Annotated in this window: 116 protein-coding genes, 1 tRNA gene and 1 pseudogene (2 of these 118 cut by a window edge); 71 read left to right on the forward strand and 47 right to left on the reverse strand. The window is 66.0% G+C overall.

Translation table 11 applies throughout. From position 1 onward, the window contains the following. Positions 1-274: the 5' end (the start) of an NAD(P)H-binding protein gene (locus AC0IX4_RS02155; RefSeq protein WP_056071623.1), read on the reverse strand. 785 nt of this gene lie to the left of the window's left edge; 274 of the gene's 1,059 nt are visible here — the first part of the coding sequence; its start codon is at positions 272-274; its stop codon lies off the left edge, out of view. A 136-nt stretch (positions 275-410) separates the two neighbouring features. Between AC0IX4_RS02155 and AC0IX4_RS02160 the strand changes: the two genes are divergently transcribed. Continuing rightward, complete coding sequence (locus tag AC0IX4_RS02160) at positions 411-1,115, forward strand: GAF and ANTAR domain-containing protein (protein ID WP_056072892.1); 705 nt, start codon at positions 411-413, stop codon at positions 1,113-1,115. Positions 1,116-1,117: 2 nt separating this feature from the next. Here the strand turns inward: AC0IX4_RS02160 and AC0IX4_RS02165 are convergent, their stop codons facing one another. Then, positions 1,118-2,056, reverse strand: a complete 939-nt coding sequence (locus tag AC0IX4_RS02165; protein ID WP_471827856.1) for a DAPG hydrolase family protein — start codon at positions 2,054-2,056, stop codon at positions 1,118-1,120. Positions 2,057-2,183: 127 nt separating this feature from the next. On the opposite strand from AC0IX4_RS02165, the gene AC0IX4_RS02170 reads away from it, so the two are divergent. The 9 genes from AC0IX4_RS02170 to AC0IX4_RS02210 all read left to right on the forward strand — a co-directional run bounded on the left by AC0IX4_RS02170 (position 2,184) and on the right by AC0IX4_RS02210 (position 6,721). Then, entirely contained in the window at positions 2,184-2,756 is a 573-nt protein-coding gene (locus tag AC0IX4_RS02170; RefSeq protein WP_162245376.1) for a TetR/AcrR family transcriptional regulator, read from the forward strand. A gap of 102 nt (positions 2,757-2,858) precedes the next feature. Continuing rightward, complete coding sequence (locus AC0IX4_RS02175) at positions 2,859-3,536, forward strand: methyltransferase (RefSeq protein WP_471827857.1); 678 nt, start codon at positions 2,859-2,861, stop codon at positions 3,534-3,536. Between the two features lie 25 nt (positions 3,537-3,561). After that, positions 3,562-3,744 (forward strand): CDGSH iron-sulfur domain-containing protein, encoded by a 183-nt coding sequence (locus AC0IX4_RS02180; RefSeq protein ID WP_471828325.1) that lies wholly within the window; start codon positions 3,562-3,564, stop codon positions 3,742-3,744. Between the two features lie 47 nt (positions 3,745-3,791). After that, the gene (locus AC0IX4_RS02185) at positions 3,792-4,262 is read left to right on the forward strand and encodes a Fur family transcriptional regulator (RefSeq protein ID WP_471827858.1); all 471 of its coding nucleotides are present in this window, start codon (positions 3,792-3,794) and stop codon (positions 4,260-4,262) included. Beyond that, positions 4,259-4,696 carry a hypothetical protein gene (locus AC0IX4_RS02190; protein ID WP_471827859.1) on the forward strand — a complete coding sequence of 146 codons (438 nt, stop codon included), beginning with the start codon at positions 4,259-4,261 and terminating at the stop codon, positions 4,694-4,696. Before AC0IX4_RS02185 ends, AC0IX4_RS02190 begins: the two co-directional genes overlap by 4 nt. A 26-nt stretch (positions 4,697-4,722) precedes the next feature. Then, on the forward strand, positions 4,723-4,947 hold the full coding sequence (locus tag AC0IX4_RS02195; RefSeq protein ID WP_042574138.1) for a hypothetical protein: 225 nt from the start codon (positions 4,723-4,725) through the stop codon (positions 4,945-4,947). Between the two features lie 357 nt (positions 4,948-5,304). After that, on the forward strand, positions 5,305-5,706 hold the full coding sequence (locus tag AC0IX4_RS02200; RefSeq protein ID WP_471827860.1) for a hypothetical protein: 402 nt from the start codon (positions 5,305-5,307) through the stop codon (positions 5,704-5,706). Then, positions 5,703-6,149 (forward strand): phage holin family protein, encoded by a 447-nt coding sequence (locus AC0IX4_RS02205; protein ID WP_471827861.1) that lies wholly within the window; start codon positions 5,703-5,705, stop codon positions 6,147-6,149. Before AC0IX4_RS02200 ends, AC0IX4_RS02205 begins: the two co-directional genes overlap by 4 nt. Further along, positions 6,146-6,721 carry a DUF3618 domain-containing protein gene (locus tag AC0IX4_RS02210; protein WP_471827862.1) on the forward strand — a complete coding sequence of 192 codons (576 nt, stop codon included), beginning with the start codon at positions 6,146-6,148 and terminating at the stop codon, positions 6,719-6,721. Before AC0IX4_RS02205 ends, AC0IX4_RS02210 begins: the two co-directional genes overlap by 4 nt. 3 nt (positions 6,722-6,724) lie before the next feature. On the opposite strand, the gene AC0IX4_RS02215 is transcribed toward AC0IX4_RS02210, so the two are convergent. The 3 genes from AC0IX4_RS02215 to AC0IX4_RS02225 all read right to left on the reverse strand — a co-directional run bounded on the left by AC0IX4_RS02215 (position 6,725) and on the right by AC0IX4_RS02225 (position 9,150). Beyond that, on the reverse strand, positions 6,725-8,035 hold the full coding sequence (locus AC0IX4_RS02215) for a lipase family protein (protein WP_471827863.1): 1,311 nt from the start codon (positions 8,033-8,035) through the stop codon (positions 6,725-6,727). Positions 8,036-8,113: 78 nt separating this feature from the next. After that, a complete protein-coding gene (locus AC0IX4_RS02220; RefSeq protein ID WP_471827864.1) occupies positions 8,114-8,920 on the reverse strand; it encodes a transglutaminase-like domain-containing protein in 807 nt (268 codons plus the stop codon). A gap of 156 nt (positions 8,921-9,076) precedes the next feature. Then, positions 9,077-9,150: transfer RNA gene (locus AC0IX4_RS02225), tRNA-Gly, on the reverse strand. A gap of 81 nt (positions 9,151-9,231) precedes the next feature. On the opposite strand from AC0IX4_RS02225, the gene dcd reads away from it, so the two are divergent. From dcd to AC0IX4_RS02245, 4 genes are all read left to right on the forward strand, one after another. Then, positions 9,232-9,798 (forward strand): dCTP deaminase, encoded by a 567-nt coding sequence (gene dcd, locus AC0IX4_RS02230; protein ID WP_042573083.1) that lies wholly within the window; start codon positions 9,232-9,234, stop codon positions 9,796-9,798. A gap of 98 nt (positions 9,799-9,896) precedes the next feature. Then, on the forward strand, positions 9,897-11,393 hold the full coding sequence (locus tag AC0IX4_RS02235; protein WP_471827865.1) for an Hsp70 family protein: 1,497 nt from the start codon (positions 9,897-9,899) through the stop codon (positions 11,391-11,393). Between the two features lie 43 nt (positions 11,394-11,436). Continuing rightward, entirely contained in the window at positions 11,437-12,519 is a 1,083-nt protein-coding gene (locus AC0IX4_RS02240) for a hypothetical protein (protein ID WP_471827866.1), read from the forward strand. A 115-nt stretch (positions 12,520-12,634) separates the two neighbouring features. Further along, complete coding sequence (locus tag AC0IX4_RS02245) at positions 12,635-13,555, forward strand: Hsp70 family protein (RefSeq protein ID WP_471827867.1); 921 nt, start codon at positions 12,635-12,637, stop codon at positions 13,553-13,555. 3 nt (positions 13,556-13,558) lie between these two features. Here the strand turns inward: AC0IX4_RS02245 and AC0IX4_RS02250 are convergent, their stop codons facing one another. Together AC0IX4_RS02250 and AC0IX4_RS02255 are read right to left on the reverse strand one after the other, a co-directional pair. Next, positions 13,559-14,017, reverse strand: coding sequence for an ATP-binding protein (locus AC0IX4_RS02250; RefSeq protein WP_471827868.1), 459 nt, complete (start codon positions 14,015-14,017; stop codon positions 13,559-13,561). Positions 14,018-14,065: 48 nt separating this feature from the next. Then, positions 14,066-14,575 carry a DUF6328 family protein gene (locus tag AC0IX4_RS02255; protein WP_471827869.1) on the reverse strand — a complete coding sequence of 170 codons (510 nt, stop codon included), beginning with the start codon at positions 14,573-14,575 and terminating at the stop codon, positions 14,066-14,068. Positions 14,576-14,764: 189 nt separating this feature from the next. Here AC0IX4_RS02255 and AC0IX4_RS02260 point away from each other — a divergent pair, with 189 nt between their 5' ends. The 3 genes from AC0IX4_RS02260 (at position 14,765) to AC0IX4_RS02270 (ending at position 18,422) form a co-directional block, all read left to right on the forward strand. Next, on the forward strand, positions 14,765-16,033 hold the full coding sequence (locus AC0IX4_RS02260; protein WP_471827870.1) for a sensor domain-containing phosphodiesterase: 1,269 nt from the start codon (positions 14,765-14,767) through the stop codon (positions 16,031-16,033). Beyond that, entirely contained in the window at positions 15,939-16,766 is an 828-nt protein-coding gene (locus tag AC0IX4_RS02265) for a phosphate signaling complex PhoU family protein (RefSeq protein ID WP_471827871.1), read from the forward strand. The genes AC0IX4_RS02260 and AC0IX4_RS02265 overlap by 95 nt, the downstream gene beginning before the upstream one ends. A 144-nt stretch (positions 16,767-16,910) precedes the next feature. Continuing rightward, positions 16,911-18,422 carry a sugar transferase gene (locus AC0IX4_RS02270; RefSeq protein ID WP_082042856.1) on the forward strand — a complete coding sequence of 504 codons (1,512 nt, stop codon included), beginning with the start codon at positions 16,911-16,913 and terminating at the stop codon, positions 18,420-18,422. A 2-nt stretch (positions 18,423-18,424) separates the two neighbouring features. Here the strand turns inward: AC0IX4_RS02270 and AC0IX4_RS02275 are convergent, their stop codons facing one another. Then, positions 18,425-19,207, reverse strand: coding sequence for an ANTAR domain-containing protein (locus tag AC0IX4_RS02275; protein ID WP_471827872.1), 783 nt, complete (start codon positions 19,205-19,207; stop codon positions 18,425-18,427). Positions 19,208-19,379: 172 nt separating this feature from the next. Between AC0IX4_RS02275 and AC0IX4_RS02280 the strand changes: the two genes are divergently transcribed. The 6 genes from AC0IX4_RS02280 to AC0IX4_RS02305 all read left to right on the forward strand — a co-directional run bounded on the left by AC0IX4_RS02280 (position 19,380) and on the right by AC0IX4_RS02305 (position 22,930). Beyond that, positions 19,380-20,126, forward strand: coding sequence for a GAF domain-containing protein (locus AC0IX4_RS02280; protein WP_052493104.1), 747 nt, complete (start codon positions 19,380-19,382; stop codon positions 20,124-20,126). Then, positions 20,123-20,548: a hypothetical protein gene (locus AC0IX4_RS02285; protein ID WP_471827873.1), complete on the forward strand. Its 426-nt coding sequence runs from the start codon at positions 20,123-20,125 to the stop codon at positions 20,546-20,548. The genes AC0IX4_RS02280 and AC0IX4_RS02285 overlap by 4 nt, the downstream gene beginning before the upstream one ends. Positions 20,549-20,559: 11 nt before the next feature. After that, positions 20,560-20,781, forward strand: coding sequence for an ANTAR domain-containing protein (locus AC0IX4_RS02290; RefSeq protein ID WP_471827874.1), 222 nt, complete (start codon positions 20,560-20,562; stop codon positions 20,779-20,781). 90 nt (positions 20,782-20,871) lie between these two features. Continuing rightward, positions 20,872-21,459: a cytochrome P450 gene (locus AC0IX4_RS02295; protein ID WP_471827875.1), complete on the forward strand. Its 588-nt coding sequence runs from the start codon at positions 20,872-20,874 to the stop codon at positions 21,457-21,459. Further along, positions 21,456-22,229: a cytochrome P450 gene (locus AC0IX4_RS02300; RefSeq protein ID WP_471827876.1), complete on the forward strand. Its 774-nt coding sequence runs from the start codon at positions 21,456-21,458 to the stop codon at positions 22,227-22,229. The genes AC0IX4_RS02295 and AC0IX4_RS02300 overlap by 4 nt, the downstream gene beginning before the upstream one ends. Before the next feature lie 5 nt (positions 22,230-22,234). Further along, positions 22,235-22,930 (forward strand): hemerythrin domain-containing protein, encoded by a 696-nt coding sequence (locus AC0IX4_RS02305; protein WP_471827877.1) that lies wholly within the window; start codon positions 22,235-22,237, stop codon positions 22,928-22,930. Positions 22,931-22,948: 18 nt separating this feature from the next. Here AC0IX4_RS02305 and AC0IX4_RS02310 read toward each other — a convergent pair whose 3' ends face one another. Continuing rightward, entirely contained in the window at positions 22,949-23,758 is an 810-nt protein-coding gene (locus AC0IX4_RS02310; protein WP_471827878.1) for a GAF and ANTAR domain-containing protein, read from the reverse strand. Positions 23,759-23,975: 217 nt separating this feature from the next. Here AC0IX4_RS02310 and AC0IX4_RS02315 point away from each other — a divergent pair, with 217 nt between their 5' ends. After that, positions 23,976-24,716 (forward strand): GAF and ANTAR domain-containing protein, encoded by a 741-nt coding sequence (locus tag AC0IX4_RS02315; protein ID WP_471827879.1) that lies wholly within the window; start codon positions 23,976-23,978, stop codon positions 24,714-24,716. Here AC0IX4_RS02315 and AC0IX4_RS02320 read toward each other — a convergent pair. Then, positions 24,701-25,396, reverse strand: coding sequence for a TetR/AcrR family transcriptional regulator (locus AC0IX4_RS02320; RefSeq protein WP_235579516.1), 696 nt, complete (start codon positions 25,394-25,396; stop codon positions 24,701-24,703). The two genes, AC0IX4_RS02315 and AC0IX4_RS02320, sit on opposite strands and share 16 nt — an antisense overlap. Before the next feature lie 64 nt (positions 25,397-25,460). Between AC0IX4_RS02320 and bluB the strand changes: the two genes are divergently transcribed. The 12 genes from bluB (at position 25,461) to AC0IX4_RS02380 (ending at position 38,942) form a co-directional block, all read left to right on the forward strand. Further along, positions 25,461-26,099, forward strand: coding sequence for a 5,6-dimethylbenzimidazole synthase (bluB, locus tag AC0IX4_RS02325; protein ID WP_471827880.1), 639 nt, complete (start codon positions 25,461-25,463; stop codon positions 26,097-26,099). Positions 26,100-26,111: 12 nt separating this feature from the next. Beyond that, positions 26,112-27,455 (forward strand): putative nucleotidyltransferase substrate binding domain-containing protein, encoded by a 1,344-nt coding sequence (locus tag AC0IX4_RS02330; RefSeq protein ID WP_471828326.1) that lies wholly within the window; start codon positions 26,112-26,114, stop codon positions 27,453-27,455. Then, entirely contained in the window at positions 27,452-28,285 is an 834-nt protein-coding gene (locus tag AC0IX4_RS02335) for a Fic/DOC family protein (RefSeq protein ID WP_471827881.1), read from the forward strand. Before AC0IX4_RS02330 ends, AC0IX4_RS02335 begins: the two co-directional genes overlap by 4 nt. Before the next feature lie 91 nt (positions 28,286-28,376). Then, the gene (locus AC0IX4_RS02340) at positions 28,377-29,921 is read left to right on the forward strand and encodes an amino acid permease (RefSeq protein ID WP_471827882.1); all 1,545 of its coding nucleotides are present in this window, start codon (positions 28,377-28,379) and stop codon (positions 29,919-29,921) included. Continuing rightward, positions 29,918-30,739, forward strand: a complete 822-nt coding sequence (locus AC0IX4_RS02345; protein WP_056071561.1) for an urea amidolyase associated protein UAAP1 — start codon at positions 29,918-29,920, stop codon at positions 30,737-30,739. The genes AC0IX4_RS02340 and AC0IX4_RS02345 overlap by 4 nt, the downstream gene beginning before the upstream one ends. Then, a complete protein-coding gene (locus tag AC0IX4_RS02350) occupies positions 30,736-31,383 on the forward strand; it encodes an urea amidolyase associated protein UAAP2 (RefSeq protein WP_042573071.1) in 648 nt (215 codons plus the stop codon). The genes AC0IX4_RS02345 and AC0IX4_RS02350 overlap by 4 nt, the downstream gene beginning before the upstream one ends. Beyond that, the gene (locus AC0IX4_RS02355; protein WP_471827883.1) at positions 31,380-33,371 is read left to right on the forward strand and encodes a 5-oxoprolinase/urea amidolyase family protein; all 1,992 of its coding nucleotides are present in this window, start codon (positions 31,380-31,382) and stop codon (positions 33,369-33,371) included. Before AC0IX4_RS02350 ends, AC0IX4_RS02355 begins: the two co-directional genes overlap by 4 nt. Further along, positions 33,371-35,041 (forward strand): allophanate hydrolase, encoded by a 1,671-nt coding sequence (gene atzF / locus AC0IX4_RS02360; protein ID WP_471827884.1) that lies wholly within the window; start codon positions 33,371-33,373, stop codon positions 35,039-35,041. Before AC0IX4_RS02355 ends, atzF begins: the two co-directional genes overlap by 1 nt. Positions 35,042-35,132: 91 nt before the next feature. Next, positions 35,133-37,052: a hypothetical protein gene (locus tag AC0IX4_RS02365; RefSeq protein ID WP_471827885.1), complete on the forward strand. Its 1,920-nt coding sequence runs from the start codon at positions 35,133-35,135 to the stop codon at positions 37,050-37,052. Further along, a complete protein-coding gene (locus AC0IX4_RS02370) occupies positions 37,049-37,237 on the forward strand; it encodes a hypothetical protein (RefSeq protein ID WP_471827886.1) in 189 nt (62 codons plus the stop codon). Before AC0IX4_RS02365 ends, AC0IX4_RS02370 begins: the two co-directional genes overlap by 4 nt. After that, positions 37,234-37,647 (forward strand): hypothetical protein, encoded by a 414-nt coding sequence (locus AC0IX4_RS02375; protein ID WP_471827887.1) that lies wholly within the window; start codon positions 37,234-37,236, stop codon positions 37,645-37,647. The genes AC0IX4_RS02370 and AC0IX4_RS02375 overlap by 4 nt, the downstream gene beginning before the upstream one ends. Continuing rightward, positions 37,644-38,942, forward strand: coding sequence for a hypothetical protein (locus AC0IX4_RS02380; RefSeq protein WP_471827888.1), 1,299 nt, complete (start codon positions 37,644-37,646; stop codon positions 38,940-38,942). Before AC0IX4_RS02375 ends, AC0IX4_RS02380 begins: the two co-directional genes overlap by 4 nt. Here the strand turns inward: AC0IX4_RS02380 and AC0IX4_RS02385 are convergent. Beyond that, complete coding sequence (locus tag AC0IX4_RS02385) at positions 38,893-39,216, reverse strand: DUF2946 domain-containing protein (protein ID WP_471827889.1); 324 nt, start codon at positions 39,214-39,216, stop codon at positions 38,893-38,895. The two genes, AC0IX4_RS02380 and AC0IX4_RS02385, sit on opposite strands and share 50 nt — an antisense overlap. Here AC0IX4_RS02385 and AC0IX4_RS02390 point away from each other — a divergent pair. From AC0IX4_RS02390 to AC0IX4_RS02405, 4 genes are all read left to right on the forward strand, one after another. Further along, positions 39,107-41,053, forward strand: coding sequence for a CocE/NonD family hydrolase (locus AC0IX4_RS02390; RefSeq protein ID WP_471827890.1), 1,947 nt, complete (start codon positions 39,107-39,109; stop codon positions 41,051-41,053). The two genes, AC0IX4_RS02385 and AC0IX4_RS02390, sit on opposite strands and share 110 nt — an antisense overlap. A 64-nt stretch (positions 41,054-41,117) precedes the next feature. Further along, positions 41,118-41,303 carry a hypothetical protein gene (locus AC0IX4_RS02395; protein WP_471827891.1) on the forward strand — a complete coding sequence of 62 codons (186 nt, stop codon included), beginning with the start codon at positions 41,118-41,120 and terminating at the stop codon, positions 41,301-41,303. A 174-nt stretch (positions 41,304-41,477) separates the two neighbouring features. Beyond that, positions 41,478-42,488 carry an ABC transporter substrate-binding protein gene (locus AC0IX4_RS02400; RefSeq protein ID WP_471827892.1) on the forward strand — a complete coding sequence of 337 codons (1,011 nt, stop codon included), beginning with the start codon at positions 41,478-41,480 and terminating at the stop codon, positions 42,486-42,488. Next, positions 42,485-43,477 (forward strand): FecCD family ABC transporter permease, encoded by a 993-nt coding sequence (locus AC0IX4_RS02405; RefSeq protein ID WP_471827893.1) that lies wholly within the window; start codon positions 42,485-42,487, stop codon positions 43,475-43,477. The genes AC0IX4_RS02400 and AC0IX4_RS02405 overlap by 4 nt, the downstream gene beginning before the upstream one ends. Before the next feature lie 37 nt (positions 43,478-43,514). Here AC0IX4_RS02405 and AC0IX4_RS02410 read toward each other — a convergent pair whose 3' ends face one another. Further along, complete coding sequence (locus AC0IX4_RS02410) at positions 43,515-44,390, reverse strand: DUF559 domain-containing protein (RefSeq protein ID WP_471827894.1); 876 nt, start codon at positions 44,388-44,390, stop codon at positions 43,515-43,517. 87 nt (positions 44,391-44,477) lie between these two features. Then, positions 44,478-45,092, reverse strand: coding sequence for a class I SAM-dependent methyltransferase (locus AC0IX4_RS02415; protein WP_471827895.1), 615 nt, complete (start codon positions 45,090-45,092; stop codon positions 44,478-44,480). Between the two features lie 513 nt (positions 45,093-45,605). On the opposite strand from AC0IX4_RS02415, the gene AC0IX4_RS02420 reads away from it, so the two are divergent. Continuing rightward, positions 45,606-46,298: a hypothetical protein gene (locus tag AC0IX4_RS02420; protein WP_471827896.1), complete on the forward strand. Its 693-nt coding sequence runs from the start codon at positions 45,606-45,608 to the stop codon at positions 46,296-46,298. An 86-nt stretch (positions 46,299-46,384) separates the two neighbouring features. On the opposite strand, the gene AC0IX4_RS02425 is transcribed toward AC0IX4_RS02420, so the two are convergent. Both AC0IX4_RS02425 and AC0IX4_RS02430 read right to left on the reverse strand, forming a co-directional pair. Next, positions 46,385-47,215, reverse strand: a complete 831-nt coding sequence (locus tag AC0IX4_RS02425; protein ID WP_471828327.1) for an SDR family oxidoreductase — start codon at positions 47,213-47,215, stop codon at positions 46,385-46,387. After that, entirely contained in the window at positions 47,212-48,945 is a 1,734-nt protein-coding gene (locus AC0IX4_RS02430) for an EAL domain-containing protein (protein ID WP_471827897.1), read from the reverse strand. Before AC0IX4_RS02430 ends, AC0IX4_RS02425 begins: the two co-directional genes overlap by 4 nt. Before the next feature lie 307 nt (positions 48,946-49,252). Between AC0IX4_RS02430 and AC0IX4_RS02435 the strand changes: the two genes are divergently transcribed. The 3 genes from AC0IX4_RS02435 to AC0IX4_RS02445 are packed head-to-tail and all read left to right on the forward strand — an operon-like array spanning position 49,253 to position 52,597. Beyond that, positions 49,253-50,224, forward strand: coding sequence for an AurF N-oxygenase family protein (locus AC0IX4_RS02435; RefSeq protein WP_042576018.1), 972 nt, complete (start codon positions 49,253-49,255; stop codon positions 50,222-50,224). A gap of 4 nt (positions 50,225-50,228) precedes the next feature. Beyond that, positions 50,229-51,881 (forward strand): FAD-dependent oxidoreductase, encoded by a 1,653-nt coding sequence (locus tag AC0IX4_RS02440; RefSeq protein WP_471827898.1) that lies wholly within the window; start codon positions 50,229-50,231, stop codon positions 51,879-51,881. Between the two features lie 14 nt (positions 51,882-51,895). Then, positions 51,896-52,597, forward strand: a complete 702-nt coding sequence (locus tag AC0IX4_RS02445) for a TetR/AcrR family transcriptional regulator (RefSeq protein ID WP_471827899.1) — start codon at positions 51,896-51,898, stop codon at positions 52,595-52,597. Positions 52,598-52,646: 49 nt separating this feature from the next. Here AC0IX4_RS02445 and AC0IX4_RS02450 read toward each other — a convergent pair whose 3' ends face one another. Then, positions 52,647-53,003 (reverse strand): SRPBCC family protein, encoded by a 357-nt coding sequence (locus AC0IX4_RS02450; RefSeq protein WP_471827900.1) that lies wholly within the window; start codon positions 53,001-53,003, stop codon positions 52,647-52,649. A 76-nt stretch (positions 53,004-53,079) separates the two neighbouring features. Here AC0IX4_RS02450 and AC0IX4_RS02455 point away from each other — a divergent pair, with 76 nt between their 5' ends. The 3 genes from AC0IX4_RS02455 to AC0IX4_RS02465 all read left to right on the forward strand — a co-directional run bounded on the left by AC0IX4_RS02455 (position 53,080) and on the right by AC0IX4_RS02465 (position 55,136). Further along, positions 53,080-53,583, forward strand: a complete 504-nt coding sequence (locus tag AC0IX4_RS02455; RefSeq protein WP_471827901.1) for a hypothetical protein — start codon at positions 53,080-53,082, stop codon at positions 53,581-53,583. Then, positions 53,576-54,223: a DUF6226 family protein gene (locus tag AC0IX4_RS02460; protein WP_471827902.1), complete on the forward strand. Its 648-nt coding sequence runs from the start codon at positions 53,576-53,578 to the stop codon at positions 54,221-54,223. Before AC0IX4_RS02455 ends, AC0IX4_RS02460 begins: the two co-directional genes overlap by 8 nt. A gap of 73 nt (positions 54,224-54,296) precedes the next feature. Beyond that, positions 54,297-55,136: a DUF72 domain-containing protein gene (locus AC0IX4_RS02465; RefSeq protein ID WP_471827903.1), complete on the forward strand. Its 840-nt coding sequence runs from the start codon at positions 54,297-54,299 to the stop codon at positions 55,134-55,136. Here AC0IX4_RS02465 and AC0IX4_RS02470 read toward each other — a convergent pair. Next, entirely contained in the window at positions 55,103-56,542 is a 1,440-nt protein-coding gene (locus tag AC0IX4_RS02470; RefSeq protein WP_471827904.1) for an HNH endonuclease signature motif containing protein, read from the reverse strand. The genes AC0IX4_RS02465 and AC0IX4_RS02470 overlap by 34 nt on opposite strands. A gap of 469 nt (positions 56,543-57,011) precedes the next feature. Between AC0IX4_RS02470 and AC0IX4_RS02475 the strand changes: the two genes are divergently transcribed. Next, positions 57,012-57,182, forward strand: a complete 171-nt coding sequence (locus tag AC0IX4_RS02475) for a hypothetical protein (protein ID WP_471827905.1) — start codon at positions 57,012-57,014, stop codon at positions 57,180-57,182. Positions 57,183-57,193: 11 nt separating this feature from the next. On the opposite strand, the gene AC0IX4_RS02480 is transcribed toward AC0IX4_RS02475, so the two are convergent. From AC0IX4_RS02480 to AC0IX4_RS02515, 8 genes are read right to left on the reverse strand one after another with little or no spacing between them, the layout of a single operon-like run. Next, positions 57,194-58,672: a cellulase family glycosylhydrolase gene (locus tag AC0IX4_RS02480; RefSeq protein ID WP_471827906.1), complete on the reverse strand. Its 1,479-nt coding sequence runs from the start codon at positions 58,670-58,672 to the stop codon at positions 57,194-57,196. Then, a complete protein-coding gene (locus tag AC0IX4_RS02485; RefSeq protein ID WP_471827907.1) occupies positions 58,669-59,898 on the reverse strand; it encodes an acyltransferase family protein in 1,230 nt (409 codons plus the stop codon). Before AC0IX4_RS02485 ends, AC0IX4_RS02480 begins: the two co-directional genes overlap by 4 nt. Beyond that, positions 59,895-61,295 carry an O-antigen ligase family protein gene (locus AC0IX4_RS02490; RefSeq protein ID WP_471827908.1) on the reverse strand — a complete coding sequence of 467 codons (1,401 nt, stop codon included), beginning with the start codon at positions 61,293-61,295 and terminating at the stop codon, positions 59,895-59,897. Before AC0IX4_RS02490 ends, AC0IX4_RS02485 begins: the two co-directional genes overlap by 4 nt. Further along, entirely contained in the window at positions 61,292-62,404 is a 1,113-nt protein-coding gene (locus AC0IX4_RS02495) for a glycosyltransferase (RefSeq protein WP_471827909.1), read from the reverse strand. The genes AC0IX4_RS02490 and AC0IX4_RS02495 overlap by 4 nt, the downstream gene beginning before the upstream one ends. Continuing rightward, the gene (locus AC0IX4_RS02500; protein WP_471827910.1) at positions 62,401-63,582 is read right to left on the reverse strand and encodes a polysaccharide biosynthesis protein; all 1,182 of its coding nucleotides are present in this window, start codon (positions 63,580-63,582) and stop codon (positions 62,401-62,403) included. The genes AC0IX4_RS02495 and AC0IX4_RS02500 overlap by 4 nt, the downstream gene beginning before the upstream one ends. After that, positions 63,579-64,688: a glycosyltransferase family protein gene (locus AC0IX4_RS02505; RefSeq protein ID WP_471827911.1), complete on the reverse strand. Its 1,110-nt coding sequence runs from the start codon at positions 64,686-64,688 to the stop codon at positions 63,579-63,581. Before AC0IX4_RS02505 ends, AC0IX4_RS02500 begins: the two co-directional genes overlap by 4 nt. 38 nt (positions 64,689-64,726) lie before the next feature. Then, positions 64,727-65,275 (reverse strand): acyltransferase, encoded by a 549-nt coding sequence (locus tag AC0IX4_RS02510; RefSeq protein ID WP_056071477.1) that lies wholly within the window; start codon positions 65,273-65,275, stop codon positions 64,727-64,729. Beyond that, on the reverse strand, positions 65,272-66,267 hold the full coding sequence (locus tag AC0IX4_RS02515) for a GDP-mannose 4,6-dehydratase (protein ID WP_056072860.1): 996 nt from the start codon (positions 66,265-66,267) through the stop codon (positions 65,272-65,274). Before AC0IX4_RS02515 ends, AC0IX4_RS02510 begins: the two co-directional genes overlap by 4 nt. 213 nt (positions 66,268-66,480) lie before the next feature. Between AC0IX4_RS02515 and AC0IX4_RS02520 the strand changes: the two genes are divergently transcribed. Next, positions 66,481-67,791, forward strand: coding sequence for a tyrosine-protein kinase domain-containing protein (locus AC0IX4_RS02520; RefSeq protein ID WP_471827912.1), 1,311 nt, complete (start codon positions 66,481-66,483; stop codon positions 67,789-67,791). Positions 67,792-67,798: 7 nt separating this feature from the next. Here the strand turns inward: AC0IX4_RS02520 and AC0IX4_RS02525 are convergent, their stop codons facing one another. Continuing rightward, positions 67,799-68,395: an acyltransferase gene (locus AC0IX4_RS02525; RefSeq protein ID WP_471827913.1), complete on the reverse strand. Its 597-nt coding sequence runs from the start codon at positions 68,393-68,395 to the stop codon at positions 67,799-67,801. A gap of 254 nt (positions 68,396-68,649) precedes the next feature. Here AC0IX4_RS02525 and AC0IX4_RS02530 point away from each other — a divergent pair, with 254 nt between their 5' ends. After that, positions 68,650-69,723, forward strand: a complete 1,074-nt coding sequence (locus tag AC0IX4_RS02530; protein WP_471827914.1) for a glycosyltransferase — start codon at positions 68,650-68,652, stop codon at positions 69,721-69,723. Further along, positions 69,720-70,751: a GDP-mannose 4,6-dehydratase gene (locus tag AC0IX4_RS02535; protein WP_471827915.1), complete on the forward strand. Its 1,032-nt coding sequence runs from the start codon at positions 69,720-69,722 to the stop codon at positions 70,749-70,751. Before AC0IX4_RS02530 ends, AC0IX4_RS02535 begins: the two co-directional genes overlap by 4 nt. Here AC0IX4_RS02535 and AC0IX4_RS02540 read toward each other — a convergent pair. The 3 genes and pseudogenes from AC0IX4_RS02540 to AC0IX4_RS02550 form a co-directional block, all read right to left on the reverse strand. Further along, positions 70,707-70,856, reverse strand: a pseudogene (locus AC0IX4_RS02540) (IS481 family transposase); the annotation flags it as partial. The gene AC0IX4_RS02535 and the pseudogene AC0IX4_RS02540 overlap by 45 nt on opposite strands. Positions 70,857-71,082: 226 nt before the next feature. After that, a complete protein-coding gene (locus tag AC0IX4_RS02545) occupies positions 71,083-71,763 on the reverse strand; it encodes an SGNH/GDSL hydrolase family protein (protein ID WP_471827916.1) in 681 nt (226 codons plus the stop codon). 59 nt (positions 71,764-71,822) lie between these two features. Then, positions 71,823-72,590: a glycosyltransferase gene (locus tag AC0IX4_RS02550; protein ID WP_471827917.1), complete on the reverse strand. Its 768-nt coding sequence runs from the start codon at positions 72,588-72,590 to the stop codon at positions 71,823-71,825. A 977-nt stretch (positions 72,591-73,567) separates the two neighbouring features. On the opposite strand from AC0IX4_RS02550, the gene AC0IX4_RS02555 reads away from it, so the two are divergent. The 12 genes from AC0IX4_RS02555 (at position 73,568) to AC0IX4_RS02610 (ending at position 84,915) form a co-directional block, all read left to right on the forward strand. Then, complete coding sequence (locus AC0IX4_RS02555; RefSeq protein WP_471828328.1) at positions 73,568-74,461, forward strand: glycosyltransferase; 894 nt, start codon at positions 73,568-73,570, stop codon at positions 74,459-74,461. A gap of 40 nt (positions 74,462-74,501) precedes the next feature. Beyond that, positions 74,502-75,734, forward strand: coding sequence for an oligosaccharide flippase family protein (locus AC0IX4_RS02560; protein WP_471827918.1), 1,233 nt, complete (start codon positions 74,502-74,504; stop codon positions 75,732-75,734). Then, positions 75,724-76,803 carry a glycosyltransferase gene (locus tag AC0IX4_RS02565; RefSeq protein WP_471827919.1) on the forward strand — a complete coding sequence of 360 codons (1,080 nt, stop codon included), beginning with the start codon at positions 75,724-75,726 and terminating at the stop codon, positions 76,801-76,803. The genes AC0IX4_RS02560 and AC0IX4_RS02565 overlap by 11 nt, the downstream gene beginning before the upstream one ends. After that, on the forward strand, positions 76,800-78,014 hold the full coding sequence (locus tag AC0IX4_RS02570) for a glycosyltransferase family 4 protein (protein ID WP_471827920.1): 1,215 nt from the start codon (positions 76,800-76,802) through the stop codon (positions 78,012-78,014). The genes AC0IX4_RS02565 and AC0IX4_RS02570 overlap by 4 nt, the downstream gene beginning before the upstream one ends. Then, positions 78,011-79,492, forward strand: coding sequence for a hypothetical protein (locus AC0IX4_RS02575; protein ID WP_471827921.1), 1,482 nt, complete (start codon positions 78,011-78,013; stop codon positions 79,490-79,492). Before AC0IX4_RS02570 ends, AC0IX4_RS02575 begins: the two co-directional genes overlap by 4 nt. Before the next feature lie 16 nt (positions 79,493-79,508). Continuing rightward, positions 79,509-80,579, forward strand: a complete 1,071-nt coding sequence (locus AC0IX4_RS02580) for a glycosyltransferase (protein ID WP_471828329.1) — start codon at positions 79,509-79,511, stop codon at positions 80,577-80,579. A 487-nt stretch (positions 80,580-81,066) separates the two neighbouring features. Next, positions 81,067-81,402: a hypothetical protein gene (locus tag AC0IX4_RS02585; RefSeq protein WP_471827922.1), complete on the forward strand. Its 336-nt coding sequence runs from the start codon at positions 81,067-81,069 to the stop codon at positions 81,400-81,402. Next, positions 81,399-81,557 (forward strand): hypothetical protein, encoded by a 159-nt coding sequence (locus AC0IX4_RS02590; RefSeq protein WP_471827923.1) that lies wholly within the window; start codon positions 81,399-81,401, stop codon positions 81,555-81,557. Before AC0IX4_RS02585 ends, AC0IX4_RS02590 begins: the two co-directional genes overlap by 4 nt. A 30-nt stretch (positions 81,558-81,587) precedes the next feature. Then, positions 81,588-82,469 carry a sensor domain-containing diguanylate cyclase gene (locus AC0IX4_RS02595; RefSeq protein WP_471827924.1) on the forward strand — a complete coding sequence of 294 codons (882 nt, stop codon included), beginning with the start codon at positions 81,588-81,590 and terminating at the stop codon, positions 82,467-82,469. Between the two features lie 55 nt (positions 82,470-82,524). After that, on the forward strand, positions 82,525-83,280 hold the full coding sequence (locus AC0IX4_RS02600) for a polyprenol monophosphomannose synthase (RefSeq protein WP_471827925.1): 756 nt from the start codon (positions 82,525-82,527) through the stop codon (positions 83,278-83,280). Between the two features lie 82 nt (positions 83,281-83,362). Next, positions 83,363-84,154, forward strand: coding sequence for a GAF and ANTAR domain-containing protein (locus AC0IX4_RS02605; RefSeq protein WP_471827926.1), 792 nt, complete (start codon positions 83,363-83,365; stop codon positions 84,152-84,154). Then, positions 84,151-84,915 carry a GAF domain-containing protein gene (locus AC0IX4_RS02610; RefSeq protein ID WP_471827927.1) on the forward strand — a complete coding sequence of 255 codons (765 nt, stop codon included), beginning with the start codon at positions 84,151-84,153 and terminating at the stop codon, positions 84,913-84,915. The genes AC0IX4_RS02605 and AC0IX4_RS02610 overlap by 4 nt, the downstream gene beginning before the upstream one ends. A gap of 1 nt (position 84,916) precedes the next feature. On the opposite strand, the gene AC0IX4_RS02615 is transcribed toward AC0IX4_RS02610, so the two are convergent. The 3 genes from AC0IX4_RS02615 to AC0IX4_RS02625 all read right to left on the reverse strand — a co-directional run bounded on the left by AC0IX4_RS02615 (position 84,917) and on the right by AC0IX4_RS02625 (position 86,854). Next, a complete protein-coding gene (locus AC0IX4_RS02615; RefSeq protein ID WP_471827928.1) occupies positions 84,917-85,105 on the reverse strand; it encodes a DUF2795 domain-containing protein in 189 nt (62 codons plus the stop codon). Positions 85,106-85,182: 77 nt separating this feature from the next. Further along, positions 85,183-86,274 (reverse strand): GGDEF domain-containing protein, encoded by a 1,092-nt coding sequence (locus AC0IX4_RS02620; RefSeq protein ID WP_471827929.1) that lies wholly within the window; start codon positions 86,272-86,274, stop codon positions 85,183-85,185. 97 nt (positions 86,275-86,371) lie between these two features. Continuing rightward, positions 86,372-86,854 carry an Lrp/AsnC family transcriptional regulator gene (locus AC0IX4_RS02625; RefSeq protein ID WP_042576041.1) on the reverse strand — a complete coding sequence of 161 codons (483 nt, stop codon included), beginning with the start codon at positions 86,852-86,854 and terminating at the stop codon, positions 86,372-86,374. 256 nt (positions 86,855-87,110) lie between these two features. Between AC0IX4_RS02625 and AC0IX4_RS02630 the strand changes: the two genes are divergently transcribed. After that, a complete protein-coding gene (locus tag AC0IX4_RS02630) occupies positions 87,111-88,718 on the forward strand; it encodes a tyrosine-protein kinase domain-containing protein (protein ID WP_471827930.1) in 1,608 nt (535 codons plus the stop codon). 75 nt (positions 88,719-88,793) lie between these two features. Here AC0IX4_RS02630 and AC0IX4_RS02635 read toward each other — a convergent pair whose 3' ends face one another. Next, on the reverse strand, positions 88,794-88,979 hold the full coding sequence (locus AC0IX4_RS02635; RefSeq protein ID WP_471827931.1) for a hypothetical protein: 186 nt from the start codon (positions 88,977-88,979) through the stop codon (positions 88,794-88,796). Positions 88,980-89,244: 265 nt separating this feature from the next. Here AC0IX4_RS02635 and AC0IX4_RS02640 point away from each other — a divergent pair, with 265 nt between their 5' ends. Further along, positions 89,245-89,790: a hypothetical protein gene (locus AC0IX4_RS02640; RefSeq protein ID WP_471827932.1), complete on the forward strand. Its 546-nt coding sequence runs from the start codon at positions 89,245-89,247 to the stop codon at positions 89,788-89,790. A 237-nt stretch (positions 89,791-90,027) separates the two neighbouring features. Here the strand turns inward: AC0IX4_RS02640 and AC0IX4_RS02645 are convergent, their stop codons facing one another. The 3 genes from AC0IX4_RS02645 to AC0IX4_RS02655 all read right to left on the reverse strand — a co-directional run bounded on the left by AC0IX4_RS02645 (position 90,028) and on the right by AC0IX4_RS02655 (position 92,127). Continuing rightward, positions 90,028-90,390: a hypothetical protein gene (locus AC0IX4_RS02645; RefSeq protein ID WP_471827933.1), complete on the reverse strand. Its 363-nt coding sequence runs from the start codon at positions 90,388-90,390 to the stop codon at positions 90,028-90,030. Positions 90,391-90,475: 85 nt separating this feature from the next. Further along, on the reverse strand, positions 90,476-90,988 hold the full coding sequence (locus tag AC0IX4_RS02650) for an arsenate reductase/protein-tyrosine-phosphatase family protein (protein ID WP_056071422.1): 513 nt from the start codon (positions 90,986-90,988) through the stop codon (positions 90,476-90,478). Between the two features lie 26 nt (positions 90,989-91,014). Continuing rightward, a complete protein-coding gene (locus AC0IX4_RS02655; protein WP_471827934.1) occupies positions 91,015-92,127 on the reverse strand; it encodes a GGDEF domain-containing protein in 1,113 nt (370 codons plus the stop codon). A 112-nt stretch (positions 92,128-92,239) separates the two neighbouring features. Here AC0IX4_RS02655 and AC0IX4_RS02660 point away from each other — a divergent pair, with 112 nt between their 5' ends. After that, a complete protein-coding gene (locus tag AC0IX4_RS02660) occupies positions 92,240-93,562 on the forward strand; it encodes an NAD(P)/FAD-dependent oxidoreductase (protein ID WP_471827935.1) in 1,323 nt (440 codons plus the stop codon). A gap of 147 nt (positions 93,563-93,709) precedes the next feature. Next, complete coding sequence (locus AC0IX4_RS02665) at positions 93,710-95,173, forward strand: DUF7159 family protein (protein ID WP_471827936.1); 1,464 nt, start codon at positions 93,710-93,712, stop codon at positions 95,171-95,173. Positions 95,174-95,431: 258 nt separating this feature from the next. Here AC0IX4_RS02665 and AC0IX4_RS02670 read toward each other — a convergent pair whose 3' ends face one another. Genes AC0IX4_RS02670 through AC0IX4_RS02680 form a run of 3 tightly spaced genes read right to left on the reverse strand, consistent with a single transcriptional unit; the run spans position 95,432 to position 97,799 of the window. Continuing rightward, positions 95,432-95,965 (reverse strand): YdcF family protein, encoded by a 534-nt coding sequence (locus AC0IX4_RS02670; RefSeq protein ID WP_056071410.1) that lies wholly within the window; start codon positions 95,963-95,965, stop codon positions 95,432-95,434. Positions 95,966-95,970: 5 nt separating this feature from the next. Further along, positions 95,971-97,503: a sugar transferase gene (locus tag AC0IX4_RS02675; protein ID WP_056071407.1), complete on the reverse strand. Its 1,533-nt coding sequence runs from the start codon at positions 97,501-97,503 to the stop codon at positions 95,971-95,973. Further along, positions 97,500-97,799, reverse strand: coding sequence for a phosphopantetheine-binding protein (locus AC0IX4_RS02680; protein ID WP_471827937.1), 300 nt, complete (start codon positions 97,797-97,799; stop codon positions 97,500-97,502). The genes AC0IX4_RS02675 and AC0IX4_RS02680 overlap by 4 nt, the downstream gene beginning before the upstream one ends. 180 nt (positions 97,800-97,979) lie before the next feature. Here AC0IX4_RS02680 and AC0IX4_RS02685 point away from each other — a divergent pair, with 180 nt between their 5' ends. Together AC0IX4_RS02685 and AC0IX4_RS02690 are read left to right on the forward strand one after the other, a co-directional pair. Further along, on the forward strand, positions 97,980-98,756 hold the full coding sequence (locus AC0IX4_RS02685; protein WP_471827938.1) for a GNAT family N-acetyltransferase: 777 nt from the start codon (positions 97,980-97,982) through the stop codon (positions 98,754-98,756). A gap of 228 nt (positions 98,757-98,984) precedes the next feature. Next, entirely contained in the window at positions 98,985-100,247 is a 1,263-nt protein-coding gene (locus AC0IX4_RS02690; RefSeq protein ID WP_162245367.1) for a glycosyl hydrolase family 28-related protein, read from the forward strand. On the opposite strand, the gene AC0IX4_RS02695 is transcribed toward AC0IX4_RS02690, so the two are convergent. Genes AC0IX4_RS02695 through AC0IX4_RS02730 form a run of 8 tightly spaced genes read right to left on the reverse strand, consistent with a single transcriptional unit; the run spans position 100,248 to position 111,322 of the window. Then, the gene (locus AC0IX4_RS02695; protein WP_471827939.1) at positions 100,248-101,600 is read right to left on the reverse strand and encodes a glycosyl hydrolase family 28-related protein; all 1,353 of its coding nucleotides are present in this window, start codon (positions 101,598-101,600) and stop codon (positions 100,248-100,250) included. Continuing rightward, positions 101,597-103,366 (reverse strand): alpha/beta fold hydrolase, encoded by a 1,770-nt coding sequence (locus AC0IX4_RS02700; protein ID WP_471827940.1) that lies wholly within the window; start codon positions 103,364-103,366, stop codon positions 101,597-101,599. Before AC0IX4_RS02700 ends, AC0IX4_RS02695 begins: the two co-directional genes overlap by 4 nt. Beyond that, positions 103,363-105,264 (reverse strand): Wzz/FepE/Etk N-terminal domain-containing protein, encoded by a 1,902-nt coding sequence (locus tag AC0IX4_RS02705; RefSeq protein ID WP_471827941.1) that lies wholly within the window; start codon positions 105,262-105,264, stop codon positions 103,363-103,365. Before AC0IX4_RS02705 ends, AC0IX4_RS02700 begins: the two co-directional genes overlap by 4 nt. Further along, on the reverse strand, positions 105,255-106,661 hold the full coding sequence (locus tag AC0IX4_RS02710) for a hypothetical protein (protein ID WP_471827942.1): 1,407 nt from the start codon (positions 106,659-106,661) through the stop codon (positions 105,255-105,257). The genes AC0IX4_RS02705 and AC0IX4_RS02710 overlap by 10 nt, the downstream gene beginning before the upstream one ends. 36 nt (positions 106,662-106,697) lie before the next feature. Next, complete coding sequence (locus AC0IX4_RS02715; RefSeq protein WP_056071388.1) at positions 106,698-107,699, reverse strand: CgeB family protein; 1,002 nt, start codon at positions 107,697-107,699, stop codon at positions 106,698-106,700. After that, complete coding sequence (locus tag AC0IX4_RS02720) at positions 107,696-109,084, reverse strand: lipopolysaccharide biosynthesis protein (RefSeq protein WP_082518346.1); 1,389 nt, start codon at positions 109,082-109,084, stop codon at positions 107,696-107,698. The genes AC0IX4_RS02715 and AC0IX4_RS02720 overlap by 4 nt, the downstream gene beginning before the upstream one ends. Further along, positions 109,074-110,237 (reverse strand): glycosyltransferase family 4 protein, encoded by a 1,164-nt coding sequence (locus tag AC0IX4_RS02725; RefSeq protein ID WP_056071386.1) that lies wholly within the window; start codon positions 110,235-110,237, stop codon positions 109,074-109,076. The genes AC0IX4_RS02720 and AC0IX4_RS02725 overlap by 11 nt, the downstream gene beginning before the upstream one ends. After that, on the reverse strand, positions 110,234-111,322 hold the full coding sequence (locus AC0IX4_RS02730) for a glycosyltransferase family 4 protein (protein WP_471828330.1): 1,089 nt from the start codon (positions 111,320-111,322) through the stop codon (positions 110,234-110,236). Before AC0IX4_RS02730 ends, AC0IX4_RS02725 begins: the two co-directional genes overlap by 4 nt. 472 nt (positions 111,323-111,794) lie before the next feature. On the opposite strand from AC0IX4_RS02730, the gene AC0IX4_RS02735 reads away from it, so the two are divergent. Continuing rightward, on the forward strand, positions 111,795-112,772 hold the full coding sequence (locus tag AC0IX4_RS02735) for an Hsp70 family protein (protein ID WP_471827943.1): 978 nt from the start codon (positions 111,795-111,797) through the stop codon (positions 112,770-112,772). Between the two features lie 61 nt (positions 112,773-112,833). Then, on the forward strand, positions 112,834-113,705 hold the 5' portion of the coding sequence (locus tag AC0IX4_RS02740; protein ID WP_471827944.1) for a DUF1839 family protein. Its footprint extends 133 nt past the window's final position; only the first 872 of its 1,005 coding nucleotides appear in the window; its start codon is at positions 112,834-112,836; its stop codon lies beyond the right edge, outside the window.

The following is a 113,705-nucleotide window of genomic DNA, read 5'->3' on the forward strand; positions in this document are numbered from 1 at the left end:
CAGCCTGAGCTGCCTCGCGGTCCTTGGTGACGAAGTCGCCGTCGTCCATCGAATGCACCAGGTAGACCACCGCGTCGGCGCCGCTCACCGCGCTGTCGATGGAGTCGTGGTCGGTGATGTCGAAGTGCACCGGCGTCACGTCCTCGTTCCAGGCGAACGACGACGCTTTGCTGTCGTCGCGCATGGCTGCGAGGACGACGTGGCCGTCGCCGAGGAGGAAAGGGATGAGCCGGGAACCGATGTAGCCGGTGGACCCGGTGACGAGAATGCGCAACGACGTGCCTTTCGGTGGGTCGTCCTTGTTTACCCGAGGGGCCGCGCGGTCAATCCATAGGTGCCGACGGACACATATGTCCGGTCGGCACAGTGGGGTGTTCCGTTCAGCCCTCCCGACATGGATGGAGCAGCGTATGAGCGAGCGAGACATCACGTCGGCGTTGGCGCTGTTCGCCCGCGACCTGACGGCGCACGGCGACCTCGACACCAAGCTCAGAGAGATCACGCGAGCGGCGTTGGACCTGGTCCCGGGCGCCGACGCGGCGGACATCGTGGAGATCGCCGGACGCAAGTCGACGTTCACCTCGCACGGACCGACGTCCGATCTCCCTCCCCGCCTCGACGCGCTGCAGATCGAGTTCGGCGAGGGTCCGTGTCTGGACGCGGCGACGTCGGTGGAAGTCGTGCGAGCGGACGATCTCACTCTCGAGATGCGGTGGCCGAAGTACGCGCCCGCAGCCGTCGAGGCCGGTGTCCGTAGTTCGCTGTCGTTCCAGCTGTTCACCCACAGGGACACGTTCGGCGCCCTCAACCTGTTCGCTCATGAACCGTCCGCTTTCAGCGACGAGGCGATCGCCGTGGGGGAGGCGTTGGCGACCCACGCGGCTATCGCCCTGACCTCCAGCCGGGTCGAGGACCAGCTCCACTCGGCCCTGGCGTCGCGCGACATCATCGGTCAGGCCAAGGGAATGATCATGGAGCGGTTCGGTGTGGACGCCGAGCACGCGTTCTCCCTGCTGACCCGTCTGTCCCAGGATTCCAACACCGCGATCAGCCGGTTGTCGGCCGAGCTCGTGTCGAAGGGTTCCGAGTCGAAGAACTCGGGGTCGACGGGCTGATCTCAGCTCGAGAATTCCGCGTACAGCTCCGGTAGGAACTGCGCGAGGTGGTTCATCTCCTGCCCGCAGTGCAGCATCAGGTCCCGACCGAGGTCCAGGCCCAGTTGCAGGTCCGTCGGGTCCACCGAGGCGCCTCGGGCGACGGCATTCGCTGCCTGCGTCAGATCGGGGACGTGCAGCCCCCGCAGGTTGAGGTGGAAACGGCTGCGCATCTCGGCGCCGCCGTCGATCGGCCGGACCTGATGGGCGAGCCACCCCAGGTCGACCGGTGCGATGCTGCTGCCGACGCGACCGAAAATGATCGTCTGATCGGCCGGCACGGTGAATCCGTGAGCGACGGGGTCCCGGAAGTTGATCCCCAGCTGCTGCAGCTTCGGTCCGACGTACTCGTCGACGTATGTCGTGTTGCCGATGTACTTCTGCTTGTCCGGCAGGGATGTGCCCGTCAGATCGGTCGCCAATGACGCGTACTGGTGGGCGTCGGGGTGCCACAACTTGTAGCGCGCGGCCTCGGTGGAATGCCATCCGAACCACCAGTCCCACATCGCCGCGGTGACGCCCGGCATCTCCGTCCGCGTCGCCACGAACACCACACCGTCGGCGCCCTGCCCGTATCCGGTCTCGACGGCCGAAGTTCCGGTGGCGGCGAGGTCGCGGGTGATGTCGTCGAAGCGGGGCACCGTTGCCGCGGGCAGTGGGGGAGCAGCGACGGCGTCGAGCACGTGCTGCTGAGCGGGGGCGGTACGCGGCTGCATGTACCTCGCGTAGGGCAGATCGACGTCGGCGCCCCGGTACCCCGGATAACGGTGCGTGTCGGCAGGCGCTCCGAGAGCGACGGGAGCGGCGGAACTTCGTGGTGCGACGGCGACCGTGACAGCCCCGGCGGCGACAGCGGCAGCAGCGAAGAAGCCGCGGCGACCCATGGTTCGATTCCTCAACATCTGTATAGAAAACGGGTCGGTGGCTCCGGTGTCAAGAGCTTCTCCCCGGACCGGACATCGATGCGACGGCGGGCACGGATGTCCGATTGATTATCTTTCCGCACGTCAGGGCCGTAATATGCTCGACGTGGATCCAGCGAACAAGCCCAGTAGGCGGCTGCTCATCGCCGAAGCTGCCGTTCGTGTCCTGGCCGAACGCGGGCCGCGGGGGTTCACCCATCGCGCTGTCGACGAGGCCACCGGCCTCGGTGCCGGGGCCGTCAACTACCACGCGCCGAACCGCGCGACCTTGCTCGCGTTGGCCCTCGACGAGGTGTTCCGCCGCGATCTCGAGGTGGCCGCGCGGCACTTCGCCCTGCAGTCGTGGGAGCACGAAGCAGTCGTCGGTGCCCTCGTGGGGTTCGTCCGCGAGATGTGCAGCGACGCGCATCGCGGCCGGGTCATGGCGCGCCACCACCTCCTCGGCGAAGGCCTGGTGCGTCCCGAACTGAAGGCAGCGTTCGACTCGCAACTCGGGGCGTTCGTGGCCTTGGTGGCGTCCAAGATGGCCGAGGCGGGATACCCGGCCACCGTCGCATCCGCGGAGTTGTTCGCGATGTCGGTGGACGGTCTGCTGAGCAGACAGGTCGTGATCGGGTCGGAACCATTGCCGGACGACGAGATTCCGCGCATCGCGGAGATCATCGCGCGACGATGGTGACCATTCTTCGCGGCGTTTGAGTAACCGGTGAGCGGGAATGCATAGGTAATTGATGGCGGCAATTGCCGCCAGCGCACCGCTGCGCCGACGGAAGGTACTCGTGTGACGACGGTTCACCGCGACACGATCGACATGATTCGCGCTCACCCCGGTGTGTATGCGCCGCAGGACGACTCCCGACTGATGTGCGACGTCATGCCTGTCGCAGCATCACCGCTCGATGCCCGAGTCCTGGACCTGTGCACCGGAACCGGCGTCCTCGCCCTGGAGGCGGCATGTCTCGGGGCTCGCGAGGTGCTCGCCTACGACCTCGACTCACGCGCCGTCGCGTGCGCACTGGACAACGCCGATCGGATCGGCGTGGCCGTCGATGCTCGGCAGGGAACTCTCGAGGATGCGCTTCTCGAGGCGCCCTTCGATCTGGTGGTGTCCAATCCTCCCTACGTTCCGTCGCCCGCCGCGCCCACCGGACGCGGAGTGCATCGCGCGTGGGATGCGGGTTCCGACGGCCGGATCGTCCTGGATCCTCTGTGCGACAACGCGTTCGATCTCCTCGTCCCGGGCGGCACGATGCTGATCGTGCAGTCCGAGTTCGCCGGGGAGGCGCGCACGGTCGAGCGCCTGCGTCGCTCTGGAACCACCGTGGACGTCGTCGCGCGTCGCCGCATCGCGTTCGGTCCGGTGATGCACGCACGTGCCGAGTGGCTCGAGTCGACGGGTGCGCTGCAGCCGGGCCGTCGTTCCGAGGAACTGGTGGTCATCCGTGCCCTACGCCCCTGACCCGCGAGCCGCCCGAGCCGTCCGGATGGTGCCCGGCGGCCCCGTCATGGTGGAGGGTCCCGTCGTCGTCGAACTCGACGACGGCACGAGCGTGCGTTCCGATCGGTTCATGGTGGCGCTGTGCGCATGCCGCCGCAGCAAGAACTATCCCTTCTGCGACACCAGTCATCGTCGCAAGATCAGGGCTGCGTCGCCGACCACGGACTGACCGGGACGAAGTGGTTTCGCACGTCCGTCCGAGGGCACACCGGCGTCGTGGAAACAGACGAAGTCGCGACGGTCGCACCGTCGGAAACGCACTGGAAGCGGGTGCTGCGCGATCGAGGCCTGCGGGTGACGCGGCCCCGCATGCGAGTGCTTCGCGTGGTGGCCGAGCACCCGCACGTCGACGCCGGTTTCGTGGCGCGCACGCTGTCGCCGCAGGGGATGTCCCGCCAGACCGTGTACGGGAACCTGGACGCCCTGGTGTCGGCGCGGTTGCTCCGCCGGATCGAGCCGGCCAACTCCCCCGCGCTGTACGAACTACGGGTGGACGGAGACGACCACCATCACCTGATGTGTCGGCAATGCCGGCAGGTGTTCGACACGTCGCTGACTACCGACGTCCGCCGCTCGACGGGCGACCCGGACGACTTCGCGGTCGACGGTATCGACGTCTTCTTCTGGGGGGTGTGCGGACGCTGTCGCGGTTCGCACGGATACGGCGAGGGTAACCACTCGACATGAGTGAAGACCGCGAGAAGATGCTGGCCGACCACCGCCGTCCCACCGACGCGGACGACGCCACGGTGTCCGCTGTGGGTTCGGTGTCCGAGGCCCTGGAGTGGGTGGAACGTGCACGCGGGCAGCTGTATTCGTTCCATCAGATGATGGGGCACGCAGATCTGCAACTGGGTAAGGCTGCCGACGAGCTGCGGGAGGCCGGCCACGCTGCTGCAGCCGACGCGCTCGAGGCAGAGGTCGTCGGACGCAACGTGATCGAGGGCCGATGGACCTTTCAGATCGTCGAGGATTTCGACGACGGGTACTGGTCCACGGTGCGCGAGCACGAGCGTCGGATCCGCGACGATCTGATGGGCGGTCGCAGACACGTCTTCGAGGCGGAGATGAAAGAGGACCGTCGCACCCACGGCCAACGAGGGCACGAAGCCACGCCCTGACCTTTCGAGACACGAGGAGAACGACGATGACAGTGACAGCAGACATGCTCGAGCACCTGCTGGAGGCACCCGACGGAACGTCGTTGGTGCTGCGTGACGGTCGGCCCGTCGTGACCGACGACGAGTCCGACTCCGTGTTGATCACCACGAAGGCGGCGATCGTGGAGCAACTGGGCGACGACCGTTCCCCGGAACGTCTGGCGACCGCGGCGGCCGCCCTGGACGACATGGTGGACAAACTCGGAGCCTGACCATTCCTTCCGGTTTTCTTCGGTGAGAATGGTTTCTCCGTTCTTCGCGGGGTATCTCAGCCGGGTCCGAGTACGACTCGCGAACCTGTTGGGACATACCATGACTCACTCCGCCGGAAATATTCCTGCACCTCCGCCTCCGGTGTCCGCAGGCCCCCGCCCGGCCGACACGCGGAGTACGAGCCGCAGTCGACGGCGTCCACGGCCAAGGATCAGGCTGCCTCCGTCGCCGGCGAGGCGACCGACCGCGCGAAGGAACTCGCGCACCAGACTCGACGCGAACTGACGGATCAGGCAGGCGCGCAACAGAAGCGGGTCGCGTCCGGCCTGCGGTCCCTGGCCGACGAACTGGGTTCGATGGCCGACGGCTCGCAGAACCCGGGCGTGGCGACCGATCTGGCACGGCAGGCCGCCGAGCGCTCGCACACCATCGCATCGTGGTTGGACGACCGTGAACCGGGCCACGTCCTGGACGAGGTCACGGGCTTCGCACGCCGACGGCCGGGTGCCTTCCTGGCGATCGCGGCGGGTGCCGGTCTGTTGGCCGGACGTCTGGGACGCGGCTTGTTCGCTGCGCAGCAGGACGATTCGGGAACCGACGCAGCGACGGCGGTGCACGCCGACGGCGGCGTCGAACCTCTCGCCACCACGACGACGGTCGGATACGCCGATCCGGGTGCGGGCGTGCAGCCGTCGGGCTTCGGCGAGGCGATGGGTCCCCCCGACTTCGGCACCGATCCCACCGGGCGGCTGCCGTGACCGCACCGAACACCCGGTCGGACGGAAACCCGTCGATCGGTGAACTGCTCTCCAACGTCAGTGAGGATCTCTCGGTGCTGATGCGCCAGGAGCTCGCGCTGGCCAGGGCGGAGGCCCGTCAGACCGCCACCCGCGCCGGTAAAGGGGCCGGAATGCTCGCCGGCGCAGCAGTTGCCGGGTATTTCGTGCTGCTGTTCCTGTCGGTCGCTCTGTGGTGGAGCCTCGGCAACGCCATCGGGCGCGGATGGTCGGCACTGGTGGTGACCGTGATCTGGGCCGTCATCGCGGCCGTTCTCGCCGTGGTCGGGCGCTCGTCGCTGAAGTCGGCACCCGGGATGCCCCGCACCACCGACACCGTGAAGGACATCCCCGGGGCGCTCACACCCCACCCGGACACCGTCGCTCGAGACACGAGCGCACATCATGAGGAGAGGCGACCATGACCGAACCCGATGCGATCCGCGCGGACATCGAACGTACGCGGCGGACACTGAGCAACGACGTCGGTACCCTTGCCTACGAGGCGAATCCAGCCACCATGGCCAAGCGCAAGGTCAGCAGTGTCACCGGAGCCGTGTCCGGTGTCCGGGACCGTGTGATGGGGTCCGCCCACGACACGACGTCGAGCGCGCAGTCGTCGCTGTCGTCGGCGGGGGACAAGGTCAAGGGTGCTCCGAGCGGTGTCACGGGCGCCGCACGTGGCAACCCGTTGGCGGCCGGTCTGGTGGCATTCGGAGCGGGACTCATTGCCGCGTCGCTGCTCCCGGCGAGTTCGAAGGAGCAGCAGGCAGCAGAAACGTTGAAGGACAAGGCTTCCCCGCTGGTCGACGAGGCTCGGGATGTCGCGCAGAGCACGGCGGCCAACCTGAAGGAGCCGGCGAAGGACGCGGCGATGTCCGTCAAGGAGACCGCCACCGACGCCGTCGGCACCGTCAAGGACGAGGGCACGTCCGCGGCGCAAGATGTCGGCGACCACGCCAAGGACGCGAAGGACACCGTTCAGCAGCAGAGCTGAGGCTCAGCCGACCTTCCTGCCGAAGAACGCACGACCCGTCGAGACCGTGAGGCCGAGCAGTCCGCGCATACCCCCGAGGGTCAGCGCGGTCGACCACACGGTCTCGGTGGTCGCGTCGGGCAACGGCTTCCCGGCGAAGCGGTCGGCGATCCAGTCGAGCGTCGCGGGAGCGGCGATCGGGTGCAGAGACAGGTGTTCGCTGAGGCGGTCGCGAATGTAGGTGACGTGGGCCCCGGCGGCGCGGTACCGCTCGACCTGACCGTCGACGTCGTCGACGGCGATGATCGGATCGTGCACGGCTTGGAACACCAAGAGGGGGAACGTCGGTGCCGATTTGCCGGGCTGGATGTCCTGGAAGATCTGCACCAGCGCGGGTGTGGCCATGACATCGGCGAGGGGGATGTCGGTGTACCGCTCGAGATCGTGCATGAGCAGGGTCATCACGGCGTGCATCGTGGTCTTGCGTTCGAGGGTGTCCAGGATGTGGAGGCCGGGGGACGCGACGTGCTCCTGGATGACCGAATCGAGCGCCGGGTAGGTGCGCCGGAGGCCTTCGACCACCATCGTCGGCAGAGCCGCGAACAGGGTTCCGTTCAGTCGCGAGAACGCCGACGCCGGGTCGCCGACCGGTGATCCCAGCGCGGCGCAGACCACATCGATCTCCGGGGCGTACTCGCTCGCGGCCTCGACTGCCCACGACGTCGCCAGTCCACCGCCCGAATATCCCCACAGGGCGACGGGAGTGGCATCGTCCAGTCCGAGCGAGTCGAAGGACAGCGCGGCGCGGATTCCGTCGAGGGTGCAGTAGCCGGGCTCGACGGGTGCTCCCCATCGCCCGTCCATGCCCTCGTGGTCGGGAAGGGACAGCGCCCAGCCGCGGCGCAACGCGTACAGGATGATCATCAGTTCGAACTGCGGTACCGCGCCACTGGCGTGTGCGCCCTTGCGCAACGCGTACGACGGGAAGCAGCGGTCGGAGACGGCGTCGATGGCGCACTGGTACGACAGCAGGGCCTGCGGAGCACCGGGATCCGCGCCCACCGGCAGCAGGACCGTGGTTACGGCGACGCGAGGTTCGTGATCGATGCTGTCGGTGCGATAGAGCAGTTGCCACGCCGTGACCTGCTGACGGACGATGCCGAAGAGCGCGATCGACACCTCGCGGGAGCGCAGCACCGTTCCGGGACGCGTCTGCTCGAACCCTGCCGGAGCCCGGTAGAACGGGTCCTTGCCGGGAGTGATGACGGTGTCGTAGTCACCGTCGTCCGACTCTGGATACTCACTGCTGAGCGCTGCATCCGGTTCGATGCTCATGGGCGTCTCGCTTCCTGCTTCGTCGAGTCACAGTAACGCGGCTCATCGAAGCGACCGACGGAACGCCCGTTCAGCCGGTCAGGACAGGGCCACCAGCTCGTGGATGTCGTCACGGGGAAGGTCGCCGGAGACGACGGCCGTGACGGTCGAGCTGTTCAGGGTGATCGAGCCCTTGTGGTTGTCCAGGAACGCGGTGTCCGCAGCGTCGCGGCCGGTCGCGATACGGACCAGGGTCGAGCGCGGCGCGAGGCACGTGGCATCGACGACCTGCCAGGTATCGCCCACCAGAGCTTCGGCGACGGCATGGAAGTCCATCGGGTCGCATCCCGGTGCGTACACCGCGACGAGACGCGCGGGCACGTTCAGAGCGCGCAGCATCGCCACGACGAGGTGGGCGTAGTCGCGGCATACTCCCGCGCCGGCCAACAGCGTGTCCGCCGCGCCGTCGATGGGGTCACTGCTGCCCGGGACGTACTGCAGGCGTCGGCCGACCCAGTCGGACACCTTGGAGAGGAGGACCTCGTCGTCCGACTCACTGCCGAACTCGGTGGCGGCGAACCCGAAGAACTTGTCGGCCTCGGCGTAGCGGCTGGGACGCAGGTAGACCGAGCGATCGAGATCCGTGACCGGCGCCGGCTCGGCGTTCCCGGTGATTGTCGCGTCGTAGTACACCTGCAGGTTGCCCTCGCCGACCTCGAGAACATGGATGCGGTTCCCGTGGTTGCCGCTGACCTCCCGCGCGTCGACAGCAGTGCCGTCGAGCATGAACGACAGCGTCTCCGCCACCTGTGCACCCGGATGCGGGGCGACCGCGATCTGGAACTCCAGGGTGCTGGCGGCCGTGATGTCGACATCGAGGCGTGCGGAGACGACGCGTTCGGTCATGGAGGTACTCGTTTCGGGGAGGTAGACAGTGATGGGCGGACGTGTACCCATCCTGACCAGGAACGACGCGTGTCGCCGGACACAGTGGATGCGAATAGTGGAAGGTAACCCCCGGAAACCGGGGTCTCGATTCCACTATCGCCCGACCGGTCGAGGTGGAGCCGATGACGGGAATCGAACCCGCGTATTCAGCTTGGGAAGCTGATGTTCTGCCATTGAACTACATCGGCGCGGCACCCGTGAGGTGCGCAGCGACCAGATTAGCAGGGCGAACATGGAGGCAGGCGCTGCCGGTCTATAGCCTTCTGGGCGTGCTGCTCTCCGATCGTGACATCAAGGCCGAGGTCGACGCCGGGACGCTGGGTATCGAGCCGTACGACGAGGCGATGGTGCAGCCGTCGAGTGTCGACGTTCGACTGGACGGCCTCTTCCGGGTGTTCGACAACTCCCGCTACACCCACATCGACCCCAAACTTCGCCAGGACGAACTGACGACGCTGGTCGAACCCGCCGAGGGCGAGCCGTTCGTTCTCCACCCGGGCGAGTTCGTACTGGGGTCGACGCTGGAACTCACGACGCTGCCGAACGACCTCGCGGGCCGGCTCGAAGGCAAGTCGAGTCTGGGCCGTCTGGGACTTCTCACACACTCGACGGCGGGCTTCATCGATCCGGGCTTCAGCGGCCACATCACGCTGGAGCTGTCGAACGTCGCCAATCTGCCCATCACATTGTGGCCGGGCATGAAGATCGGGCAGCTCTGCTTGTTCCGTCTCTCCAGTCCGGCGATCAATCCGTACGGCAGTTCGTCGCTCGGCTCGAAGTATCAGGGACAGCGCGGGCCGACCCCGTCGAAGGCTTATTTGAACTTTCTCCAGTAGACCTCCGGTTTGTTTTTACGGTCCGCTACATTGCTATGCCCGGTTTGAGGCTCTACTATCGGTCGGTACGTTCCCCCGACAGCCGATGGTGGTGATCCATGATGCGCTCCGACACGGAAACGTTCGGTGTCTCCATGAGCACCGGGTGTGTACGTGGAGTGGTCGTGGACGGCGGGGGCCGTCTGGTCGAGGCGCGGACGTCGTTCACCGACGCCCTGCATCCGCTGACCGATGCGTCGACCGCTGCCGCGGACATGTCCGCCGAACTGGGATGGGCCCGCGACGCGCCCGTCATGGCAGTGGGCGGTGATCCCGAGGACGTGTACGGACCGGGCGGCGTCCGCCTGATCGGCGAGTGCGATGCCTTCCTCGCCGCGGCTCGCATGGACGGCTCCCTCGAATTCGCCCGCACCGTCGCCATCGTGGACCTGGGCCGAGTGGGCACCCGTGTGCACGTTCTCGACACCTCTACGGGCGAGTTGTACTTCAGCGCCGGCACTGCGGAACTCAGCGGTGACGCCATCGATGCTGCTGTCGCCGAGTACCTCGCGGCCACGTTCGGCGCTGCCGAGAAGATGAGCCCTGCCGCCGTGCAGAACCTGGCTCGGGACAGCGTCGTCGCCAAGGAGATGCTGTCGGACGAGCGCGCCGTCGACCTGTCCGGGCCGTTCGTCGTCGATCCGGTCCGGTTGCGCCGCACGGACTTCGAACTTCTCGTCGCTCCGTTGCTTGCGGAGTTCCTGGGCCATCTGAGCGATGCGGTCACGCAGGGCGTCGACGCCGTGCTGCTCGTCGGCGGCGGTGCGCACATTCCCTTCCTCCAGCGCGTGGTGACCGAGCACGTCGCCGTCCCGATGGTCGTCGCCCGGTACCCGCAGCACTTCGCAGCACTCGGCGCGGCGCACCTGTCCACGGTGATCCCACCCGCTCCGATGAGCGCGCCGTTCCCAGTCCCCGACCAGTTTCCGGCCGACGACTCCGTCACCACGGTGCTCACGCCGGTCTCGCGTGCGGTTCTCCCGACACCGCCACCGGCGCGGTCGTCCGTTCCCGTACGTCGCTCACGGCCGGCGCGGCGTCGACGCCGCTCGCGTGTCGGCGTGGTCGTCGGTACGTCGGCGCTCCTGGCGGCCGTGACCCTCGGAGCCGCAGCGGCAGCGTCGGGCCAGTCGGAGGACGTCGACGTGCGGTCGGCCGATCGTGTCGTCGTGACCTCCTCCGTCTCCCCGACGACCGCCGAGACCACGACGCCTGATACCGAATCGCCGCAGGCGCCGCCTGCCACGACATCGGTGGAGCCGTCGACGCGCACCTCGACCACGACCACGACATCCGTCACGGATGTGACCGATGCGCCGTCGACCACCGCCGTCACCGAGCCCACGCCGCAGAGTCGCCGGCCCGTGGCCGCCCCGACGCAACCTCAGGAGGCGGCTCCCACAGAGCAGGAGTCGCCCGTGACGACGACGCGTCGACCGAACAACCGGCCCACCACGTCGGCAGTGACGACCGCGCCCTCCGCGCCGGTCACCACCACGGTCCGACCGACGACCACGGTCCCGGCGCCGACCTCGACCGGAACCCGCGTCAACTGACCGTCAGCGCACGACCGAACGAACGAACAGAAGGGGGAGAGACGTGCACATCGTGCTGGGTATCTCGGCGACTGCCGATGACGTGACCGCGGCACTCGTCGACGTCGAACTCCCGCATCTGGGACCGGTCGACGAGCGGGTCACCGATCTCGGGGGCGACTCCGCGGCCGTGGGCTCCGCCGTGGCCACGGCGGTCGGGCTGATGCGGCTCCGCGCCGCTCGTGCCGACCTGCCCGTCTGGGGAACTGCCGTACTCCTCGAGTCGCCGGCGCTGCGCGAACCGATCGCTCGCGCGCTGGCCGATCAGCACATCAGCGACGTCACCCTGGTCGACGCCGTCGACACCGACCTGTCGTATTCACCTGCCGTCGCCGTGGCGGTGTCGTCGGATGCGGTCGTGTCGGATGCGCAGACCGGACCCATACCTGTCGTTCTCGCGCTGCCCGAGCCCGTTCCGGCGGACACTCGACGTGGTTACGCAGTGGTCGGAGCCGGTATCGCCGCGGCCGTCATCGCGGGATCGTTCGCCGTGTGGGCCGTCACCGGTGCGCGCGACGCCGAGATCGCCGGTGTGACGCGGACCGGGGCCGACTCGGTCGCCGAGAGCGACACGACCATCGAGCCGAATCCCGCGGCGCCCGCCTCGTCTCCGGCTCGGCCCGCGCCCTCTGCGCCGGGTTCGACGCAGCCGGGCGTGCCGGCCACCACGTCGAGCGACGGCCTGGTCATCGATCCGGGCCCTCTCGGTACCGGCGCAGCGCAGGCTCCGGCTGCCGGCTCCGCATCGCCCGCTGCGCCGCGGCCGAGGCCGGCATCGCCGTCCGCCGGGTCCTCGACGCCGAGGGTGACCGGTACGGACGAGGAGCCGACCGCCACCGGAGGATCCGGTAGCACAGGGTCCGGTGGCTCGGGCGGCACAGGCACAGGCACAGGGACCGGCGGCACAGGTTCGGGTACAGGGACCGGCGGATCGGGCTCGGGTACCGGAACGGACGGCACCGGCACGGGTGGCACCGATATCGGAGGCGGGCCGGTCGTCACCGACACGGATCCGGCGCCGGAGCCCACTACGCCCGACCCCTCCGACGGTCCGGCGCCCGACGGAGGCTCGTCCGACGCGGAGTGAAACCGTCGGCTCGTAGTGAAACCAACCAAAGATCGTGCGGGACGCTGGAGAACCGACCTTTTCCCTGTTCGGCAACATAGGCTGCGAGTACGAACAGGTACGAACGGGGCGGGTCATGCGAGCAGTGGTCGGAATTTCTCTCGGTGCGTCGGCAATCCGGGCAGCAGTCATGGACCCGATGGGTCGCGCGCTTCTCGGCACCGAATCCGTGCCGGTGGTCCGCGGACGTGACCGGTTGGAAGTGGCGGTCGAGGTCGTCGATTCCGTCTGCGCCCGGCACGGAGCGGACCGCGACAGTGCAGTCCTGGTGGTCCCGGACGAGCCCTGCTCCCGCATCGGAACCATTGCGCTGTCGATACATTCCGGTGGATGTGTCCGCCTGGCATCCGAACTCGGAGCGCAGTTGATGTACCTGCGCATGCGGGGTCTGGTCGAGGCCGGGTCCACCGTGGCCATCGTCGACATGGGCAAGAGCGGAACGTCGGTGTCGGTCGTCGATGTCGCCACCGGCTTCGTACAGGACGCAGCCTGGACCGACAGGTTCCGTGGCAGCGCTTTCGCGGACAGCGTGCGTGAACATCTGCTCTCCGCATACGGAACGTCGGATCCGTTGTCGCCCAGCGACTCTCAGTCCTTGACCGACGGCGTGGAATGGGCGATGGAAATGATCGCCCTGCATCGCGTCGTGCGTGTCAGCGGCCCGTTCGTCGGTGGCACCGTGAACGTCTGGCGCACTACCGTCGATCGCTTGATGCTCGACTACGTCTCCGACGCGGCGGACTGGGTCAGAGATGTCGTACGTCGGGGGCCGCGGCAGGTCGACGCTGTCGTACTCGCCGGCGGTCCGGCGAACCTCCCGTTGCTCCGCGGCGTGTTCGCCCGTGAATGGGGTTCGTCCCTCGTCATGCCGCAGGAACCGCAATCCATCGCGGCCACCGGCGCGGCATTGTTGGCTGCGCGACGGTCGGGTTCACCTATCAGCGGACCGATCCGAACAGTCGAGTCGCAGCCCCGTCACGCCGCACTCGTCGTGTGACCGTCATCGTGAGACGGCGCGGTCGCCCATCCATCGCATGACGACTGTCGTTCCCTGATCCGTCGTCTCGACGGATGCCTCGTGTGCCAGGGCGTGGATCAACGGCAGTCCTCGTCCTCGGCGTGGGTCGTCGGCGCTGATCGTCCAGATGCCCTGATCTGTCACGCGGATCACGACGCTGCCCTCGGGGCCGAACTCCGCTCGCAGGTCGATGGTGCCCGGACCGCCGCTCGGCGCGTGGTCGTAGGCGTGCTCGACGCCGTTGGCCAGTGCCTCGTAGGTGGCGAGTGTGATGTCCTGGCAGGTGTCCTCGTCCAGACCGCGCATCCGCAGCCACGCGAGAACCGAGGTGCGTACTGCCGTCAGCCGCACAGCGTCGGCTGGGATGGCGTCCATCACCAGGTCGGACGATGAATCACTCGTGGCGGTAGCGGGCGCGCCGTCCGATATCGAGGTGATCACAAACCTCGTGTACCCACATCGGGCGATTTATCACCTCGATGGCGCACATCACTGCTGGGGACCGAGTGTGCGCCGCACACGTAAGGGGAGCGCGATGCAGACCGTCGCGAAGAGGCAGGCGGACACGGCGCCCGCGACCACCCCTGCCACCGGACCGACGACCAGGCCGAAAATGATGATCGGGACGCCGGACATGGCGATGCCGAGGAGGACGAACCCGATGATGGCGAAGCGGTTCGCGTAGTCGACGAGTTGTCGGAGCGCTCGGCGACGGAAAAGGATTCTGTGCAATGCCACAGGAGCGACCAGCAGAATGGTCGCCGTCACGGAAGCGCCCAACGTGACCAGGTAGATCACCTGTTCGTACGTTCGCAGCTCCGGGAATCGAGCCTGGAAGGGAAGCGTCAACAGGAACCCGGTGAGCAATTGGATGCCGGTCTGGACGACGCGCAGTTCTTGCAGCAGGTTCGACCAGTTCCGGTCCAGCCGCTGAGTGTCCGTCTCGTTGCGCTCGCGAGCGTTCCACTCGGAACCGCGAAGGCTGTCGTCCGCCGTCATCGGCCGATGATACGTCGACGGTAAATGGTCGCGGTGGCTGTTTCCGAGGCGGTAAAGTGTGACCTTCTCGGTTCGCGTGAAACATTGTCTCGTCCGTGACCGATACGGGCGGGGAACAGGTACGAATCACTGAAATATCTTCGATCGGTTGTTCAGGATTGCGGGGTCCTGCGAAAGAACGGAAGTGCGATGCACAGGACTGCGGCCAGGCGCCAGAGCGAGTCCGCGCGCCACTACGTCGACTTCTCGGTCAGCGATCCGGCCCTGAGCACGCTGACATCCCTCGCCGCCACGACCCTGGGTTTCGGTCAGGCCATGGTCAACATCCTCGACGCCGACACTCAGTACACGCTGGCCCAGAGCAGCGGCGACACGATGGCAATGCGTCCCCGATCGACCGCGACCTGCGCGTTCGTCGTCGACAGTGCCGGCCCCGTGGTGGTTCCCGACGCCGACCGCGGTCGATTCTCCGCCGATCCCGCGCACGCAGCAGCGTCCGAGTCGGTGTTCGCGGCATCGTGCGGTTCCTACGTCGCCGTCCCGCTGTACGGCCGTGAGGGCCTCGTCGTGGGCACACTGTGCCTCGTCGACGACGATCCGCACCCGGCGGACGAGTACACCGTCTCCACCCTGCTCGAGTTCGCTCGACTCGTCGAGACGCACCTCGAGGGCATGCGTGCGCGAGGCCGGTCCCTGTTCTCGCTCCGCGATCGCATCGTCGCCGACGCGGTGATCGCCGGCGAGATCGTGCCGTGGTTCCAGCCCGTCGTCGACATCGGGTCCGGCACCGTCACCGCGGTGGAGGCGCTCGCGCGCTGGCACCGGCCGACGGCCGACGGTACCGACATCACGGTGGTGAGCCCGGCGGACTTCCTCCCGTCGATCGAGGGCAGCGAGCTCGAGATCGACGTCGACCACGCCGTGCTGGTCGCTGCGCTGGTGCGGTTCGAGTCCTGGTTGGCCGAGGACGTCGATCTCCACGTGAACCTGTCCGCTCGGCACCTGGTCACACCCGATGCCGTGCAGTTCCTCGTGGGCATCGTGAGCCGGTCCGGCGTTCCGCCGAGCCGTGTCGTCTTCGAACTCACCGAGACCCGCTCGAACGCCGACCGAGCGCGAGCTCACGACTTCGTCGTCGCGCTGCAGGCCGAGGGCTTCCGCGTGCTGCTCGACGACATCGGAATCGGCTTCTCCTCCCTCGAGCGACTGATCGAGTATCCGGTCGACGGATTCAAGATCGATGCGGCCATCGCGAGAACTCTCGGTACGCCCGCCGGCGACTCCCTGGTGCGCGCGCTGGCAGGTTTTGCGGCCGATACGGACCGCACTCTGGTGATCGAAGGTATCGAAACCGACGCTCAACTTGCATCCGCGCGGCGTAATGGGTGCACACGCGTCCAAGGTTTTCTCTACTCTCGTGCGGTACCCGCGTCCGATATCGGTGCTCTTCTGGGTTGAAACGCCGACAGCGCGGGTATCTACGCCTTCGCACGTCCGACGCCCGCAGGAGAATGACGAGAACATGCGCAATGCCTACACGGTGCAACTCGACGAGTTGAACGCTGATCTCTGTGCACTCGCGGACGCTGCCGAGTCGGTCATGCGGGATGCCAGCACGGCGCTGCTCGATGTGAATCTTTCCGTCGCGGAGAGTGTCATCGCGCGCGGTGAGTCGCTGGGTGCGCTGGGGGCGCGGTGCGAGGATCAGGCGGTGACGGTTCTGGCGTTGCAGGCGCCGGTGGCCGCGGATCTTCGTCGCGTGTTCTCCACCGTGCGCATCAGTAGTGATCTGGCACGAATGGCGGGATTGGCGGTCCACATCGCCGAAGCCGCTCGTCGCCGTTTCCCGGAGCCGATCGTCCCGGATCACCTTGCGCCACAGTTCCGCGAGATGAGCGACCTGTGTCTGCAGATGTCACGCAGCATCGTCGAGGCGCTGCGCACCAACGACCTCGACACGGTCGGTTCGCTCAGTGCGCAGAACGACAGAGTCGACGCATTGAAGACAACGGTCATCGACACCGTATCGCTGGACGAATACGGGCACGATGTGATGAACGCCGTCGACATCGCCCTTCTCGGTCGGTATTTCGAGCGATATGCCGACCAGATAATCGATGTGGCATCGCGAATCGTCTTTTATGTCAGCGGTCGGAAAGAATTGGTCCGGCCCATTTCGGACGACCTTTGAGTCCAATATATTAATTCTGTGAGAACAGGCGATGTGATCCATCGCACTGTGCTTGTCTGGGCGGGTTGTCCGGTGAGGCAATAGGGTTTCGACAGTGCATCACCGCACTCGACCCCGCTGCCGAGTCCAGAATCGAGGCCGAACGTGATTGCTCCGAGTCCTGAGCACGGCGCCGAGCGGTCGGTTGCTGCCCTGACTCGGACGAGGCGAGTCCGTCGACCGTCGTCACGTCGAGAGTGGGAGCGCGGGTACATCCATCGCGTTCGCGTCACCGACGTGACGGTCGTCGTGGCCGCGGTCGCCTGTGCGCAGTTGGTTCGGTTCGGCACCCCCGCCCGGGAATCGGTGATGGCCGCGTTCAACTACACCGCCGTCTCCGTGATCCTCGCCGCGACGTGGATCGCCTTCCTCGCCATCTTCCGCACCCGCTCTCCGCGGGTGCTGGGATCCGGCGCGGAGGAGTACCGACGAATCCTCTCGGCGACGTTCCGGTTGTTCGGTCTCGTCGCGATCGTGTCGCTGCTCTTCCGAGCGGAACTCGCGCGCGGGTATCTCGCCATCGCGCTTCCGGTCGGGTTGGCGGGATTGCTCACGACTCGATGGCTCTTCCGCCGGCACGTGGCCAAGGCCCGGCGTCACGGCCGGTATCAGACCGCCGTGGTCATCGTCGGCAGTCTCAGTTCGGCCCTGTCGATGGCCCGATCGTTCAGTCGCGACGGTTCCGCCGGGTACTCGGTCGTGGGTGTCTGTCTTCCCCGGACGCAGCTGGTGGACGACGAGCAGCTGTCGGTGGACGGACTCGAGATTCCCGTGCTGGGCACGGAGCAGGACGTTCTCGACGCGATCGAGGTGTCCGGCGCGGACACGGTCGCCGTGACGGCCACCGACCACATCGGCCACGACGGTATCCGCCGGATGGTGTGGGACCTGGAGAAGAAGAACGTCGACCTGGTCGTCGCTCCCGGCGTCGTCGACGTCGCCGGCCCGCGCCTGCACATGCGTCCGGTGGCGGGTCTGCCGCTCATCCACGTCGAGAAGCCGCAGTACAACGGCGCCAGCAGGTTCGGGAAGACGGCCTTCGACCTGGTGTTCGCGATCGCGGCCCTGACACTCGTGGCGCCGATGCTCCTCATCGTCGCCCTGCTGATCAAGCTCACGAGCAGGGGCCCGGTCTTCTACCGCTCGGAACGGATGGGGCTGGACGGCAAGCCGTTCCAGATGATCAAGTTCCGCTCGATGGTCCAGGATGCGGACACCAAGGTCGCCGACCTGCTGTCGCACAACGACAGTGTGGGCGGGGTTCTGTTCAAGATGCGCGAGGACCCGCGCGTGACCACGGTGGGACGGGTCATGCGGCGGTTGAGCATCGACGAGCTTCCCCAGTTCTTCAACGTCGTTCGGCGCGAGATGTCCGTGGTGGGTCCGCGTCCGCCGTTGCGCCGCGAAGTCGAGACCTACGACGGCGACGTACGACGCCGGCTGCTGGTCAAGCCGGGTCTCACGGGTCTGTGGCAAGTCAGCGGGCGATCCGATCTCTCCTGGGAGGAGTCGGTGCGCCTGGACCTGAGTTACGTCGAGAACTGGTCGATGACCGGTGATCTGCTCATCGTGCTCAAGACGTTGAAAGCTGTCGTCAGCAGCGACGGCGCGTACTGAGGTCAGACCCCGTCGATCGAGTCGACCACGGCGACGGCCGCGTCGTGAAGCGTCGTTCCGTTTCCGAACGCGAGATCGTTCAGGGCACTCACCGCTGCCGGTAGGTCGCAGTCCCGACGAATCATGAGGATGCCGATCGCGAGATCGATCACGACGCGTGCGTCCATCAAGTCCTTCACGCGATCGGCGGCGCGGCGCCACGACGACTCGAGGCCCAGCGTCGTGAGGGACGCGCAGAGATACGTCACCAGCACCGCGATCACGTCCTCGCACACGTGCGTGGGCGCGACGCGAGCCGTGTTCCTGCTGTAGAGATTCACGGTGCCCAGGGTGTCGGCCGACTCCGACAGGACCGGGTACGCCGTGATCCGACCGATGCCGGCCGATCGCGCGAACCGGGCCAGGACGGACCACGTTCCGTCCAGGTCGTCGACGGACATGTCGACGACGGTTCCGGTTCGCAGGGCACGAAGGGACGGGCCGTCGCCGATGTCGTACTGCGCGCGGTCCAGGGACGACGACGACTGGTCGGTGGCGGCCGCCGTGAACGGGCGAACCGTGTCGAAGGCCAGCGTCACGGCGGCGCTGTCCACTCCGGGTACGTATCGGACGGCCAACGCAGAGACTCGTGCCGCGAGTTCCAGGACGTCGTCGGCGCTCTCGATCCGGATCGACAGCGCGTCGGCGAGGGACTGCGCCACATCGCCGTCCGTTCGGAGCAGACGGCGGAACGCGTCGGATCCCAACGGGTCCGGCCGATCGTTGTCGACAGGGTCGGAGCTCATCGCGTTCGGCTCTCTGTCGGTGCGGTGTCCGGTTCGGACGATACGCCGGTCGTACATTGTGATCGATGTGTTCTCGTGACGGTTGGATGATGGTACGTCGGGCATCCTTGCCGCAGAATCTGCATGGAGAGCACGGCGATCGAGCGTCGACGAGCAAGGAGCTGGCACAGGCATGACGAAAGGGTCCGGTGGAGACGACGACGCGGACGGGTCGTTGGCCATCACCGACATTCCCGACCTCTGCCGCAGCGTCGTCTCGCTGGTGGACGTGGACGGCGCAGCGATCACGGTGATGAGCGGCAACACCCGTGAACTCGTCTACGCGACCGATGCGGTCGCCCAGTACCTGGACGAACTGCAGTTCACGACCGGTCAGGGCCCGTGCGTCGATTCGTTCGACCGTGGCACGTCCGTCCTCGTCGCGGATCTGGACACGGAGGCCGAGGAGCACTGGCCCGGGTTCGCCGCGGACGCCTCCAACGGGGGCGCCTCCGCCCTGTTCGCATTTCCCCTCCGCGGAGGGTCGACGGTCTTCGGCGTGCTCGAGCTGTATCGCGCGTCGACGGGTGCACTGAGCGAGGAATTCGCAGCACTGGCCCAACTGACCGCCGATGCCGCAGCCGTCAGCCTTCTCGAGGCGTTCGCTCCGAAACTCGGCCACACGGTGGACAAGTGGGGCTCGCCGGACATCAGTTCGCTGGGCGATCACCGCACCAGGCCCTACGTCAATCTGGCAGTCGGCATGATCACCGTGCAACTGAGGGTCTCTCCGACCGAGGCGCTCGCGCGCCTGCGTGCCGCCGCGTACAGCGCGCGGAGGCCGGTGGACGACCTCGCTCGCGAGGTGGTCGAACGCAAGGTTCGCTTCTCCGCCGACGACACCGCTTCCGACTCGACGACGAAAGGACAGCCGTCGTGACCCTTCCTCCGACCTTCGATCGACAGGATGTCGACACCTCGGGCGACGGTCCCGACAACCCGTCGCCCGTCGTCGTCCTCGCCGAGCTCACCGGTCATCTCAGCTCCGGCGTGGACATCTCGTACGTCCTGCACGTCGTGGCGACTCGAACGCGTGACGTGCTCGACGCGGCGGCGGTGTCCGTCGTGATGGACGCGGCATCCGCACCGGACGGCGACGACTTCGACCTGGTGTCGGTGGCGTCCAGCGGATCGGTGGACAGGTCGCTGTCCGTCACGGGTCCGGCCACGATGTGCGTCCGGACGGGCGCGGCGGTCCTGGCCGACGATCTCGAGTTCTCCCCGGGGTGGTCGTCCACACGGTCGGCCCGTGGCGGTCCGGCGGAAGCGCCGCGGCATTCGTGCAGGCAGTGGCGGACCTGACGGCACTCGCGGTGAGTGCCGACACGGACGGCGAGGAGCGCCTGTCGGCCGAGGCCCGGCGTCGACGCCGGGTTCTCGACGATTCCGCCGTCATCGATCAGGCCATCGGGGTGCTCGCGGAGCTTCGAGGTGTCGACATCGCGACCGCGACCGCCATGCTGGTCGTCGAGGCACGACGCACGCTCGTACCGATGTCCGAGCGAGCGCGCGCCATCGTCGCTTCTGCCGTCTGACCCCCGAATTCGCGCGAGCACGCGGAATTGCTCCAGCGAGGAGACGGGTCGGGCCAGTTTCGAGCGCCCAGTCGCGGGTAACGCAGCGCCATGACCGACTCGCGACCCGACGACACGTCCGTTCTCGCCGGTCCCCGTGCGCTCCGGTACGCGGTGAGACTGATGGGCCCGTCGATCGCGGCGGGAGTGATCCTGCGTCGCCCGGCAGCCATGGCGATGGCAGAGAAGGTGGGTGCCGACGCGGCCACCCTGTCCGCGATGCGGGAGCTCCGCCAGGCGCACGGATCGGCGCCGGTGCAGCTGAAGATGCCCGGGCGCACCGTGGCCGTCGTCCTCGACCCCGCCGATGTCCACCGCGTCCTCGTCGAGTCGCCGGAGGACTTCACGGCGGCGAGTCGGGAGAAGATCGGGGCGCTGGGGCCGTTCCAGCCGCACGGGGTGTTGATCTCCCGAGGCCGGGTGCGTGAGCAGCGCCGCGCCCTGAACGAGCACGTACTGGACACGCCGCAGCCGATGCATCATCTGGCGGTGCCATTCGTGGCCGTGGTGGACGAGGAGGTGGACACGCTTCTGTCCGGTGCATCCGGCACCCTCGCTGCGGACGATCTGCTGCGGATGTGGTGGCGCATCGTGCGCCGCGTCGTGCTGGGCGCCTCCGCCCGCGACGCGAGCAGGTGACCGATCGTCTCCGGTCGTTGCGCGGAGAAGGCAACTGGTCGTACTTCAGCCCGCGTCGACGACGGCTGAAGGACGCGTTCATCGACGATCTGTACCGTTATGTCGCTGCGGCGGAACCGAATTCGCTAGCGTCGGTCATCGCCGAGGCGCGGGTCGGTGGAGCAGTGGACCCGGTGGGTCAGATCCCGCAGTGGTTGTTCGCCTTCGACGCCGCCGGGATGGCCGCGGTACGGGCTCTCGCGTTGATCGCGGCGCACCCGGAGGAGGGCGAACCGGCACGGGACGAAGCGAATTCGGGAGACGCGGGTCGCCCGCGAGAGCTCCCGTACCTCAGGGCCTGCCTTCTCGAATCGCTGCGGCTGTGGCCGACGACCCCGGCGATCCTGCGGGATTCGACCGTGGACACGCACTGGTCGGGTCCCCACGGGACCCGCTCGATCCGGGCCGGGACGTCGTTCGCGATCCTGGCGTCGGGCTTTCACCGCGACGACGAGGCGCTCCCGTTCGCGAATCGGTTCACGCCGCGCATCTGGCTCGACGGCATTGCGGAGAAGTATCCCCAGTTGGTCCCGTTCAGCGCGGGTCCTGTGGTGCGCCCGGGTAGGAACCTGGTGCTGATGTCCACGTCGGCGATGCTGGCGTCCCTGCTGGCCCGCGCTCGGGTCCGCCTGTCGCGGCCGATGACGACCGACCCCCTGCCGCCCACCCTGAACACGTACGGCGTGGAGTTCGCACTCGACGCCGTCACCGACACCCCCGGAAAATGGTGATCAGCATGACCGACCACGACGAGTCCCTCCCGTCCATCGCCGACGCCACGGTGGAACAACTCGGCGGGCGCACCAGTGTCCTTGCCCGGCAACGCCGCGACCACATCGAACTCGACGAGCTCCTGAGGCGTCTGGACACCGCGACAGGCCGCGAGCGCGCCGATACTCTGACGGCGTTGTGCCGCTTGGTGTTCCCCCACGCCTTCGCCGAGGAGTCGGTGCTGTGGCCGGCGATCCGGAAGTGGTTGCCCGAGGGGGAGTCGTCGACTCTCGAGATCGAGCAGGAGCATCAGGAGATCAACGAGTTGTTCTCCGAACTCGAGGTGCGCGGCCACGAGTCACCCGAGGGTAGGGAACTGTTCGATCGCATCACGGTGCTGCTGCGCGAAGACGTGCGCGACGAGGAGGACCGGCTGTTCCCGATGCTGCGCGCCCGCCTGAACGACACCCAGCTGCAACGGCTCGGCTATGCGTGGGAGGCAGTGCGGCGAACGGCGCCCACCCGGCCACACCCGGTGGTGGCGCGTCGCCCACCGGGCAACGTGGTGGCGGCGCTCCCGCTGACCGTCCTGGACCGGGCCCGCGACGTTCTGGACACGACGTCGCGTCGGACCGGGGGAGCGGCGACGTCGGCCACGTTGCGACGCACCAGCGACATACTGCGGCGAGCGGCCGGGGTCGTCGAGCACGTCCCCCGTTGACTCGGGGAGAGGACCCGTCTACCCGTTCGAGCCGACGCGGTCGTGGACGGTCATGAGCAGTTTGCCCAACTCGCCGGCCAGTGACTCGGGAGCATCGCCGAGCGCGGCGATGTCCGAGATCAACTGCTCGCACAGTGCCCGCACCTTGATGTTGGTCTGCTGAGAACGCCACAGCAGCAGATCGAACGCCTTGTCCGCCGAGACGTTGAGCCCGAGCATCAACGCACCCTTCACCTGCTCGATCGCGGCGCGCGATTCCAGGGCTGCGGCGTAGTCCTGTGCCTGCCGGTTCGCGTGGCCGTACTGCTCGACTCCGGTCAGGACGGACTGGGCGGCGTTGATGTAGATGCGCATGGCCGTCTCGTCCACCGAATCGAACCGGTGGCCGCTGTGGCTGTAGAGGTTGAGGGCGCCGACATACGTGTCACCCGCCGTGATGGGCGCGGACAGGAAACTGGTGATGTCCACGTCGGCCACTTCGGCCGCGAAATCGGGCCAGCGGCGCTCGGCGTCCGTGAGGTCCGCTCGGACCAGCTCGCGGGTCAACGCGGACTCGATGCACGGACCTTGGCCGTGCCGGTACTGAGCGTGGTCGACAGTCAGCACGAAGGTGCTGGTACTGGCCACGGTCTCGGGCTTTCCGCGACGGAACACGGTGATTCCGGCGGCGTCGGCGTCGGAAATCGCGGAGACGACGCGCGTGCAGATCGTCGTCAGTGCGACATCTTCGGGCTGGTGCGACGAGCGGACCAGATCCAGATCCTCGATCGCGGCGGCCAACGACGACAGGGCCGTATCGTCGTCGAGCCGGCGTGCGCTGTCGGTCATATCGCATCTCCTCACTCGGTGGAGCATCGATTGTCCGAACCCCTGAACGCCGATCCGAGACCACCGTACCCCCGACCATCTGTCCGGTTATGATTGCCGCGAAGGCGACACCCCGCCCGGCGTCCAGCAGTAGGCGTCGGCACTTGTGGGTGCCGCCTTTTGTCGTCCCTGTCGGCAGGAACGACGGACATCGCAGACGAAGGGATCACCACCTCACATGAGCAACGACGGTCGGCCGGCGAGTGCCGATCACCTCGATCTGGTACGCACGCTGGCTGATCTGGCGCGTGAATTCGGAAACTCACGGCAGGTGCGCACCACCGACGATGTGCTGGACAGCGTGTTGTCGGTGTCGATCGAGCTGGTCGAGCCGGCGGACCACGCGTCGGTCGGCTCGGTGGGCGGCTCTGCGACGAGCGCTACCGGTTTCCCGAGACGGGCCACGAGTGATGTGGCGTCGACGCTCGACGACGTCCAGGTCTCGGCGGGGGCGGGACCGTCCGTCGAGGTGCTCTCGACCGTCGACGAGGAGCCGACCGCGATCGCCGGGTCGGTCGAGCAGTGGCCGGCACTCGCGGAGACGGCGACGGCGTCCGGTGTCCGGTCCATCGCTGCGGTGCCGATGTTCACCAAGGAGCGCACGCTGGGTGTGTTGACGCTCTACTCGGTGACCGAATCCGCGTTCGACGACGACGATCTGACCGTGGCGTCGGCTGTGGCAGCGCACGCGGCGATCGCGCTGCAGGGTGTGCAGAAGGAAGCCCAGTTCCGGTCGGGGCTGGCGTCGCGGGACATCATCGGCCAGGCGAAGGGGATGCTGATGGAACGGTTCGAGGTCGATTCCGTCCAGGCGTTCGAGATGTTGTCCCGGTTGTCGCAGGACAACAATCGACCGTTGCATCTTCTGGCGGCGGACATCGTCGAGGCCGGAGCGAAACTGCGTCAGGAATCGAGCTGAGGTAGCTCGGATTCGAGCCGGTCCAGCAGTGCTTCGAGAGCTTTCTCGAATTCCGACAGGGCGAGATCCTTGGACAGCTCGGCCCGCATCCGGATGATCGTCGGAAATTCGGACGGGTCGATGTCGCTGTCCTGCCCTGTGTCGGCCTCGTCGACGGGGCCGATCGAGACCCCCTTCGCAGAAACTTCCAGCAGCAGATTGCCCATCAGGAAGCTGGTGAACGACCGGTACGCCGCAGCAGCGGCGGCGTCGTCGAAACCCCAGTCGACAAGGCTCGCGAGGAAGTTCTCCAGCCACCGCACGCTGCGCAGAGGTGGGCGCACCCACGGCGCGCTGTGGGGGCGAGTGGCGATGAGGGGAAAGATCTCGGGATGTTCGAGCGCCATCCTGCGGACTCCGTGCGCGAGTCGCTGCAGGTAGTCCTGCCAGCTGACGGCGCCTTTCATCAGGACCTGTGGATCACTGTCCAGGTCGTCGATGACCTGGTCGACTATTCCGTCGAGCAGATTCTCCTTGCCGGGAAAATAGTGGTAGAGCGCCATGGCCTCGACGCCGAGACGCGCGCCGAGGCGGCGCATCGTCAGATCGCCCGCGCCGTTGTCGTCGATGAAGGCGATGCCGGCTCGGAGAATCACGGTGCGGGTGAGCTGCCCGCGACCGGCAGGCATGGAGACAGCCACGACTCACCCCTTTTCTCGAGACGATGTGCGGCCGACTCTAGGCGTGTTCTGGCACGGTCTCTACATGAGCACGGTTCCGATGTCCGTTCACGACGCCATCGCCGCACGTCGAGACGTGCGCGCGGAGTTCTCGGGAGAGGTGGTGGCCGACGATGTCCTGGAGCGCATCCTGACGGCGGCGCACCGAGCTCCGAGCGTCGGCAACACCCAACCGTGGGACTTCGTGATCGTTCGGAACGAGGACACGTTGACGCGTTTCGCGGCCCACGTGGCGCAGTGCCGGGCGGACTTCGCGGCCTCCCTGCCCGCGGATCGTGCCGAGACGTTCGATCCCATCCGGGTGGAGGGGATCGTCCCGAGCGGTACCGGGATCGTCGTCACCTACGACGAAAGTCGCGGCGGTGACCATGTTCTCGGCCGTGCGACGGTGCGGGACACGGGTCTGCTCTCGGTGGCGTTGGCCATCGAGAACCTGTGGCTCGCGGGGGTCGCGGAGGGCATCGGTGTCGGGTGGGTCTCGTTCTACGACGAGGAGTTCCTCCGCGACCTGATCGGTGCGGTCGACGTGCGACCCGTGGCGTGGCTCTGTGTCGGCCCGGTGACCGAATTCCAGGAGGTCCCGGACCTCGAGCGATTCGGGTGGCGTCCGCGGCGTGCCCTGTCCGAGGCGATCCATCACGAACGGTGGGGACGCCGGGGTTAGCGTGTGGGCGTGATGTCCCCGACTTCCGCGCGTGTGGGTGCGGTCACACGCCGTGGGGTCCCGGTGTGCCCGTCCGATGTGCGTGTCGCCGACGCGGCCGCCGCGATGACACGGGCGCACTCGCACACCGCGATCGTGTCGTACCCGGACGGGTCGCGGGGTGTGTTGACGGACGGCGATCTGCGCCGACGAGTGGTGGCCGCCGGTCTCGGCTCGGACGTTCCGCTCTCTGCTGTCGCGTCGACGCCCGCCGTGACAGTTGCCGCCGACCTCCCGGTGCGCGACGCCGCCGGTGTGGCGTTGAGCGCCGGGGTCCGTCGTCTGGTGGTGCTCGACGCGGGCGGCGCCGTGCTGGGTGTGGTCGACGACGCCGATCTGATGTCGCCGGCGCTCCGACCGGGTATCGCGGTGCGCGCGGAGATCGCCCGTGCTGCCGACGCGGATGCGCTGATCGCGGCCTGTGCGCAGCTGACGCCGATCATGGTGTTGCTGTGCGACTCTCGCGTACCGACGTCCGAGGTGATGATGATCCGTTCCGTCGTCGTCACCGCGGCCGTGCGTCGGGCGGCCGAACTGCTGGGAGACGACGCGTCTTCGTGGCTGGTGTCGGGCAGTGTCGCGCGCCGCGAGTCGGCGTTGTCGTCGGATGTGGAGACGGCGCGGGTCGCCGGTGACGGCGGGGCATCCGGCGAGAAGGTGCACGCACTCCTCGCGCAGTGTGGTCTCATCGCGGATCCGAACAACGCGACGGCGGCGTCCCGGCGCTTCGTCCGCACCCGGGAGGAGTGGTCGACGGCTGTCGACGGCTGGGCACGGGATCCGTTCGAGGACACGGGGTTGGTGATGCTCTCGCTCGCTCTCGACGCACGACCGGTGGTGCCGGGTAGCTGGGGCCCGGCGTCGGCCGCGGTGTCCGCGATGACGGATGCGCCCCGTTCGCGCACTCTGCTGTTGCGGGAAGCGACCGAGAATCGGCCTCGGGTGAGCGTGCGGGACAGGATGTTCCGACGCGCCGAGGTGGTCGATGTCAAGGCCGGGATCCTCGCTCCGATCGTCGACATCGCGCGGTGGGCCGGCGTGTCGGCCGGATACGTCGGTCATTCGACCCTGGCTCGCCTCGCCGCGGGTGCCGACGCGTCCGTGCTGTCGGCGGACGACGCGGCGGTGTTGGCCGAGTCCTTCGAGGTGGTGCAGCGCATCCGTCTCCGCCACCAGTGCGATGCGGTCGCTGCCGGCGATCCGGTGGACGATCTGGTGCGTCCGTCGGAGTTGACGCCGCTGGATCGCAGCTTGGTGGGCACGGCGGCGCGAGAAGTCTCCGGGGTGGTGCGCGCGTCCGCGTACCTGGCCGGATGAGACCGTCACGGGACGCCCCGGACGTCGTCGCCGGCCTCGACAGCCGGCAGTGCCGCGCGCTGGATCAGGCCGTCGCCGCCGAGCAGCTGGAGGGATGGCATCCCACTCGGGACGACCTGCTGATGCTCGCGGCGGAATGCCGCGGGGACGAGGTGCTCGACGGTGTGCGCACTGCGGTTCGCGGAGACGGTTCGATTCGTGAATCGCGTTGGGCTGCACTGCGTCCCGGACGCACGCCGTATCTCCTTCCCGGGTCGAGGGTCCTCCGGAACGAGCTCGGACTGCACGACGCCGCCGCGTTGCACCGCGCCGAATCGATCCTGACGGCCATCAGGCTCGTCCGATGCCACACCGACAGGGCGGACCCGCTGGTCCAGGACGGCATCCACCGCCTGATCGCGCTGCACCGCTACGTGTTCCAGGACGTGTACTCGTGGGCCGGGCAGGTCCGAACCGTCGACCTGTCCAAGAACGGCCATTCCTTCACCCGGGCATCCGCTGTGTGGGACGTCCTGATCTCGATCCACGACGCTCTGCTCGCGGCGCCCTGGGAGTCGGCGGATCTCGGCGAGTCGGCGTACCTTCTCGCGCGGACGTACGCGGAGCTCAACCAGGCACATCCGTTCCGTGAGGGCAACGGCCGTACGGGCACGATGCTGCTGCATCTCCTGGTTCGGCAGACGGCGTTCGACCTGGACCTGACGGGTGTCGACCGGGCGGACTGGATCCAGGCGTCCCGCGATTCGGCGCCGTTCCGGCAGGCCGGTGCGCCCTCGCCGAGGCCCTTCATTCCGATCTTCCGGCGTGCCCTCGTCCCTCGCGAGGGTTAACAGAGATGCAACATCGTCGACACCGGCGAGACCTTTGCGTCCAATTAACTATCACTCGACAGTTAAGCCACCCCTCCTGATGGAGAACACCATGAGCCAGGCCGTGCTCCCACCCCCGTCGGACCGTCGCGCAGACGGCGACTCCGACGATCTGCTCGAGTTCGGGTACGAACAGCAACTGCACCGCAAGCTGGGCAAATTCGCCTCGTTCGCGGCCGGGTTCTCGTTCGTCTCGATCCTGACCACGATCTTCCAACTCTTCGGCCTGGGCTTCAGCTTCGCCGGACCGGCGTTCTTCTGGGCCTGGCCGGTGGTCTTCGTCGGCCAGTTCATGGTCGCGCTGTGCTTCGCCGAACTGGCGGCGCGCTACCCCATCTCCGGCGCCATCTACCAGTGGTCGCGGCGCGTGGGCGGCGAGATCACCGGATGGTTTGCGGGCTGGTTCATGATCATCGCGCAGATCGTGACGGCCTCCGCCGCCGCGATCGCGCTGCAGGTGGTGTTGCCGAACGTCTGGAGCGGCTTCCAGATCGTCGGCTCCGACACTGCGCTTACTTCCTCGGACGGTGCCACCAATGCCGTCGTGCTCGGCACGATCCTGCTGGTGATCACCACGACCATCAACTCCATCGGCGTCAATGCGATGGCACGCATCAACTCGATCGGCGTCGCGTGCGAGATCGTCGGCGTCATCGCCGTGATCGGGGTGTTCTTCACTCACGCCCAGCGTGGACCCGACGTCGTCTTCGACACCGGCGGTGCCGCAGTCGATTCGAGCTACATCGGCGCATGGATCGTCTCCGGCCTGATGGCCGCCTACGTCATGGTGGGCTTCGGCTCGGCGGGCGAGCTGGCCGAGGAGACCAAGAACCCGCGCCGCGTCGCCCCCCGCACCATCCGGCTCGCCCTGTCGGTGTCGGCACTCGGCGGTGGCCTCATGATCATCGGCGCCCTCATGGCAGCGCCCAGCCTGACCGACGGGGAACTGGCGACGCAGGGACTGCCCTACGTGTTGAACTCGGTGCTGTCCTCGCCGTGGGGCACCGTCCTGCTGGTCGACGTCGCCATCGCGATCCTCATCTGCACCTTGGCAATTCAGACCGCCGCATCACGCCTGATGTTCTCGATGGCTCGCGACGGCCGGCTGCCCGGCTCGCGCATCCTGGGCAGCGTCAACAAGACGACGGGAACACCCATCGCCCCGGCCGTCGTCATCGGCCTCGGCTGTGTCCTGGTCCTGGTGGTCAACGTGGGCAACTCGGCGATCTTCTCCACCCTCGCCAGCGTCTGCATCGTGCTCATCTACCTCGCGTACATGATGGTGACGGTGCCGCTGCTCCTCCGCCGCCTGAAGGGCTGGCCGCACCGCACCTCGCAGGTCGACTCCGAGGGCAAGCCCCTGTTCACGCTCGGATGGCTCGGGTTGCCCGTCAACATTCTCGCCGTCGTGTACGGCGCCGCCATGGTGATCAACCTGTCCTGGCCGCGGTCCGAGATCTACGACCCGTCCGGCGACTTCCCGCTGCTGCGCTGGGCCGCCCCGCTGACGGTGCTGGCCGTCGTTGCCCTCGGTGCGCTCTGCTTCCCGCGCGGCAAGAGCCACCCCAACCCGATTCCGACAGGAGCGAACGCATGACCGCCACGACCACCGCGGCTCGCGAGCACGCCCGTGCACAAGCCCGTGAGATCACCGATTCGATGCCCGTCGTCCCGGCATCGTTGTGGCCGAACGAGATCGACGGTACCGACGCCGCGTCGTTGATCTGGGCGGAAACTGTTCCCGGAGGCCGGTACACCACCAAGGTGCTGCAGCGCGGCACCCGGCTGCGGTTGCGGGACGTGCACGGACGCGCCTGCGCACACGTCATGCTCCACCGTGCCGATGCTCCGTGGGAGCGTCTCAACGCGGCCGACACCGTCAAGGTGCCGTGGCAGGCGTACATGGGCGTCGGGCATCCACTGCTGTCGGACCAGGGCCGCGTCCTCGCGACCGTGCTGGCCGATACCTCCGGTCGGCACGACGCGCTCTGCGGAACGACCACGCTGCTGACCAACACCGACAAGTACGGCGACGGCTCCGCCTACTCGGCATCGCCGGCCGGACGGGAGCTGCTGGTGCTGGCCGCCCTGAAGAACGGTCTGGGCCCGCGCGACGTGCCGCCGACCGTCAGCTTCTTCCACGGCGTCACGGTGGACCCCGACGGCGCGCTGCGCAGTACCGGATCCGCCGGGGCGGGAACGATCGTCGACCTGATCGTGCACCTTCCGGTCATTGTCTCCATCGCCAACACGGCCCACCCGGTGGACCCGTCGCCCACGTTCGACACCACCTCGCTCGAAGTCCTGGCATGGCCGTCGCCGCAGGATCTCGAAGAGCTGCCGAACACCGATCCCGAATACCTCCGCGCCGTCGCCAACACGGAGGACACGTACGCAGCAGGAGGCTCGAAATGACCGCAGCAGTACAGGAACTGGCGCTGGTGGCCGGCCGGGTGATCCTCGACGAGGTCGCGCCTGCCCGTGGCCCGTGGTCGGCTGTCGTCCGCGCCGGAGACGTCCTCACGATTCTCGACCTCGAGGGCAACCAGGCCGTCGACACGCTGGTCTACGGCGCCGAGGACCACAGCGTCCGCTACAGCGCACCCGCGACGATGGTGGGTCAGGGCAACGTCTACCTGAGCACCGGAACAGTGCTGCGCGACAGCGAGTCCCGGCCGATGATGACCATCGTCGCCGACGAGGTGGGCAACCACGACACCATCGGTGGCGCTTGCTCTCAGGAGTCGAACACGCTGCGCTACGGCCATCACACCAAGCACCAGCACGCCTGCGTGGAGAACTTCATCCTCGAAGGCTCGCGCTGGGGCCTGGGCAAGCGCGACATCGTCTCCAACATCAACTTCTTCATGAACGTGCCGGTCGACGCGGACGGCACCCTCGGCATCGTCGACGGGTTGTCCGCGCCGGGCAAGCGCCTGGCACTGCGCGCGGAGATCGACTCGCTGGTGCTGATCTCGAACTGCCCGCAGATCAACAACCCGTGCAACGGTTTCGACCCGACGCCGGTCCGCCTCATCGTCACCAGGCCCGACTCGTGACCGTCACCGTCGAGCGCCCCGGCATGCTCACCACCATCCAGGACTGGCCGGGACGTGTCGGCTACTGGAAGGTGGGCGTTCCGCCGTCGGGACCGATGGACGACCTGTCGCTGCGACTGGCCAACATCGCCGTCGGCAACCCGGAGGGCGCCCCCGCCCTTGAGACGACGATGAGCGGCCCGGCCCTGCGTTTCGACGACGAGACCGTCGTGTGCGTGACAGGTGCCGATGCGCCGGTCACGGTGAACGGGATTGCCGTGGAACGGTTCAAACCCGTGACGGTGCCGGCCGGCGGCGTGCTCGACGTCGGCCTGGTCTCGGGCGCCGGACTGCGTATGTACATCGCGATCCGCGGCGGTGTCCTGGCCGAGGAGTACCTGGGCAGCGCGTCGACCTTCACGCTGGGCACGTTCGGCGGCAAGGACGGACGCGTGCTGAAGGACGGCGACGATCTGGAATTGGACACGCGCGCCGTCGGTACACCGGCCTCCGTTCCGATGGAACACGTTCCGGCACTGACCCATGCGTGGCAGCTCGCGGTCACCGAAGGCCCGCACGGTGCGCCGGAGTTCTTCACCCGTGCCGACATGGACACCATCCTCGGCACCGACTACGAGGTGCACTTCAACTCCGACCGCACCGGTGTGCGGCTCGTCGGACCGCGGCCGGACTGGGCCCGCACCGACGGCGGCGAAGCCGGACTGCACCCGTCGAACATCCACGACAACGCGTATTCCGTCGGCGCGCTGGACTTCACGGGCGACACCCCGATCCTGCTCGGTCCCGACGGCCCCAGCCTCGGCGGATTCGTCTGCCCGGTGACGGTGGTCGCGGCCGACCGCTGGAAGCTCGGTCAGCTCCGCCCCGGTGACACCGTGCGCTTCGTGCCCATCGAGGTCGCGGCGGCAGCATCGAAGAACACCGTGGGTCTCGCCCGACGTGCATCGCTTCCCGTCGTCTTCTCCCGCGGCGGCGACGGAGACGACGGAGTCATCGCGCGCCGCGACGGTCTCACCCCGGTGACCTACCGCCGGTCCGGCGACGACAACATCCTGGTCGAGTACGGCGAGATGTCCCTGGACCTCGCGCTGCGGGCCCGGGTGCACGCGTTGCACGAGGCAGTCCAGGAGATCGGTCCCGCAGGACTGGTGGACCTCACTCCCGGCATCCGCTCCCTGCAGGTCAAGGTCGACCCCGACGTGCTGCCGACCGGGAAGCTGTTGGACCTGTTGCTCGAGGCGGAGGCGGCACTTCCGGACACGTCCGAGCTCAGCGTCCCCAGTCGTCATGTGCGGCTGCCGCTCTCGTGGGACGACCCGTCGACACGCGAAGCTATCCAGCGCTACATGCACGGTGTGCGCTCCGACGCGCCGTGGTGCCCGTGGAACATCGAGTTCATCCGCCGCATGAACGGTCTGGACTCGGTCGACGACGTGTACGACACGGTGTTCGACGCCGAGTACATGGTCCTGGGTCTCGGAGATGTGTACCTGGGTGCTCCCGTGGCCACGCCGCTCGACCCGCGCCACCGTCTGGTGACGACCAAGTACAACCCGGCCCGCACGTGGACTCCCGAGAATGCGGTCGGTATCGGCGGCGCCTACCTGTGCATCTACGGCATGGAGGGACCGGGCGGCTACCAGTTCGTCGGGCGGACCACGCAGGTCTGGAACCACCGCCATCCTCTGACCGCGAAGGGGTTCGAGGAGGGCACGCCGTGGTTGCTACGTTTCTTCGACCGCATCTCCTGGTACCCGGTCAGCACCGAGGAACTCGGCGACATGCGCGCGGACCTCGCCGCCGGTCGCGGTGCGGGCGTCGAGATCACCGACGGCACGTTCTCGCTGGCCGATCACGACGAGTTCCTCGCCGCGAACGACTCCTCCATCGCCGAATTCCGGAAGAAGCAGGCCGAGGCGTTCGGCATCGAACGCGACGCCTGGTCCGCCGCCGGAGAATTCGCCCTGACGACCGCACAGGAAGCGTGATGACTGCAACCGATCGAGTACTGCTCGCGTACAAGCGCATTGCCGAGGTCGACCGTCCCGAGGTGTGGATCGCACTGCGGGACGAGGCCGAGGTACTGGCAGAGGCGGCGTCCCTGGCGGAGGATCTGCCGCTGTACGGGATGGTCGTCGCGGTCAAGGACAACATCGACGTGGCCGGGCTCCCGACCACCGCCGCGTGCCCCGAGTTCTCGTACGACCCGACCGAGGACGCCACCGTCGTGGCGCGGCTGCGTGCGGCCGGGGCGCTGGTGCTGGGCAAGACCAATCTCGACCAGTTCGCGACCGGACTGGTCGGCACCCGCAGCCCTCACGGCGCTGTGCGGCATGCTGAAGATCCCGAGAAGATCTCCGGCGGCTCGAGTTCCGGGTCGGCCACCGCTGTCGCGCTGGGCATCGTCGACGTCGCCCTGGGCACCGACACCGCAGGCTCCGGTCGGGTGCCTGCGGCATTCGCGTCGCTCGTGGGCATCAAGCCCACGCTGGGACTGGTGCCGAACACCGGAGTGGTGCCGGCGTGCGTCGACTACGACGCGGTCACCGTCTTCGCGGACGACACCGCGACGGCGGCCACGGTGATGAGCGTGATGATCGGGCCGGATGCCGCCGATCCCCGGAGTCGCTCGTGGCCGGCGACGGTTCCGCTGGCTGCTCCGCCTCGACCCCGTGTCGGTGTCCCGCGCCGCGAGGACCTCGTCGCACTGTGCCCGGAGTACGCGGAGGCGTTCGCGCGCACCGTGACCGGACTCGACGCTGCCGGTATCGACCACGACGTCGTCGACATCTCCCCGCTTCTCGACGCCGCGGTGTTGCTGTACGACGGAGCGATCGTGGCGCAGCGGTACGCGGCGGTCGGTGAGTTCCTGTCCACGGGTCGGGCTACTGCCGACCCGACGGTCGAGGCGATCGTCCTCGGCGCGCGGACGCCTGCCGCGCACGCCTACGTCGACGACCTCTCGACGCTCCTCGCCGCGAAGTCCTATGCCGCGACGCTTCTGGACGGACTCGACGGCCTCTTGCTGCCGACCACAACCGAGCACCCCACTATCGCTGCGGTGCAGGCGGATCCGATGGGGATCAACCGGCGGCTCGGCACGTTCACGAACTTCTGCAATCTCCTCGACATGGCCGCGGTGGCGGTTCCCGGCGCTCCGACGACGGCCGGTGCCCCGTTCGGCGTGATGGTGGTGGGACCGGCGTTCAGCGATCAGGTGGTCCTGGACGTCGCAGCGCTGGTCGCGGGGGATCGGCCTGCCGTGGTCGTCGACGAGGGTGTCGACGTCCTGGTAGTGGGCGCGCACCTGCGGGGCTTCCCGTTGAACGGGCAGCTGGTCGAGCGCGGTGCACGCTTCCTCGGTGAGGTGGGCACCTCCGCCGACTACCGGCTGGTCGATCTGGGCACGACCCCGCCCAAGCCCGGTCTGGTACGTAACGGCAGTGCCTCCATCGCGGGCGAGCTCTACCGGATGGCGCCCGCGCACCTCGGCACGTTCCTCGCGGCGCTGCCGGCGCCGATGGGTCTGGGCCCGGTGACGCTGTCGGACGGTCGGCAGGTTGTCGGCTTCATGTGCGCCGCCGACGCGGCCGAGGCGGGTACGGACATCACCGAGTTCGGGGGCTGGCGGGCGTACATGGCTGATCGTGGACTCTGAACCCCGGATTCCGGGGTCGGGATTCCATGATCAGTGGATTACTGTTCGGTAAGTCTTGTGTTTACGCCCGGTTACAGACACAATCCGATGCGTGACGAATGTAAGTGTTACCTCGGGTAACTTGATCGCACAGGCGCAAGCCGGTGGCGGCGCCGCTCTCGATCAGGTCTTCGGCATGACTGCTGCGGCGGGTGTCATCTCGCTCTTCCTGCTGTACCTGGCGGTGATGCACCGGACAAGGCGCATCACCTGGCTGCAGCGGCTCGCGGACTTCGCGGGCGAGAAGCTGCACCGCCCCGGGTGGGTCGCACTGCCGCTCGTCATGTTCATCTCGACGATCCTCACCGCGTTCTTCGGCTTCATCTGGGACGTCAGCCTGCACATCGGGCGCGGCCGCGACGAGGGCCCGCTGGCCAACCCGGCCCACTACTTCATCCTGGTCGGACTCTTCTTCCTGTTCATCACCGGCGCGCTGGCCATCATTCTGCCGCGCGACGAGAAGCCGGGGCCTGCGGCCATCAAGATCACCCGCACCTGGTACGCCCCCACCGGCGGACTCCTCATCGCCGGTGCCGGGCTGTACGCCCTGATCGGCTTCCCGCTGGACGACATCTGGCACCGCATGTTCGGCCAGGACGTCACGCTGTGGGGCCCGACCCACCTGATGCTCATCGGCGGCGCGGGCCTCTCGCTCGTCGGCGTCCTCCTGCTCGAACACGAAGGTCGCGTCTCCATGGCGTCGACCGCCGTCACCACGGCCGAGACCGCCGGCGAACCCGACGGCGACATCAAGGCCGATCCTGCGCAGGCAGTCGACTCCCGTCAGCGCTCCATCATCACGTGGTTCCTGCGTAGCTCCGCGTTCGGTGGACTGGTCATCGGCCTGTCCGTGTTCCAGATCGAATACGACTTCGGTGTCGAGCAGTTCCGCCTGGTCTTCCAGCCGCTGCTGATGACCGCAGCCGGCGCCTTCGCACTCATCGCTGCCCGCCTCATGGTCGGTCGCGGATCGGCGCTGTTCGCCGTCGCGTTCGCCGCCGTCATCCGCGAGATCACCGCGTTGATCGTCGGACCCGTCCTCGGCGAGCCGCACAGCGTCTTCACCCTCTACCTCGGCATGGCCGTCGTGGTGGAGATCCTGGGCCTGACCGCACTGGTCAAGCGCCGCATCCTGTTCGGCGCCGTCGCCGGCGTCGCCGTCGGAACCATCGGCCTGTACCTCGAGTCCTTCTGGGTCGACGCCGTCTTCCTCTACCCGTGGCCCAGCAGTATGTGGGTCGAGGCTCTGGCCACCACGGTCCCGGCCGGACTCGTCGTCGGTCTGACCGCCGGACTGTTCGCGCAAGCGCTCAGCGGCGACGGCATCCCGCGACCGGCGGTCCGTCGATCCATCGTCGTCGCCATGGTGCTGGTCCTCGGCGGCAGCGTCGCCAACGGCCTGATGATCGAGGTCCCGGAGAACGCGAGTGCCACCGTGTCCTTGACCGACGCTCCCCGCGTCGACGGGTTCCGCATGGTGACCGCGACCGTCAGCATCGACCCGAGCGACCTGGTGTCCGACGACCCCCAGTGGGTGTCCATCCTCGCCTGGCAGGGCGCGGGCGACTCGCTGCACGGACTCGTCGTCGACAACCTCGAGCGCACCGGACCCGGTGAATACCGTTCGACGCGAGCGGTTCCCGTCGACGGCACCTGGAAGACGTTCCTGCGCGTGCAGGACGGCCGCACCATGGCCGGCGCTCCCATCTTCATGGCGGGCGACGAGGGCATCGGAGCCGAAGAGGTTCCGGCGACCACCGAGTTCACCCGCGACCTGCAGTACGAGACCAAGCTGCTGCAGCGTGAGCGCTCGTTCGACCACCCGGCCTGGCTGTTCACCGCCGCGTGCCTCGTCGTGCTGGCCTGCTCGTTGGCCCTCATCTGGTCGCTCTCCTGGGGCACCGCGCGCATCAGCCTTGCCACTCCGGGTAACACCGCGACGAAGGGCAGCAAGGAGCGCAGTCGCGTATGACGCCCGCCCCGAACGTGATCTACCTGGCGGATCACTCTGTCGTCCTGGCACTTCCGGCTGTCATCCCGGCGCTGCTGATCGCCCTCGTGGTGATCGTCATCGTCGTGCGCGACCGGCGGGCCGAGCGGGCAGAGAACGCCGAGAACGAGCTGAAGGAAGCGAACGAGAGGGAGGACACGGCGTGAGGCGGGTAGTGGTGCTCGGGTTGGCGGCCTTGGCGTTGGCGGGGTGCTCGCAGTCGGAACCGGAGACCGAGGCAACGCTCGAGCAGGCGTCGTCGGCACCGGCCACATCTGTCGCGGCGTCGGACGTCCCGCGCATCACGCCCACCACGACCCTGGACGTCTCCATCGCCGGCGGTGAGGTCACGCCGGTGGACCAGCGCCTCGAGGGCACGGTCGGCGAGGAGATCCTCGTGACCGTGTCCAGCGACGCGGAGGACGAGATCCACGTGCATTCGGTTCCGGAGCACAGCTTCCCGGTGGCCGTCGGTGACGATCAGCAGTTCCGCTTCACGGTCGACGTGCCGGGCTCGGTCGACATCGAACTGCACGAAGCCGACGTCACCGTCGCCACGGTGCTCGTTCGGCCGTGAGCAGCGAGCTCCTCGCCCACGGACTCGGCGGCTCGTCCGATCTCCCCATCCCGGTCACGTACGCCCTCATCGGTGGCGCGTGGGCGCTGGCGGCTTCGTTCGCAATCCTGTTGCTGGCGTGGAAGACACCCCGACTGAACCCTCGGCGGTACTGGACGACGACACCTCTGGCCCGCGTCGTCGATTCCGCTGTGTTCCGCGGAGTCTTCGGCGCGGTGTCCGTCGCGCTGGCCGTGTGGGTCGGAGCGGCATCGCTGCTGGGACCGCAGGACTCGTCGAATGCGTTGCTCGGAGTCTTCTATGTCCTCGTCTGGGTGGGTCTGGTTCCGGCGTCGTTGATCTTCGGGCCGGTGTGGCGCATCGTGTCGCCGGTCCGCGCCGTCTACCGGGTGCTGCCCGTGCGTCCTCGTCGCACGGTGCCGGAGAGCATCGGGGTGCTCCCCGCGGTTATCGGACTGTTCGCGTTCGTGTGGCTCGAACTGGCGTCCAGTGACCCGGGTTCCGTTGCTGCGGTGCGACTGTGGTGCCTGCTCTACGTGGTGATCATGCTGGCCGGCGCGCTCGTGTTCGGTGAGGAATGGTTCGCACGGGCCGACCCGTTCGAGGTCTTCAGCGACACCGTCGCTCGATTGTCCGTGACGGCCCGCGATCCCGAGACGCGGCAGGTGGTGCTGCGCAACCCGCTCGACGGTGCGGCGACGCTGCCCGTCCGACGGGGAACCGTCGCCGTCCTGGCGATGCTGCTGGGCTCCACCGCCTTCGACTCGCTGGCGCAGACACCGACGTGGAAGAACCTCGTGCGCGACGTCGGTGATCCGGTGGTGGCGCGCACCCTCGGAATCCTGGTCTGCGTCGCCGTCGTGGGTGGGTTCTTCCAGCTGGCGTCACGTGCGACCGGCGGGGTGACCAAGGAGAAACGAGCCCAGCTGCCGGGGCTGCTCGCGCACTCGTTGATACCCATCGTCGTCGGCTATTTCTTCGCGCATTACCTGACCTATCTGGTGGAAAAGGGTCAACAGAGCATCTTCACGTTGTTCGATCCGTTCGACCGAGGGTGGAATCCGCTGGGGATCGCGGATGCGTCGGTGAACTACGCGCTGTCCTCGCACCCGTCGGTGGTCGCGACCGTCACCGTGTTGAGCGTGGTCATCGGGCACGTCGTCGGAGTGACGCTGGCTCACGACGCGGCACTGCGGCTGATCCCGAAGAGGCATGCGCTGCTGGGGGAACTGGCGCTGATGATCGTCATGGTCCTTTACACGTTCCTCGGGCTGTACCTCTTGTTCGGTGCGTGACTGACCGTTGACCTCTCCGTGACCGTAGGTTACCGTCCGGTAAGCTAGTGGTGCCGGTCACAGATCGAGCGCCTTTCCTTGTGAGCATGGGGGCTCGAGTGCGGCGTCGTTCCACGGTCATGTCTGGCGTTCTGGTCGCCCTTCTCGTCGCGACCGGTACCGCGGTGCCGTCGACGGCAGACCCCACCGGCGGCGCCGACGCCGTCGCCTGGACCGCCGCGGCCGATGCCCCGCCGCAGTATCCGCAGGTGGCCATCGACTGGGACGTGCCCATCACGATGAGTGACGGAACGGTGTTGCAGGCCAACATCTACCGGCCCGCGGACGCGTCCGGTCGCCCGGTGGAGACCGACCTGCCGACGGTCCTGAACATCACGCCGTATACCAAGCTCGTCGGCAACCTGATCGACTCGATCCAGCAGATCCCCGGTGTCAGCGAGCCGGTGCTCGACTTCCTGGCGAGCCTGAACTTCGCGGGGACACCCTTCGACGGCATCACCGATCTGACGCAGGCGGTCGACGGCGGTGGACTGCGGATCTTCGCCGTCAACCGGAACCTCGTCCAGAACGGGTACGCGCAGGTGGTCGTCGACGCCCGCGGAACCGGCTTCTCCCAGGGTGCGTGGGACGTGTTGGGTCCACGCGAGCAACAGGATTCGGCGGAGATCATCGACTGGACGTCCCGGCAGTCCTGGTCCGACGGCAAGGTCGGCATGTCGGGGATCTCGTACTCGGCCATCAATTCCGTTCAAGCTGCGGCACTTCGGCCGCCTGCCCTGAAGGCCATCTTCCCGGTCGAGCCCGGCAACGACCTGCTGCGCGACATCGTGGGCACGGGCGGCGCGCTGGGTGTCGGGTTCATGCCGCTGTGGCTCACGTTGGTGAACGTGCTCAAGTTCGTCCCGAACGTGCAGTCGATCCTGCAGGGGCAGTTCGACACTCGGTGGCTCGCGGACCGACTGGCGGATCCGGCGATCCTGATTCCGGAACTCGCGAACGCCTTCACGGCGCCGACCATCGGAGACATCCGGCCCGAGACCCTCGGTGTCGCGCAGGACGGCGAGTTCTATGCGGATCGATCCGCGAATCTGTCGCAGATCGAGGTGCCCACCATGGTCTACGGCGGCTGGCACGACATCTTCACCAACAGTGAGCCGCGCATCTACAACGACATCCCCGTCGAGCCCGGACGCAAACAGCTGATCATGGGCGACGGCTACCACATCAACCCCGGTGCGGGGTTCGGTCGCCCGGGCAATCCGCCGCGTCTCGACGCGCTCGAGCGCGCGTGGTTCGACCACTGGCTCAAGGGGATCGACAACGGCGTCGAGAAGTACGGTCCCGTGACATTGCTTCAGCAGGGCGGCGGGTGGACCACCACGGACCAGTTCCCGCGTGCCGGCGCGGAGTCGCAGCGCACCTACCTGGCGGCGGCACCCAGTGGAACCGCCGGGCATGCGTCGTACGACGGCACGCTGTCCTCGTCGCCGACCCCGGACACCGCGCGGCTCACCGTCGCTCCCGGATTGCGAGGCGTCTGCTCGCGCGATGCCGCTGTCGGTACGGCGGGCGCGGCGGCGATCCTGGGCTCCGCGTGCACGAAGGACTCCCGGTTCAACGAAGCCGAGGCACTGACGTTCACCAGTGCGCCGGCCGAGTCGCCGACGCAGATCTCGGGTGCGACCAACATCCACCTCAACACGGTGCTGGATCGACCCGACGGATTCTGGGCCGCCACCATGAACGACGTCGCGCCTGACGGCACGTCGACGCCGCTGACACACGGTGCTCTCACCGCGTCGCTACGCCAGATCGACGAGGGCAAGAGCACCCGCTCCGCCAACGGTGATTACGTCGACGCGAAGCCCGCGCTGACCTTGGCCAGCAGGCAGCCACTGGTGCCCGGCGTCCCGACGACGGTGGACATCAACCTGCTCCCGACGGACGCCGTGATTCAGCCGGGCCACCGGATCCGCGTGGACATCTACGCCGCCAGCGTGCCGCGCTACCTGCCCCTCGGCCCGATGCTCGTCGACTCCGCCCTGGCACCCCAGCACGTGCAGTTGGACCCGGCGAATCCGAGCTTCGTGAACATTCCGTACGTGAGGTGAACTCCGAGACCTGATCGTGACCGACCACGGTCATCCTCGTGATCGGTGGTGACGAAAGCTGATCGTGACCACTGGGTGGATCGTCATCGGCGTCGTGGCCTTCTGGGTGCTGGTCGCGGTCATGATCGGAGTCTGGATCGGCCTTGCTCTCCGCACCGCCGACATCGAGGACGAGGCCCGCCGGGTCCGCCGCGACGAGTGTGACGTCGTCGAGAAGGAACCCCACCACGATCCCGAGTCCGCTGTCTGAGGAGTCCGTGCGTCTAGAGTGACCCTCGAACAGTCGTTCAGCGAGGGAACCCGGTGTGACTCCGGGACTGGCGCGCAACGGTGACGAGCTCCGGCTCGAAGTCCGATCGCTTGCTGTCCGGCACCACCCTCGAAGCTCCGCGCACGGGCTCCCAGCAGGACGGCACAACAGAACATGACCCCACGCCTCGCGATCGCCGCTGTCGTCACGACAGTCGGCCTCCTCGCCACTGGATGCACCACCGGCCCGACGACAGCCGCTGACGACCACTTTCTCGCTCTCGAGAACTGCGGCCGCACGATCACCCTCGATGCGCCTCCGCAGCGCGCGGTGTCGCTGAACCAAGGATCGACCGAAATTCTGCTGTCCCTCGGCCTGGCCGATCGGATGGTGGGCACCGCCACGTGGACCGACCCGGTGCGGGCGAATCTGGCCGACGCGAACTCGACGGTTCCCCGACTCGCAGACAACCAGCCCTCCCTCGAAGCGGTCCTGGACTCCGATCCCGACATGGTCACCGCGTCGTTCGGCGGCACGCTGGGGGAGGGCGGCGTCGCGGATCGTGACCGGTTCGACGCGCTCGGCGTCCCGACGTACCTGTCGCCGACCGACTGCATCGGCAAGTCGGCCACCAGCGTCAACGCGGACGGTGCCCGTGACGAACCGTTGAGCATCGAGACCGTGTTCCAGGAGGTGCACGATCTGGCGGCGATCTTCGACGTGCGAGACCGCGGCGATGCTCTGGTGAACGAGCTGCGGGCGCGGTATCAAGCCGCATCACGACGGGTGTCCGACGCCTCCCTGGCGTTCTGGTTCGCCGATACGACGGCGCCGTACATGGCCGGCTGCTGTGGAGCGTCGGGTGTCATCTCCGACGCGGTGGGTGCGCGCAACATCTTCGCGGACACGACAGACGAATGGCCGCAGGTGAATTGGGAGAGTGTCGCAGACCGCAACCCCTCCGCACTGGTGCTCGCCGACCTCAGCCGACGCAGCATCGACGGCGACGCGCTGGCGAGCAAGATCGCGTTCCTCGAGAGCAACCCGGTGACCAGTCGCATGCAGGCGGTGATCGACAAGCGCTACATCGTGGTGAACGGCGCGGACCTCAACCCGTCGATCCGCACGGTCGACGGCATCGAGAAAGTGGCTGCGGCCCTGCGGGAGTGGAACCCCAGCACGTGAGAGCGGCGGCGGCACTGGTCGTCGTCCTCGCCTCGATCGCCGCGTCCATCGCGCTGGGGCCGGCGAACGTGACGGTGCCCGACGTCGTGGCAGTCGTGGTTTCGCACCTCGGAGGGCCGCCGGCGGACGTGAGCCGTATCCAGGACGGCATCGTGTGGGAATTGCGGTTACCCCGTGCGCTTCTCGCCGCGATCAGTGGATGCGGTCTGGCGCTGTGCGGCGCGATCATGCAGTCGCTGCTGCGCAACAGGCTCGCGGACCCGTTCGTCCTCGGTATCTCGTCCGGCGCCTCGACGGGCGCGGTGTCCGTGGCGGTGCTCGGAGTAGGGGCGGGAGCGCTGTCCTTGTCGACGGGCGCCTTCGTCGGTGCCCTGGTGTCGTTCGTGCTGGTGATGCTGCTCGCGACGGGTGCCGGTGGCGGCACCGGTCCGGTGATCCTGGCGGGTGTGGCAGGGACGCAACTGTTCTCGGCCCTCACCTCGTTCATCGTGCTGTCGTCCGCCGACGCGGAGCAGACTCGCGGAGTGCTGTTCTGGTTGCTGGGTTCGCTCGCCGGGGCAGGGTGGAGCGACGTCGCGGTGTGTGCGGGAGCAGTCGGCCTCGGAGTGGTGGCCTGCGTCGTCGCGGCACCGTCGCTCGACGCGGTCACGCTGGGATCGGACACTGCACGCGCTCTGGGCGTGTCGTTGCTCCGACTGAACATCGTTCTGCTCGGCGTCACCGCGCTGATGACCGCAACCATCGTGGCGTCGGCGGGTGCCATCGGCTTCGTCGGTCTGGTGATCCCTCACGCCGCCCGCATCCTCGTCGGTACCTCGCACCATCGGGTCCTGCCGACGTCCATGGCTATCGGCGCCGTCTTCATGGTGTGGGCGGACACCCTGGCGCGCAGCATCTTCGCGCCGCAGGAGATTCCGGTGGGGGTGGTGACGGCGCTCGTGGGGGTGCCGGCGTTCGCGGTGATTCTGCTGCGTGGGAGGCGGCGATAGTGGAATCCGGACCCCGGAATCCGGGGCGCCGATTCCACTATCGACGGAGCGCTCGACGCACCTCGGCAATCACCGCATCCGGTTCCCGTATCAGCCGGTGGTAGGTGAAGCGGAGCACCGTCCAGCCGTCGTTCACGAGCGCGTTCTGGCGCACCGCGTCGTGAGCCATGCGCTCGGACGTCCGGTGATACGCCCAGCCGTCGATCTCGATCGCCACCCGTCGGTCGACGAAGGCCACGTCGATCACGTAGCCGCACGACCGAACGGCGCACGCCCATCCCGTGATGCGAGCGGCGCGCAGCAACCGCAGGAAGATCCGCTCCGCCTCGGACTCGCCGCCGGATGCCGCGTGTACGAGCATCGCCGCGGCACGAGGGCTGCCGATCCGTCCGGGGTTGCGAGCGTGAGCACTGAGGAGTCGGGCCAGCGATGTGCTGGTCTGCAGTGCTCGATCGAGGAACTGTGTTCCGTCGCCGGGCCGTGCCTCCTCCAAGATCACGGCAGTCTCCAGCACCGTCAGAGCGACGCCGGTGACACGCAGCTCACGGACGACTGCCACGTCGGCCGCGGGAACGTCGCGTCGCCTCACCGTGACAGACCTGTCGCGGTACCGACGCTCGCGCGGAATGGTCACCCAGGTGTGGGTGGGCGGTCGTTCGAGCAAGCCGAGCCACCAGGCGGCGGTGGGTCCGCACGCCAGCGCTCCGCGACCGCATCTCAGCACCGCGATGCGCACCATGGCCTTCTGGCTGACCGGTTGGCCTGCCGGCATGTAGATGCCCGTTGCCATGCGCGTCCACCGTCCCACGGACACGCGGCGCTCGAGCGCGGTGGACGACAGCCCCAGGTCGAGTGCCTGCGTCCGGCTGATGACACCGTCGTGCCGGCCGGCGAATCTGTCCAGTTCGTCCACACATCCTTGGACGCCGATGCGCTCGCAAAGGATCCGTCGGACGATAGTGGAATGTAGACCCCGGAATCCGGGGTCCACATTCCACTATCAGCAGCGCCGCGCCACCACGAAGGCCTGCGCTGCGGTTTCCGACGCGTTGGCAGACCGCACGGCATCCCGGTGCAGCAGGTAGCCGCTCTCGATGAGGAGGGTCTGGACCTCGTCGACGTCGTGGCGGAGGTAGTCGAGGTGCACGGGCTGACCGAACGCCGAGCGCAGTTCCAGCGTCGGCGCCGCGGTCTGGAACGCCAACAGGAGCCAGCCGTCCGCAGCCGTGACGCGCCGGAACTCCGCGAACAATGCGCCCAGCGCATCGGTGGGGGTGTGGACGATCGAGTACCAGGCGCACACGCCGTCGACGGAGCCGTCGGCGAGAGGCAGCGATGTCATGTCGCCCACCACCCACGAGGCCGGCCCGGATGCCGCCGCGATCATGCCTCTCGACGCGTCCAGACCGATGACGTCGAGTCCGGCGCCAGCCAGTTCCCGCGCCGCCTGACCTGGACCGCAGCCAACGTCGAGCACGGTGGTGCCGCGCGTCGAGTGCACGGACCGCGCGAACGATGCGAGGAAGCCGCGGTCGAAGGGGCGGGATGCGAACTCGTCGTGGAACTCACGCGCATAGTCCGCCGCGATCGCGTCGTACAACGCCGTTTGAGCCACCGCCTCAGCGTACTCAGGAACCGATCCAAGCGAGCCCTCGCAGCGAGTGGCCATCTACGGAGCAGTAGGACCTGCGCTTGGAGCTCTGTCACACCGGCGGAAGCTTTTCTTGTCGGGCCTCAGAGCTAACTTGTTCAGCGAGTTCGAGTCGGGAGAGGGGCCGGGGGCCAAATGTCGTCACATGGTTCGCATACCGGAAGCGGTAGCCGAAGCGGAGTTGGTGCAGCACCGACTTCGGCAGGTTTTGCAGGTGAAACGGAGGTCATTACCAAGATGGGCGTGACGACCATTCGCGCTTTAGCGGGAGCAACGCATCCAGTGTTGTCGAATGGTGGGGTGTGGGTCGACGCCACTGTATCGGGACTCGGCCGGCGAGAGATCTGTGAGGTCGTTCTTATCCGGTCTGGCGTCCGTAAGACGATTCGAGCGGCTCCCCAGCATCCATGGTTCGTACGAACACGTCGCTCTCGCGTGTACCCCTCGCCAACAATCGATCTACGCGGCGGCGACATCATGCAGTCAGTGTTCGCTGCTCGACCGGATGGGGTGACGGTCGACGCGAGTTCTGCGGCTCGCGGATTCGTGTTCGGTGACGGCACGCGGCCGAGAGGCCGTACCAAGTCCATCGCACTGTTCGCCGGCGAGAAAGACAAGGCGCTTCTTCCACTCTTCGAGGGAATCGGCAATGCGCCTCGGGCTTACACCGGGTTGATCAAGATCAGCGGACTTCCTGGAGCTTGGAAGTCGCATCGTCCGGATCTCGACCAACACCAGTCAGTCCTATATGGATGGTTGGCCGGCTACTTTGCAGCGGACGGCGATGTGGGTAAGACGGGCCGACCAACCATTTGTTCAGCGGTGTTCGAAAATCTCGAGTACGTCCGGACGTTGTGTCGCCTTATCGGTGTAGGCACGTTCGGGATCCGAACACGTTCAGCGATAACACCTTACAGTCGAGGTGAGAAAGCTGTGATGTACTTGATGGGTCTGATGCGCGCGGATTTGGATCCCTCTTTCTTCCTCATCCCTGATCACCGCGAACGGTTCATCAGCGGGATGCACGCAGCAGAGCGGCGTAGTTGGAGAGTCGAGTCGATGCGATTGGCAGGCGACCAGGCTGATGTCTACTGTCCCGCGGTTTCTCCGCAGCATGCCTTCGCTCTGCAAGACGACCTACTGGTGGGGGATGCTGAAGTCTCCTCGTGACGGTGGGGGCCTTGTCCGACGTACATCTTCGCGTTTACATGCCTACTTGCCGCGCACCAGGGGACCGGCTACGTAGCAACGAGCCGTTAGACGTTCCGCCACGAGTCGTCGGGCACGAACTGCACGGCTTGTGGACCCATCAGTGCCATTCCGCCGTCGACCACCAGTGACGCTCCCGTCATGTAGGAGGAGGTGGCCGACGCGAGGAACGCCACGACGGAGGCGATCTCACGCGCGTCCCCGGTACGCCCCAGCGGCACGCCGGGGCGCGCGTTGATCTCGTCTTCCTGACCGGTCATGGGTGTCGAGATCTCGCCCGGTGCAACCGAATTGACCGTGATTCCGTGCTGCGCGAGTTCCAGGGCCATCACCTGGGTGAGCCCACCCAGGCCGGCCCTGGCCGCGCAGTACGGTGCTGCGCCGACCTTCGGGAGATGCTCGTGGACGCTGGTGATGTTGACGATGCGTCCATCGCGGCCCTGCTGCACCATCAGTCGTGCGGCGCGCTGGCTGCACAGGAAGGCACCGTCGACGTCGACGGACAACACCTCGCGCCACGAGTCGTAGTCGAGGTCGAGAAACGTTGTGGCAGTGCCGGTACCGGAACAGTTGACCAGTACGTCGATGCCGCCGAGCTGACCGGCGAGGGTATCGACGGCGTCGGCGGAACCGGGTAGGTCCGTCAGATCCATGTGGGTGCTGAACGCTGCGCAGGCCAGCTGGCGGACCTCCTGCACGGTGGCGTCGGCACCGTCCTTGTCGCGGTTGTAGGTCACGCCGACGTCGAGGCCGGTGCCGGCCAGAGCGACGGCGACGGCGCGGCCGATGCCGGAATCACCGCCGGTGACCACCGCGGTGCGGGGAACGAACGTCGAATCGGTGAACGGGAAGTCATGGTGTCGGCTGTACCCCGTCAGGGAGCGATCATGCGACCGTTCACTCCGGAGATTTCCTGCGGTCGGCCGACGAGGAAGCCCTGCACCATGTCGGCTCCGAGAGCCCGCGCGGAGTCGAGTTCCTTCTGCGTCTCGACGCCCTCGTAGATGCACTGCGCACCGATGGCGGCCGCGAACGTGGTCAGTGCGCTCGCAGCGGCGCGGCGCATGTCGTCGGTGTCGATGCCGCGGACGATCGACGCGTCGAGCTTGATGACGTCGGGCTTGATCTCGACGAGCTGACGCAGACCGGAGTAGCCGGCCCCGACGTCGTCGACGGAGATGGACAGACCCTGGTCCCGCAGGTGGTCGAGGGCGGCGCCGAGCGCGGTGTAGTCGCTGACCAGGTCGTGCTCGGTGATCTCGACGACGACGCGTCGGCACTGCGCGGCCTCGTCGAGGATCGGCACCAGGTCGGTGGCGACGATGGTGGTCGCCGAGACGTTGACGGCGAGGAACACGTCCGTCGGCAGATCCCGTGACGCGGCGACAGCCCGTCGTACCGCGGCGATCTCGAGCGGAATCTGTAGGCCGTCGGCGGCGGCGTCGAGGAACCAACTCTGTGTCGTTCCGTGACCGGAAGGGAAGCGCGCCAACGCTTCGTAGCCCATGATGTGCCCCGTCGACACCGACAGCACGGGCTGGAAGACGATGGCGGGTCCACCGTCGGCGATGAGCTCGGCGATGTGATCGTTGTTCGGAGAAGCCACGGCGTCGCCGTACTGGAGGAACGCGGCGGCGGTGAGGGTCTTGCCGAGCGCGACGGTCGCGGTGGTGCGGTAGTCGACCGGCACGGTGGAACTGGTGCACGTCATGCTCACGGTGGCGCTGCGCAGGCGGGTGGACTCGACGAGAGCGCGTACTGCGGCGAGCCGGGACACGACGTCGACTTCGGAACCGAGCCAGATGCAGGCGAACTCCCCGGGTTGCGTCCGGGCGACGATGGCATCAGGGAACGCGTCCGACAGAAGCGCAGCCGTTTCGGCGACCAGATCGTGGCTCGTGGCGCGACCGAGGCGGCGCTCGATCTGCACGAAATCACGGAGGTGGACCACGGCCGCGCCCAGTGTCTGCTCGACTCCGCGGGGGATGTCGAACCGCGTGACGGCACCGTCCAGCCCGCGTCGGTTGAGCAGACCGCTGACACTGTCGCGTCGGCTGTTCTCCAGCTTCTCGGTGAGGTAGTCGATGTGGATCTTGAGCAGGATCGGCACGATGATCGCGGTGAGCAGGGTGAGGGATCGGGAGAGAACGAGCCAGCCGGGAACGCCGTCGTGCACCGAGAGAAGAGACAGCGCGACGAGGACAGCCGCAGCGAGGACGAGTTGGGCAGCGAGGACCCGCCCGGAGGTGAACACGCCGGCGTACAACGACACCAGCATCAGCAGAACGACGCCGGGAAGGGCGTCGAACGGTGACTGGGAGGCGAACAGCACGACGGTGATGCCGATGTCGGAGTACACGATGAAAGGAATCGAGTAGCGCAGGCTTCGCCCGTACAGGTAGATGAGCAGCGCGGACGGAAGTGTCGTCAGCGCCGCCACCGCGACGACGATGAAGGACGTCCTGTCGAACTGCGGCGACAGACCCCAGGTGATCCCGGCCAAGCCCACGACGATGACCAGCGTCAACACCACGAGACGCATCGCGGGCACGCGTGAGCCGTCGCGAGCCGAGCCGCGCTCGGCTGTCGGGATCGGACGTACGGGCAACGCACTCTCTCGTTCGTCGAGCCGCGTCGACCCCCGACGAACGATGCGGCAGTGAAGAGAAGGACAGGTCGAGTTCCCGGTATTCGGAACAGCGGTACGTAAGGACGGGCGAAACGGTACCTGACGTTCGCAGAATAGATGCCGAGTGAATGCAACAACTGATATCGGCCGATTTCGAGGCACGATGACAACGAGCGTTGTACCAATAAGGGACGGCTCAGTGGTTGCGTGGTACAGCTGGTTGCAGTAACTTTACTGCGACAGCCTGTCGCATCAAGTCGGCCCGGCACTCACGGAGGTTCACGCCATGACGATCACATCCGACACGCGCTCCGAGTACGAGCAGACGCTGCGCACTCTGTCGGAGGCGTCCGTGCATCAGCACTTCGACGCTTTCCTCGACATTCCCTGGGACGATCCGCACTACGCGATCGTGGCCGACGATCCCCGCTGGGTGCTTCCGGCGGCCGATCCGCTGGGCAACACCGACTGGTACCGGTCGCTTCCGCTCGATCGGCAGATCGCGGTCGGCATGTACCGCCAGGCCAACATCCTCAAGGTGGGTCTGCAGTTCGAGCAGGTACTCATCGCCGGCATCATGAACTACGCACTGCGCCTCCCCAACGGCTCGCCGGAGTTCCGCTACTCCACGCACGAGGCGACGGAGGAGTGCCACCACACCCAGATGTTCCAGGAGTTGGTGAACCGTATCGGCGTCGCTGTCCCGGGTGGCCCGAAGTGGTTCCGCAAGGCCGGCCCGCTGCTTCCCCTCTTCGCGGGCCCCTTGCCGTTCGGCTTCTTCGTCGGAGTGTTGGCGGGCGAGGAGCCCATCGACCACGCGCAGAAGTCCATCCTGCGCGCCGGTGAGTCGCAGCACCCGTTGATGACGCGCATCATGCAGATCCACGTCGCCGAGGAAGCGCGGCACATCGGGTTCGCGCATCAGTACCTGGAACACCGCGCCCCGAAGCTGTCCCGACGTCAGCGGTTCGCGATGTCGATCGCGACGCCGATCATCATGCGCGTGCTGTGCGACGTCATCATGAAGCCCAGCAAGCAGGTTCAGCGCGAGCTCGGAATCCCGCGCGAGGTGGTGCGTGAGGTGTGGTGGGACAACGACGCCTCCGCGAAGACGTTGCGGGACATGTTCGGTGACGTCCGCAAGCTGTCCGAGGACATGGGCCTGATGAACCGCGTCTCGAAGCGTCTGTGGACGAGTCTGCGTATCGACGGACGCCCCTCGCGGTTCCGCAGCGAGCCCGCCTCCGCCGCGGCCTGATTCGATGCCCCACGTCGTCACCGGGACGTGCTGCGCCGACGCGTCCTGCGTCCTCGCGTGCCCGGTCAACTGCATCCACCCCGCACCGGGCGAGCCCGGGTTCGGGACCACCGACATGCTGTTCATCGATCCGGCGACGTGTGTGGGGTGCAGTGCCTGTGTGACGGCGTGCCCGGTGGGCGCGATCGTTCCCGACACGAAGCTGACGATCGCGACAGCTCCGTACGCCGCCCTCAATGCGGAGTACTTCGAGAGGATGCCGCACGCCGATCGCACACCGCTGGCTCTCGTTGCGCCGCAACGACGTCTGCGCCGCGGCGGTCCGTTCCGCGTCGCGGTGATCGGTGCCGGTCCGGCCGGGCTGTACACCGCGGACGAGCTGCTCAAGCATCCCGAGGTGGCATCGGTGGACGTCTACGACAAGCTGAATACTCCGCACGGCCTGGTGCGGCACGGCGTCGCGCCCGACCACGCGACCACCAAGAAGGTCACCGATCTCTTCGAAGCGATCGAGAACGAGCCGGGCTTCCGGTACGTGTTGGGCGCCGAGGTGGGGACCGATATCACTGTGGCGCAACTACAGTCGGTCTATCACGCCGTGGTGTTCGCCGTCGGCGCATCGTCCGACCGCGCGCTCGGGATCCCCGGTGAGATCCTGACGGGGTCGGTCGCCGCGACCGACGTCGTCGGCTGGTACAACGGCCATCCCGATCATCGGGACGCCGTCGTCACGCTCGACCACGAACGCGCTGTCGTGGTCGGCAACGGCAACGTCGCCCTCGACGTCGCGCGCATGCTCACCCGCGACCCCGAATGGCTGTCGGAGGGAACGGACATCGCGCCGCACGCTCTCGATCAGCTCAGGAACTCGCGGATCCGTGAGGTACAGATCCTGGGTCGACGTGGACCGGCCGACGCGGCCTTCACCGTGCCCGAGCTGATGGGTCTTGCAGCGCTCACCGATGTCGACGTCGTCGTCGAGGCGGACCCGGCGCAGCTGCAGGGTGACGATCAGCGGAGTCGTCTGCTCGCGGAGCTGGCTGCTCGACCGCACTCGACGGATCCCACACGTCGCCGCATCGTGCTCACGTTCGCGGTGTCGCCGGTGGAAATTTTGGGCGAGAACGGCCGGGTGACCGGCGTCCGCGTCGCGCGGAACGACCTCGTCGAGGGTGTCGACGGTTCCGTCGTCGCCGTCCCGAGGTCGGAGGAGTACGTCCTCGACGCCGGCCTGGTAGTGCGATCGGTCGGCTTCCGCGGCGTCGGTCTGCCCGGGCTCCCGTTCGACGAGCGCACGGGCACCGTCCCCAACGATCACGGGCGGGTGGCGCCGGGTGTGTTCGTCGTCGGGTGGATCAAGCGTGGACCGCGCGGCTTCATCGGCACGAACAAGACTTGCGCGCAGGAGACGGTGGAACAGGTACTCGATCACCTGGACTCCGACATCACCGATCCGCACCACACGCCCGACGAGCTCATCGCGGCGACGACACCGCGGGCGGGTGACCTGGCATCGTGGCGCCGGCTGGATGCGGAGGAGCTCGCGCTCGGTCGACGCACAGGCCGGCCGCGCGTGAAGATCGTCGATCGGCTCGAACAGGAGGCCGTCGCGGCACGCGTGAAGGTCAGGGCACCGCGGAGACTGCTGCGTACGTGAGATGCTTCGGTGCAATGAGCACCGAGAGCGACACCGCCGGTGACGGCCGCAGACGACGGTGGGAGCAGCACAACGCCGACCGTCGCCGTCAGGTGATCGCCGCTGCCCTCGACGTGCTCGAGCGGGGCGTGAATCCGGGGGAGTGGATCACGGCGCAGCAGATCGCCGACGAGGCGCGCATCCACCGCACCGGCATCTACCGCTACTTCGCCGACCGCGCTGACCTCGACGTCGCCATCCAGCGCACCATCTGCGAGCAGCTGGAACAGACCCTGACCGCGTCGGTGACGCTCGAGGGTCTGCCGCGCTCGGTGGTGCAGCGTGTCGTCGATTCCTACGTGCGTTGGGTGGTGGCCCATCCCACCTGGACGTACGTCGTCGAACAGAACGTCACCGGCTCGTCGGAGTCGCCTCTGCAGAGCACGATCGCCCGCGTCGCCCAGAAGATCGAGGTGGCCGTCGGCGGCTTCCTGGCCCTCGTCGGCGCGGACCTGGGTGACGACGACCTGAGATTGGTCGGTCCCTGGGTGTCGAGCCTCATTTCCGGCTGTGTCGGGGCCGTCAGAACTTGGCGCGCACAGGAGGATTCGGTCGGCCTCGACACCTTCTCCGCTTTCCTCGCCGACATCATCTGGTTGCAGATCACCGGCCTCGGCGCATCCCGCGGCATCACGATCCCGGACGTGCCGCTCGAGCGGGTTCTGGACGGCCCCTGATCTCTGGCGTCATGGTGGCTTCCACGCTCCCGTCCACCGCACGGGTCGGTCACTGCCCGTAGGTATGGCGGAGGTTGCCATTGATCAGCCTGTCGATGCGCTTGCGCAAACTCCGAACGACGTCGTCATCGGGGTGCGGTTGATCGAGTAACAACGTCCATCGAAGACTCGTCCCAGTACCGTCGTCCGCCAGGTCGAAGCGAACGAGGGCACCAGGTCTCGCCGGCCAGAGCGACGACCACACGATCAGCGACGGCGGCTCGGACTCGATGACGCGCGGAAGCGTCTCGTCGTCGAGCAGGTGCAACCACGGTCGTCTGGTCTCTCGACCCGGATGCGCGAGATCGTCGAAGACCACATGTCGGGGCGGTGGCTGGTTCTTCCGTCGGGTCACGACCTCGTCCATGCACCGAACCGTACGGTGTCGACGAGATCCTGAAAAACAGTTTTTCGAGGACCTGAATGCTTGCCACACTGGACCCATGTGGGGCCCGGATCTCGAATACGTCGACGAGTGGACGCTGCCGTTGCTGCCCGACGCAGGAATGGGTGCACCCACCCCGATGGTGGACGCGTGTTTCGCGGTGGGGTCGGACCTGCGATTCCGCCGATACGGTGCCCACCTGGACCTCGACCGACTTCAATGGACCCTCTCGCTGCACGAGACGGGTGTCGTCGGACTCGGTGTGAACTCCAGCGGCCCTCGCCGAAGAGTCAAGGTGACCAGCGTCGACGAGAGGACCCTCTGTATCTCGCTCTACACGGTTGCGCTGCACATGGATCTGTCCCTCGCGGAGGCGACCGTGGTCATCGCTGACATCGTGCAGACCGAACTCGCGGGGTACCCGCCGTGGGTCGAGTGGCCCGTCGAAGAGAAGCGTCTGCTGTGGCCGACGGTCGTCGACGGGGAAGCAGTATGGCGCGATCCCCGCACCGATCGGGCAGTGGCACCGATCGGACTGCTCACAGCGAGAGAGGATGACTGACGTGACGTCGTACTCACGCCCGACGAGCGACGAGCCGGTGTTCCGTGACCCCGACGGTCGGAGAATCGACTACGGGAACCGGTGGGCAGACTCTCCCCCGGAGAGCGCCTATTCCGTGACCGAACACCCGGAACGCTATGCGCCCCTTCACACCGTTGCAGACGCCCTCATCGAGCACATACGCGAAACCTACGACGTCGAGATCGACGAGGGACCGGAGGCGGTTGCGGAGTTGGTTCGGCCGCATCGCGATACGACTCGTGCTGTTCGAATCAGACCGAGCGATCCCGACTGCGCGACACTGACACTGATCTTCACGTCCTACCCCGGGATCGGGATGCACGCGGGTCTGCTGCATGACTTCTACTTCCCGATCTGCGGGTGCGACGCCTGCGACTCGACGTGGCAGGACGAAGCGGATCTCCTCGAGCGGCAGGTGTTCGCGGTCGTCACCGGCAACTACCGCGAGAAAGTCGAACGCGGTAACCGTCTGTGGGTCGAGCACTCATTCACCTACCCCGGCGGCGGGAACTCGGGGAAGTCCGGCGCCGGAGGTATCCCCGCAGCACGTATCGACGCCGCGGACCGCATTCTCAGTGCACTTCCTGGCGGCTGGGCCGCCTGGCCGCCGCGACCGTGATCGCATCAGGCCCATGTGTCGCAGCCCGGCATGCGGGTAACTGCTGACAACGGCACAAGGACGGAGGTAGTCGATGGAACTTCGTATCGGCATCTCCGGCTGGCGTTACGCGGGTTGGCGGGGTGACTTCTACCCTGCGGGGCTGGCCCAGCGCCGCGAGCTGGAGTACGCCTCGCGTGCCCTGACCTCCATCGAGATCAACGGCTCGGTCTACTCCCTGCAGCGGCCGTCGAGTTACCAACGTTGGCGTGCGGAGACACCTGAGGGGTTCGTGTTCGCGGTGAAGGGGCCGCGCTTCGTCACCCACATGAAGAAGCTGGTCGGGGTGGACGCCGCGTTGGGCAACTTCTTCGCATCGGGTGTTCTCGCGCTGGGCCCGCGGCTCGGTCCGATCCTGTGGCAACTGCCGGCCACCTTTCGTTTCGACGCCACCAGGATGGCAGACTTCTTCGCGTTGCTGCCGCGGTCGACGATGGAGGCAGCCCGGCTGGGAGAGAAGCACGACGACAAGCTCGCCGACGACCGGGTGTTTCTCGACGTCGACGAGGATCGTCCGCTGCGGCACTGCCTCGAGGTGCGGCACCCGAGCTTCGACTCACCCGAGGCGTACGAGCTCATGCGCGCACACGACATCGGCTGTGTGGTCGCTGATTCGGCCGGAAAGTTCCCGATGCTCACCGAGGTGACCAGCGACGTGGTCTACGTCCGGCTGCACGGCGACACCGAGCTGTACACGAGCGGGTACTCCGACGATGCGCTCGGCCGGTGGGCCGAGCGCATCGGAGAGTGGCGCGCAGCGAAGCGAGACGTGTACGTCTACTTCGACAACGATGCGAAGGGCTTCGCGCCGTGGGATGCGTTGCGGCTCATCGAGATGACTCACGCGGCCGGCTCGTCGTCCTCCCACAGATAGTCCTGTGGGTGGTGGAAGTGGTTCACCCGGCCCGTCCTTGACGGGTCAATGAGGGCAGGCGGGTGCCACAGAGTGCGCCCGGCGTAGGGGTGACCTGGTGGCGCTGTGGTGGTGGACCATCCGAGTGCGCCGTCGTTGATCATCGGATGGTGCATGTCGCACACGAAGGTGAGCGATTCGATGTCGGTGGGCCCGCCGTCCTGCCATTCGTGGATGTGGTGCGCCTGTGTTGCGACGGCGGGGCGATCGCATCCCGGGGCGGTGCACCCGCGGTCCGTGGCCATGAGGACGAGGCGCTGATCTTCACTGGCGATGCGTCGGGTGCGGCCGAAGTGCAGTGGCCGGCCGTCGTCGTCGCCGAAGACCGCGAGGTAATGGTCGGCGTGTGACCCCATACGGATGACGTCTCGGATCGACACGGTGGAACCCGTTGCGGTGGTGGCGAGTCCGGTACCGCGCAGCAGGTCTTCGAGCCGGGCAACGATGATGACCTTGACCGGCACGCCGCGGTGCTTGCCGAGATCGTCGGAGGCCAGTGTGTCGCGCAGCAGCAGCTTCAGAGCGTCGTGCCTGCGTTGCGGTGTGGTCCGGGTGTCACGTCGGCGGGTCTCGTCGTCCGGGTCCGTGCCGACGACGGGCGCACGCGTGTCCTCGGGATTCCCCACTCCGCGCGCCGCGTACTTGCTGTTGTAGGCGTCCATGTACGCCGCGGTCTCGGAATCGAGAACGAACCTGCCGGTGCGCATGCCGTCGCTGCCCTGCTTGTTCATGAAGATGCCGCGCTTACGCACGCGCTCCGGTTGCAGCTCGAACTCGCCTTCCTCGACGATGTGCGCGGTGAGGCGCTCGGCGAGTGCGGTGAGCTCCGCAGGACGGACCTCGCGCGCCGCAGTGGCCAGGTGCCGCTCAGCGTGAGCGCGGGTGTCGGCGTCCACAGCGGCGGGGAGGTTCTTGTCGAACTTCCGGATGACCGTCACGTGAGCCGGGTCGATGGCGCCTTCACGCAGCGCTGCGGCTGTGGTGGGTAGCTCCGGTTCCATGACGTCACCGAGCAGGGTGGTCCTGTTGCCGAGCTGTGCGGCGAGGGCCAGGCGCGTCGAGGCGGCCGAGCGGTCGATGGTGAGGAGCAGTGCCAGGGCATCGGCATTGCGTGCTCCGGTCTCCTCGAAGCTGCGCTGCTGGACGAGCTCCGCCAGCCACACGTGGGCCTGACCCAGGCGGGCACGCGTCACCTTCTCGTCCCGCACCAGGAGAGCGAGACGGTCCGCCGTGTCGAGGTGCTGTGTGGCGTACGCCGCGATGCGACGCGTCAGCTCCTCCTGCTCGGCGATGAGCTGGGCGAGAACGGGGTCGCCGATGGAGCCGTAGTCACGACGACCGTCCCCTGCGTTTCCCCCCGAAAACATGCCTTACGCTACCGCGACCCACCGACAAAATCGAACACATGTTCGATATGCCTACATGCGCGCAATGTCAGAGCAAGCCGTGACTCACGCACAAGCCCAGCAGGACCAGAAAAGCGACAAAACTGATACCGACGGAACTGACTTGTCCGAGCGTCGGTTTATCGGGCGCAACAATGCGCGAGCGTCTCCTGGCCATGCGGAAAGTATGGCCAGCCGCTGTTTCTGCTGCAAGTCATTTGGCTACCCGTCCGCCGAGCAGGCAGCACCGAATCAAGGATGAACGCGGTCTGAACAGCGCCGACCGCCAGAACCGGCCTCGACTCCGTCGTGCAACCGAATGACAGGCTCTGCGCAGCAGACGCCCGCCCTAGTCTCCCGTGGTGGCGCTTCCGAGCGCCGTAAAAAACGTTCCTAATGGTTTTATTGCCATTTTCGTTGCAATTCCTGGTTCCGGTGTCACACTCGTGTGATGTGGTGGATCGTCTACGGCATCGGCGCCGTCTGGGTTGTTGCAGCCCTGGTCGCGAGCGTCGTCATGGGCCGAGCCATTCACAATGCGGACATAGAGGACGGCGCTCGCATTCTGCGCGAGGACACGCCTGTGAACCCTCTTCCCAGGAAGCCGGCCACGCTGGAATAGCGGCGGCGATCTCACCGATCCCGAACGACCACTGCCCCGCCGATCGGCGTCCACAGGATGCGGCCGAACTCGAAGTCCACGACGCGTTGACCGTCGGGCGTCTCGTACTCCCCGGTGACCGGGAACCCGAGATCGGGCCGCCACTGATCGAGGATCGCGCCGACGACTGCCCACGTCCCGAACTGCGGGTGGGAGAACACGCGGAACCCGCCATCGGCGAGCAGATCCTGGTACCCGTCGCGAAACGGGCCTGCCGGAACGAGCCCAGTGGTGCGGGCGATATCCGCGACCGCCGGCGGTGAGGTGACCCAGCCGCCCGCAGTCGAATACAGGCTGCCCCGCGCGTACTGGCGGCCCGCGCCGGCGGAGAGGGCGAAGACCGGACCCAGGGGTTCTCCGAGATCGGGCGTCGCGGCAGCATCGAACCGGTTCGCGACGTCGCGTTGCGGCAGACCCGCTGCCGCCAGCGCGGCCAGCTGCCCGTAGACGGGTTTGGGTACGAAGGCGTCGTCGAGCACGCCGAAGCGCGCCTCGGAATCGGTGGACGCGCTGTCGCCGTCGCGGACGGTGTAGACATAGAACGGCCCGCCGTACGGCACCTCGCCCCACTGCTGGGCGGAGTCCACGATGAGCCGCGCCTGCGTGTCCGCGTCCACGCCGGTGTCGGGTGCGCCGTACTCGGTGATCCAGATGCGTGCCGACGCGTCCCCGCGCTCCACCATCGTCTGCCGCATCCTGATGATCTGCTGCACAGCGGAATTTGGGTACAAGCCGGCATCGGCGAGGGTGGTTCCGTAGTCGTACGCGTGGTAGGACAGCGCATGGAACGACCCGGCCGCACCGGCGTCGTACATGCCCACGAGAAAGTCGTGAGAGTCGACACGGCCGTCGGCGGTGTCCGTGTTGCCCAGCGCCCCGGCCACGACGACGGCGTCGGGATCGGCCGCGGTGACGGCGGTGAAAGCCGACCGCAGCATCGTGGTGTAGCGGACGGGGTCGGGGTTCGGCCAGAAGAACAGTCGACCGTTCGGCTCGTTCCAGATCTCGTAGGACGACACCCTGCCGCGGTACCGCTCGGCGACGACACCGGCGAACGCGCCGTACTCCTGAGGGTTCCGGGGTGCCGCTGCGGGCAGGTCGGAGAACCCGATGGCCGCCCAGGCCGGTGTCGTGGTCAGCGTGGCCACCACGTCCAGTCCGGCCGCCCTGGCGGCATCGACCACCCGATCGGAGGGTCGCCAGTCGTACTGTTCACGAACAGGTTCGGCGAAGCGCCACGACACGTCGATGCGCACCGACGTCGCGCCGCCGTCACGGACCGCGGCCATCGTGCGGGTCACGTCGGCGTCGTCGGCCCACAGGATGGACGCGCCGGTGGAGTAGCCGAGCACCCGACGCGGTGCTGCGGCCGGAACAGTGACTATCCGGTCCTGCGCACACCCCGCGGCGACCGCGGCCGCGGCGAGCACGAGGAAGCCCCGTCGGTTCACGCGGTGCGTCCGGCCCGCCACCGCATCATCGGTCGTTCCACGAGGTAGTAGGTCAGCGACCCGAGGATCACCGTGATGGACATGACCAGCACGAGTCCCCACAGCAGGCCGAGGGCCGTGGGCGGGATGGGAACGCCGGCACGGCCCACCAGGACGAGGACCGGGTAGTGCCACAGATACGAGGACAGCGAGACCATGCCCAGGTACTTGAGGGGTGCCCAGTCGGTCAACCTCGCGAGCCGGGAGTCCTCGCCGCGGCCGAGCGGCGCGACGATCGAGAGAATGAAGGCACACGACGCGATCGCGAACACCGATGCGGTGTAGCGAGATCCGAGTGCGAACACCAGCATCGAGGCCGATGTCGCGAGGATGGTGATGCTGATGAGAACTGCCGACAGTCGCGGCGTCGACAAGCGTGAGAAGGCTCCTCGGGCTATCGCGGCGTAGACGACGGCCGCCACCATGCCCCACGCGAAGTTGTCGGCGAGTGCGAGGAAGCTTCGGGAGAACACCGCGATCCAGTTGGGTCCCCAGTACTGCTCGAGCGGCGGGAGACCACTCGCGTGCTGCAGCCGGCCGACCACGGTGTTCGCGATCAGTCCGAGCGCGATGAGCGCCCCCGCCGGGATCAGCGCCGTGACGAAGGGGTGACGGCCTCCGCGGCCGAACCGGAACAGCAGGAAGCCCGCGAGCGGGAGGACGAGGTAGAAGCCCCACTCCGTGCTCAGCGACCAGGCGGGGTTGATGCCGGTCTGGAGGGTGCTCGAGAAGTACGACTGCGTCAGGGTGAGGTGGGCGAGCAGGGGGAGAGGCGCGGTGATGGTTCCGGTGCCGTTGTCGGAATGGTCCCACCCGTTCGTCACCGGATTGACGACGTATCCGGCGCCGAGCACGAAATTCACGATCAGGAAGATGACGATGTAGGCGGGGAACACCCGTCGGATGCGAGCGGCGAAGTAGCGCTTCGTGTTCGGATACGCCGCACCGTTGGCGAAGCGCGTGACGTAGGGCAGGTACAGGAGGAAACCGGACAGCGCGAAGAAGAATGTCAGGGCCTGGCCGAGGAAGTCGATGCGTGTCGACTCGACGATGTTCGGGGCGTACACGACGGACACGTGGGCGAGCACGACGCAGATCGCGGCGATACCGCGGGGGCCCTCCAGCCCGGCGATCCAGGCCTTGCGCTGAGTCGGTGGTGCGGTGACGGGAGCGGGGGTATCGGTCACCGCGGAACCTCCTGCAGTCGGGCATGGTCGGGTTCGACGGCGGTGTCGTCCGGAGTGGGTGTCGGGTTGGCGGCCAGCATGGCCAGCAGAACCGAGAACATCATGGTGACCACCGGGTTGGTGACAACCGGGAAGTCGAGTTGCAATGCGACCAGGGTGAATCCGATGAACGCCGCACCGATCACACCGGACTGCCAGTGGGTGCTCGCTCGCAGATGCCGGTAGGCGGCCACCACCCCCACCACCAGGAGAACGAGGAAGGCGACGCCGACGATGATGCCTCCGCGGTAGAGCGTCAGCAGCGGTGTGTTGGCGACGTAGTTGGCGTTGTAGCCGGCGACCTCGTCGATCAGTTCGATCGCGCCCCATCCGCGGCCGAACAGCCAGTGGCCGTCCATCGACGGCAGGAAGTCGTGGAACGCCCTCGCCCTGTCGCTGGTGCCTCGATCGGAGGAACCGAAGCTGTTGAGGAACCGACTGTTGACGGCCGGGATGGCCAGCGCGACAGCGGCTCCTGCCAGTGTCGCGACGACGACTACGGCTCGCGTCAGGGCGGTCAGGCGCTGGAACGCCAGGAAGACGGCGAGCGCCACGATCGCCGACAGGATGGCCGACCGCGACAGTGTGGCTATCAGGGCAAGCCCGATGATGCTGCCGGACAGCACGAGTACCCATCCGCGCGTGAGTGCCAGCGCGAGGGTGAGGCCGAGGAACAGGAAGATGCCGGCGACGTTCGGGTCCACGTACGTGCCGGCTAGACGGGTGATGGATGCTCCGTCCACCTGGAACGACCGCAGTGTCGTGCCGGTCGCGCCGGTGGCCCCGTACCCGATCGGCGACAGGATCCCGATCAGGGAGCCGGTGCGATCGACGAACACGAGGAGGAGCGAAAAGCCGCCGCCGACAACGGCTCCGCAGACGTATGCGAGCCCGAAGCGACGGAGATCGGTGGCGCCGAGACGCAGGAGCGGGAACATCACCGACGTCGCGACCACCCATTTGAGGAATTCCGTGACATGCACACTGCTCGCTGCACTTTCGGTGACGGACGCGAGTGAGACGAGCAGGAGGAGAGCTACCGACACGTCGAGAGTCCGGATACGCCAGTTCGGAGGTGGATGGGTGAGCACCGCTGCCCACACCGCCACCGTGAGCAGCAGAACGGCGGGACCGGCGCCCGGGATCACGGCGAACGGGATGCCGCCGAGCGTGAATGCCAATGCTGCGTAGACGATACGAGGCGACGCCAGGGTCACCGTCATACCGACCACCATGCCGACGACGGCGATCGCCAGCAGGCGTGCCGCGGTGGTGCTCGCTCCGGACAGCAGCCCCACCGCCACGGCCACGACGGCTCCGAGAAGTCCCACGAGCAGGGACGCCGTGCGGGGACTCACGGTGCCAACCACTCCTGCACCGCACGGTGCGGTGCGCCGTCGTTCCATCGATCGGAGTTGGTGCGGTACAGGGCGTCACCGTCGGACACCGCCGCGGAGCGATCCAGGAGGTAACGGCGGCAGCGCTGGACGAACTCGTGCTTGTCGTCGATGCCGTCGATACCCAGAACGGGTCCGAGGGATCCGACGGCGGCACTGGTGCCGACGACGGGCATGCCGCGGCTGGCAGCGTCGAGAATCTTCACCCGGACACCTCCGCCGGTGACGATGGGCGCGACCATGGCGCGGCACGTCGAGAGGAACGCGCCCAGATCGTCGACGAAGCCCATGTCCTTCACACCGGCGGGCAGCGGTAAGACTTTGCCGGGCCCCGGTGAGCCCACGATTCGGAGCTCCGCACCGTCGATGCCGTGAGCGATGTCCGGCCACCACGTCAGCAGGCGCTCGTATGCCTCCTGGTTGGGTGACCACTGGCGATCACCCAGGAACACGAGGCGGGGGCCCGAGTCGCCGATGTCCACCTGCGCGACCGGCGGCAGCGTCAGATCGAGCCAGTGCGCACGGCGAACTCCGTGGTCGGAGTAGAACTGCGCTTCTTCCTCGTCGTAGGTGCCGACGGTGTACGCCTGGCGCGCGACACGTAACTCGTCCCGCACGATGCGGTGCGAGTCCACTCGACCCAGCATTCCCCGAGTCGCTTTCCACACCAACGTCTCCGACACGACGGTGCTGACAGCAAGGATGGGGTCGCCGTGCCGGCGGGTGTGGGCGCGGGAGGACTGCAGGAACGCTTCTGCCATGTAGCTGTGGTCCGCGACGACGATGTCGGAATCATCGTTGTCGACCGCCTGGACCAGCGGGTCCGACGTGAACCGGGTGTGGACGAGGCTGCGCCTGCTGCGCAGACTGCGGCCGACGAGATCGGTCACTCGCGGCGACGTCTTCGCGATCCGCACGACGCCGCACTCCTGCACCTCCGGTCTGCCGGACAGGCAGATGACGGTCACGTCGTACGAGCTGCGGGCCAGCGTCATCACGAGATTGGCCATCGTCAGGTCCCCGGTGGACTCGAACCCGGGGTCCTTCGCGAGCAGGAATGCCGCTTTCATCGAGCCACCTTGTCCTGGTGCGGTAGGTCTGTCGGCAGCGTCGTTGCTGTGCCGTGGACTGCGCGGTAGTAGACGATCAGGAGAGCCGCTTCGCACACCACGCAGGCCGCGGCGGCACCGTATCCACCGAGCGGGCCGACCAGAAGAGCCAGTGCGGCGAGTTTCGCAAGGGCAACGGCAACAGTCGCTTTGACGCGGAGAGCGTCGCGCTTCTGGACGAACAGCACCACGATGAACGAGTGGTTGACGGCCCGCGCGACGACGAAGAGCGACAGGATCAGAGCGATGTGCCCGGTGTAGTCGGCGCCGCCCCAGAGGAGGATTCCGATACCGATCGCGGCCATCGAACCACCCGTCAGCAGTCCGACCTTCACGACATCGCGGACGGCTGGTGCTCCTGATACGTGACCGCCCGCGGCTCGGATCTGTTCGAGGTACGTGTTGGCGTAGTTCTGGCCGATGGTCGAGACCGCGAGTGCGGCAACGAGTGCCACGGAGTAGTAGCCGGCGACCTCGTCACCGGCGACCCAGCCGATGACGACCACGTCGCCCTGCGCGTACAGCGCCGCGGCCAGAGCTTCGAAGGACAGCAGGGCGAATTCCTTGGGGCCACCCGGAAACGCGGGGACCTGGCCGGGGATGTAGCGCAAGCACGCGCCGACCACGACGAGGTAGGGGAGGACGTACAGCGCACCGGCCGTCGACAAGGACGGTGCCTGCGCGGCATAGAGATACGAGGCGCCGAGCCCGATGCTCGCGATCTGTCGGACTGCGTCGTAACGCATGGCGATGTCGGGTCGGCCTTCGCGGAGGAGGTGAGACTTGTACGTGTTGAAGAGAAGTTCGCCCGCGGCGACCATGACGGCGAATCCGACGACGAACGACATCGTGAAGCCGACGACACCGGCCACGGCGACGACTGCACCGAACAGCACTCGTGCGCACCGCTCCCGTCGGTACCGCACGTCGTCGAGCCGCAGGGACCGCACGAAGAACGCGTTGTCGATGCCCGCGTTGACGATGGCGGCGGTCGCCACCGCGATGGCGTACTGCCCGTAGGACCCGATACCGAGCTGGTGGATCAGCGCGAACGTCCAGCCGAGACCGACGAGTCGGCCGCTGTAGTTCCAGAACGACGCCACACCCGTGCGGAGGAGGTGGCTGTCGAGCGCTTTCATCGCGTCGAATATTCGGGTGTATCGACGTCTGCCAAGGCAGCCCACGCGTCGAGGAAGACTGCGGCGCATCGGTTCATGGCATCGGCACGACGGATTTCTGTCACCTCGCGACCGAGTCGGTCGAGGCTAGCGGTGTCCCGGACCACGTCCAGGACGGCGGCCGCGAGGTCGTCCACCCCGTCGACGCCGACGGCGCCACCTCGGCTGACCGTCTCGGCGAGTGCGCCCTCGGTGATGCACACGATCGGCGTGCCGTAGGCGAAGGATCGGGTGACGGCACTCGACGCCGGGTAGGCCTTGCCGTAGGGGTTGTGCTTCGAATAGGGCACCAGCAGCAGGCGGATGGATTCGAAGAAGCGGTCTTCGTCGGGTCCGTTGACCTCGCCGACCAGCGTCACACCGTCGACAGGGGGCAGGTCGGCCGTTCCGCGACCCGCTGCCCGGATGTCGATGTCGGCGTCCAGTTCCTCGCGGAGACGGCCGATCAGGTCGAAGCCCTTCCCTCGGTACACGTGGCCGAACAAGCCGACGGCCAGCGGGCGTTCGGCGGGTGGCGTCAGATCTGGGCGGGCGGGCACGAAGATGCGCGCCGCGATCGGTGTCGACTGCGGGAACTTCTCCCGGATGCTGTCGGCGCCCATCGTCGTCAGCGCGAAGACGGTACGGCCGCGCAGAACTCGGCGTTGCAGGGCAGTCGTGACGACGCGGAACGGGTAGTGAACGGCATGGTGCAGCAGACGGTGACGCCCGACGAACTTCGTCTTGAACGGCCACCACACCGGGAACGGCGGATCGTGCACGGTCGCGGTGACGTTCACTCCCCGGAGCAGGGACGCCCAGAACACCGACAGCGAGCCACCACTCTGCTCGACGTGCACCAGGGTGGGTCCGAGCTTCGCTGTCGACGCGACCAGTTCACGGACACGGCGAGCGTGGGCGACGACCTCACGCACGGTCTCGGCGCCCTCGGTCTCGATGCGGTAATCGATCACGTCGAGAAAGTGCGGCGCTACCTCGGCGAGGAAGTCGTCGGCGTAGTCTCCGACGCCGCTTCGACCGGCGGCCGGTGCGACGTAGATCAGCCGCGTGCGGGCGAGATCGACCACGGGTGTCCCTCTCTGTAGTGCGGCGGACTGGTAGGGGGTCAGTAGAGAAGTGGGCGGAACGTGGGGTGGTAGTCGAGGGCGGACGTCCGCTTGCCCAGGGCCGTGGCAGGAATGCCGGCGGCGATCTCCATCTCGGCCACATCCCGTCGCACCAGTGACGACGCTCCGATGACGGCGCCGGCACCGATCTCGACGTCCCGCAAAACGGTGGCGCGACTGGCGATCCACACATGGTGTCCGACGTGGACAGGTCCGAGCCGTACCGCGAAGTCGTCACTGTCGACGTCGTGATCTCCGGTGATGATGTGGACGTCGGAGGCGATCACCACGTCGTCGTCGATCAGCAACCCGCCGCGGGCGTCGAGAAGAACGGACGAGCCGATGGAGACGTTGTTCCCGATGACCAGCCGCCGGAGCCCGAGCACGGTGGACCCCAGCATGATGGAGGACCCCGTTCCGATAGTGGCGCCGAAGAAGCGGAGCCAGCCCTGTCGGACCGTGTGGGAGGGGATGTTGGTGATCAGGAAGTTGAAGACACGCTCGCCGAGCTGTTCCTTGCGCGTGCTCGAGTAGGTCGCCGTGTTCACAGTCCACCCGCTGCGCGCTTGGACTGATCGTCGATGTCGTGCCGCACCATCATGCGGACCAGTTCGTCGAAGCCGACCTTGGGCCGCCACCCCAGTGTCTCTCGCGCTTTGGTGGAGTCACCGATGAGCTCGTCCACTTCCGCCGGCCGCATGAAGGCGGGGTCGATCTCGACGCGGTCGTTCCAGTCGGAGATGCCGATCTCGTCGAAGGCGATGTCGAGAAGGTCGCGGATGGAGTGGGTCACGCCGGTGGAGATGACGTAGTCGTCCGCGTGATCGTGTTGCAGCATCAACCACATCGCCTCGACGTAGTCCCCGGCGAAACCCCAGTCCCGCTTCGCATCCAGGTTTCCCAGAGCGATGGTGTCCTGAAGTCCGAGCTTCATGCGGGCTACTGCCTGCGAAACCTTCCTGGTGACGAATTCCGGTCCGCGGCGTGGTGATTCGTGATTGAACAGCACACCGGAACTGGCGTGCATCCCGTACGACTCGCGGTAATTGATGGTCATGTAGTGGCCGTAGACCTTGGCGACGCCGTAGGGGGAGCGCGGCCACAGCAGAGTCGACTCGCTCTGGGGCACTTCCTGGACCTTGCCGAACATCTCGGAGCTCGACGCCTGGTAGAACCGGACGTCACGTCCCGAGCTGTCCTGGAAGAAGCGCACCGCCTCGAGAATGTTCAGCACGCCGCCACCGGTGACGTCACTGGTCAGCCTGGCGTTCTCCCACGAGTAGGCGACGAAGGAGATGGCGCCCAGGTTGTAGACCTCGTCCGGCTTGGCATGGGCCACAGCGCGAATGAGGCTGACGAGGTCGAGAAGGTTTCCACTGATGATCTCGACGTAGGGGTGAGTGATACGGAGTTGATCCGCCTTGGGGTTGTTCTGCCCGGCCACCAGACCGAACACGTCGTATCCCTTACCGTGCAGCAGTTCGGCGAGATACATGCCGTCCTGGCCGGTGATGCCTGTGATGAGAGCCCGCTTGGTCAACACACACCTTCGTTCGCTATTCGTACTGCCTATTTGCACCCCGACAAACAGGGCGATCACTGGGTTGCGAGAGCCATTCTGTCTCGGTGCGGGTCGTGGCGGTGACAATTCTCGGGTGCCGTTGTTGCACTGCGCATTCATCCGATGCACGCATACTATGAGCAAACATTCCCGGCCACAATCGCTGGGCCCATTCCGCGGGGAGACCGGGTCATGGACATACGGGAGTATTTCGCAGCCTGGCGTACCTACTGGGTCACAGTGGCGCTGTGCGCCCTGTTGGCGGTCGGCGCTGCTGCCGGGGCGTCCGCACTGTCCTCGCCGACCTACGTCGCGACAGCACGCTTGTTCATCTCCACCACGGGTGCGGGCTCGATCAGCGACGCCTACCAGGGCAGTCTGTTCTCGACGGGACGCGTCGCCTCCTACGCAGGATTGGCGGTGGGCAAGCAGGTGGCCGAGCGGGCCATCGACGAACTCGGGTTGACCATCTCGCCCGAGGAAGTGATGTCCAGGGTCACCGCTACGGCCGTGACGGGGTCGGTGCTGCTCGACGTCACGGTGACCGACACCGATCCTGTCTCGGCACGGGACCTCGCCAATTCGATCGCGTCCCAGACCAGTCAGTTGGTGCAGGAACTGGAGACGTCGAAGACAGGCGGAACGCCGTCGGCCACGGCCACGGTGGCGGGCGTCGCCGATCTGCCCGCTGCTCCGTCCACCCCGCGGTGGGGTCGCAACCTGGTGTTCGGGCTGTTCGGCGGGCTGGTGCTCGGTCTCGCGGCGGCAGTGGGACGGTCGGCGTTGGACTCGACGGTGCGGACGGACGACGACATCGAGGCGGCCGCCGGTGTGCCGGTGCTCGGCGTCATCCCTCGCCAGAAGAAGTCGTCCGCCGAGTCGCTCCTCGTGGGGCCGGCGTATCCGGCGACGGCGGAGGCGTTCCGGGAGATCAGAACGGTGATCCTCGCGTCGAAGACGACGACTCCTCACCGGACCATCGTGATCGCTGCGCCTGCAGCGGGAACAGGCTCGACAACCGTCGCGACCGGGTTGTCGGTGGTGCTGGCAGAAACTGGCAGGTCGGTCGCCCTGGTCGACGCAGACTTCCGCGGCGGGAAGATACCGACCCTGTTCGGAATGGGGCCGGGGCGGGGACTGAGCGAATTACTCTCCGGCAAAGCCTCTTTGGACGATGTAGTGGTTCCGACCGACCTGGACAACCTCAGCATCATCGGAACCGGTGCCGCCAAGGAGTCGTCCAGCGCGCTGTTCGGTCGCGTGACGATGACCGAGATGGTGAAGCAACTTCACGAGTACTTCGAATTCGTGGTGATCGACGCACCGCCGGTGATGTGCTCCGCCGACGCGGCCGTCCTGGCGGGTGTCGCCGACGGCGTCCTTCTGGTGGCTCAGCTCGGGTCGACGACATCGGGCGATCTAAGACATTCGGTCGGCAAGCTGGGTCTCTCGGGTGTGCACGTGCTCGGCTGCGTCGGCAACAGTCACCGTCGACGCCGGTAGCCGTCACTCACGTCAGAATCGGCGGTGCTGCCGGGTGGTAGTCCAGTGTCGAGGTGCGTACGCCTATCGGACGAGCAGGGACGCCGGCGACGATGCTCATCGACTCCACGTCGTCCCGCACCAGGGATGCCGCTCCGACCACGGCACCTGCGCCTATCCGCACACCGACCACGATCATGCATCGATTCGCGATCCACGCATGGTGGTCGATGACGATGGGGCAGTACGTGGTTCCGAAGTCGTCCGAGTCGACCACATGCTGGCCGCTGATCATCTGCACATGGGAGCCGACGGTGACGTCGTCGCCGATGGTCACCTGGCCACGGGCATCGAGCAGGCAGCGGGATCCGATGGAGCAGTTGTCGCCGATGACGAGGGACCGTAGTCCCAGCACGCGCGTGTTCAGTTCGATCGCCGTGCCACGTCCGATCGAGGCCCCGAACCCCCGCAGCCACGCCAGTCTGACCCAGCGTGACGGAATCCTGGTGATGACCACGTTGTACAGCCGCTCGCCGAGCTGCTCGCGTGCGCCGGTCTGGACTCGAGAGACCCACTGCTTCGGCTGTGCGGCCGTCTGCCCGCTCGCAGAGTTCGGTGCCACCATGTGCTCACTATGGCACGACGCAGGCTTTGCGTCCTGTTTCGAACAACGACTACGGGATTGACAAAACGTGCAGAACGACTCCTTCTCGGGCATGTAGCAGTCCGATCGATCAGAACGAGGAATCGTTTTCTTTTGTAAGAATCGAAACGGCCGGAAGCGGCATTGTTCGGGGTGCAGCAAATGGTCATGGGCGTTATGTTCTGTGGGTACGCGGGTCGGGAGCGCGGCACCACCCCACGACGAAAAGGTGCTGGATGAAGATCGTGCACGTGTCGGAAGCGTTCGGCGGTGGGTTGCGTAGCGCCATCGTCAACTACGTGCGCGGAGCCGACACTCACGAGCACCATCTGTTCGTCAGAACCCGTGTGGGACATGAAACCTTCGATGTTCCCGATACCGCGACGGTGACCACGTTCGACGGCGAACTCATGGGCTTCCTACGGGACGCACGCAGGTTCATCCTCGACAACGACTTCGACATCGTGCACCTGCACTCGAGTTATGCCGGCCTGTTGCGGGCGATGCTGCCGGCGGGAACACGCATCGTCTACTCACCGCACTGCTACGCCATGGAAGAGGGGCACCCACCCGTCAAGAGACTGACGTACTGGGCGGTGGAACGGTTTCTCGCCGGCAGGGAGCAGATGTTGATGGCCGTGAGCCCTCGGGAGCTGGCCATCGGCCACGAATTGCGTCCCGGCATGCCCAGCCGCGAGGTTCCCAACACTGTGACCCCGATGGCGCTGGTCGTCGACCGCCCGCCACCCTCCGCCCGACCGATCGTCGCCATGCTCGGGCGCATCGCAGATCAGAAGGATCCGCACTTCTTCGCGGAGGTGGCCGAGGTAGTCGGACCGTCGTGCGAGTTCGTGTGGATCGGCTCCGGTGACGAGGGCCGTGAGTGCCTCGAACGAGCCGGTGTGCGCATCACCGGGTGGATCGAGCCGGCCGAGGTACGCACGCTGGTCCAGGCCGCGAGCCTGTATCTGCACACGGCGGCGTGGGAGGGCGCGCCCCTGTCCACACTCGAGGCAGCAGAGATGGGATGCCCGATACTCAGCCGTGCGATTCCCAGCATGGTGTCCCTCAACTACCCACTGGCAGGTACCACACCCGTCGAGATGGCGATCGCGGTGCGGCGCTTTTTCGCCGACCCCGACTACAACGAGTCCGTCCGTGCCCAATCCGTCGAGGTGGCAAAGTCGTTCGACTTCGCGTTGATGGCCGGGCGGTTGACCGAGGCCTACGACTTCGCCAAGTCCAGGTTGGGCAACGGCACGAACGGCGTCCCGAATCGGAAGAAGCTGGACGGCATACTGACCCCATGAGCACCGACGCGACGTCCACAGCACCTGTCGCGATGATCACCGGCGTAGGTGGACAGGACGGGACATACCTGGCCGAGCTCCTGGTGTCGAAGGGATGGAACGTCCACGGCATCACCCGCCCGGACGACAACGCACCGCCGTTCCTCCAGTACCTCGACGGTGTGACCGTGCGGTACCAGGACATCGCCGACCCCGCGGCTACGGCAGCGGCCGTCCGCGAGATCGCACCCGACTATGTGTTCCATCTGGCCGGCATTTCCTCGGTGTGGCAGTCGTGGCAGGACCCGGTGACCACGACCCGTGTGAACGGGGTGTCGGCAGCGGCACTTCTGGATGCTTGCCTGCAGCAGCAGGAGGAGTCGGGCAAGAAGGTCATGGTGGTGAACGCGTCGTCGGCAGAGATCTTCGCCGGATCGTCGCAGTCGCCCCAGACCGAGGACACTCCGATCAAGCCGACCTCGCCGTATGGTGCGTCGAAGGCGCTCTCTCACAACCTGGTCCAGATCTATCGAGCTCGTGGCCTGGAGGGCACGAACGCGATCCTCTACAACCACGAGTCACCCCGCCGGCCGACCACCTTCGTGACCAGGAAGATCACGTCGGCTGTGGCAGCCATCGCCGCCGGCAAGCAGGACACCCTGACCCTCGGTGACACGAGCATCCGCCGCGACTGGGGCTGGGCCCCGGACTACGTCGACGCGATGTTCAGGATGGCGATGCACGGTAAGGGCGACGACTTCATCGTGGCGACAGGGGAGGCGCGGTCGATCATGGACTTTGTCGCCGCTGCCTTCGCTGCGGCCGGCATCTCGGACTGGCAGGGTCTGGTGCAGTCCGACGCGTCCTTGACGAGGCCTGCCGATTCCGCGGTGAGTATCGGAGACCCCGCGAAGGCGCGGGCCGAGCTGAAGTGGTCGCCCACAACCGATTTCGATACCATCGTTGCATCGATGGTCCAGTATGATCGTGCAATTTATAGTGGACTAGTTCCTGGGGAAGTGCCGTACGGCGACGCGGACGATCGGTGACTGGACACCGATGCCGGTGTGGTGCCGGTGGTGATTGTAGGTGTGGATCCAGTCCTGGTACGTCGCTGCGCGGGCTTCGTCGGACAGGTAGGTGTGGCTGAGTGCGACACGAGCAAGCGTTAGTGACCGTCAGATAGTGGTCCGAGCGGTTGAAGTCGTCGCCCTTTTCACATGTAGGGCGATGACTGACCATGCTTGTAGCCAGAAATTCGGCGGGTCGACCGCTGAACTCAGTCAGTACTCGGATGGATATCATTCCTCGGCCAGCAATGAGCTGGCGAACTGTTCAGTATTGTTTGAGCAAAGCGCACCACGTCTGGCATAGACGCGATCAGCCAATTGCCTCGAAAGTCGGTAGCACCTTCGGGAATATGACCTCCTCCAAATAAGCATGTCCTTGATCAGTCGGATTGACTCCATCTGACGATATGAGCGCACCTTTCGTGCCACCGAACCACTGAAGAGCAAGAGGGTCAACGAACGTCACACCGTTGGAGGCAGCTTCTTGGCGATACATGTCCCGGACCTGAACAACTTCGGCGGGTGGTTCTGAATTCGGCCATATAGGGCCGATGATTACCGTTTGCACTGATGGCGATATTTTTCTCGCTTCTTCAAGGGATCGCCGAACAGTTGACGCGCAATCCACAATATTGGCAAACCTATCAGATGCACCTCCAACAAACAATAAAACTTTCGTACGGGTCGACACCGATTCTCTTACTGCACTTGAGAAGTTCACTGCGGACTCCCCGGTAGAACAGAATCCCATATTTGGCGAGGCATTAATATCATACTTCACCGGAATTCCTTTCTGGTAAAGCCTCAATGCAACACGAGTCGTCCAGTTTAACTTCTCCGACTCGCCTCCCAACGGCGTGCCGCTCGTATATGAGTCACCGATTATTGTGACATCAGTTAGCTGGGTGCCCGGCTGCACAGAGGAAGCAGGAGAATCTGGCGCGGGAGGCTGCGACGAACAGGAAACACAAAGCGCAGTAGCGATCGTCATAGCTAACCCATAAAACTGTCGTCGACGAAATCCGGCCACCATCGTCTCTCCTCTCCTACTTACGTGAATATTTCCGGCACGCCCACACACCCGGCAATGAGCGATGCAAGTTGGCTTGCAGCGTCGTCCGATGTCACCGTGAACACTAGGTCACTCTGCTCCGACAAACCTCCCACGTCTGAAACCACGACTGGAGTACCCAGCTGTGTAGCGAGGGCAGCCACGCCGCTTTGGCTAGCGAGAAGGTAAGGACACACCACGACGTCAGCCGCCTTAATCAGAGCCTGCATCTCGCGCGTTTCCAGATACTCGGTGAGGAGCAACAGCGTGTGACGTGATGCAAGATGTGCCGTTCTGATTGAACTCGCTGCGCCGAGATCGCTACCCGCAAACACCACGGTCATCGGCCGATCCAGCATATTGATCGCGTCGACGAGTACAAGTGGATTCTTATCTGGCCGCAACTGGCCGACAAACAAGGCTACGGGTTGTGAACCACCGGACAACCGGAGGCGCCAGTCGGAAATCAAGACCTTGTCAATATCGGCCTCGTACATCCAAAGCTGACGAATCAGCACAACCGACCGACTCGGGAATTTGTCACGTTCAGACTGCACATACAGGATAAGCACATTCGTCAACCGAAAGCTGAAGCGCTCGGCAACCGTTTCCAGTGCTTTGCCGGTTCTAGAGAAGCTGTTGTGAGGCGCCCAATATACAGAGTGAAATCCAACACGCCCAATCAAAATGATCAAGGCATAAAGACCCGAGCCGAAACGTCCTTGAACTTCCCAAACCCCACGAGATCGAAGCGAAACTGAGATCAAGTGTGGGAGGAGAGCAAAAAGTACCCAAGATAAGGAGAATAGCGCCCGCGTAAAATGATTCCCACGACGTTGGTAGCGCATGCATGTGCAGTATTCAACCCCTTGGAAGTCAGGGTATAACTCCGCATCTTTGGCAGTGTGAACGACTACACGCGAACTGTGCTCCAGATACACCCCGGCTTGAACGCTCCCCAGTACGTGTTGGTACACGCCCCCCTGGCCGCCAGGTTCAATTATGTGCACTGTCGATGCACGAGCATCACTCATCGCTTCTACCTCCGAGGTCTTCAGCCTTGCTGATCGCGCGTCACAAAATCAGGCGACGCACAAGTGAACCATCGAGCCCGCTACGCCGACAGTCCACAGCAGACGGTACGTGTACCAGTCAGCTTATGTGTTCCAGCCGGCAGCGCGTTCCTGATATGAGCACCACCAACCAAGGCCAGGGACGGGCCCGAAGACGAGCTCCGCGACGGTTCGTGATGCAGCCATCAAGTGATCGATCGGGCTCTGACCTGGAGTTTACGTTCAGGTCGCCGGAACTTGCCATACGAAGTACAGTTTCTCTAGTTCATGCAGAGGTGGGCGCGGATGCCGTGGAAGCTGCAGCAAGCATGAGAGCTGCGTTAATTACAGGCGGTGTGCCCATCTAGTGAGTTCGCTCACGCGAAGCCAACTATTAGTGTTCGTCGACGGGGTGTGATTAGTTGTCCGGGAAAAGCCCTGGCTCACGTCGTGTGATTGTCCTATCGACTGCGGACTACGACTCGGAGCTCTGGACGAACAAGCAGCATGTTGCACTTGGTCTTTCTAGTAGCCACGAGGTCATATATATCGAGTCGATGGGTCTCAGATCGCCCGGTCTCAACCGCGCAGACCTGGGGCGCATCGTTCGACGTGTCATACAGTTGGTGCGACGCGACCACGATGGCGGCACACCAGTCAGGCGAGACAGGCCGCGACCCGCTTCGTTGACCGTGATCAAGCCACGGGTGATTCCGTTTCATGGGTCGTCGGTAATGCGTCGTATAAACAGAGTTCTACTCCAAAAGCAAATCAAGTCCGCTGTTCCTGAGATTGACTCAGCAGTGCTGTGGTCATTCAGTCCAATCACGTATGGTCTGCATGAAATCGTTCACAGCACCGTCTACCATTCGGTAGATCTTCTACACAATCTTGAGAAAGTGCCGCGTCGCGCTCTGCTGTCGGAAGAACGTACCACGATCGCTGCGTCTCGGGTGCAAATAGCAAGTAGTATTGGAGTACGGGATCACCTAAACGCACAGGGAGCTAAAGCCCAATTATGGGAAAACGTCGCTGACATCGAAGCTTTCTCGCATCTGAACTTGGAGCGTCGTGCTGTCGCAGTTTTCGCCGGTAACATCACGCCACAGAAAATCGACATCAGCATAATCGAAGCGCTCATTGAGGCAGGCGTCCAGGTAGCCATCGCTGGCCCTGCGGATATTGATGGCAGCCGAGACAGCCGGTTAACCAAGCTTATCAACTCCCCTGGCGTGGAATATCACGGAACGTTGGACAAGCCAAAGCTCGCCGAACTTCTAAACAAATGTTCTGTCGGCCTCATTCCCTATAATCTCAACGAGTACACGGCCGGTGTATTTCCACTGAAAGTCTATGAGTATCTCTCTGCGGGGTTAGTCGTGGTCGGAACAAAGTTGCCAAGTCTGACTCAACGAGAGCACTCGATCTTGCTGGCAGGTGACTGCCAATCATTTGTGCGCGCTGTTCGTGACAATCTGGCGGTCCCTTCCGTGGAGCAGGTAGAGCGCCGGCGGGCGCATGCTCAAGCTAACAGCTGGCCCAATCGTATTGCGCAGTGCCATGACATGGTCGAGAGTTTGCGTTAATTCTATGGCGTTTTCGCGAAATGTCGCATTTCTTCGCAGCGTGTTCGCTTACTCCCTCAATCCGTTGGTAGGGGTTGTAACTGCCCCGATCCTTGCCAACGCGTTAGGCAGCGAAGGTCGAGGACAGCTTGCTGCCGTACTTCAACCGCTAACAGTTGCAGACTCGATTGCTGCCTTCGGCGTCCCAACCGCAATAGTCTTCTTCATCGCTAAAGGTTATTCACGGGTCAATGTATTGCGCTCAGGGTCTGCCATATTGGGCATCACCAGTCTTGTCGTCTACGTCGCTTTGTTGTTTTATGTGGATACTGTGGCGACCGAGCAAGGTCTGACCAGCAATGCGCTTGCGCTCGCATGGTCGGCCGTCATCATTGGCGCGATTGCAAATACGCGTCGTGCGGTCCACGCCGCAAGTAGTAACTGGCACGTGTTGGACCTAGAGCGCGCTGTCTCAGCGCTCTTACGACTCATCTCAATTGTTGCACTCGCGTTCGTGCCTGATCTCGGACCTTACCCTTTTGTCGCGGCTTTTCTCCTCTCGGGGATACTGGCCTACGGTGTACTCCTGATGCCAGTGCGCGTCGCCGAGACGGCCCGGAAGACAGAGGCCTTGCCCTTCGTAAGGTTCGCGAAATTCTCGTGTGTTACCGCTTTGTCTACCGTCTCGATAGCGGCTAGCAATCGTTTGGACCAAGCCATCCTCCCTGCTTTTATCAGTAGTTCCGAACTGGGCCGATATGCGGTCGCTGTCACAATCGCGGAACTACCGCTCCTGGCCGCCTCCGTCGGAACACGCAATATGCTCACTGAGGTCAGTTCAGACACCGATCTGACGGTTCTCGTGAAGTCAACTATACGAACAATCGCGGTTACAGTGTTGCTCGGGTGCGCTGCAGCGGTCGCGGCGAAGGTGCTTGTTCCAGTTCTCTTCGGCGATGATTTTGTAGAAAGCATTCCGATGGTGTGGATACTGTTGATCGGAACAATGTTCGGTGCTGTGGCTATGCTTTGCGCTACTTTCCTGACGGGCAGTGGCAAACCGCTTCAAGCATGCGTAATTTATCTGACGAACTTGACCGTCGTCACCGTAGGCTTCATTAGCGTGTATCAATCGATGACCGCAATCGATGCATGCCTTATTGCGGTAATTGCGCAAGCAGTTGGTGCTGTGACTGGGCTGTTACTAGTTGGCAATCAAGTCCACATGACGCGACCGCGCAAAGAAGCAAGTTGGACAAAAGAAGATCTTAAGGGGGTGCGCAATGCTCGTTAAAGAGATGAAAATAGCGATCGCGCATGATTATCTACTCCAGTACGGCGGAGCCGAGCGTGTGGTCGAAACATGGTCGAAGAACTGGCCTTCTGCCGAAATTTCGACGCTCGCGTATGAAGCCGACATGACCTACTCAAGCTTCACCAAGTGTAAAATAAATACGACGATTTCAAGCAGAGAACTCGCCAAGCGAATCGAAATGCTTCTGCCTGTTCTGCCGGCGCTCAGTCGTCGAACGCACGTCGGAAAGTGTGATGTTGCGCTTGTGAGTAGTTCTGGCTTTGCACATCTTTTTCCGAGCGATAGCCCGACTATTGTCTATATGCATAGCCCAGCGCGCTGGCTGCACGAAACCGATCATTACCGTCGGCAGTTGTCGCCACATAAGCGCTTAGCACTGACGGCGCTGCGTCCGTACTTGCTAAAGGCTGATCGGATCTCGTGGACCGATAACCGCATTGTGGTGGCTAATAGCAGAGTTACGCAAGAGCGCATTTGGAAAGCCTATGGAGTTGACTCAGAGGTGATCCACCCGCCAGTATCACGCGTCGGCAAGTTGGCACTAGCAGAACAGGTGACTCGCCTGCCGGAAAGGTATCTAATGTGTGTAGCCCGCAATAAGGGCTACAAGAACATCGGTCTGGCGGTAGAGACTGCGCAGATGGCTAGGTTGCCGCTGGTTGTAGCGGGGTCAGGATCGGAATCTCTTAGCGGCGTAGAAGGTGTAATTCCAATGGGTCGAGTTTCGGACGAGCTCTTAGCCAATCTTTACGCGGGCGCCGACTGCTTGCTTCTTACAGCCGATGAAGACTTCGGTCTTACAGGGCCCGAGGCGAACTTCGAAGGCACACCTTGCGCTGCCGTGCCGAAGGGCGGATATCTGGAAACGGTGTCAGATGGCAATAACGGATTTCTGGCCAAAAAAGACGACGCTGCTTCGCTTTTCTACGCTGTGCAGGCCTGTAGGGACTTGAAGCAGAGGAAAATAGCAGCGTATGCAGCTGAGAAATTCTCAGCCGAGACCCATCTAGAGCGCCTTGAGCAGCGGATGGGCGCACTAGTTCGATGACGGTAGACACTGAAGGTAACGCGCGGAGAAAACCGCCCCCGAACTCTGTGCAGTGGCATATTCTGCCACGGCATGACAAAGTCACAGAGTCCAACGGGTCCGCAATATTATCTGTCGCGAGGCAATTGTGTCGTGCCGCGGATGCAGATGGAGCTTCAGGTGTGCTGGTGGCCGATTACGGTCTGCCTCATGATCGCGAATCCTGCTTGCCGCTCGTGCACTATCCGTCGAGTCATCGCTGCAAGGTCGCGCGGATTTTACGTTCGGGTTTGTCGTGGCTTCTTGGAGTAGGTGCGGTCGATACTTTTACGATTGCGACTACGACGACTTCGCCTGACGTCATATTTGTCCACAATCGTCCCTGGAGCGGCAGCCGTTTAAGGAAGCTCTACCCTGAGGCGAAGATTGTTCTATACCTTCATAATGTAACGATGTCCGGTGTTCCGTCCCGAAGCATGCGCAAGGCGCTCGCGCATTTCGACGTCATCGTCTGTGTAAGTAGTTTTATCAAAGACGATATTATCCGTCGAGCGCGAATCACCCCTGCCACAATAGGGTTCCGCATGATTGTTGCGCTAAATACCACTGATACAAAGCGGTTTGAGGGTTCAGTTCCAATCCGCTTCGATGTCATTTATGTAGGGCGAGTGGTTCCTGAAAAGGGCGTGAAAGTGCTCGTTGACGCAATCGCACTGTTGGTAGAGGATGATTTCGAAGTGTCGGTTGGGGTGGTGGGTGGAAAGACGTTTCTACCGGAACAATTATCGGAGTACGAGATCTGTCTTCGTAATCAAGTGGACCGCCAGAAATTACCAATCGAGTTTCTAGGGCCTCTGCACCCTGCGGCTGTTCCTCGTCTAATGAACGCCTCACGGATTGTGGTCGTACCGTCGGTGTGGCCGGAACCTTGCGGCCTTGTCGTGCAGGAAGGCAAGGCTTCGCGCGCCGCTGTGATTGCTTCCAAGGTTGGAGGGATACCAGAGATCAGCGGGGAACAGAAGGGCGTTGTACTCGTCGATGCTCGGTCGGAGGATGCTCTTTGTACGGCAATAAGGGTGCTACTCGTCGACGAGGAGCAGCGTCAGCGGATCTCTGATGCTGGACGGCGAGACATTCGATCATGGACGTGGGACGATGTCTACGCGAGGATTCTCGCGAATCTGATGGACTTCAACAGTGATCGTTCCTCGCCCCAGCGTAGAAAAGGGTGATCGACTTGACTAGAAACAAGTTAGGCGTTTCTGAGGCCAGAACTGATTACGCGGTTGCTGCTGGTTTTATCTTTGTGGCTATCGGTTTAGCAATCAGTATCGTAGCAGGTCTTTCGACCGCGAGCGTTACAGTTATATTCTTCGCAACATCGCTTTTTTCGTTCCTCGCATGGCTGCTGGTCAAGATGTCATATGCGACGGCACCCGGGCGCTCGTATGTCGTGGGATGTGTTGCACTGATCGCGTTCTTTCCTGTCGTACTGCTTCCTGTTCTGGCTCAAAGTAGTGAACGCACGGAATCGAAATTGCTAAGGGCCGGTCTGGTCGTGCCCAGTTACCTTGGGTCTAATCTCGCGGCCATCAGCATACTTGTGGGTAGTATTGCGTTTCTCGCTATCGGTTCCGTGGTTGGCGCTCACGTATCATTTCATGCTCGTAGTTTCGCACTTCCTCGTTCAATGTTTGTGTACGAAGGCAATCGAGCTCAAGCCGTGCATGCGGTCATGATGCTCGTATCTGTTCCGGCGTACTCGATTAGTCGGTTGTTCGCGGTAGATGCAGCAGATAGAGGCTCGGTCGAAGGAGCCGGAGCCACAGTAATGATTGGGTGGTGGATGCCTTTAACAGTTGCAATTGGTTTTGCCTACCGCAATTTTGGCAGCAAATTACGATTGCTTTTTGGGCTTGTGGGTCTGGCTCTTTTACTCGTGGGTGACGTAAGAAGTCCGCTTCTTCTCATCGTGGTCGGTGTGGTAGTCGGTTCTCTGCGCGATCCGCGCAGATTACGGAATGCCAGTAACACTGGAATGAGGGTTTTGCCTCTCGCGGGTTTAGGGGTCGTAGCGGCTTTGGGCAGCTCGTTCGTCTCTATCTCTCGCGGAAATCTAATTACAGGGCAAAGCGTCTCAGCAGCGGAAGTTGTTCGCAGTATTATATCGGATCCCCTCGGTGCACTTGCATCTAGCGGGCTAGATAGTTATGACGGGGTGCGATTGGCACTTGCGGCTGACCGCGCGGGCTTTGACGCTTCAGTCTGGGACCCGATTAAAGGTGTAATCAACTTGGTCCCTCGAGCTCTATACCCGTCGAAAGAGGGTTGGCTCGGTAACGAATTAACGTTTGAGTTCTTGGGTTGGACTAAGGGAGGCATCTTTCTGTCGGGCGCCGGCTATACGTTCCTAGTATTTGGTAGCGTTGCTGCTGCTTTAGTAGCGCTCTTCGTGACCGGATTCTTTGCGGGATCATTCGAGGCTGGAGCAGGTAGTAATAATCTTGTTGTTCTGCTCGTTGCATACTTCTGTTTCAGGTTTCTGATGGCAGGCGACGCGTTTGACTTGCAGCATGTTCTTATGATCTCACTCATTGCGTTCGTAGCGTCGATGATTACTCGCGTTCTGGTTAACTTCGGCATCCTACGGCCGGAAGCGAGGTCCGTGAGGCCCTCTGTCGCTTTTGATTCGAAGGTTGGTAGCAGATAAATTGCGCGTCCTTTGCTTGCTTAGTTCCGCTGTTTTCGGTGGCGGCGAACGATATGTGCAGACTCTGTCAGAGGTCGATCTTGCTGAGGTGCGGTTGACAGTCGCCGGTGCGCTACCGCCAGCGTTTGGCCCTTCCGGTGGCCTTGTGCCGATTAAGGTGTCTGCCAAGTGGTCGCGGAAAACATTCCCGTCATTTGTTCTGCGAATACCCATCGAGCGACATCGTTACCAAAAGGTGGTGCGTGCGCTTAACCCTGACGTTCTACATCTTCAATACAAGCGTGAGCAGATCTGTCTGAGTAAGGCCAGTAGGAACGTGGTATGGACGGAGCATGGGGTGTTTCCGCGTGGGATATACGGCCTAGCTCTAGGATGGTTCTACGGTAGGGCGTCGAAATCAGTGCGCACGATAGTGTGCGTGTCCGAACCGGTTGCCGAGTCAGTAAGGGCTGTTGTGCCGGAGGGACCTGAGATTGTCGTGATTGAAAACGCGGTTCGCCCCAACCGCGAGATTGGTGACTATGCGTCGCGCCGGCTTGATGCTCGTTCTAAGCTTGCGGTTGAGGACAAGATTGTTCTGGTTGTAATGTCCAGGTTGGTGCGTTCTAAAGGTGTTGACCGGGTTGTGCGTATGCTCAACGAACGTGGTCGGAATTCCCACTTGATCGTGCTTGGTGAAGGCGAGGAAGCGGAAGCTTTAAAGGACTTGGCATTTTCTAGTGGTATTAGCGCCTCGTTTATTGGCTTCGTAACGGATCCAGCGCCCTGGTTGGTAGCAGGTGATGTTTTCCTTTTGCCCTCGCGAGCAGAGGCACGAGAAGGAATACCGCTCGCGTTACTCGAAGCTGAAGCGATGGGTTTGCCTGGGGTAGTGGCCAGTGACGCTGGTCTCGATGCATTTTGTCAGTCCCGATCGATCCCACAGGTCAACATGGATGATGCCGTCGATTTCTGGAGGGTGGTTGATCGTGTGTTGGAGCAAGAATCGCTTGATCTTAAAGTCCTTCGCATGAAGTTCTCCGAGCAACTTTTCACGGACTGGTTGGATCGTCACAAATCGGTTTTCCTGGCTGCAGGTGCAAAATAAGCATCGATTGCTTTCACGGGCCTTAATCACTTATTGAGCAATCCGTTTTCATGCGGAACACGTTTGCGTTCGCGGCATCAGCATTCTATTTGGAGACTATTCCGACATGATGTTCCGACGGATAGGTGCAGGGTGTTTCTCGACAGTCGGATGGGCGTTGTTGTGACCAGTAATTTCGCTTTCTGGTGGTGATCGCGGCGCCGGGGTTCACTCAGTCGCGTTCTACTTGCGATGTCTATCTGTTGCCCAGCTGCTGGTAATTTGGTCGGCGTGGTCTTCCGGGCTGTTTTACGAGATTGCTATCGAAGGCGGCTTTGCGAACCGTCGTGCATGCACCTTCTTGCGTTCGCGTAGGGCAACACAGTTCGTGCGCCCACGTCATGGACTCCCACCGACCCCGCTGGTGTGCTTGATGTCGCAGGGGAACTGACGGTCAGTCCCCATGACGTCGGGGGACACTTTGAGTACAAGGCGCATTGTCGGCACCATGCTCGCAGCAATTTCGATCTCAGTCGCAGGGGCGGGAACCGCGAGTGCAGCAACCACATCGGACCCCGTCCAGGACTTCGTCGAATCGTTCGAGACCGCCGTCGACGAGTGCTCGTCGGGAATGGTGACCGGCGCGATGAGCGGGGCCAGCGTCGGGGGCATGCTCGGTGCAGGGGGAGGCCCGATGGGAGTAGCAATCGGTGCCGGCGTGGGCGGTCTGATCGGTGAGATCGCCGGCGGGGAGACGTCGTGCGAGGAGCGCGTCATCTCCGGCACCGCGGTCGCCGATCCGGACGATGTGTCGCGCGGCCACAAGGGCAGGGGCCGTAAGTGAGGGCGTCTCGCGTCGACGCACGGATCTGGGCGGCCCTGTCGGTCCTTCTTCTCTGCACCACGCTGACGCTGATGGTCACCGGCGGCGCACCGGTCGCGATCTGGGGTTTCGCGGGCGCGACCGCTCTGGCGGCCGTCCGGGCGATGAGGACCTGACGACGGCTCTGACCTGCGTACGCTCGTGACATGAGTTCTCGGCAGGTGGACGAGGGCACGTACCAGGCAATGTTCGACGCCAGCACCGTTCCGATGGCGCTGGCGGACGAGCAAGGATTGCTGGTGCTGGCCAACAATGCCTACTGCCGTCTGGTCGGTCGCTCGTGGAACGACATCGCGGGCCTGTCCTCACGCGGATTCACCCATCCCGACGACATCGCCCAGCACCACGGGATGGAACAGCTCACGGCCGACGCCGATCGGCGCGGCGAGGTGCTGCGCCTCGAGAAGCGATATGTGCGTCCCGACGGTGAGATCCGGTGGGGATGGGTCTCGACCACCAGCGTCGTCAACGCCCGTGGAAGCGTCTGGACGATGGCGGTGATCCACGACATCACCGACCGTCGCACCAAGGAAGACGCCCTCGCGCAGGCCGTGATGACGGACGGTCTCACCGGCCTGCTGAACCGAAGAGGCTGGCGTGAGCGTGTGCAGTCGCTGGTCGGGAAGAGATCGTTGGTTCTCGCGATGCTCGACTTCGATCTGTTCAAGTCGTACAACGACGCTCACGGTCACGCGGCCGGGGACGCCCTGCTGGTCGGGTTCGCCGATGCGGCGACCCGGATGCTCGGCCCTGACGTCGTGTTGGCTCGCTGGGGTGGCGAGGAGTTCGCTATGGCGGTCCCCGATGGCGGCCCGGAGCGTGTCACCGCACTTCTGACCCGGCTGATCGCTGTCATGCCGGAAGAGCAGACGTTCTCCGCCGGCTGGGCGATGCTGGGCATCGACGAGGACATCCACGACTGCCTCGATCGCGCCGACCACCTTCTCTACAGCGCGAAACGGGACGGCGGACGGGGTCGCACGTACGGGGACAGGTCCCTCGGCTCTCCCGTCGACGCCACGTGGTGACGACGCGGAATGTCCGGTTCTTGCGATCGCGGCGCTGATCCAGCACCATTCCACAGTGTCCGAAGCCTCTCCTGACCCCCGTATCACCGTCGTCGTACCCACGTACAACGAGCGTGAGAACCTTCCGAAGCTGGTCGGGATGCTCACCGACCTGCAGATGAAGAACCTCGGCGTTCTCGTGGTCGACGACGGATCGCCCGACGGGACGGGTGAGGTGGCCGAGAAGCTGGGCGTCGAGGCAGCCATCCCGGTGAGTGTTCTGCATCGCACCACCAAGGACGGTCTCGGTCGCGCCTACGTCGCCGGCATCCTGCGCGCACTCGACGAGGGTGCGGACATCGTCGTCCAGATGGACGCCGACCTCTCGCACCCGTGCGAGGCGATTCCGCGCATGGTGCAGACCCTCGCCGATACCGATGCGGCCGTCGTGCTCGGATCCCGCTACGTTCCCGGCGGCGCCGTGGCCGAGGACTGGCCGTGGCACCGCAAGGCCCTGTCCAAGTGGGCCAACCTCTACGTCAACACGATCCTCCGCCTGAAGGTCAAGGACGCGACCGCCGGCTTCAAGGCCTGGCGCGCGGCAACCCTGCGCACCATCGACGTCGGATCGGTGGGAAGCAACGGATACGCCTTCCAGGTGGAGATGAACTACCGCGTCATCAAGCACGGAATGCGCATCGCCGAGGTCCCCATCCACTTCGAGGAACGCGTCGACGGCACCTCGAAGATGAGCCTGTCCGTGCAGCTCGAGTCGGCCGCTGTGCCGTGGAAGCTGCTCCGCTCGGGAATCGGGCGCAACACCAACAAATAGGCCCCCTCGGACGGCCGCACCGGGTGTCGTACATGGGACAATCGATGTCGGCGCACAGGGCGCCCGCGGAGGAAATTCGCTCATGGATGTATCCCCCGAGAGTCCCGGCCCCGATCACGAGGGTGCACAGCCCGATTCGGTGTTCTCGTTCACCGGCATCCGGCATGTCACCGAGACATCCGTTCGACTGACGGGTGTGGACGGTGCCGCGGTGGCGCTGCTCGGTTCCTCCCGCGATGTCCGGGAACTCGTCTTCGCCACCACGTCTCTGGCCCAGCAGCTCGACGAACTCCAGTTCACCATCGGTGAGGGCCCGTGCATCGATGCTCACCATGCCGCCGAGCCGGTGCGAGTAGCCGACATCAGGTCCTCGTATTCCACCCGACGCTGGCCCATCTTCGGCCGCGGCGCAGCGTCCCTGGGGGCGCGCGGGATGTTCGCCTACCCGCTCCTGGGCGGATCGTCGTCGTTCGGTGTCCTCGAGCTCCACCGCACCACCCCGGTCGACCTCACCGACGTCGAGCACGACGCGGCCCGTATGTGCGCACTCGCCATCGCTCGATCGGTGCTCGGCCACTACACGGCGTCCGACGCGGGGGAGACCGACAGTGACGCCGTTCCCTACGAGGCCGTCGAGACCGACCCGGACGACATCGTGTCCATCGAAGGCGGTGGCCGCTACAGCCGCGCCGAGGTGTACGTCGCAGCAGGCATGATCTCGGTGCAACTGGCTGTGACCACCGACGTCGCGATGGACCGCCTGCGGGCACACGCCTTCGCCCGAGGTCGAAGCGTCACCGAGGTAGCCGCCGACGTCGTGGCCCGCCGGATCAGCTTGAAAGACGAACGCGACAGCGGAGGGGGATCCCTGTGAACACCACGCCTACCAGGCTGGCCGTCGCCGACATCACGGCAACGCTGGTCACGCACTTCGACCTTCCTGCGCTCCTCGAACGCATCGCCACGACAGCTCTGAACGGGTTCGACGCCCGGATCGTCGTCATCTCCTTGTTGGAGGGTGACGCGCTGCACGCCGTGGCGACATCCGCAGTGGGAGACGTCGTCACCGACGACCGGCTCTTCACGACGGGACCCGTCCTGACCAGCGCTCGCGAAACGGCCGTGGCCATGATCGGGGACGTGACGGTGCCGGGCACCGGACGGTGGGAGTCGTACCGGACGCTGGCGCAGTCGTCGGGGATGGGCGCCGTTCGCGCCTATCCCATCGCATCACTGGGCGTGGGACTCGGATCGCTGGCCGTCCACACTGCAAACCCGTGGGGCTCGGAACGCCCCGACGAACTCGGCCAGATGCTGGCCGATCTGACCTCTCTCGCGCTCACCACGGGGGCCACGGAGGTACGCCGCACGGACGGTACGTCCGCGGTGCAGTCAGTGCTCAACGGCGCGGCCGCGATCTCGGGTGCCACCGGTGTCCTCGCCGAATACTTCGGGGACTCGACGACGGAGGCGCGCATCCGGCTCGCGCGGCTGGCTCGCGCGCACGGGACCACCGACAGCAAGCACGCCGCCGCGATCATCGCCGCGCAGAACGTGGCGCCGGCCGACATCGGTTCCTCGGAACTCATTCACGTGCCGAAGGCACCTGTTCCGCCACGACGCTTCGATTCCTGACCTACTTCGTGGTGATGGCGGCGCTGACGGCGTCGGGACCGTCGTAGCTGTCGTCGGGCATGGACGACACCGCGTCGACCACGTCGTCGTCGGCGCCGTTGCTCTTCGCCAGATCGGCCAAGTCCTGCGGCGACGCCGGGTAGTTCGCGCCGGCCAGGTGCTTCTGCAGTTCGATCGGATTGACGGCCATGGGACGGTCCTCTCGTCGGTCGGGTGACAGCTCGCGTGCGATCTACCCGAGGACGAGTGCGGCAAACCGACGCACGGTCAGGAGTCGGCGTACACGACCACGGTGTTGCGGCCCGCGGCCTTCGCGCGGTACATCGCGATGTCCGCGAGGTGCATCCCGTGGTTGATGGTCGATGCGATGGGGGCCGCCGTCATCCGCGTGGTGTCGAGGCACGAGACCCCGATGCTCACCGTCACGGGGATGAGGTCGGCCGTATCGGACAGCGCGAGACGGATCGACTCGGCGAGAGCGTGAAGTCCGGTGGACTGCGCGTCGAGCACCACCAGGAACTCCTCGCCGCCGCGTCGGGCGACGACTGCGCTATCGCCCAGGTGATCGCGCAGGCGCTGCGCAGCGAGCGCGAGCACGCCGTCACCGGCGATGTGGCCGTGATGGTCGTTGACCCACTTGAAGTGATCGAGGTCGACGAGCAGGAACCCGACCTGTGATCGACCGCGGAGCTGACGCTTCGCCTGCACCTCGAGGCCGCGCAGGTTCAGCAGTCCCGTCAGCGGATCGGTCCGGGCGCTGTCGATCTGGCGCTCGAGGTGTCGGTGCAGGGACATCGAGGTGGTGCTGACGATGGACATCGTCGCGTTCACGGCCAGCCAGATGCTGGTGGCCGCCGCAATGGTCGCCATCGCTCCGATCGGCTGCTCACGCAACACCAGTGCCGTCATCCACGCGATCACGACGGTGGTCAGCACCAGGTGCACCACCACGGTGGCGCGCCCGCCGAAAAAGGCGACGTAGGAGCTGATGACCGCGAACAGGGCACACCCGGCCAGACCCAGAGCGTGACTGCTGCAGAGCAGAAGGAAGATCGACGTCCCCACGTCGGCGTAGACGGTGAACGCCAGGGCGACCGCGCGCTGGGTGCGGGCCCGCCGCCACCACGTGAACGACTTGCGGGCGGTAGCGACCACCGCGGCCACGGGGAGGGTGGACAGCAGCACGGCGATCGCGGCGATACGAGGAGCGCCGGCAGCGGGGCCGGCCGCGCTGAACATCGTCAGGATGCCGGGAACGGCGAAGGTCGGAATGAGCACAGCGATACGGCGACGGACGACGTCGGTCAAGGGTGCCCGGGACCGACCACGACTGCGGCCGCCGGAACCTGGGCGTATCACCTGTCGGACGGTATCAGCGTGGAACCTGCGTCGAGGGGCGGATGGGCGCTTCCGTCGGGCCGAATCCTTGTTTTGCGCGGACGTAACGGGAACGGAATCAGGAATTGTCGTTCTCGCGCGCAAGTCTCTCGATCAGCGGTCGGGTGCGATAGGGAATAGCTTCACGCATCACCACGGAGACCGTCGTGCGTTCGACTCCGGGGACCGCAAGAATGAGTCCGGCCACCCGATACAGATCGTCGGCGTCGGCAGCCGAGACTCCGATCTGCAGATCCGCTCCGCCCGAGACACCGACCACCTCGGTCACCTCGGCAATGTCTCGCAGGCGATCGATGACCGCTTCGAGGCGGTGTTGGTCCGTCACGGCGCCCACGTACGCGCGGAGGGGATACCCCAGGTCTCGAGGGGAGACGAGCCGGTCCATCGGCGCGAGAGTATGTGATTCGTCCCAACGAGAGAGTCTGGCCTGGACGGTGTTTCGAGCCAGCCCGAGGACCGAGGCGAGATGGACTCCGGTGGCGCGTGGGATGTCGCAGAGCGCGAGCAGTAGTCGAGCGTCGGTGCGGTCGAGCTTGGTCACATGGTGAACTGTGCCACACGGCAAGCGGAGTGGCCCGAAGTATGCAGTGCTCGTGCCTCCGATCGCGATTCCGGAAATCGGTATTTCTCACATTTATCGCGTAAAAACCGGAGTGGGGTATTCGTCACGTTCCCGAGATGCCCGATGGTCACGACATGGTTAAGGTGATCCCAGAAGTTTGTCCCCAGAAGTTTTGTGCACAGATGTGCGGTCCGGGTACTCGGTCCGGCCGTCATCGATGTGAGGAGTCGTCCCGGTGGAGATATCTGATTACGTGAGAATTCTCCGCGCGCGGTGGATCGTGATCGTGTTGACCACGGTGGTCGCCGCAGCGGCGTCCTTGGTGTTCTCACTCGTGTCCACGCCCGTGTACGAGGCCTGCACGCGCCTCTACGTCTCCACCGGTTCGTCGTCGTCCTCGGTGACCGAGGTGTACCAAGGCAACCTGGCCTCGCAGCAGCGCGTCGCCTCCTACACCCAGCTCCTCGGCGGCGAGAGCGTCGCGCAGCGCACCATCGACAGCCTCGGCCTCTCCATGAGCCCGTCGTCGCTGGCGTCGAAGGTCCGCACGACGTCGTCACCCGACACCGTGCTCATCGACACGTGCGTGTCCGACGCGAATGCCACCACTGCACGAGATCTCGCGAACGGCATCGGAACGACCTTCGTCGGATTCGTCGAGGATCTCGAGACGCCGCCCGGCGGCGGAGCGGCCTTGGCGAAGGTCAGCGTCGTCGAGCCGGCTCAGGTTCCGGCAGCTCCCGTGTCCCCGAAGACCACGCGCAACCTCGCACTCGGTATCGCCGTCGGTCTGCTCCTCGGAATCGCGCTGGCCGTGATCCGCGACCGCCTGGACAACACCATCAAGGATCGTTCGACTCTGGCCGATCTGTCCGGCGTCCCCGTCGTGGGCATCGTCCCGTTCGACAAGACGATCAAGGAGGAGGCGGCCCTGTCGTTCGCCGAATCCTCGTCCGGCACCGCGGAGGCGTTCCGCGAGCTCCGCACCAATCTGCAGTTCCTGGAGGTGGATTCACCGCCACGAGTCATCGTGGTGACGTCCGCGGTTCCCGCCGAGGGCAAGACCACGACTGCCGTCAACCTCGCCCTGGTGCTCGCCGAGGCCGGTCACCGTGTCGTCCTCGTCGAAGGCGACCTGCGCCGACCGCGCGTGTCCAAGTACCTGGGACTCGTCGGCTCCGTCGGCCTGTCCACGGTGCTGTCGGGTCAGGCCGATGTGCAGGAAGTGTTGCAGCCGACCAAGTTCCACGGCGTCGATGTGCTGGCGTCCGGTCCGTTGCCGCCCAACCCGTCCGAACTGCTCGGTTCCGAAGCCGCACGCACGGTCATGGAGACGCTGCGCTCCGCCTTCGACTACGTCGTCGTCGACGCACCGCCGCTGCTGCCCGTCACCGACGCGTCCGTCATCACCGCGCATGCGGACGGCGCCATCGTGGTCACCCGTCACGGCCACACGCGTCGCGACGAATTGACCCGCGCCCTGGGTAATCTCACGCAGGTCGGTGCGCCCGTCCTCGGTGTAATCCTCACGATGGCCCCGTCGCGCGGCAAGCGGGACTACGACTACCGCCACTACTACGAGACCGACAACACGGTCGCCCGTCAGGACGCTCCCTCCGCCGCAGTGCGGCCGGCGGCGTCGCCCGTCGTCCCCGAACCGACGCCGGAGCCCGCCCCCGAGAGCTACCCCGTGCCTCGCTACGAGCCGACACGGAGCCACGGCGGCCGAGCTGCTCGTCGTCAGGCCGAGAACGGCAACGGGAACGGCATCGGTTACGAGGCCGAGCAGGTTCCGAGTCGGTCGACCATGCGCCCGCCGCCTCGCCGTCCGTACCAGTCCTGACGGAGACGATCGCGCCTCGGCGCCCGATCCATCCGTAGTCGCAGATTCCGTTCCGACCCGTCGACGACCGGGACGTCAGGCGGCGGATCCCCAGTCCGGGTCTTGATCGGCGGGCGTCTGGCGGCCGTCGCGCTCGCTCCGTCGGACACGGTCGGCTTCGTCCTCGATCTCGGCATTGCGCAACGACAAACCGATCCAGACGCTGAGCGCGACTGCCACCAGCATCCAGACGGCCACGACGCCGACGATCACCCACCCCATCGACCGAGTGTCACATGTAATCAAGCAATCACCTCCGTTCTGGGGTCGATTCACAGAATCGTGCAGGTTTGCCTCGCAATGCGTGCGTGCAAGAAGGTGCTCGCCATTGTGTTCGTGAAAGTCGCTTCATTCGATCGAATGAAAGATCGCGATACCGCTTTGACGTGAAAGTAGTTGCACTACAGTCGGTTTGCGCCGTTCGCGATGACCGGTATGCGGGGGTGCAGTCTGGTACGACCACGCGGCGCGTGACGGAAGGCCAATGATGACCTCTCGAACATTCGCTAAGCCCGCTCTCTACGCTGCTTCCGTACCGCTCGCACTCGGAGCGCTCCTGTTCGGAGCGTCGACCGCGTCAGCAGCAGTGGTGACGTCCCAGTTCGACCTCCAGGCGGCAACAGAAGGTTTTCAGGACTCCGGCGTCGTCGCCACAGCGACCGGTACGGCCACCGTCTCCGCGACCGGTACCGCGTTCTTCGCTGCCGAACCGCAAGCGACCACGACTCCGGCCGGCGGGTACGGACTCTGCGGCGACACCTGCCCACTGCCGAACGAACAGATCGGCGCTCTCGTCGTGAAGGTGGGTGACGGTGCCCCGACCCTCGCCGGAGCCGGACCGACGGTAGTGACAGGTGTAGGCCCGGTTCGATTCGCCTACAACGACGTGGCAGGCGCCGGCAACTATGCCGACAACGCCGGTTCCTACGCTGTCACCATCACCTACGACGACGGCATCACCCCCGAGCCGGAGCAGCCGAACTGCCTCGACCTCGGCTTCGTCTGCATCCCGCTCTCCGCGTTCGGATCCTGATACCCGGCCCACCACGACCAGAAGCACCCTCGCCCCATCCGGCGAGGGGGCTTCTCTTGCTCCCGTACACGACGAAAGCCGCAGACCAGGGGTCTGCGGCTTCGTTGTCGGCGACGGTGTCCGCCGGTGCGCCTCTCGGCAGGTGGCCGCTCGCAGCGGCTGATGGTTGGTACCCGGGGCATCGGTATCGAACACCGTCGATGGAAGTAACGGCGCCCGTGGGCGGAGTATTCCGCGTCAGTTGTCTCCGGACTCAGTCTCGTCCGCGTCGGCTGTCGTCGTCGTCGTGCGGGTCCGGGTGCGCCGCGTCGTGGTGGTCGGCTCGTCGTCATCGGTCGTCGCTGCGGCGGTGGTCGGAGGAGGCGTCGGGGTGGGCCGGGGTGTCGTGACGGGCGCGATCTGCCACGTCGGCGACGGCGGCACCGACACCGTGGGGGCGACGGAGATGCTGCCCGAGACCGCGGAACGGTCGATGGCCGGAGGCGACACTCGCTGCACATCCGCGTCGAAGACTCCGCCGGCAGCGGCGACGGTGAGTCCACCGGCCAGGGCGGCCGCGGCGATGCCCATCACGACGGCCACGGCAGCTCTCTCACGCATCTTCTCCGCGCTCCGTTTCCGCCCGTACTCTCGAGCCGAGTCATACCGTAACCGGGGAGACGGCGAGGAGCAGTACGAACTCCGATCAGCGAGCGCCCCAGATCTCGAACAGCGGACCGAGCGCCTCGGAGATGGCGTCGCCCACCCGCTCGTACACGTCGGTCGACTGACCGATCGGATCCATGATGTCGAGTTGCGTCACCGGGTTGGCCGCGCGCTCGGAGACCCACGCGGCCGGGTCGATCACCCCGGTGCGTCGTGCAAACTCCGCCGCCTCGAGCAATGTGAACGTGCGCCGCAGGTTGCGGGGCGTCACTGTCAGCACCTCGTCCCGGTGCCTGGAGGTCATCGTCAGCACCAGATCCGCCCCGGACGCGATGGCGGGGGTGAGCCGGCGTGCCACGAAGCCCGTGGGATCACCGCCCAGGGACTCGAGAACGCGAGCCGCCTCGGCCTGCACTCCGTGGCCGATCACGGCGCGAGTGCCGGCGCTGTCGGTGGTGACGTCCAGGCTCAGGTCGCGGGCGAACGCCGCGGTCAGCCGTTCCGCAGTGGGGGATCGGCAGATGTTTCCCGTGCAGACGTAGAGGACATGCATGAGCGGAGTGTAGGTCCGCGCCGGTGTCAGGCGCGCGCGTTGTCCGTCGTGGTGTACGCCTGGTCGTCGAACCGCAGGCTGTCCCCTCCCGCGCGCTTCGCCTCGTACATCAGGCGATCCGCGCGGCGGATCAGTACTTCGACATCGTCGACGTTGCGGGTCCACCTGCTGCCCCGAATCCAGGCGACTCCGGCACTCGCCGTGACGGGTACCTCGTCGGCGTCGCACCGGACGGCGGCGTGCACGTCGTCGAGACGGTTCCGCATCTCCGCCCACGGCACGATCCCGATGACACAGAACTCCTCGCCGCCGAGACGGGCGACGTACGCCCAGGTGTTCGTGCGGGTTTGCAATCGTTCGGTGACCCGTCGCAACACCTCGTCGCCGCCGTCGTGGCCCACGCGGTCGTTGACCGCCTTGAACCTGTCGAGGTCGATCACCATCATCGCCACCACCTCGTCGTGGCGCGCCGTCGCCAGCAATGGCGCGTGCACCACCGCGCCGAGCCCCCGGCGGTTGAGTGCTCCGGTCAGCGGATCGGTGCCCGACTGATACGCGTCGTCCCGCAGGTTGGACAGCGGGATCTGCGAGAGCAACGGTGCGAGGAGGAACAGCGCCAACTGCACGACCAGCAGAACGGACAGGTAAGCCACGTCTCTGCCGCCCTCCACGGCGGCCGAGACGAAGAAGTACAGGGACACGGCCACCGTCAGCGCGATGTGCGCCACGAGCGTGCGGATCGAGTGGAAGTAGCCGCAGTAGATGCCGAGCAGGGCGAACACCACGGACACGGTGAACGAGGCCTGCACGTCGGCCAGCATCGACAGCCCCACCACCAACGCCACGTCGTCGCCGAACAGGAAGACGAGGGATTGTCGACGAGACGGCCACGTCCCGCGGAGCCACAGCAGCGCCGACACGGCGCCGGTGACCAGACAGGCGATGAACACGGCGCGGGCGGAAGGTGAGGGCGGTGCCCCGCTGGTGAACAGCAGCAGGGAGCCGGCGAGCACCACCATGAGCACCACTGCGGCCATCATGCGGCGGTAGGGCCGCTGCAGCCCGCGCTGCGCCATGTAGCCGGGCATGGCGGAGTAGTCGAACGGCCGAGTCCACCACTCACCCACAACACGGAACATCGACTGGTATCTCTCGGCTGGGAAGAATGGGGAAAGGCAGACCTACTCACAAGTTCGTGACGACGCCCCGCTTCGTTACAGCACAGCGGCCTCGCGTGGCAGGATTTCGACCATGGTTGATGAACTTTCACGACAGCGCCCGAGCGTCGTCGTCGTCGGCGGCGGATTCGGCGGTCTCTACGCGGCCCGGCAACTACGACACATCGACGGCGACGTCACCGTGCTCGACCGCGGAACGTCCCACGTGTTCCAGCCGCTGCTGTACCAGTGCGCGACCGGGCTGCTCTCCGAGGGATCTATCACCTCGCCGCTGCGGCACCTGCTGCGCAAGCAGGAGAACACTCATGTCGCGCTCGGGGAGGCGTCGGCAATCGACATGGAGGGGCGCACCCTCACCGCGTCGCGCATGGACGGATCGACTTTCGAGCTGCCGTTCGACTACCTCGTCTTCGCTGCCGGGATGCAGCAGAGCTACCACGGCAACGAAGAGTTCGCGCAGTACGCACCGGGCATGAAGACCGTCGACGACGCCCTCGCGATCCGACGGAAACTGATCGGCGCGTTCGAGATGGCCGAGTCGCTGCCCACCGCCGAGGAGCGGCGCCCGTGGCTGACCTTCGCCGTGTCCGGAGGCGGCCCCACCGGTGTGGAGATCGCCGGCCAGATCCGCGAACTCGCGGTGGGCGCCCTCGAGCACGAATTCCGCTCCATCGACCCCGCCGAAGCCCGCGTGCTGCTCTTCCACGGCGGCGATCGAGTCCTGGAGTCCTTCGACGCCCGGTTGTCGGGCAAGGCGCAGAAGACGCTCGACAGCATCGGTGTGGAGACGCACCTCGGGGTTCACGTGACCGACGTGAAGGCCGACCACATCGAAGTGACCCGTAAGTCGGACAAGCAGAAGACCACGTACGACACCCACACCGTGCTGTGGACCGCCGGCGTCGAAGCCGTGCCGTTCGCGCACACCCTGGCCACCGCGCTCGGCGTGACGCAGGCACGCGGTGGCCGCATCCCGGTCGAGAAGGACCTGTCCGTCGCGGGCCACCCGAACGTCTACGTCGTCGGCGACGTCAGCGCGCTCGACGATCTGCCCGGTGTCGCCGAAGTCGCGATGCAGGGTGGTCGGCACGCCGGCAAGATGATCGCCAAGACCATCGAGAGCGGATCCCGTGTGGCGTCTCCGTTCAAGTACCACGACCTCGGCAGCGCCGCTTACATCGCGCGTCGCAACGCGTTGTTGCAGGCAGGGCCGATCCAGCTGTCCGGCTTCGTCGGGTGGGCAGCGTGGGGCGCCATCCACATCGCGTTCCTCTCCGGCCGCCGCAACCGCGCGGGAACGTTGATCAACTGGGCCGCCACTCTGGCGTCGGGAACCCGGCGTGAGCGCGCCGTGACGTTCGGCGATCCCGAGACGGCGCGCATGCCGTACGCCTGAATGGCAGAGAACGGAAACGGTCTGCGCGTTCACGGAATGGCGTAATAACAGTCGGTGCGACGGCTACGGCATTGTCTTGTTACACTCGGCGACTGCAAGCGCGCACCGACTCGATCGTGCGCTCGATCGGTCTGACTGGGGCGGTTCATGACTTCGGTACTCGGGGTGTCGGTAGGCACCAGTGCCGTGCGTCTGGCACGGCCGGTCCACGGCTTACGCGCCGGTGTGCAGGCAGCATTCCGCCACCGCGCGATCGACACGACATTCGACCAAGCGGAGCAACTGGCCGCCGAGTCCATCGGCGTCATCCTCGCCGACCCTGCGGATCCCGAGTCCGTCTCCGCCACCGGTGTCGCCTACCGCGACGACGCGCAGGCCGGAGCCGTCGCCCGAGCCATGGCGCGCCAGCACATCGTCAACTACCGCCTGGTCCCCGAGGTGCACGCTGCCGTCGAGTTCCTGCGGTCCACCGGCGACCTCGACGGGCTCCACGCCGTCGCTCTGTACGACCTGGGTAGCTCCGGCCTCAGCGTTACCGTGGTCGACCTCGACGACGGCCGTGTACTGGCGTCGCAACGCAGTTTCGACGTCAGCGGCAACATGTTCGACGCCACCATCCGCGACAGCCAGATCGGCCGGCAGCAGAGCGGCCTGGACGACGTGGACGGCCGCGAGTTCGAACTGCGCTGCCGCGTCGCCAAGGAGCAGTTGTCGTCGAGTGGCGCAGTCTGCCTGCCCGGCATCGGCGGACTGATCCTGCTCTCCCGCGAAGCGTTCGAATCGATGGTGGCCGTCCCGGTCGAGCAGTCCGCGCGTCTCACCCGCGAGGTCATCGCTCGCGCAGGGCGGCCCGTCGACGCACTCGTCATGATCGGCGGCGGATCGCGGATCCCGCTGGTCCGCGCCACGCTGGCCGGCTGGGTCGGCCTGCCCACCATCACCCCCGCGGAACCCGAACTCGTCGCCGCCAAGGGTGCAGCACTGTCCGCCACCCCGGTCGACGGGTCCGACGTTCCCTTCCGCGCTGCTCCCGTTCAGGGGCCGCCGGAGCCTGCCGTCGAAGAACCGTTGCCTGAAAGACCCCTGACTGCTCCGTCCGCGTCGACGATGGCATACAGCGACGTGCAGGAACGCCCCGCGTCCGCGTCGGCTCTGCCTACCTCGGAGGTTGCGGATCCTCGCGCAGCCGAAACGCCGTCATGGCTGTCCGGGTCGGGCTCCGTCGCGCCGGAACGCAACAAGCGTCCCCGTCTGCCACTCGTCGCTGCGCTCGGACTCGCCGTGGTCGCGGCGATCGGCCTCGCCCTCGGCTACGGCGCAACCCCGGCCTCCACCGCGGACGAGTCGCCGGCCGAACCCGCTGCCGTGACCACCTCGTCGTCGTCCACGACGGTGCCTCCGACGACGTCGACGCGGGCACGGTCGACCACGGCCACCCCCACCACGACCATCGCACCGCCCCCTCCCGTCGTCGAAGCACCGGCGCCCGTCGAGGAAGCACCCGAGGCACCGGCCCCCGCGCCCTATGTCCCGCCCACCATCCCGGGCCTCCCCGGTGTGCAGCTGCCCCCGGGCATCCAGATCCCGCCGGGGCTGATTCCGGGGTTCTGAGCGTCCGCCGGCGGTTGGTGTTGCGCTGCAGGTGGTTCAGTCACGCCGGGTGCTGCAACGCCGGGCGCTGCGCGTGGTCGTCAGCGCACTGTGCAAGGTGCGCACACCACCGGGCGCTGCGCGCAACAGAAGTGAACCCGACCTAGCGCACGAAAAAGACGAACACGAGCGCCGTAGCCCCCGACGGCATCGCATCGCAGCGATGCCGCACTACGGCGTTCGTGTTCGTCCTGTGACGCGGCCACTGGGGCCGAGTCACTAGCACTCGCTATCGAGTGCAGCTTTGATGTAGCCGGCAGTCTGGTAGATGTAGCTGCCGATCCACTGGCCTATGGATTCCTGGGTGGGATTGGGAGACATGGTCACTTCTCCGTCGAAGCACTGCTGCACGATGTAGCGCGACCGTGACAGGTGCGGCGTGTAGGTGACCACGATGATGTGTTTCCAGTTCTCCGCGGCGGCGCGACGCTTGATCTCCTCCGCCTCGCCCTTCGTGGAGTACGGATCGGGGAGGAAGCACGACACCTTCACCGTGTAGGTGCCGTTGCAGATCTGTTGCATGCGAACGTCGTCGGGGCCCACCGAGTTGGAGAGCACCACTTCGGGTGCGTATCCCTGCTCGGCGAGGTCGATGCCGTAGTGGAAGCGTCCGTAGGGCGTTCCACCGAGGACGACGACGGCGTCTGCCTGTCGGAGTGGGTCTACTTGCGGGTGGACGTACACAGGCCAGCCCGCGAGCACTACTGCCGCGAACAACACCGAGCACGCCACCAGGAGGCGGCGGAAAGTCACAGGTCTCAGCCACCGGTCCGCCGCAGCACGGACAGCACCGTACGGAGGAGGATCTTGACGTCGAGCCAGAGACTCCAGTTCTCGATGTAGAAGTTGTCGTACAGCGCGCGGTCCTTCAGCGACGTGTCGCCTCGAAGACCGTGCACGGCAGCCCAACCCGTGAGCCCGCCGGGCACGCGGTGACGTGCGGAGTAGCCCGGGATCTCGGTGGTGAACTTGTCGACGAAGTGGGGTCGCTCCGGACGCGGTCCGACGAGGTCCATGTCGCCGACCATGATGTTCCACAGCTGGGGGAGCTCGTCGAGCGAGGTCTTGCGCAGGAACCTGCCCAGACGCCCGACACGATCGTCCTGCGAGATGTTCCACGTCGTGTCCGACTCGGAGCGCGACGCGGGCTTCATGGAGCGGAACTTGAGGCAGTTGAACAGCTCACCGTCGCCGGTCACGCGCAGCTGCTTGAACAGCACGGGCGCCGAGGAGTCCGAGACATGCACCGCTGCGGCGATGGCGAGCAGCAGGGGGGACAGCACGAACAGTGCCATTCCGGCCAGGATGCTGCTCAGCACACGCTTGATGCGCCAGGCGAAGGACCGGTGGGCATCGCGTCGGATACGCACGAGGGGGATTGCGTGCAGGCGGTCCATCTCTCCTGTGACACTGACGAATTCGAAGAGGCGCGGCACCACGAAGATCTCGCAGTCCATCCGGTCGCACTCGCGCAGCAGGGTCAGCAGGGCCGACTCCCGCATCGCCGAGAACGCGATGACGATGGTGTCGATCTGGTGCATGTCGATGTACGTGCGGAGCTGGTTGGCCAGCGGCTCGACCGGGATGTGGCTGGCGACGATGGCCGGCATCGGCGAATCGTCCAGCAGCGCATGGGGTTCGAGCCCGTGCTCGGGGTAGGACTGCATGCTGTCGACCAGCTGGGACGCCACGACTCCACTGCCGATGACGACGGTGCGACGTTGGAACTGCGGGCGTCGACGCAGCCTGCGAGCGACGATGTACGAGGTCTCGCGGCCGACCATGGTGGCTGCGAGGACGGACGCCGCGATGAGAGCGGCGGTGAGCAGCGTGGTCGACGGCGCCACGATCACGATGGAGACCATCGAGACGAGCAGCACGATCGACGCCATGAGAGGCAGGTCGTCCAGGAGGGACAGCGTGAGGCGCTGACGGCGACGCTGGGGAAGGATGGCGAACACGACGATCATCGCAGCCACGAGGAGCCGTGGCGCGTCGAACGGCGCGAACAGGATCACCAGAGACACCAGGACGGATTCCAGTGCGATGCCGAGGGCGGCGCTCAGATGCAGGGCGGGCAGCCGCGAGATGCGGCTCCGCGGATCCGGGATGTTGGGCCGGAGTGGAATGGGCGGAGTGACCTCGGTGGCGGTCGCCTCCTGCGCGGCCTGTGCGTACTGCACGGCCTCGGCGTGCCGGGCGAATCGCGGCAGCAGGTTCTCCGGCTGCGGGATGTCCAGGTCTTCGCTTCGAAGGTCGATGGGTGCGGTATCGGGATGCGATGTGGTCATCGTGCAACTCCCTTCGCCATCTCGTCCGACGCGGGCACAAGTGCCGCCACGTGGTCGAGTGCGTCACGGATGGTGGCGATCGTCGAGAACGTCGAACGTCGCAGCAGATGGTCGGGGAACTCGACCTGGGCAGATTCCTCGAGATCGACGAGCACGGCCACGCTTGCGTGGCTGCTCAAGCCGGCGTCGAAGAGGTTGTCGTCATCGGCGAGCGCCCACGGGTCGACTGGTAGTCGACCGGCTCGCTCGAGCGAACTACGGACGATGGTGTCCCGGGTTGGTGACGGGTGCGTCACGAGGGTTTACTCCTTGCCTACGGTTCAGACAGACAGTCACGCTCATATCGCGCCCCGCGGCGAATGCATCGTCGACTTACATGAGAAAATCAGACCCATGCGGCTCTTGTGGACGCCGCAACAATATGCCAGAAGTGTATATCAAGAGTTTTCATACCGCAGGAAGGTTTTGGTACCGAGATGAGCGACTTCCCGACCGGGAGCCCGGCCGAGCAGGATCTGGACGCTTATCGACGCTCGTTCGGGGAGACGACACGCGCCTGGGCGAAGCACACGTTCGAGTGCACGGACTCCGGTTGGCTCGCGTTCAGCGGCATGGCGCGGCCGGATTACAACCTCGCTCTGGTGCACGGCGGCAATGCCGCTGAACAGGTCGGACAGGTCATCGAGTCGGTGTCCGCGCTCAGGAAGCCGGCGCTGGTGATGCTCGCCGGCGCCGGCCTGTCGGGCGCTCAGACCCTCGCGGACGCGGGGTGGGTCAGCCTGCAGGCCATGCCGTTCATGCACCGACCACTCGGTGGCGCCCGGCCCATCGACGGCGTGCGCGAGATCACAGAGGACGACCTGCCCGCATGCCAGGAGGTCGCCGCTCTCGCCTTCGGAGTCGGCCCGGAACTCGCCGCAGCCGTCTACACCGCCGAGACTCTGCATCGACCGGACGCCACGGCCTACGGTCTGTTCGTGGACGACGCCCTGGTGTCGTGCCTGCTGTCGTGCCGCGCCGGGAACACCGTGACCGGGTGGGCCCTGGCCACGCATCCCGACCACAGACGTGCCGGCTATGCCGCGCGGTTGATCGCGGGCGGCAAGAACCTCGAGGTGGAGCGGAACGGAGACTCGCGGGACCTGTGCCTCGCCTCGCCCGCGGGCGTGCCCCTCTACGCGTCCCTGGACTTCGTCACGGTCGAGTACTGGCAGGTGTGGTCGCGGCCGCGGTGGGTTCTCGGCGCATCCTGACCCCGACCGGCATTTCGTGCATTTTCCTGACTCGACCGCACGAAACAAGATGAGCATCCGGCGAACCGAATCAATGCAAAAGCCTCGGTCGGTCTTTTTCGGTGTGCATTGTCTTCCCGGTCACGCGCACCGGCGCGTCGCGACGTGAACTGCCGTTTCTTTGCTTGTCTGTGTGCAGCGCCGAGCGGGGGCCCGGGAGCGCTGCCAACGATGGTGAAGGGGTCGACCATGAACAACAGAGGTCCGTCGGGTTCCAGACTCGACCGCCGCGCATTGCTGATGGGCGGTCTCGCGGCCGGCGTCGGCACCACCGCGCTCGCGGCCGGCGGATTGTTCGCGACGTCCGACGAGCCCGTCGGCGTGACGTTGGCAGCAGGCGAGACCGACCCTGCCGCTCTTCTGGGGTGGGTCAACGTCAAAGCCGCGCCGTACAACGCGAAGGGCGACAACGCGGCCGACGACACCGCCGCGATCGCCGCGGCGTATACCGCAGCGCAGCAACAGAACCGACCGCTCTACTTCCCGCCGGGCATGTTCCGGGTGCGGACTCTGCCGCAGTTCGCCAACTACGCCACCGTGTTCGGGGCCGGCGCCGACCTGACCACGATCGTGCACACCAGCTCCGGCACCCTGCTCACTCTCAAGGACCGGCAGCGCGTCGCCCTGAAGAACATGGGCATCTTCTCGCAGGACCCGTCGTCTCTGGCGGTCCTTCTCGATCACTGCTTCCGCTGCTCGTTCGACTCGGTCGTCTTTCGCGGCAACCACACGCCGCAGAGCTATCCGCGATTCCTCGGACAGAAAGGCGTGTCGCTGATCAACAACACCGGCGGAACGTCGTTCGTCAATTGCGACTTCAACAATTACGGAACGGCGATGTCCACGACGGCCATTCAGTCGTACATCGCGAACTGCAAGTTCACCACCAACTGGATCGGACTGCTCGGAACGGGCAACAATTTCGCGTCGGGAATGTCCATCGTCAACACGGAATTCGTCTCCGACATCAATGCGAACACGACCACCTCGCACATCATCGTCGACGGCCGGGCCAACGACTGGTGGCTGACCAACGTGTGGTTCGAAGGTGCCGCGTCGGCTCTCGTCATCGGCAAGGCCGGCACGGGAGGGCCGTCGCAGTTCGGCATGGTGAACTGCAAGGTCGCCGCACGAGGAATCTGCCTCGACCTGCAACACTGCCGTCAGCCGTACCTGTCCAACGTCGCGTTCGACGCCGACCAGCAGTCGACGCCTCAGCTGATCCGCATCAACGGCCAGTACGTCCCGGAAGGAACGGCGATCAACCTCATCACCAGCCAGGGAGCAGACTTCCCCGGCAACACCTTCCCCGGCGGGTGGACCGTGCTGGGTCGCGGCAGGCTGACGTCGGCCGGTGGCGGCCCCATCGTCAAATCACCCGACGGCAAGAGTTGGCGCCTGTCCATCAGCAACACCGGTGTGATCAGCGGCCAGAACCTCGGCGTGCTCTGATCACCGGGGCCGATCGGTGCCCAGCGACTCGGTGGTCAGAGCACCGTCGGTGCCCACCACGAGACGCCAGTAGGCATTCGACTCGTCCTTGAGCACCACACCCGCCTCGCGCCTGTCGGACAGCCACGTGCCGTCCGACAGGACCGCGGCGGTCACGGCGTCACCGGAGTCGCGCGCTTGCAGGAGGTCGACGTCGTCCTGCACGGTCCGGGTCACGACGGTGCTGGTGAAGGTGGGCCCGGACATCGTGCCCCGACCGATCACCGTCCACGCATCGGGAAACAGAGCGGGATTCAGGTCGTCGTTGATGCCCGAGATCAGGTTCACCGCGGTGCCGGTGGGGCAGTGTTCGGCGTCGATCACCAGTTCGGCGGGACGGCTGTCCGGATCCGGATCGAAGATGATGTTCGCCAGATACGGCTGGCGACAGTAGAGCAGCTCGATGCACGTCGTCCGAGCAGAGATCTTGCAGTTCACCATGCCGAACTGCGACGGCCCACCGGTGTCGCGTGAGCCGACGGTCAGCGCGACCTCGGACCCCTCGAACCAGACGTTGGTGAACCACCAGTCGTTGGCCGGGCCGTCGACGATCACGTGGCGATCGGTCGTCGACGGGTTGTTGTCGGACACGAACTCGACGTTGGTGAACGCCATGCCGGCGTTGAAGTCGCCGCCGGTGCCCAGCACGCCGACGCGGTTGCTGGTGAACTTCGACGCCGTCACGTAGTTCTGGATGCACTCCGACGTCAGGCCGACACCGTGATTGTTGATGTCGCAGTTGACGAATGTCGTGCCGCCCGTGTTGTCGGTCAACACGACACCGCGCTGTTCCGCGTACTGCGGGAAGTTCGACGACGAGTGGTTGCCCCGGATGGTGACCGCGTCGAACGAGCACCGGAAGCACGCGGAGAGCGAGATGCAGGTCGACGTGGCACCGGTGGTGAAGAACCCCATCCGGCGGAAGTTGACCCGCTGGCGACCCCGCAGGTCGATCAACGTGCCGTTCTGCTCGTACAGGATGGTCGTGACGTCGGCGCCGTCCCCGAAGACGGTGGCGTAGTCGGCCATCGCCGGCCACGCCGTCACGCGGTAGGTGCCGCCGGGGAAGTAGATCGCGGACGCCTGCGTGACGCCCTCGAAGGCCCTCGCCAGCGCGTCGGTGTCGTCGGTGGTGCCGTCACCGGTCGCACCGAAGTCCCGGACGTTGCGTGCCGCCGGGGTGTCGGTGACGTTGGGCGACTGGAACTGGGTAGCCGACGCGTCGTCACGCGAACACGCGACGGCGAGAGGGACGGTGGCTGCCACCAGAGCGCCGGTGAGCAGCCTCCGACGACCGAAGGACTCCGAATTCACGTGGTCACGTCGCGTTTCTCCGTCGTGCGTTCGAGGACGGTCGAGATGATCGTGCGCCGCATGTCCACGTGGTACGCGGAGTGGTCACCGACGGGTGCCGGCACGATCTCGGGGACCGAGTGGAAGCGCCGCTCGATGCGGTCCATGCCTTCCGGTCCACGCTGATCGACGAACCAGCGGTGATCCGCCGGAGCCAGGATCACGGTGGACGTCACGCCGCTACCGGCGAGGGAACGGAGGATGACCTCGGGAACCTGGGTGACTCCGCGGACGCCGAGCTGGCGCCACGCCCGATACGGCAGGTGCGTCTGCAGAGCGTTCTTCACACGTGCACGCGGCGTCTTCTGCCACGCCGGATCGGACCGGGGGATGCCCAGGTCGGCGGGGTCGATCTCGCCCTGAGTGGACTTCTTCCGCTTCCAACTCCACGCGATGGCGTTCACCATCACGGCGCCGCCCGCACCGATCTCGGTCGCGGCGTGAGCTGCGTTCCAGGACCCCGAGCAGATGCCGGCGAGGACGACGCGACGCGGATCCTCGTGCGCTGCACGGGCGGCCGCGACCACGTCGTCGGCGCTCTCCGCCGAGTAGATGGGGGTGTGCTCGTCGGCGCGGACTGTTTCCGACTCGCCTGTTCCGCGTCGATCGAAACGCAACGCCGACGTGCCGGCGCGAGCTGCCTCACGGGCGAGTTCGACCCACAGACGGGCCGGACCCGTCCTGGTGTCGTTGGCGGTCGCGCAGAACACGAGGGTCCGGGCAGAGGGGTCCACCTCGGCCGGGGTCGAGCGGATGCCGAACAGGCCGTGGGCGCCGACGCTTTCGATGTGTTCGGTGAAGACGGTGCCGTCGACGGCCTCGTGCGTGACGCTGGTGACCGGCTCGAACGACACGGGAACCGCGACGTCGCCCCGGTGCGCGTCCTCGACGATGTCGACGATCTCGCGGACTGCTCGCGCGGGAATCGGCACGAGAAAGCTTTCCGGAGTGACGAATTCGGTCATCGGGCCGACGTCGCGAACCACGCCTCCGGAACGCTGGACGGCCTTGTCGAGCCGCGGCGAGGAGTAGCCGTCGCGCAAGGCGAAGACCCAGTTCGACACCGACGACGACGACGCCGAGATCTCCATGGCGGACAGGGCGGCCGCAGCCTCCGCCGACAGGGAATGGCCGATGGTGTGCAGATCGGTATCGTCCGGAGTCGACGCGTCGGTGGGCGTATCCGACCCGACTCCGAGGCGGTACAGCGCCTGCTGCTCGCGCAGGTACGCGCGTCCCCGAGGAACCGGATCCCACAGCACTGCCGTGTGGAGCGGTCCGACCGAGTCGGCGGCGCGGTCGAGCAGCAGCGCGCCGGATCGCAGGCCCACCGCGGACACGGTCTCGCACCCGAGGGAGCGAACCAGGGCCACCGCGTCCCCGATGCTGGCCAACCACCCGTCCACCGCGGCCGGGTCGTTCTGCTCACCGCCGGAATCGCCGACGCCGAAGTAGTCGAACCGAAGTACCGCGAAGCCTGCCGCGGACAGCTCCTGTGCCAGCAACTTGAGGCCGCGGTAGGTGTCGACGTGCTCCTTGCCCATCGACGAGCAGAGCACCACACCGGCTTTCGCTGTCCCGCCTTCGGGAATGTGAACGACGCCGAACAGTCGTCGGCCACCCGATCCGAACCAGGTCGGCGATGTCGACATGGGGACGCGTTCCTCTCGTGGTGCCGAGCCGATCGGGCTCGGGGCGGTGACGGGCCGGACTGCCTCGATCGTCATTTCGTGACTCGAATCGTTCGACGTCCCGCCGACGAGCGGGGGCGCAGCGTCCGCGTCGCCTTCGTGACGGTGGTCTTGTCGGACTGCTCCGGTGCGGCTGCCTCCGAGTCGTCGGAGTCGTCGGAACTCTCGGCGTCGTCGTCCGTGTCGTCCTCGGATACCTCCGTGGCGGGCACGTCGTCCTCGGTCGGCTCGTCGATATCCGACTGCGGAGCAACGGTATCCGCGACCTCGGGCTCGACGGCCGTCGTGTCGGGCTCACTCGTCGGGGCGGGCTCCGGTGCGACGACCTGGATCCGGTCCGTCTCGGCGTCGGCCGGTGACTGGACCACGTCGTAACGCTCGTCGGGCCGACCGGTCGGCCGCACGTACCGGTCCGCACGCGGTGCGGGCTGAACGGTGTCCCAGCGGTCGCCGTACGCGTCGCCGCGTCCGTGGCCGTACTCGTCGTCGTGCCGGCGATCGCTCTGCTGGTAGTCCATCTGCGGACGCGGTGCCGGTTCGTAGGAGCGCGACGGGCCGGCGGGCCGACTGGTGGTCGGTTCGTCCTGCACGTCCGATGCGGCAGCAGCCTTCGGAGCCGGTGCCTGCACCAGATCGTCCTTGGACTCCGAGCGACCCAGCGAGGACAGCGGCCAGCGGCGGGTCGAGACGTGGGGGACCAGAACGGTTCCCGCGACGGAGACACCGATCGAGTCGAGCTCGGTGAGGAACGCCCGCAGCTGCGCCGCGGTGGTGGTGCCGACCTCGACCGTGACGATGACGTAGTCGACGTGCACGGCGATGGCGAGCGCATCCGTGGCGTCCGCGACCGAGGTCGCGTCGATCACCACGTAGTCACGATCGGACGTCAGGGACTGCACGATCGTGCCGAAGCGAGGGGAGGCCAGGAACATCGTCGTCCGGTCGTCGCCGATGCCCATGGGGAGGATGCTCAGGTCCTCGACCTGACTCGGCCGCGTGAGGTCGGTCGCGGAGCGCTTCGGTGACCGCGCGAGATCGGCGAGCCCCTCGGCGTTCGACATGCGGGACGAGATACCGGTGCCGTCGGTGCAGGCGTCGACGACGAGCGTCGGACGGCCGAGACCGCTGAGCGCACGTGCCAGAGCGAGGACCGTGTCGGATCCACCGGCGGGCGAGACGCCGATGACGGCGATCGAATGGGGAGTGGTGCGACCCACGCCGGCGTCGAGGCGCAGCGCTGCGCGTCGGGCATCGGCCGTGCGCGTGGCGGCCTTGACGTCACCCAGGAACGGCTTGTCCGCCACGGCGGGAACCTGACCGGTGGTGCGGATGCGCTTGTCGAAGCGATCGCGGACGTACGCCGCGGCACAGCCGAGCATCATGCCGGCGATGGCACCGAGCGCGAGGGTGCGCATCGGGGCGGGTCCACCGACAGCGGCGGGTGTGGTCGCCGGGTCGACGACGGTCACCTTCGCGGCCGGGGCGGCACCGATCTCGGTGGTCTCGATCTCGTTGACCAGGTCGCGGAACTCGACGACGACAGCGTCGTTGATCGCCCGCGCGCCGTCCGGCGTCGAGTCGGACACCGAGATGCCGATCAGCACGGTGGCCGGGGCGAAGGAGGTGGTCACCGTCGACGCGAGAGCGGCCGGGGTGGTGTCGAGCTGCAGGTCGGAGATGACCCCCGCCATGACGCGCTCACTGGTCACCAGGTTGACGTAGGACGTCACACGCTGCTGCGCCGCCATGTTGCCCTGGTAGGCGTCCGACACCGAGGTGCCCGTCGCCATCGAGACGTAGAGACGGCTCGACGAGGTGTAGGAGTAGCTCAGCGTCGACGTGTACGCCGCTGCTGCAACCGTTCCCAACACGACGAAGGCCAGGATGGTCATCCACCTGCGTCGTGCGATGTTCACGTAATCGATCAAACCCATGATGCTGATCCTTTGCTCGAAGAGCGGTCGAGTGCAGAAATGTCGTCGGGCACGTAGGTGGTCGGAGGGGGTGTCTCCGCACACTGACGTGAGTACTCGCCGACGAGAAGCGTCACTATCCACACGAGAATTGCCAATTGCAGTGACTTACCGATGGATTCGGTGGTGCCCAGGATCCCGCGCTCGAAGAGCACCGGGTACTCGATGAGCGTCAACCCGAGGACGACGAAGATGAAGTTCTTCGCGACGATCCATCGAACAGCGACCAACACCATGACGAAGGTGAACGTCATGGTTACGGCCACACCGGCGAAACCGCCGAAGACGTAGCCCTCGCTGATGTTTCCTTCGGCGAGGGAGACGGACACGTTGCGCATGTCCACCGACGAACCGCGGACCTGGTTGGCCCACGCGGTGCCGGACTGGAACTTCTCGGATCCGAGAAGCTGCGACGGGATGAAGTTCAGCAGAGCGTTCTTCACCACGTCCGCGTGCGAGATCCATTGCCGGCCCTGCATGTAGTAGGCATCCGTCGCGGCTTCCAACAGATCGAAGCGGCGCAGGATGGGCAGGAACGGTTGCACGACAGGGGGATAGCTGGCCTCGGCGGCCGCGGAGATCGCGCGAGCCTCGGGATCGACCTTCAACGACTGCAGGAGGCCGAAGGCTCCGATCGCCCCCACGGAGATTCCGAGGACACCGACGACGGTCGCGCGGGTCCAGCCGATCAAGGCGAAGCGCACGGCGACGGCCAGAGCCGCACCGAGGACCGGCGTCTTGGACTCGACGATGACGGTCCACACCAGCTCCATGCCCATCAGGCCGAGCAGCAGGGCGGTCGTCTGCCACAGCTTCTCCGGCCGCGCGAACACGATCAGACCGAGCGCGCCCACCGTGGCCATCGTCGCGGCGAAGTCGAGAAGCGGGTTGGAGCTCGAGACCTCGCCGGCCGACCCGGTGTTACCGGTCGCGAAGGAGACGAAGCGTCCACCGAGGCCGAGCACGTAGATGGTGCCGAGGCTGCGGAAGAAGTTCGGATCCGATACCGCAGCGCCGATGGTCTGACGTTCCTGCGGTCCTTTGCGCCACCGCCGGAAGAGCACGTACGCGACGACGAGAGCGACGTAGAACCACAACCCGAACACGACCGGCTTCAAAACTTCGGCAATGCCGACGTCGTAGCCGATGGTGGCCAGGCGCGGATCGGCGAGGCTGTCCGCGAACTGGGGTGCCGGCAGAGTCCACAACAGCACGACGGGACGCGCCACGTAGCTCAGGGACCAGTAGGCGGCCTGAGCCAGAATGAACACCTTGGCGATGCCCGGGACGAAGAGCGCCGACACGACGAGGGCGACGATGGCCGCAGCCGTCAGCGCGACGCCGGTCACGGCGGTCATCGTGCACCGCCGAGAGCACGGGTCACGGAACCGATGTCACACCGCATCGATCATCTCCCGTGCTCGGTCCACGTACGCGTGGTGGTCACCGACGATCCGCAGCCGACCGCGTTCCGCCATGTCCCTTGCTGCATCGGGTTCGGTGCGGCACCACGTCAGGATGTCATCGAGTTCCTCCGAACTCGAGAAAAGTCGGCATTCCCGTCCGTCCTCGAGGAGCGACATGTGCTCGTCGGTGCGCTCGCCGACGAACAATCCGCCGGCGGCGGGCACCTCGAAGGTGCGGCAGGTGTGTGTGTCGCGGTTGTCGGAGTTGAGCAGCACCAGGTTGGCCAGCACGGCCGACACCGCCACCGAGAATCCCTCGCCGTACACGGGACCACCGATGTGAGCCGACGTCGTCCGCAGGGCGGACACCCGTCGCCATCCCGGCCCCTGGACCGTCATCGCCGACCCGTGCTTGCGAGCGAGCTCCACCATCGAGTCGCGACGGTCGGGGCGGCAGGCACCGATGAAGCCGACGAGGTACTCGGCCGGATCCCGACGGGCGGTCGGACGGTGCCAGGCCGGGTCGTACGCACTGTGGACGAACAGCGTGGACTTCGCGCCGCGCGACTCCAGCTCGGGCACGTTGTGCTGCTTGGTCGTGACGACGAGGTCCCAGTCCGCCTCGCGGCGCAGGTATTCAGGGGTGGTGTTGTAGGGGTTGGACACGTCGTCCGGGCTGTAGTGCACGTGCAGACCCGCCGGCAGAGCCAGCAGTCGGTCCTGGTCGAGGTGCACGGTGCGGAACGCGAACAGCATGTCCGGGCGGAACTGCGCTGCCGCCGCCTCGATCCGGCGGTGCAGAGCTTCGAGCACCCACGGGGCGCGGCCACGGCCGAGCTTGCTGTACACCCACGGCGGCGACAACCGTGTCGGCAGCGCGACGGGTGTCGTGTCGACGACGAGCACGGTGTGGCCCGCTTCGCGGAACCCGTCCGCCATGGACCGGGCGTTGCTGCCGATCCAGTCGTCTCCGAGGAAGAGGATCTTCATCGTCGGACCTCCTTGCCGCGAGTGCGGGCGGCGAACGGGACGGTAGGTGCGTCGGCGTCGACGACGTACAGGGGTGTGGTGGGGGCGTCGGCCTCGAGACGCAGCGCGTCGTCGGCACGTCGGTGCAGCATGCGCACGCGCAGCAGGTACCACGCGGCGACGGCGACCTCGCAGGTCAGAGTTCCGTACACCAGTGCCCACACGGACCCGGTGGACAGCGCGGTGGCCAGAGCCCCTGCGGCGAACACGGTGCCGATGACGGCGCCGATCAGCACGCCCTTGGTGTCCTGGCGGACCGGCAGGATCGCGGTGGTCACGAAAGAGGTGATGGCGGTGAACGGAAGGATGAACACCTGCACCCGCATGATGGAGACGGCGGAGGTGAACTCGTCGCCGAACACCAGCGAGATCAGCAGCGGTGCGCTGATCCACAGACCGACGGTGGCCACGACGGCCACACCCACGCAGGCGGCGAGTCCGCGCAGTGCGTTCTGCCAGAACTGGTCCTCGCGGCCCCGCGCCAGTCGCGGCAGCAGGCCGTAACCGATGGCGTCGAGCAACGACTGGAACGCGCGGACCAGTCGGTCGCTGGCCGAGAAGATGCCGAGCGATGCCGCGGACAGAGCCACGGAGTAGAAGGTCGCCGCACCCTGGCCGTAGCTGGTGATCAGTAACCGCGAGGTGAGGACGGGCACGCCGAGTCGCACCATCGTGGTGACGTCCTTCGGCCGGCTCGGTCGACCGAACTCTCGGATGGTGAGCCGCCACGTCAGGGCGACGGGGACGATCGAGGACGCCAGCAGGCAGAGCATCGCCACGGCGGCGCTGGGGAACATCGGGAGCAGTGTCACCAGCAGGACGAGGTACAGGATGCGGGCGACGCCCTGGTAGACGACGCCGATACCGAACCGTGCCTGGGCGACCAGCACCCAGTCGTCACCGAAGGACGCGAAGCCGCCGGCGAAGAGGCCGAGCAGGATCATGTGCAGGTGCACGTGCGCACCCAGGGTGAGGCTGGCCAGCAGCCCGGTGCCCATCACGGCGAGCACGGTGGCGCGCAGCGCGAGGTAGTTCCCGCGCAGCTGGTTGAGGTTCTCGTCGTTCGCCATCGCCGCGAGGAACGTGGTGATGCCGAAGTCGACCAGCAGCGAGCCGATGAAGTACGCCGACATCGCGATCGCGAGCAGACCCAGTCCCTCGGTGCCCAGGATGCGGGCCGTGAGCGGCAACGTCACGATGGTGACCAGGTACTGGCCGTACTTGCCGAAGCTGACGAAGGCGATGTCGCGAACGGCGGAGAGCTTGTGCAGCGAGCCGGGACGGTTGTTCGGAGACTCGGTGGGGGGACCGCCCCGCACGCCGCCTCGGGTGAGTTCACCGACCATGGTGAGCACCCACCGTCACGCTGTCGAGCACACGCTCGAGGAAGTCCTCGACCGTGCGGGCCGACTCCTCGATGTCGAAGTGTGCTGCACGAGCCGGGGCGGCCGCGGACAAACGCGTCCGCAGGTCACGGTCGGCGACGACGCGATCGAGCATGGCGGTGAGCGCCTCACGGTCGCCGGAATCGACCAGCATGCCGTTGACGCCGTGCTCGACGATTTCCGCAGGTCCGCCCGGCCGTGACGCGACGACGGCGCACCCGGCCAGCATGCCCTCGACGACGACCTGGCCGAACGGCTCGGCCGTCAAGGTGCAGTGCACCAGCACGTCGGACATCCGCATGTAGTCCCGCGGATCGTCGACGTGGCCGGTGAAGGTGACGGGGAGATCGAGGGCGGCGGCCATGGCCTCGAGCTCGGCGCGGTAAGGCTCCTCGCCGAAGAAGGTGCCGCCGACGAGGAAGACGTGCGCCGGGCGGGTGGTCATCGCGGCGATCGCCTCGAGGAAGAGGACGTGTCCCTTCCACGGGGTGAGGCGGGCGACGAGGCACAGCACGGTGTCCTCGGGAGCGGACTGCTCGGGGCGGGCGCCCGTCGGGCGGTCCGCCGACCCGTCGACACCGGGGTAGGCGACCACGGCCGGCCGACGCCAAGTGGGGAGCGACTTCAGTGTCGACGTGCTGTTGGCGATGAACCCGCGGCAGGCGGTCCAGCCCAGGACGTGGAGGACGGCGGTGAACAGCGCGCCGAAGTACTCGCGCGATATCCGGTCGTGGGAGTGCCACACCAGGGGCACCCGGGCACGCCGCGAGGCGATGGTTCCCATGAGCAGCGCCTTGGACGACTCGGCGATGACGACATCGGCACCCGACTCGCGGACGACGGCGCCGACGGCCCAGCCGAGGCGGATCAGCCCGGTCAGCCCGCCGATCATGCGGCGGATCGACATTCCCTCGATCTTCACGGAGCGACTGTCGAACGCACCGTCCACGACGACCACGTCGGTGCCGTCGGCACGCAGCTTGTCGACCATCGGGCCCGACTCGGTGAAGACGACAGTGACGTCGGTCTTGTCCATGGCACGGACCAGGCGGTGCAGGGCGATCTCCGCACCGGACGGTGCCGCGGTGTGTGCGAGGAACAGTGCGCGGGTCATCGCTGGACCAGCTCTCGGTAGAGGTCGACATGCTGACGCGCCGACGATTCCCAGGAGAACGTCTCGGCGTGCGCTCGGCAGGCCGCGGCGCTGGGGACCTCGCCGCTCAGGGCGGTGGACAGGCGGTGGGCGAGTGCGTCGACGTCGCCGGCCGGGACGACCAGGGTGGGGTCCAGACCCGCGACGGCGTCGGGCAACCCGCCGCAGTCGGTGACGATCGGTGCACGTCCGCTGGCGCAGGACTCGAGCGCGATCAGTCCGAAGCCTTCGAGGCTCAGGGTGGGAACGACCGACACGGTGGCCTCGGCGTACAGCGCGGACAGACGCTCGTCGCTGGTGCGTCCGGCGAAGTCGATGGAGTCCGCGGCGGGGGAGTCGGCCGCGAGGCGTCGCAGGGCCGCTTCCTCGGTACCGGTGCCGACGACGACGAGTCGTGCGTCCGGGTGCTCGGCGACGACCGACGGCCAGGCGGCGATCAGACGGTCGATACCCATCCGTCGCTCGAGGCGACGGACGCAGAGGACGGTGGGTCGAGCGGTGCTCGGTGCCGGCGTGACGGTGAAGCGGCCTAGGTCGACACCCGGCGGGATGACGGTGATCGCGGACGGATCGACGGCGTAGCCCTCGGTGAGGATCCGGGCCGAGTGTCCGGAGAGAACGATGAAGCGGCGCACGTCGAGGAATCGGAGGCGCTCGACCCAGTACTTGGCGCGGACGACCATGTCGCTCTGCCCCGACATCGCGCTCTCGGCGGCCCACGGGCCGTGGAAGTGCGCCACGGACGGATGGGCGCCGCGCAGACCCAGGGTCGGACGGCCGAAGAGGCTGAAGTGGCGGTCGATGAGAGTGGACTTCGGCAGGCCGCGGTCGGCGGACAGCGACGACCAGACGCGGGAGAGAGTCGACCCGGCCGTCGGTCCCCAGGACGACGCGCGGGGATCGGAGCCGGCGGTGCCCAGGTCCGAGTCGCCGAAGGCGGAGGCGGATGCCTCGACGCCGTCGAGCTCGGTCAGTGCGAGGAAGAGATCGGTGAAATAACGGTTCAGGCCGCCTGGGGTATCGGCGAACCATTCGGCGCCGGTCATGTGAACCTGCACCGTGGCCGTCAGGTCACGAGTGGCGGGTGCGGAGATCATCGGGGTCGACAGCCTTTCGTCTCGGTCCGGTGGACGACGACGCGTTCACTGCGACGGGTTGTGACACCGAACCAAAGTTCTGGATCGGAGCGCCCGGTGCGCCGTGTGTGCGTCGACGAAGCTCGGCCGTGCGCATCGGCCCCGCTCGATACGCTGCTCGGGTCGGAATTTCTACGATCGATGTACCACCGACAGTCGCCCTGGGGGCCTACCTGGCAGTAATGTGTGCCCGGTCGCATCTGTGACCGGTATCGATCTCGTAGTTCCGTATTTCATCGTTTAACATACCGGAAGATTCTTTTGGACGCCATACGACCGACGCTGTTCGGTTATGCCGTCCGAAGCAGGCGAGACGTGAACAAGGCTGTGACATGTGACAACGCAGATCGACCGACCACCACAGGAGAGGGAGCATCGAGGGATGACCGCCACCGACGCTGTGACATCGGTCTCCCCGGATGTGGTCGATACGGGCGTTTTGTCGGACTATTCGTTGGTTCTGCTGTACGACTTGGGCCGTAACGGCGCCACCGTGAGCCTCGTGGACGTCGACGAGATGGCTGTGATCGACAGCTCGACGTCCTCGATGGTCGGCGGAGACGTCTTCGACCACATAGTGCTCGATCACATAGTCGACAAAGGCATTCTGGAACGGCCCGCCGAGGGTTCCGACGACACCGACGTCATGGTCTTCTGCCGTCGCGTCAAGGAGTCGCTGTCGTCCGCGACCGTGGCGCGCACACCCGGCGGCGGCGCGACCCTGATCACCCGGGACGAATTCGAGACGGCCGTCCGACCGTTGCTCGACGGCTCCCTCGACGCCGCGGCGTCACTCCTGGACGGCGAGCGCGAGCTCGATGCCGTCGTCCTGATCGGTGGCGGAGCCGTCATTCCCGTCCTGTCGATCGCCGCCGCGGAGAAGTTCGGCGTGCCAGTCCTCACCGCGATGGATCCGAAGAAGCCGCGCGAGTCCCCTGTCGCTCCGCCGCCGGACCCTGTCGACGAGCCCGTGTACTTCCCGGAGAACCAGTACTACGACGACGCACCCGTGAACCCTGTGCACGTCGACCCGATTCAGGTCGACCCGGTGCGCGTCGATGTCGTCTCGGTGGGCGGTGACCCGGTGCCAGACCCGCGGCGCAGTCGTGTTCCCGTCGCCATCGTCATCGCCGTGTCGTGCGCCATCATGGCGGGCGCGGCGGCGTGGACCTTCACGTCCATGCCGGCGCCGATGGACCCGGCTCCGGCGAACTCGTCGACCGTCGTGCCCACTGCGACGCAAGCGCCCGTCGGGTCACGCGGGATACCGCGACCGTCGACGGTGACCACCACCGTCGATCCGTTCGCCGACGAGACCGATACAGGGGACGGTTCGTTCTCGAGCAACGACGGGTTCTGAACGGACGTCGCGCCGCTACTGTCGTGAGGGGACCAGCCCGGCGACGTCAGAAGGAGAAGCAGTGACGGTCAACCTCTCGGCCACCCCGGTGGGCGGGTCGCCCCTGCCCGCGACTCTCGACCCGGCGACGTACCGCTCCCACGCGCTGCACTCGTCCGACCGCACGTGGTCCGAGACCAACTGCTACGTCGACCTGTGGATCGAACTGCTGCATGCGATGGGCGCCGATCCGACGCCGGCGCTCGCCTTCGCTCTCAGTGCGGGCTTCGACGGCCGTCAGTGGGACTTCGTGAAGTTCCAACCGGAGGATCTGCGGCTGCTGTACGGCATCGACGTCGCCGAGATGAACATCTGGAAGCCCTTCGGCGAGCACCTCGTCGAGAACATGCACGACGGCGTGCTCAGCACCGTCGAGATCGACGCGTTCTACCTCCCCGACACCGACGGCACCAGCTACGGCCGCGAGCACACCAAGACCACCATCGTGCCGACGACCATCGACACGGATGCACGGCGGCTCGACTACTTCCACAACGCGGGGTTGTTCCGCCTCGAGGGGGACGACTTCGACGGCGCGCTCGCGCGGTCGCTCCCGCCCGGCGCGGTCGCTCTGCCGCCCTACGTCGAGCGGATCCTCGTCGACCGCGACGCGCTGGCAGCGGGACCCGAGGTGGACGACCACGATCTCGATGTCGTGCGCTCGCATCTGGCGCGCGCCGATCGCGGTAACCCGGTGGAGCGTCTCGGTCGGCGTGTCATCGAGGACGTCGCGCTGGTGCGCGAATCCGGTCCGGACTTCTTTCACCTCTGGTCCTTCGGCACTCTCCGGCAATGCGGATCGACCGCCGAACTCGCCGCCGATCTGGCCGAATACCTCGAACGTCGCGGAGTCGCCGGAGCGGCGGCCGCAGCGGAACCGTTCCGGGCCGTCGC

It is taken from the genome of Rhodococcus sp. AC861 (assembly GCF_979256035.1).

Coding starts and splice junctions, on each gene's coding strand:
- AC0IX4_RS02160 (WP_056072892.1), top strand. CDS start 411: ATGAGCGAGCGAGACATCACGTCGGCGTTGGCGCTGTTCGCCCGCGAC.
- AC0IX4_RS02165 (WP_471827856.1), bottom strand. CDS start 2,056: ATGTTGAGGAATCGAACCATGGGTCGCCGCGGCTTCTTCGCTGCTGCC.
- AC0IX4_RS02180 (WP_471828325.1), top strand. CDS start 3,562: ATGGTGCCCGGCGGCCCCGTCATGGTGGAGGGTCCCGTCGTCGTCGAA.
- AC0IX4_RS02190 (WP_471827859.1), top strand. CDS start 4,259: ATGAGTGAAGACCGCGAGAAGATGCTGGCCGACCACCGCCGTCCCACC.
- AC0IX4_RS02195 (WP_042574138.1), top strand. CDS start 4,723: ATGACAGTGACAGCAGACATGCTCGAGCACCTGCTGGAGGCACCCGAC.
- AC0IX4_RS02200 (WP_471827860.1), top strand. CDS start 5,305: ATGGCCGACGGCTCGCAGAACCCGGGCGTGGCGACCGATCTGGCACGG.
- AC0IX4_RS02210 (WP_471827862.1), top strand. CDS start 6,146: ATGACCGAACCCGATGCGATCCGCGCGGACATCGAACGTACGCGGCGG.
- AC0IX4_RS02215 (WP_471827863.1), bottom strand. CDS start 8,035: ATGAGCATCGAACCGGATGCAGCGCTCAGCAGTGAGTATCCAGAGTCG.
- AC0IX4_RS02220 (WP_471827864.1), bottom strand. CDS start 8,920: ATGACCGAACGCGTCGTCTCCGCACGCCTCGATGTCGACATCACGGCC.
- AC0IX4_RS02235 (WP_471827865.1), top strand. CDS start 9,897: ATGATGCGCTCCGACACGGAAACGTTCGGTGTCTCCATGAGCACCGGG.
- AC0IX4_RS02245 (WP_471827867.1), top strand. CDS start 12,635: ATGCGAGCAGTGGTCGGAATTTCTCTCGGTGCGTCGGCAATCCGGGCA.
- AC0IX4_RS02255 (WP_471827869.1), bottom strand. CDS start 14,575: ATGACGGCGGACGACAGCCTTCGCGGTTCCGAGTGGAACGCTCGCGAG.
- AC0IX4_RS02260 (WP_471827870.1), top strand. CDS start 14,765: ATGCACAGGACTGCGGCCAGGCGCCAGAGCGAGTCCGCGCGCCACTAC.
- AC0IX4_RS02275 (WP_471827872.1), bottom strand. CDS start 19,207: ATGAGCTCCGACCCTGTCGACAACGATCGGCCGGACCCGTTGGGATCC.
- AC0IX4_RS02280 (WP_052493104.1), top strand. CDS start 19,380: ATGACGAAAGGGTCCGGTGGAGACGACGACGCGGACGGGTCGTTGGCC.
- AC0IX4_RS02295 (WP_471827875.1), top strand. CDS start 20,872: ATGACCGACTCGCGACCCGACGACACGTCCGTTCTCGCCGGTCCCCGT.
- AC0IX4_RS02305 (WP_471827877.1), top strand. CDS start 22,235: ATGACCGACCACGACGAGTCCCTCCCGTCCATCGCCGACGCCACGGTG.
- AC0IX4_RS02310 (WP_471827878.1), bottom strand. CDS start 23,758: ATGACCGACAGCGCACGCCGGCTCGACGACGATACGGCCCTGTCGTCG.
- AC0IX4_RS02315 (WP_471827879.1), top strand. CDS start 23,976: ATGAGCAACGACGGTCGGCCGGCGAGTGCCGATCACCTCGATCTGGTA.
- bluB (WP_471827880.1), top strand. CDS start 25,461: ATGAGCACGGTTCCGATGTCCGTTCACGACGCCATCGCCGCACGTCGA.
- AC0IX4_RS02330 (WP_471828326.1), top strand. CDS start 26,112: ATGTCCCCGACTTCCGCGCGTGTGGGTGCGGTCACACGCCGTGGGGTC.
- AC0IX4_RS02335 (WP_471827881.1), top strand. CDS start 27,452: ATGAGACCGTCACGGGACGCCCCGGACGTCGTCGCCGGCCTCGACAGC.
- AC0IX4_RS02340 (WP_471827882.1), top strand. CDS start 28,377: ATGAGCCAGGCCGTGCTCCCACCCCCGTCGGACCGTCGCGCAGACGGC.
- AC0IX4_RS02345 (WP_056071561.1), top strand. CDS start 29,918: ATGACCGCCACGACCACCGCGGCTCGCGAGCACGCCCGTGCACAAGCC.
- AC0IX4_RS02350 (WP_042573071.1), top strand. CDS start 30,736: ATGACCGCAGCAGTACAGGAACTGGCGCTGGTGGCCGGCCGGGTGATC.
- atzF (WP_471827884.1), top strand. CDS start 33,371: ATGACTGCAACCGATCGAGTACTGCTCGCGTACAAGCGCATTGCCGAG.
- AC0IX4_RS02370 (WP_471827886.1), top strand. CDS start 37,049: ATGACGCCCGCCCCGAACGTGATCTACCTGGCGGATCACTCTGTCGTC.
- AC0IX4_RS02385 (WP_471827889.1), bottom strand. CDS start 39,216: ATGGGCACGTCCCAGTCGATGGCCACCTGCGGATACTGCGGCGGGGCA.
- AC0IX4_RS02400 (WP_471827892.1), top strand. CDS start 41,478: ATGACCCCACGCCTCGCGATCGCCGCTGTCGTCACGACAGTCGGCCTC.
- AC0IX4_RS02420 (WP_471827896.1), top strand. CDS start 45,606: ATGCAGTCAGTGTTCGCTGCTCGACCGGATGGGGTGACGGTCGACGCG.
- AC0IX4_RS02435 (WP_042576018.1), top strand. CDS start 49,253: ATGACGATCACATCCGACACGCGCTCCGAGTACGAGCAGACGCTGCGC.
- AC0IX4_RS02440 (WP_471827898.1), top strand. CDS start 50,229: ATGCCCCACGTCGTCACCGGGACGTGCTGCGCCGACGCGTCCTGCGTC.
- AC0IX4_RS02445 (WP_471827899.1), top strand. CDS start 51,896: ATGAGCACCGAGAGCGACACCGCCGGTGACGGCCGCAGACGACGGTGG.
- AC0IX4_RS02450 (WP_471827900.1), bottom strand. CDS start 53,003: ATGGACGAGGTCGTGACCCGACGGAAGAACCAGCCACCGCCCCGACAT.
- AC0IX4_RS02455 (WP_471827901.1), top strand. CDS start 53,080: ATGTGGGGCCCGGATCTCGAATACGTCGACGAGTGGACGCTGCCGTTG.
- AC0IX4_RS02460 (WP_471827902.1), top strand. CDS start 53,576: ATGACTGACGTGACGTCGTACTCACGCCCGACGAGCGACGAGCCGGTG.
- AC0IX4_RS02465 (WP_471827903.1), top strand. CDS start 54,297: ATGGAACTTCGTATCGGCATCTCCGGCTGGCGTTACGCGGGTTGGCGG.
- AC0IX4_RS02470 (WP_471827904.1), bottom strand. CDS start 56,542: ATGTTTTCGGGGGGAAACGCAGGGGACGGTCGTCGTGACTACGGCTCC.
- AC0IX4_RS02475 (WP_471827905.1), top strand. CDS start 57,012: ATGTGGTGGATCGTCTACGGCATCGGCGCCGTCTGGGTTGTTGCAGCC.
- AC0IX4_RS02495 (WP_471827909.1), bottom strand. CDS start 62,404: ATGAAAGCGGCATTCCTGCTCGCGAAGGACCCCGGGTTCGAGTCCACC.
- AC0IX4_RS02500 (WP_471827910.1), bottom strand. CDS start 63,582: ATGAAAGCGCTCGACAGCCACCTCCTCCGCACGGGTGTGGCGTCGTTC.
- AC0IX4_RS02520 (WP_471827912.1), top strand. CDS start 66,481: ATGGACATACGGGAGTATTTCGCAGCCTGGCGTACCTACTGGGTCACA.
- AC0IX4_RS02525 (WP_471827913.1), bottom strand. CDS start 68,395: ATGGTGGCACCGAACTCTGCGAGCGGGCAGACGGCCGCACAGCCGAAG.
- AC0IX4_RS02530 (WP_471827914.1), top strand. CDS start 68,650: ATGAAGATCGTGCACGTGTCGGAAGCGTTCGGCGGTGGGTTGCGTAGC.
- AC0IX4_RS02535 (WP_471827915.1), top strand. CDS start 69,720: ATGAGCACCGACGCGACGTCCACAGCACCTGTCGCGATGATCACCGGC.
- AC0IX4_RS02545 (WP_471827916.1), bottom strand. CDS start 71,763: ATGACGATCGCTACTGCGCTTTGTGTTTCCTGTTCGTCGCAGCCTCCC.
- AC0IX4_RS02565 (WP_471827919.1), top strand. CDS start 75,724: ATGCTCGTTAAAGAGATGAAAATAGCGATCGCGCATGATTATCTACTC.
- AC0IX4_RS02570 (WP_471827920.1), top strand. CDS start 76,800: ATGACGGTAGACACTGAAGGTAACGCGCGGAGAAAACCGCCCCCGAAC.
- AC0IX4_RS02585 (WP_471827922.1), top strand. CDS start 81,067: ATGCTCGCAGCAATTTCGATCTCAGTCGCAGGGGCGGGAACCGCGAGT.
- AC0IX4_RS02595 (WP_471827924.1), top strand. CDS start 81,588: ATGAGTTCTCGGCAGGTGGACGAGGGCACGTACCAGGCAATGTTCGAC.
- AC0IX4_RS02605 (WP_471827926.1), top strand. CDS start 83,363: ATGGATGTATCCCCCGAGAGTCCCGGCCCCGATCACGAGGGTGCACAG.
- AC0IX4_RS02615 (WP_471827928.1), bottom strand. CDS start 85,105: ATGGCCGTCAATCCGATCGAACTGCAGAAGCACCTGGCCGGCGCGAAC.
- AC0IX4_RS02635 (WP_471827931.1), bottom strand. CDS start 88,979: ATGGGGTGGGTGATCGTCGGCGTCGTGGCCGTCTGGATGCTGGTGGCA.
- AC0IX4_RS02640 (WP_471827932.1), top strand. CDS start 89,245: ATGACCTCTCGAACATTCGCTAAGCCCGCTCTCTACGCTGCTTCCGTA.
- AC0IX4_RS02645 (WP_471827933.1), bottom strand. CDS start 90,390: ATGCGTGAGAGAGCTGCCGTGGCCGTCGTGATGGGCATCGCCGCGGCC.
- AC0IX4_RS02650 (WP_056071422.1), bottom strand. CDS start 90,988: ATGCATGTCCTCTACGTCTGCACGGGAAACATCTGCCGATCCCCCACT.
- AC0IX4_RS02655 (WP_471827934.1), bottom strand. CDS start 92,127: ATGTTCCGTGTTGTGGGTGAGTGGTGGACTCGGCCGTTCGACTACTCC.
- AC0IX4_RS02660 (WP_471827935.1), top strand. CDS start 92,240: ATGGTTGATGAACTTTCACGACAGCGCCCGAGCGTCGTCGTCGTCGGC.
- AC0IX4_RS02665 (WP_471827936.1), top strand. CDS start 93,710: ATGACTTCGGTACTCGGGGTGTCGGTAGGCACCAGTGCCGTGCGTCTG.
- AC0IX4_RS02675 (WP_056071407.1), bottom strand. CDS start 97,503: ATGACCACATCGCATCCCGATACCGCACCCATCGACCTTCGAAGCGAA.
- AC0IX4_RS02685 (WP_471827938.1), top strand. CDS start 97,980: ATGAGCGACTTCCCGACCGGGAGCCCGGCCGAGCAGGATCTGGACGCT.
- AC0IX4_RS02690 (WP_162245367.1), top strand. CDS start 98,985: ATGAACAACAGAGGTCCGTCGGGTTCCAGACTCGACCGCCGCGCATTG.
- AC0IX4_RS02700 (WP_471827940.1), bottom strand. CDS start 103,366: ATGACGATCGAGGCAGTCCGGCCCGTCACCGCCCCGAGCCCGATCGGC.
- AC0IX4_RS02705 (WP_471827941.1), bottom strand. CDS start 105,264: ATGGGTTTGATCGATTACGTGAACATCGCACGACGCAGGTGGATGACC.
- AC0IX4_RS02710 (WP_471827942.1), bottom strand. CDS start 106,661: ATGACCGCCGTGACCGGCGTCGCGCTGACGGCTGCGGCCATCGTCGCC.
- AC0IX4_RS02715 (WP_056071388.1), bottom strand. CDS start 107,699: ATGAAGATCCTCTTCCTCGGAGACGACTGGATCGGCAGCAACGCCCGG.
- AC0IX4_RS02720 (WP_082518346.1), bottom strand. CDS start 109,084: ATGGTCGGTGAACTCACCCGAGGCGGCGTGCGGGGCGGTCCCCCCACC.
- AC0IX4_RS02725 (WP_056071386.1), bottom strand. CDS start 110,237: ATGACCCGCGCACTGTTCCTCGCACACACCGCGGCACCGTCCGGTGCG.
- AC0IX4_RS02730 (WP_471828330.1), bottom strand. CDS start 111,322: ATGACCGGCGCCGAATGGTTCGCCGATACCCCAGGCGGCCTGAACCGT.
- AC0IX4_RS02735 (WP_471827943.1), top strand. CDS start 111,795: ATGACCGCCACCGACGCTGTGACATCGGTCTCCCCGGATGTGGTCGAT.